This is a genomic window from Chryseobacterium sp. MEBOG06 (genome assembly GCF_021869765.1).
GTDB lineage: Bacteria > Bacteroidota > Bacteroidia > Flavobacteriales > Weeksellaceae > Chryseobacterium.
This window is the reverse complement of sequence record NZ_CP084580.1, coordinates 4,842,923-4,958,265: the sequence shown is the minus strand read 5'-3', so window position 1 is coordinate 4,958,265 and position 115,343 is coordinate 4,842,923. Positions and strand designations below refer to the sequence as shown.

Sequence of the window (115,343 nt, the reverse complement as noted above, 5' to 3'; positions counted from 1 at the left end):
GGTAACATTAGATATTCTCAAAGAACTTTCTTCTAAGCTTATTGATATTCACTCACAGTTTGAAACCTCCAATCTTTTTACCTCAGAATACCAGTTTAAAATTATTGACGGACTTTCTGAGAACAAAAGGATCATTGAAGAATATCAGCATGAATTTTCCGACTTTCAGAGCCTGAAAATGCTGTTGAAGAAATTGAAAACTCAGCTTTCAGAGGCCAATAAAGAAAGCGATTATAAAGAATTTCTGCTGAACGAATTGGAAGAGCTGAAGCTGGATGATGTAGACTACGAAGATATTCAGAATCAACTTTCAATTCAGGAAAATGCAGGAATGATTTCCGAAAATGTGGGTCAGATTTTGTCTCGTTTTCATCAGGAAGAGATCGGTATTCTCTCCTTCTTTAATGAAGCTAAAAGCAGACTTTCAAAAATCTCCGAAGTTTCTACCAGTTTTGCAGAACTAGATGAAAGATTTGAAACCTCTTTTGTAGAATTAAAAGATATCATTTCTGAACTTGAAAACGAAGCTGAAAGAGTAGAAATCAATCCGGAAAATCTATTATATCTTACAGATCTTAATAATAAAATCAATGCTTTATTTCTTAAGCATAGCGTTTCAGACCTCAATGAGCTGATAGAGATCAGAAGCCAGCTGGCCGGAGATCAGAAAGGAGCTTCAGAGCTGGAACTACAGATCGCTGAAACTGAAGAAAATATTACCAGGAAAGAAAAAACACTTCAGAGTTTAGCTGGCAGACTTTCGAAAAACCGTCATAAAAATGTTTCTGTTTTCGTAAAAAAAGCAGAAGGGCTTCTTAAAAAATTAGGTCTTGAAAAAGCGAAAGTTGATATCCAGCTGGAAGATGCACAGGAATTCAATGCATTTGGGAAAGAAAGCATCCAGTTGCTTTTTCAGGCGAATTCAGGTTTCCCGTTAAAACCCATACAGACTGCGATCTCCGGTGGTGAAAGATCCAGAGTAATGCTGGCTGTAAAGAAGATTATTGCAGAAAGTGATGAGCTTCCGACCCTTATTTTGGACGAAATTGATACAGGTGTCTCAGGTAAAGTTGCAGAAGAAATCGGAAATCTGATGAGGGAAATGTCTGAGGATATGCAGCTCATTGTTATTTCCCATCTCGCGCAGGTGGCGGCTAAAGGAAATGATAACTATAAAGTTGTGAAACAGGATGTTTCCGGAAAAACGCAATCTACTATCATTCCTTTAAGTGATGCAGAAAAACTGAATGAAATTGCACAATTGCTTTCAGGAAGCAAGATTACTGAAGCTGCTTTAGCACAGGCAAAGGAACTTATCGGGTAGTGATGAATCTTTGGGTTTTATATTTTCCAATTTATTGATGATTTTGTGATGAAATCTGTAACATTTTTTGCATTATACATACTAATGTAAAAAACTAACATATGTTTCTAAAGTTCCTTAGACTGGAAATTAAAAGCTTCTTTCGCGGCAGTTCTTTGGGGATCAATCTTGCCATGAAAATTCTGAGACTTTTCGGGATTTTTTATTTCATGGTGTGCCTCATTGCCGGAGCCTGTATTTCTTTTTATTATGTACAGGGGGAGATGCATCAGAATCCATTAATAATAGCATCAAGATTCTTAATCATTGCCTGGGTTATAGATTTAATTCTAAAATATCTATGGCAGGAAATCCCAACACAGAATATCAAACCTTTTCTTACTCTGAGTATCAGAAAGAATACACTGGTTAATTATATGCTGGCAAAAACATTTCTTTCAGCATTCAGCTGGCTGAGTTCTCTGTTTTTTGTTACATTTTCTATAGTAGCTCTGTTCAACGGATATAGTTTCTTTGGAGTATTCACCTGGTTGGTAGGAATCTCAATGCTTCTTTATATGAATAACTTTATCAATATTTTCTTTAATGGTAAAGAGACCGTGGCTTTGTTTGTAGGGATATGCTTTGCTGCAATAGGAGCTTTGGGGTATTATCATATTATTCCGTTACTGTCTTATTCAGAATCTGTTTTTTATAGCTTTTATGATAAGCCTTACTTTGTGTTGATACCTATTGCTTTGTTTGCGGGGCTTTGGTTTGTATGCTTTAAATACCTGCGTCGGGAGTTCTACCTAGATCAGGGACTTGAAGCAAAAAAAGCAGTTGGAAAAACTGAAAATATTGCTTTCCTGAATAAATACGGCGTTACAGGGACATTTATCAATAATGATATTAAAATGCTCAGACGTAATAAGGTGACAAAAGGAATCCTTTTGGGAAGCTTTATGTTTCTTTTTTATGGTTTGCTGATGTATGCCAACGTTATGTATAAAACTCCGGCGATGATTATGTTCATGGGACTTTTTGTAACAGGAGGATTCCAGTTTCTGTTTGGGCAGAGAGTTCCTGCATTTGACAGTTCTTATTACCCTTTAATGATGACCCTGAATGTTCCTTACAAAGAATATATAAAAGCAAAATGGTGGCTCATTAATATTGTAACAGGAATCTCTATAATTATAGCTTTGTTTTATGCCTATTTTGGCTGGGAGATTTATGTTACATTTTTTGCAGCAGGGCTTTACAATATTGGGGTAAACTCTCAATTTACCCTCTGGTCAGGAGCATTCAATAAAAGTCAGATTGATCTAAACTCAAAGGAAAAAAGATTTGGGCAGAAAGGAAGTTTCAACATGATTGCATTACTTCTTCTGATTCCTAAAATGCTCCTTCCAATGGCGGTCTTTGCCATCGTAAAGTATTTCTCGGGAATTACAGCAGCCGTTATCTCAATTGCCGTTTTAGGGTTTATAGGATTCCTGCTCAGAGAGAAGATCTTTGATATCATTGTAAAACATTACAAGAAAGAAAAATACAGTACACTTGAAGCATTTAAAAATAAAGGTTAAGCCATGATCAGTATAAATAATTTATCAAAAACATACGGAACAGCAACGGTTCTGAACATTGAGAATCTTGAAATTCCAAATGGCGAAACATTTGGTCTGGTAGGGAATAACGGAGCGGGAAAAACAACGCTTTTCAGTCTTATGCTCGATTTGATTCAGGCAAGTACGGGGTTTGTAAGCATTGACGGAATTAAAGTAAATGAATCCGAAGTCTGGAAGAATAAAGTTTCAGCTTTTGTAGATGATACTTTTCTCATCGGATATCTTACTCCGGAAGAATATTTTTATTTCATTGGTGAGCTGAGAGGCCAGAATAAAGCTTCTGTAGATGAGTTTCTGAAACCCTTTCATGATCTTTTTAACGGGGAAATTCTTAAATCCGGAAAGTACATCCGTGATCTTTCTAAAGGGAACCAGAAAAAGGTGGGAATTGTAGGAGCAATTATCGGAAACCCGGAAATTATTATTCTTGATGAGCCGTTTGCCAATCTTGACCCTTCCACACAAATCAAACTTAAAAATCTTATCAAAGAATTATCCAAACAGGATGGGGTGACTTTCCTTATTTCCAGCCATGATCTTTCCCACACGACAGAAGTCTGTAACAGAATTGTAGTGGTGAATAAAGGGCTTATTGTAAAAGATATTCAGACCAATCCGGAAACCTTGAAGGATCTTGAACAGTATTTTGCAGATCAGGTTTCAGAAGTGACGATCTAAATGAATCTAGATATAAAAAAGGTCAGGAATATTTCATTTCTGACCTTTTTACTTTTTAATCACACATTCCTATAGGAAGCATGCACATTACAGTCGTTGAGCAGGGGTTATTGATCTGTTCCTTGCAGCAAGCATAGTATCCATTGAAGCCTACAAGATATTGCAGCCTTCCGGAACATGTAGGTACAGAGCCTCCTCCAGGAAAATGTTTTAAATTTTGTCTGTTTACTTTTTTTAAATTTTTCATGGCTTTGGATTTATAAATTTGGTATTCCTAATGTAAGAAAAATAGAATTAATAGACTGAAATTCAAAATTTTATATACTGATGGAAATATGTAGAGCATTGTTTTAGAGCTTTCACGAGCCATTCCGTTTAAATAAATTTCAAAAAAATATATTTTTCTGTAACTTTTTAAAATATTTGTTGTCTTTAATACAAGAAACAGCATTAGAATGAAACTTTTGTTCGTAAATAAAAAAGAAGATTTGTTGAGCCGCCTGAAAAAACAGGATCCGGTGGCACAGAAGCTTTTCTATGAGAAGAATGTAAAGAAATTCCTAAGCATAAGCAAGAGCTATGTAAGTGACTTGTATCAGGCAGAAGATTGTCTCATCAAAGCATTCTGTAAGATTTTTAAGCATATTGAAAGTTTCAGAGGTGACGCTAATCTTGAAAGCTGGGCAAGGCGGATTGTTGTTAACGAATGCCTGAACTTTATCAAAAGCCATAAAACGGTTTTTTATCTGGATGAGATTAATCATTCTTTCCAGCAGGATATTCATGATCCGGACATCGCTTTCGACTTTAATGCTCAGGAACTTCTGGACCAGCTTCCGGATGCTTACCGAATGGTTTTCAATCTTTACGTTTTGGAAGGCTATTCTCACCAGGAAATTGCTGATGCTCTGCAGATTTCGGTTGCTGTAAGCAAAACACAGTTGTTTAGAGCAAAAGAAAAACTAAGAAAGATCTATTTGCAACAACAAAAAAAAATGAAAAATGAACACGTCTAAAGATAATTTCGAATGGCAGATCAAAAAACAGATCGAGGAAAGAGAAGTTGCCCCTTCCAGAGATCTGTGGTCTGAGATTGAGTGGCAAACCCAAAATAACAAGGCTCCCAAATTAAAGATAAACTGGATATTGGTAGCTGCATGTATTATCCTGACTTTCAGTTTAGGCACTGTTCTGTTGTTCCTTAAAGAGGAACCTTTGGTAGAGCAGCCCAAAATTGTAAAAGAGGTAAAAGAACAAAATGAAGATCAGATCATTACTGAACCAAATAATGATAATCCTATATTGGCAGCGCAAAACCCTGTAAAACAAGATATAAAAAATATCCCTTCAAAGGAGAAAACAGAAAAAATAACCGCTATACCGGTACCAGATAAAAACACTATTCTCACTAAAGAAGGGCTTCCGGCAAGAAAACTGGAAGTAATCAGAATGACCGATCCCAAAATTCTGGCAAAAGCTGATTCCTCAAAAATTCAGGTTAAAAAGAAAAAATATGTGGACCCTTCTGCATTGCTTTTCTCAGTAGAACACAAAGATGTGATTGAAAAGACCAAGGATGGGAGTAATGTGGCTACAATAGAACTCAATAGAAACTAATTTATTTAAAATTTAAAAATTAATAATATGATCAAGAAATTTATCCTGATGGGATTGGTGTGTCTTTTCTCGTCCTCATTTTACGGGCAAAAGACATTCAATATCAATCTTGCATCTAAAAAAGATACGGAGGTAAGTCCTATCGTAAAAGATAAAATTGAAGAGTATGCTGGCCAGATTAATGCTATCATTCAGGAAGAGAAAAAGCTCATGGAAGCAGAGTTGTTGAATCTTCAGTCTAAAAATCTGGATAAAACTGAATTTGACAAGCAAAAGGCTCAGATCGCAGACCGCTATTCAGAGAAAATAGATAAAAGGATTGAGGAACTTGGGTTTGATCTTGATGGAGTTATTCAGAAGCAGGTAAGATATTCTCTTCTCAATACGGATGCTGCATCCAAAGAGGAGCTTAAAGCAAAGCTTCTGAAAAAATTCCGCCCCAGCAGAAGTATTACAGGATACTTTTCTTACGGAATTATGACAATGACGAACAGCCTTCAGGATAATGATCTGGATAAAAATATTGGATATTCTAATAATTTAGAATTCGGCTTGAAACTAAACTATCAGCTCAGCAGAACCAGTCCATGGGCCATTATATCCGGATTGGGATTCTCATGGAGAACACTTCGCCTGGATAATAATATGGTCTTTGCAAAGAATGCTGATAATAATGTTTATCTGGACCATTATAATGGTGATATAAGCAAAAGTAAACTGAGAACGGGTTATATTGTAGTTCCTCTGGGGCTTCAGTACAATTTTTCCAAACTTAGAAATGCAGGTATGGATGTTCAGTACCGGAACTATTACAGAGGGTTAAAAATAGGGGCTAATGTGTATGGAGGAGCAAGAATGTCCACCAATAATATTATAGACGGAAACAACGGAGAATTAAGAAAAAGAGACAACTATCAGGTGAATCCTTATATTTATGGCGGCCAGCTTACTTTGTCCTATAACAGTGTGAGTATTTTTGTGAAAAAAGACTTCAGTAATTTCTTTAAAGACAGCCACTTTAAAAATGATAAAGCGTTGGTGTTTGGAATTAGCATTGGATTAGAATAATTGAACTTTTTATTCAACTAAAAACTCCGGGGAAAAATCTCCGGAGTTTTTTCAAGTCTATGAATGAAATTAAATCTAATTATTTTAAACTTCCTACCATATCTTCAGGTTTTACCCATTCGTCAAACTGTTCTGCTGTTAACAGACCAAGATTGACTGCTTCCTCTTTTAAAGTAGTTCCATTTTTATGGGCGGTTTTTGCAATCTTTGCTGCGTTTTCATAGCCAATATGAGTATTTAAGGCAGTGACAAGCATTAAGGATTTGTCCACCAGCTCTTGAATTCTCTCATGATTCGGTTCAATACCTACTGCACAATGATCATTGAAAGAAATAGACGCATCAGCGATTAATTGGGCAGACTGCAAGAAATTATAGGCCATTACAGGTTTGAAAACATTCAGCTCGTAATTTCCCTGGGTTCCTGCAAAAGAAATTGTAGTATCATTTCCCAATACTTGCGCACAAACCATGGTCAGAGCCTCATTTTGCGTAGGATTTACTTTTCCTGGCATAATGGATGATCCCGGTTCATTTTCAGGAATATGGATTTCCCCGATTCCTGAGCGGGGTCCAGATGCCATCAATCTGATATCCTGTGCAATTTTAAATAGAGATACAGCAAGTTGCTTTAATGCACCATGGCTTTCCACAATAGCATCATGAGCCGCAAGTGCTTCAAATTTATTTTCAGCAGTGATGAAAGGGTGATTGGTAAACTTTGCGATATATTCAGCTACTTTTACATCATAGCCATTAGGAGTATTCAATCCCGTTCCTACAGCTGTTCCCCCTAAAGCCAGCTCAGAAAGATGGGGTAGCGTATTTTTTAATGCTCTTAAGCCAAATTCCAGTTGAGCCACATACCCTGAAAACTCCTGTCCCAGTGTAAGTGGAGTAGCATCCATCAGGTGGGTTCTTCCGATTTTTACTACATCCTTGAATGCTTTGGATTTTTCAAGCAGCGTATTTTTCAATTTTTCAACCGCGGGAATAGTCACTTCCACTACCTTTTTATAAGCAGCGATGTGCATAGCCGTAGGATAAGTATCGTTAGAAGACTGGGATTTGTTGACATCATCATTCGGATGGATTTCTGATTTCTCGCCCAACGTCCCCCCGTTGTTCACATGAGCTCTGTTGGAAATCACTTCATTCACATTCATATTGGACTGCGTTCCTGAGCCTGTCTGCCAGATGACCAAAGGAAACTGATCATTAAGCTTTCCTTCCAGAATTTCGTCACATACCCGGGCGATCATATCTCTTTTTTCAGCAGGAAGAACTCCCAGATCAGTATTGGTATAAGCTGCAGCCTTTTTCAGATAAGCAAAAGCTTCAATGATCTCATGTGGCATAGATCCTTCAGGTCCGATTTTGAAATTGTTTCTGGAACGTTCCGTCTGTGCACCCCAAAGCTTGTCCGCAGGTACCTGCACTTCTCCCATGGTGTCTTTTTCTATTCTGTAATTCATTGTGATTGAAATTTTTATAAAGTTAGTGATAACCGAAGAATTCTGCAATTTATAATCATTATAAATATCAATTTTAATGACTGACTTTGCTCATGTTTTTTTAAAGGAAGCCGTATTTTTGTACAAACAAAAAATTGAATGGATTTTAGATATCAGGATCCGTATCCTATTCAGAAAGATGATACGGTGTATAAAAAGCTTACATCAGATTATGTAAAAGTTGAAAAACTTGGCGACAGAGAAATTTTAACAGTAGACCCTAAAGGATTGGAATTATTGGCAGAAGAGGCGATGGCAGATGTTTCCTTTATGCTTCGTTCTTCTCACCTTGAAAGTCTTAAAAGAATCATTGATGATCCTGAAGCTACAGACAATGACCGATTTGTTGCTTACAACCTTTTGCAAAATGCAGCCGTAGCTGTTGAAGGAGCACTTCCCTCATGTCAGGATACGGGAACTGCCATTGTAATGGGTAAAAAAGGGGAAAATGTATACACAGGTGTAGATGATGGAGAATACCTGAGCAAAGGGATCTACAATACTTACCAAAAAAGAAACTTAAGATATTCTCAGGTTGTCCCTTTGACTATGTTTGAGGAGAAGAATTCGGGATCAAACCTTCCTGCACAGATTGATATTTATGCTAAAAAGGGAGATTATTATGAATTTTTATTCCTTACAAAAGGAGGAGGTTCTGCGAATAAGACTTTCTTATACCAAAAGACGAAATCTCTATTGAACGAAAAATCTCTGGAAGAATTCGTTAAAGAAAGAATTTCCGACCTTGGAACAGCAGCTTGTCCGCCATACCACTTAGCTTTGGTAATAGGAGGGACATCAGCAGAAGCAAACCTTGCTACAGTAAAAAAAGCTTCAGCAAAATATTATGACAATCTTCCAACAGAAGGAAATGAAGCCGGGCAGGCGTTCAGAGACCTTGAGTGGGAGGCAAAAGTTCAGAAGATCTGTCAGGAAAGTGCAATTGGAGCACAGTTTGGCGGTAAATACCTTACTCATGATGTAAGAGTGATCAGGCTTCCAAGACACGCAGCTTCTTGCCCTGTAGGAATGGGAGTTTCATGTTCTGCAGACAGAAATATAAAAGGTAAAATTACAAAAGAAGGTATTTTCCTTGAGCAGCTGGAACAAGACCCGAAGAGATTCTTGCCGGATACCCCTCCACATCTGGAAGAAGCCGTTGAAATTGATTTGAATAAGCCAATGCCTGAAATTTTGGCAGAGCTTTCAAAATATCCAATCAAAACAAGATTGAAATTAAATGGAACATTGATCGTAGCAAGAGATATCGCTCACGCAAAAATCAAAGAAATTATTGACAGTGGTAAGCCAATGCCGGAATATTTCAAAAACCACCCAATCTACTATGCAGGACCGGCAAAAACACCGGAAGGAATGGCCTCAGGAAGTTTCGGACCAACTACAGCAGGAAGAATGGATGTGTACGTTGATGAATTCCAAAGTCACGGCGGAAGCATGATCATGCTGGCAAAAGGAAACAGAAGTAAAGATGTTACCAATGCGTGCGGCAAATACGGAGGTTTCTATCTTGGATCTATCGGAGGACCTGCAGCGATTCTTGCAAAAGACAATATTGTATCCGTAGAAGTAGTGGACTTTCCGGAATTAGGAATGGAAGCGGTAAGAAAAATTGAAGTAAAAGATTTCCCTGCATTCATCATTAGTGATGATAAAGGAAATGATTTCTTCGCAAATCTTGCCCATTAATTAAATTAAAAACGATTATTAAGGCCTCAGATATTAAGTCTCATGGCCTTAAAATCTATATAGAATTAAAATAAATAATAAAATAGAGCACTGATCTTTTGTGTAAAAAGGAAAAAAGTTCTATTTTTGCCTAAAATCTTTAAGAGAATGATAACGATATTATCAGCATTTTGGCCGTTCTACCAGTTCCTTTGGACTATCTTCTTCATTACTATGTTCTTAGTGGGATTCTGGTGTATTTTCATGTTCTTCGGATGGGTTATCCCAATTTGGTTGACTGAAGGTCTGAAGGAGTACTTCGGAAAAGTAAAGCCTTTCGATCCTGAAGATATCAGAAGAAAGAAAGTATACGAACAGGAAGGTGTAGAGGTGATCTACAACGAGCCTAAAGGTAACGGACCGTTCCTTCACGATCACGGACATCATCATTAATTGATTGTCATTGCTTTTTCACCTGAATTCTGAAAAAGTAATATCAAAGCAAAACAACATATATAAACCGCTTAATTTTTTAGGCGGTTTTTCTTATTTATTATTCCTGAGGTTTTCCGGAGATATTCCGAATTTCTTTTTAAAAGCCCGCGTGAAATTCTGCAGATACTCATATCCGCATTCTATAGCAATTTCCTTGATCATAATTTCCTTATTGGTAATCAGTTTTTTAGCTTTCAGCATTCTGAGGTCTGATATATAATTGGAAATTGTAGTGTGGTACTGTGCCTTAAACTCTCTCCTGATGATATTCGGATTTACGCCTATCAGTTTTCCCAGTTCCTCAGCTTTTATATTTCTGTGGTAGTTTTCATCGATGAAATTCTTAATCATTTCAGTTGCCCTTGGTGTTATCTCCTGAGTGTTTTTTTCATTGAACTGTTCAAAAATTAAAATAAGAAGTTTGATGATCTTTGCCTCAATGAATAATTTCTGCATAATTCCTCTCTTGGAATATCCCAGGATCTCCTTTACTATCATATGCATTTCAACAGTCATGTCCGGGGGAGTTTCTTTGTGAAGGAATATAAAATTATTAGAAATCATATTTTCCAGAATCTCTGCGTTCTCCCGGTTAAGTTCCGGATTGATGAGGTTAAAAATATATTGGTAATTAATTTGGATTTGGAAGTATTTCAATATTTCCTGGTTTTCAGTCCATAGCTCAGCCTTACTTTCTTTAGACGAATAGTGCAGTATATATTGGTTTTTCTTAAATAAAAATTGAGTTCCACAGTCATAAGCTTTCAGATTGACATCCGGGCTCAGGATAAAGAGAAGATTAAAACTTGATTTGCCTTCAAGCAAATGTGATTTGAAGGATTGGTCAGGACACAAACCCTCCTGTATAGTGATTTTGATGTCTTCGGATCTGAACAAAAGTCCACTTTTAGGTTGATTCCTCATACAACACATTTTTACTGCCATGGTACAAATAACTTTAAGCAAAGTACTGCGCAGGATAACCAAAAGTTTGAAAATGATAACTCGGGGTTAATTATGTGAGGTACTTTTGCGCAAAATTAAATTAAATTTAGAATAATTAAAAATAATATTTAATATGTTTAAAAGTTTACATTTTGCAATAAAGAAAATAACAACGGGATTAGCGTTGTTGACCGTTGCGGGAAGTTATTTATATGCCCAGCAATGGGAGAATGTTGGAGGTGTTCAGAATGTATCAGCAGGAGGAAGCAGTTTTAATAATCTGGTGATTGATAATAGCGGAAATTATTATCTATCCTATTATGATGTTTCCGTTGCCAGAGGTTCTGTTCAGAAATTTGATGGGACAGCATGGTCATATCTTGGTGGAAGTGCCGGTATTACCACCGGAACAGCAACCTACAATTCCTTGTCAGTGAGCCCTTCAGGAAGCACTATATATTATACCAACCAGCTTGGCTATCCGGGATCCGGGATGGAAGTACGCTTGTTTAGCGGTTCTTTATGGTCTCAGCTTCCGAATGCTACAGAAAGTTCTGTTAATTATCAGGCTTCTGCTGTATCTTCGGACGATATTTTATTTACTTACGGGTCTTATAATTCGGGAACTGTAAAAAGATATGTTAACGGAGGATGGGAGCAGGTAGGAAATGCAGGATTTTCAGGAGGAGCTGAATTTGCAGAAATGCATATTGGAACTAATAATATGGTGTATACCAGCAATGTATCAGGAGGAGTAAAAGTATATCAAAACAGTACAGGCGCTGATGCTTCACAAAACTGGAGTCTTGTAGGAGGGGCAGCTGTGGATGCAGCATCTTCAGGTGAGCAGTACAATACTGATATGGCATTGGATGCTTCCAATACAATCTATGTTGCCTATGTTTCCAATTCAGGAGGAGGAAGAAGAGTGAACGTTAAAAAATTCAACGGAAGCTCTTGGGTTCAGGTTGGAAACGCTAATTTTTCTGAGGGAGGAGTTCAGCATATAGCTTTAGCAGTGACGGCATCCGGTACTCCATATGTGGTAGCCAGCCGTTTTGAAAATGATAACTTCCTGAGAAATACAGTTTATAAACTGGATGATTCTCAGAACTGGGTAAGCTTTGGAGGTGATTTTGTCTCTGATGGTGAAGCAAAATACAATGATCTGGCTATAGATAAAGCTCATAATTATCTTGTACTGGCTTATTCAGAAAACGAAACAAAAGTTAAAAGAATATCTCTTACCAATACACCACAAGTATGTACCAATACAGATCCGGGTGTCAATACCGGAGATATAGGCTGCGTAACTTTTACATATCAGGGACAGCCGGTTTCTTATACCACAGTAAGAGGAGCAGATGGAAAAATATGGCTTCAGCAGAATTTAGGAAGTTCACAGGTAGCTTTGTCAATGGATGATGCTGCTTCCTATGGTGATGTTTTCCAGTGGGGAAGATGGGATGACGGACATCAGCTTAGAAATGCTCCCACTGCACCTGCACCTACACCTAACACACCTGAAGGGGCAGCAGCAGTTGCCGGATCTTTTATAGCGGGGTCGCCTGCCTGGTGGACAGGTTTTGTTTCTACAGATCAATGGAATGCCGTATCACCTGCTCAGGCCGGCAAATTCTTAGGAGTAGATCCATGCAAAGCCATCGGGACAGATTGGAAAATGCCTTCCCAGGCAGATTGGACTGCTTTGGTTGTTGCAGAGGGTATTAATAATCCGGCCAATGCTTATGGAAGTAATCTGAAGCTGCCGGCAGGAGGATACAGAAGTTCCAGCACGGGAGATTATACTTTTGTAGGGCAGAAAGGATATTTCTGGAGTTCAGATACTTCAGGCTTAGGAGGGAAATATCTGTATATTGGGACAACCATTGCTAATGCATCTTCAGGGGCTATGAGAGGGCAGGGATCTTCTGTACGATGTATCAAGCCATCATCTGCACTGGGTACATCAGAAATTAGCCTGAATACTGCATCTTTAGGAGTATATCCAAACCCTACCAAAGGAATTCTTTATATTAAAGCTGATTCAAATATTGAAAATGTAAATGTTATCAATGCCGTAGGGCAAAGAATGAATGTACTATTTTCAAATAACCAGATCGATATGACCGGACTGGCTAATGGAGTATACATTGTTGATCTGAAATTAAAAAACGGACAGACAATTTCTAAAAAAATAATTAAAAACTAGTGTAAGATTGTATATACAGTCCTATACTTGTAAAAAATAATAGTTCATTACAATTACTTTTATTGGAAAGTCCATGAAATTTTCATGGGCTTTTTTTGTGATAAATAATAAAAACACTAAGGATAAAATAAAAAATAGATGCTGCAAAAAAGAAAATTAATATTATATTCGATAAAAATAAGACATGAAAAAGCTTTACTCTGTTGTTTTTCTGATTGTTGCAGTGTTTGTTTTTGGACAGATCAATTATAGCATTACTCCAAATCTATTCAATGAAACAGATAATGTCACTCTAACGGTGCCGGGAGATCAGATCGACGAATCGGTATGGGGAATTACTGATCATTCAGTTTACATTTGGTCATGGTCTTTTGATACCAGCTATCAGAATAGCCAGGATTGTCCTACGAATGGCAGTTGGAATAATTCCGGTGATCTGAATAAACTGATTTATAACGCAGTAACAGATACCTATTCATTCACTTTTACTCCGACTGTTTTTTTCGGAAGGACAGGGATTGGAAGATTTGGATTTTTATTAAAAGATAAAACAGGATCACATCAGACCTCACCGGATATTTTTGTAAACGTTGGAATTTTAAATATGACTTTAACCAATCCAATGGCAAATAGTCTTACCTCTGTGCAGGCGGGAAGCTCAATCAGCATTACAGCGGCAACCAATGTAAACGCAACTTTCCAGTTAAAAGCGAACGGAACCGTCGTGAATTCTACAAGTGCTCCTTCACAATCTTATTCTTACAACTATAGTGTTTCACAGGATGCCAATATGGAGCTTGTTGCTACCCAGGGATCAAGTTCTAAAAGAGCAGCATTCATGTTGCAGATTCCCAGAAATGTGGTTTCCGAAGCGATTCCGGGCTGGATAAAACAGGGAATCAATTACCATCCCACAGATCAGACAAAAGCAGGACTTGCTTTATATGCTCCCGGAAAAAATTTCGTGCATGTGATTGGAAGTTTCAACAGCTGGACGGTGGATGATGCCTATTTAATGAAAAAAGATACCACAAACCCTGATCTTTACTGGATTGAACTAAGTGGGCTTACCTCGCAGCAATTATATTCTTTTCAATATAGAACCAATGATTTAAAAAAAGTAGCAGATCCCTATTCACCACAAATTCTTTCTTCTTATGATGATCAATGGATCTCATCTTCCACTTATCCCAATCTACCGGTATTTCCTGCGGGGCAGGACTTTGAAGTTTCAACATTTAAAACAGGACAGACACCTTATAACTGGCAGGTAGCGAATTTCCAAAGACCCGCAAAAGAAGACCTGATCGTATATGAGTTATTGCTAAGGGATTTTACACAGGAAAAAAACTGGCAGTCGCTGATTAATAAGATTTCTTACTTAAAGAACCTGAAGATTAATGCGATTGAACTGCTTCCGATCATGGAATTTGATGGAAATCTTTCGTGGGGATATAATACATCTTTCCATTATGCTCTGGACAAAGCCTATGGAACTCCGGAAAAATTCAAAGAATTTGTAGATCTGTGCCATCAGAATGGGATTGCTGTTATTTTAGATGTTGCTTTCAATCATGCAACAGGACGTTCACCATTAGTGAGGCTTTGGAATATTGATCCGGATGGTGACGGATATGGAGATGTTGCTCCCAATAACCCTTATTTCAATCAGGTTCCAAAACATTCCTATAATGTATTTAATGATTTTAACCACACAAGTACCTCAACTCAATATTACGTTGAAAGATGCCTTCAGCAATGGCTGACAGAATACCATGTTGATGGATTCCGTTGGGATTTAACAAAAGGATTTACCCAAAGCTGTTCAGAAAATGATGAAGCGTGTACCAATGCCTATCAACAGGATAGGGTGGATATCATGAAATATTATGCAGACAGACAGTGGGCAATCGACCCGAATTCTTATATGATTTTCGAACATCTGGGAACAGACGCAGAAGAACAGCAATGGGCCAATTACAGAGTAGCAGAAGGGAAGGGAGTATTACTTTGGAATAAACAGACAGACCCTTACAATCAGAATACAATGGGATATAAGGAGAACAGCAACTATGACAGAATGAATCATACTCTTCACGGCTTTACCAATATGCGCGCTGTAGGATATGGAGAAAGCCACGATGAAGAAAGGCTGATGTTTAAAAACCTTGCTTATGGAGCGATAAACGGAAGCTATAGTGTTAAAAATCTTGCGACAGCTCTCGAAAGAATGAAAACCTTTGGCGCTGCGTTCTTTACTATTCCAGGCCCAAAAATGATCTGGCAGTTTGGAGAATTAGGATATGAATTCAGTATCAACAGGTGTGCAGACGGTACTATTAGCAGCGGATGCAGAACAGATGAAAAGCCCGTGGCATTTACATTGGGCTATGATACTGATGCGGCCAGAAAAGAAGTATATGATACCTGGGCAAAAATTATCAGCATCCGAAATACCAACCCTGTATTCAAATCGAAGACATACAGCATAGAGTCAAATAATCTGACAAATGATCCAAATGGTCTTATCACAAGAATTTATATATACGATGATACGATTAACGGAATGAAGAATGTTGTCGTACTGGCCAATTATGCGGCTTCTGTACAAAATGTTGTTCCCTACTTTCCATATGCAGGGCAATGGCAGAATTTGATGGATAACACGGTTACTAATATTATTTCCACAACTGCCCCAATAACCCTTCAGCCCGGAGAATTCAGAATCTTTGGCAATTATGCAGGAGCTTTATCAACAGAAGATGCAAACGCGGTTCACAAACTCTCACTTCAGATTGAGAATAACCCTGTAAAAGACGGCTTGGCAAAACTATTATTTAACAAAGCTAAAAATGGTAATATTTTGATTTTTGATATGAACGGTAGAAAGATTGATGAATTTAAACTGAACAAAGAGAGTGGAACTTATGAATTGAAAGTTAATTATCCGGCAGGGACTTATTGGGTGCAGCTGAAATCAGAAACGGGAGTTGCCATTCAGAAAATGATCGTTAAGTAGACCAATACAACACAAATATATTTTTTAGAAAGATCTAATTTTAACTCAATGAGCACTCATTCACATCAGATTGGCTGGAAAACGGCTGCCGCTATCGTAGTGTCCAATATGATAGGAACAGGAATCTTTACAACGTTGGGATTTCAGCTTTCCGATATCACCAATACCTACAGTATTTTTTTATTATGGGTCATTGGGGGGATTCTGGCATTGGTCGGGGCTTTCTGCTATGCCGAGCTGGGATCTCATTTTAAAGGAAATGGCGGAGATTTTATCTATCTTAAGGAAACCTATCATCCTGTGTTTGGATATCTCATAAGCTGGATATCATTAATTATCGGGTTTTCATCCCCTGTTGCCTTAGCCGCATTGGCCATGTCAAAATATTTGTCAGTATTCAACTACAGTTTTGGAAATGGTTTTGCGATCATCGCTATTTTTCTGATTGCTATGGCCTTATCATTCAGTTTAAAAACTTCAAGCAGATTTCATAATTTTTTTACTTTTGTGAAAGTGATTTTTATTATTTTTCTCATTATTCTGGGAGTAGGCCTTTCAGAATCACCTCAGATAGGGAACAGTTTGAATTTCAGTAACAGCTGGCAGAAAGAAATCCTGCTTCCGGCCTTTGCGACTTCAATGGTTTTTGTTACCTATTCCTATACTGGCTGGAATTCAGCTTCTTACATTGCGGGAGAAATAAAAGATGTTCAAAAGAATCTTCCAAAATCCCTGATCATAGGAACTGTTTTTGTGACAGTAAGCTATCTTCTGGTTAATTATATTATGCTGAAGCACGCTCCTGTAAGCCAGCTGGCAGGAAAAGAAGATGTAATGGGAGAAGCTGCTGTTAATATGTTGGGACTTTCCTTTGGAAAAATCGTCAATATTTTTATTGCATTACAGCTTATTGCCACGGTCAGCGGTTACTTGTGGGTTGGCTCCCGGCTGACTCAGGCTTTTGCAAGAGAAAGCTATATTTGGAAGCCCCTGTCATTTGGGAATAAAAAAGGAATTCCGGTGATTGCTATATTTGCCCATGCTGTTATTGCTGCCATTATTATTTTAACAGGAAGTTTTAAAGAAATATTCGTCTACACAGCCTTTATTTTGCAGCTGTTTGCAAGTCTGGCTATTTCTACCGTATATTTTCTTAAAAAAGAAGACCGCAAAATATTTAAATCCAATACTTTTTATATTTTTCCCACTGTTTTTTTATTATTCAGCGTATATATTCTCTACTTTACATTGGTTCATAATCTTAAAGAAAGCTTAATAGGACTGGGAATCGTTGCAGTAGGAATTATTTTATACTTAATAGACAGAAAGCTGTCTGAAAAAAGCTGATATTCAAAATATAAATAAACTCTTTTCATGCAGATTGATAGGTGAAAAAGTAGAATTTCGAAATATGCTTATAAGCCCTTTGTGCTTTATCCCTCATGCTCAAAAATTTATGCTGATTTGTAATTTTAATTTTGAATTAATAATTCTTATCTTTGCACCCACAAAAATTCCATAATGTCTAAATCATTAATTCCAAAATTAGAAGCTATAAAACAAAGATATAATGAGGTTGCAGACCTTATTATACAGCCTGATGTCATTTCAGACCAAAAAAGATATTCTTCTTTGAACAAAGAATATAGTGATTTGGGGAAAATTGTAAGAGTTTACGATCAGTATAAAGGGGCATTAGATAGTATCGAAGAATCTGAAGAAATCATTGCAGATGGTTCAGACAGAGACTTGGTAGATCTTGCTAAAGAAGAAAAGCTTGAAGCACAAGCCAAAATTCCTGGCCTTGAAGAAGAACTGAAAGTACTCCTGATTCCTAAAGATCCTGCAGATGATAAAAACGTTATCGTGGAATTACGTGCCGGAACCGGTGGTGATGAAGCGGCTATTTTTGTGGAAGATGTCTACAGAATGTACACCATGTACTTCAAAACGAAAGGCTGGAAGCATGAAGTTACAGATTCTAACGAAGCTGCAAAAGGTTACAAGGAATTGATAATGAAGGTGGAAGGAGAAGGTGTTTACGGAATTATGAAGTTCGAATCCGGAGTTCACCGTGTACAGCGTGTACCGGAAACAGAATCTCAGGGTAGAGTTCATACCTCTGCTATCACAATTGCTGTTTTACCAGAGGCTGAAGAAGTAGATTTTGAACTGAATCCTGCAGATATTGAAATGCAGACTTCACGTTCAGGTGGAGCCGGAGGTCAGAATGTAAATAAGGTTGAAACGAAAGTTCAGCTAACGCATAAGCCTTCAGGACTTGTTGTTGTTTGTCAGCAGGCCCGTTCTCAGTTAGCAAACCGTGAATTGGCAATGGAAATGCTAAGAACAAAGCTATACGATATCGAGCTGCAAAAAGTACAGGGAGATATTGCAGCACAACGTAAATCTATGGTTTCTACAGGAGACCGTTCTGCAAAAATTAAAACCTACAATTATCCTCAAGGTAGAGTTACTGATCATAGAATCAATAAATCTATGTATAATCTGGATGCTTACATGAACGGAGATATCTCTGAAATGATCGATGCCGTAATTATGGCAGAGAATGCAGAGAAAATGAAGGGAGAAGAAGATAACTACTAAATTTTATAAAAAATAAAGATAAGACCTCTGATTTTTTCAGAGGTTTTTTTGTAATAATTAAAATTCAAAAATAAGCTATGAAAAACTACAAAATTATTTTATTATTACTCCTTACAATGATGGGGCAATATCTTACTGCTCAGACAGAAGTAAAGAAACCTGCTGAAGCATTTGAAATGTTCTTCGGAACTTTCGTAAATAATGATGAGGCAGCACTCAATAAGCTTAATGATTATCTGAAACCCACAGTGAATGGTGAGAATGCCTATCAGGTAAACTTTAAAGAGACCTCAGGAGAGATCATGAAAAGCAGCGTAGAGAATTTCCTTTCTGCCTTCTCTAAAACTACAGGATCAGCATGTCAAAAAGAAGCAGAAGACTATTTTAAAGCAATGTTTGAAAACTTCAAAAACGGGAAACTTACCATTAAAAATGTGAAAGTAGTTCCTAACGAATATGTTGAAGGGCAGAAAATTGCCGAGGTAAGTTATTCTGTAAGCTTTAAAGTGCCGTCAAAATTAACAGTCGGGCCAACAGGAGATACCCAGAAAGTAAAAGCTGAAGACTTGAAAAAATACTTGACTCAGGCAGCGAAGGACTTTAGCAATGCAGATAAAACAGTAACCACCGATCAGAATTTTAATCTATACGAATTGAAAGAAGACGGGAAAATATATTATTGGAATGGAAGTCCCGATGAGATTGTGAGCAGCCTGACAGATTTTTATTTTGAGAGTTTCGGGCCAAAAGAATAGTTTGACTAAATACCCTTTAAGAGATACAAAGTTCTGATTTTTCAGGACTTTTTTTATTTCATATACTTTGCGTATTTTTGAAAAAACCGATCAGTATGAATTTTAAACCTATGTTATTAACGGCTGGAGTTTTGTTTTCAGCCACTTTTTATTCTCAGAAAATGAATTATCCTAAAGCATTAAAAGGAAATCAGACCGATACTTATTTTGGAAGTACAGTTTCTGACCCGTTCAGAGATCTTGAAAATGATTCTGAAGCAACAAAGAAATGGGTAGATGAAGAAGTCGCTTATAGCCAGAACTATCTTTCAAAAATTCCATTCAGAGATAAAATTAAAAATCAGTTGAAAGACATCTGGAATTATGAGAAAATTTCAGCCCCTTTCAAAGAAGGAGATTATACTTACTATTATAAAAATGACGGTTTACAGGCACAGTCTGTTTTATACAGAACCAATAATGCTACAAAAGCAACAGACGTATTTTTAGATCCTAATAAGTTTTCAGAAAAAGGAACCACTTCACTTTCTAACCTTTCCTTCAATAAAAAAGGAAACCTTGCTGCTTATTCTATCTCAGAAGGAGGAAGTGACTGGAATAAAATTATTATCATTGATGCTATTACCAAAAAGCAGATTGATGAAACAATTCTGGATGTAAAATTCAGTGGAATTTCATGGCAGGGAGACGAAGGATTCTATTATTCAAGCTATGATAAGCCGAAAGAAGGAACCGTGCTTTCCGGAATGACGGATAAGCATAAAGTCTATTTTCATAAACTGGGAACTAAGCAGTCTGAAGATAAGCTGATCTTCGGAGGAGACAAAACACCAAGAAGATACCTGAGTGCCGGAGTTTCTGAAGATCAGAGATTCCTGATCATTTCTGCAGCAAATGCAACCAATGGAAATGAACTGTATATAAAAGACTTGAAGAAAGGAGGAGACTTTGTGCAGATTACCAAAGGATTTGATATCAACGCCAGTATTGTAGACACAGAAGGAGATAACCTTTTTATTTTCACAGATAAAGATGCCCCAAATATGCGTCTTGTAAAAACTACAATCAGCAATCCAGCTCCTGAAACATGGAAAAATGTGATTCCTGAGACCGAAAATGTATTGGGAATTTCTTCCGGAGGTGGCTATTTCTTCGGAACCTACATGATTGATGCTATTGATAAGGTGAAACAGTTTGACAAGACAGGTAAGCTGATCAGAGAAATTACTCTTCCGGGGAAAGGAAACATTTCCGGTTTTGGAGGGAAGGAAAAAGAAAAAGACGTTTATTATTCATTCAGTAACTATATTACACCGGGAACTACTTACAAATTTAATGTAGATTCAGGACAATCAGAAGTATATCAGAAACCGAAAGTGAAATTTAATCCGGATGATTATGTTTCTGAGCAGGTATTCTATACTTCAAAAGATGGGACAAAAATCCCTATGATGATCAGCTATAAAAAAGGGACGAAGTTTGATGGCAAAAACCCTACTATTTTATACTCATATGGTGGTTTCAATATCAGTTTACAACCTTCTTTCTCTGTAGTGAATGCTATCTGGATGGAAAATGGGGGAATCTATGCTGTTCCAAACATCCGTGGTGGAGGTGAATATGGTAAAAAATGGCATGATGCAGGAACAAAAATGCAGAAGAAAAACGTTTTTGAAGACTTTATTGCTGCCGGAGAATATCTTCAGAGCAAAGGCTATACTTCAAAAGAATACATGGCACTTTCAGGAAGATCTAACGGAGGATTGCTGGTAGGTGCAACCATGACAATGCGTCCGGATCTGGCAAGAGTAGCATTCCCGGGAGTAGGAGTTCTGGATATGCTGAGATATAATAAATTTACAGCAGGAGCTGGCTGGTCATATGATTATGGAACAGCAGAAGACAGCAAAGAGATGTTTGAGTATCTTAAATCATATTCTCCGGTACATAATGTAAAAGAAAAAATATGCTATCCATCCACTATGATTATTACCAGTGACCATGACGACAGAGTAGTTCCGGCTCACTCCTTCAAATTTGGTGCTGAGCTTCAGGAAAAACAGGCATGTAAGAATCCTATTTTATTAAGAATTGAAAAGAATGCAGGTCATGGCGCAGGAAGAGCAACTGATCAGGTTATCAGTGAAAATGCAGATCTTATATCATTTGCGTTGTTTGAAATGGGAATTAAGAAATAATATATAAAATATTAAAATATCACTTAAGCGACTGATTTATTAAAATTAGTCGCTTTTTTTATAGTGATTATTTGGATATAATTACTAATTTTAGCTCGGATATTTAAATTTACTAATTTTTATTTAATTAGGTTATTATGAAAAAAAGAATTTTACTAGTTTGTGCACTGGCAGCTGGGCTGTCCAGTGTTAATGCACAAAGGTGGGAGCCGGCCTCGCAAAAAACGTCTCAGATCAGAAAAGAAGTAGAAGTTCAATACTCCTACAGAGTAGACTTACAATCTCTTAGAAATATTTTAAAAGATGCTGTAGAAACAGGGAAAGGAGCTCAGGCAGTTACTGTTTCTTTGCCTACAGCAGAAGGTAAGATTGAAAGATTTGCGGTATATAGTGATCCTGTAATGGAAAAATCTTTAGCCGATAAATATCAATTGGGATCTTATGTAGGTGTAGGATTGGATGATCCTTCTAAATATTTAAGATTCAGCACCTCTCCAACAGAAATGCAGTCCATGATTATTAAAGATGGTGTATTTCAGTTTATAGAACCCATCACTACTGATAAACAAACCTATGGTGTTTTCTATAAAACAAACAGAACAGAAGGACTACATGGATTCGAATGTTCTACAGATGAAAAAGGTATTGATATAAAAGCATTAGAAAGTTACGGAAAAAAAAATCTTTCTAGTGTAGGAATTACGAATAGACCTGCAAGTACAAAATACAGAACCTATAGATTAGCTCTATCAGTTACAGGAGAATATACACAATATTTCATGACTCAGGCTGGTGTACCTGCTACTGCTACTGATGATGAAAAAAGAGTTCCTGCACTTGTGGCTATTAACAATACAATGAGCCGTGTAAATGGTGTCTTTGAAAAAGATTTCGGAATAAAATTACTTGTTCAGGATTTTCCAAATATCATCTATACAAATTCTGCCACAGATCCCTATTCCGCAGCAGCTACAGGATCTGCCGGGGCTTGGAATCTGGAACTTCAAAATACTATAACAGCCCAGGTAACGAATGCCAATTACGATATAGGGCATTTATTTGGTGCATCTGGAGGAGGAGGTAATGCCGGATGTGTAGGTTGTATATGTGTTAACCCAACAACCAGTGTGCCTAGGGGTAAAGGTTCCGGATTTACTTCACCGGCGAATAGCATTCCAAGTGGAGACGCTTTTGATATCGATTATGTAGCTCATGAAATGGGACACCAGCTAGGAGGAAACCATACCTTCTCACATGCTTCAGAAGGATCAGGGGTTAATATTGAGCCAGGTGGGGGTACTACCATCATGGGATATGCAGGAATTACACAGGATAATGTTCAGGCTAATTCTAATGCTTACTTCCATTATTCTTCCATTAATCAGATTCTGAATAATCTTGATGCTAAGACAACATGTGGAGTAGCAGAAAATATTACAAATAATAATGCTCCTGTTATTGCTGCTCTTACACCATACACTATTCCTAAAGGAACAGCTTATTATTTAGAAGCTTCAGCTACAGATGCTCAGGGTGATCCTATTAATTATACATGGGAGCAATATGATAGTGTAACCGCTAAAGGTTCTATTTCAGGTGACAGTGGTTGGGGCTTCATTACAGAAGGTTCTATCGCAAGATCATTTACGGGTACGGCAAGTGGAAGAAGATACTTCCCTAGCTTTCCTCTTGTAATGGCTGGAAAGCTTACCAATAAGGCAACTTGGGAAACGGTATCATATGTTCCAAGGGTTCTTAATTATGCAGTAACGGCAAGAGATACAAATGCTCAAAGACCAATGCTTTCATCTTTAGAAACAACAGTTACAGTAGGGAATGATGGACCATTTAAATTTAATGGTATTACAGATTCTACTGTGCTTTACAGTAATGCTTCCAATACTATATTATGGGACGTGGCCAATACAAATGCAGCTCCTTATAATGTGTCAAATGTAAAGATTGAGTATACTACTGATCTTACTAATGGAGCATCATGGACAGAACTTGTGGCATCTACTCCCAATACTGGAAGTTACAGCGCACAAATGCCATCTGGATTAACAGGGGATATCAAGTTAAGAATATCTGCTGTAGGGAATATATTCTATGCAATATCTCCTAAAGTAAGTGTTGCAACAGCACCAACATCTTCTACAGCAGCACCTGCCGGAGTTTTTGCTCAGGATACAGAAATTTTTAGAACCTCAGCAAGATTATCTTGGAATAGTGTACCAGGAGCTACCTATTCAATCAACTACAGAAAAGTGGGGGAGACTAATTGGCAAAATGCTACGAGTCCTACCAATTCTGTATCAATATCCGGTCTTGAAGATGAAACAAATTATGAAACTCAGGTTGCAGCTGTTGTAAACAGTGTAGCAGGTGCATTCTCTTCAAACTATGCTTTTAAAACAAAAGGGTTAAGAACCGGATATGATTACTGTCTAATGACAACGGGAGGAAATAATATGAATGGTGCGTTTTATAGTGGGCTAATTGGATTAAACGTAGGAGGACTAAACTATTCGGAAACTACTGTAGCTGGAGTCGCAAGAACTTATCTGGATTTTAGTGCAGATCCTACTAAAACAGTTAATTTAACAAAAGGAACTCAATATACTGGTACATTTAGAACTTTAGGTAACCCTAGTAATTATAATGACTGGCTAGAAGTATGGATCGATTTTAATAGAAATGGTATTTTTGAAGCTTCAGAAAAAGTAGGTTCTCATAGTGCCGTTCCGGTTAATGATCCAGGAACTACTGGATACAAATATCATGATGGCTCATTTACATTTATAGTGCCAACCAGTGCATATGCCGGAGATAAAACTCTTAGAATGAGAGTGGCAACTACATTCTTTAATGCGGCATCAGGACCATGTGGTTATCCTTCTGTTGCTTCTGGACCAAGTAGTATTGTTTCAGCTGGGGGATTCAGAGACTTTAATGTGAAAATTTCAGAAACGTTAGGCGTAAATGAAACAAAAAATACAAAAGCATCAGAAGTATCTATCTATCCTAACCCTGCAGACACTTTCGTAGAAGTGAGAAATCTGAAAGGAAAAGCAGATTATAAAATCTATACTGCTGACGGAAGATTGGTTCAGGAAGGTAAAATTGATGGAAGAATCAATGTAGCTTCATTGATCAAAGGAATGTATGTAGTGACGATCAAAGACGAGAAAGGCACTTACAATACAAAGCTTATCAAAAAATAAGCAGACAATATATAAATAACAGAAGACCGGGCATTCGTCCGGTCTTTTTCTTTCAATAAACATCAGAAAAACTGTATGTTAACAGATGTTTTGTGTTTCGGTCAAAAAAATTAACTTTACGGAGACAAAAATTATTGGAATGCGAAAGACAATTTCTGTGAAAACCCCGGATTTTAAAGTGTTACCTCAAGAGAGAGAAATCTATAACTTTGAAAAAGACGGACTTGAACTTAAATCATCTTATGAAAAAAAAGATGTAAAAGATGAATCTTTAACACAGACTTCTCCAGGAATTGAACCCTACCTTAGAGGGCCGTATTCTACTATGTATGTTCAGAAGCCGTGGACCATCAGGCAGTATGCCGGTTTCTCTACAGCTGAAGAATCCAATGCTTTTTACAGAAGAAATCTTGCCGCAGGACAGAAAGGTCTTTCCGTAGCATTTGACCTTGCTACCCACAGAGGATATGACTCTGATCATTCAAGAGTGGTAGGAGACGTAGGAAAAGCAGGAGTTGCTATTGATTCTGTTGAAGACATGAAGATTTTGTTCAACGAAATTCCGTTGGATCAGATTTCAGTGTCCATGACAATGAATGGAGCTGTACTTCCGATTTTGTCTTTCTATATTGTGGCAGCAGAAGAACAAGGGGTAAAACAGGAACTGCTTTCAGGAACCATTCAAAATGACATTCTGAAAGAATTTATGGTTAGAAATACCTATATCTATCCACCAGCACCTTCTATGAAGATTATTGCAGATATCTTTGAATATACCTCTCAAAATATTCCAAAATTTAATTCTATTTCCATCTCAGGATACCATATGCAGGAAGCAGGCGCTACTCCGGTGCTGGAAATGGCTTATACACTGGCAGATGGTCTTGAATACGTAAGAACAGGCATCAAAGCAGGTATGAATGTTGACGATTTTGCACCAAGACTATCATTCTTTTGGGCAATCGGAATGAATCATTTTATGGAAATTGCTAAAATGCGTGCTGCAAGATATATTTGGGCAACACTTTTAAAACAATTTAACCCTCAAAACCCTAAATCCCTTGCATTAAGAACCCATTCTCAGACTTCAGGATGGTCTTTGACAGAGCAGGAGCCCTTCAATAATATTACAAGAACTGCTATTGAGGCATTATCATCTGCCTTAGGAGGAACGCAGTCATTACATACCAATGCTTTGGATGAGGCCATTGCCCTTCCTACAGACTATTCAGCGAAAATTGCAAGAAATACTCAGATTATTCTCCAACAGGAAAGCGGAATATGCGATGTCGTAGACCCGATGGGAGGAAGTAATCTGGTAGAAAGCCTTACCCAGCAGATGATTGAAGAAGCAATGAGATACATAGATGAGGTAGAACAGGAAGGAGGAATGACGAAAGCTATCGAGGCCGGAATTCCAAAGATGAGAATTGAAGAAGCAGCAGCTAAAAAGCAGGCTAAAATTGATAGCGGGGAAGAATTCATCATTGGGGTAAATTCTTTCAAATCCTCATTAAAACAAGATGCAATAGAGATTCTTGATATTGATAATACCGAAGTTCGCAGAAAACAGATCGAAAGACTGAATAATATAAAAACAGATCGAAATGCAGAAGCAGTAGCCCAGATATTAAACGATATCCGTGAAAGTGCAAAAACTGGAAAAGGAAACCTTTTGGCGTTATGCATTGAGGCTGCAAGAAGAAGAGTTACTCTCGGAGAGATGAGCGATGCGATGGAGGAAACTTTTGGAAGATATAAAGCAAACATTAAAACAATCTCTGGAGTATACGCTATGAACGCAGGTAAAAACGAATACTTTGAAAAAGCTCTGAATCTGACGCAGAAATTTGAAGAAGAAGAAGGACGCCGCCCGAGAATAATGGTCGCTAAAATGGGCCAGGATGGGCATGACAGAGGTGCAAAAGTAGTAGCAACAGCTTTTGCCGATATGGGATTTGATGTTGACGTTGCTCCATTGTTTCAGACTCCGGAAGAAGTTGCTAAACAGGCCATTGAAAATGATATTCACATTTTAGGAGTATCCTCCCTGGCTGCAGGACATAAAACTCTGGTTCCACAAGTAGTGGAAGAACTGAAAAAATTGGGTGCTGATGATATTACCATCGTTGTAGGAGGTGTGATCCCACAACAGGATTATGAATTCCTATATGCCAATGGGGCAGACTTCATATTTGGCCCAGGTACGAACCTTCCGAAATGTGCTGTAGAAATTTTAGAGAGATTTTTAGAAAACTAAACTTTAAAAATTTTAATTTTAGTTGAAAGATAAATTGAATGAATTTTAAAAATAAGATAAAGCCTGCGAAAAAGAAGATCATTCTTTTCGTAGGCTTACTTTTTATGGGTGCTTTGTTGCTAAGCTTAGTCAGAAGAGAGAAGCCTATCATACAAAAATCTACGAATACTGCTGATATTGAGAGAGTAAAAGAGCATTTAACGGTACTTACCCAGACATCTCAGTTCCGGAACCATAAAAATATAGATCAATTGAATGCAGTGGCAGACTATATTCATCGGACCTTTAAGACTTATAGTGACAGTACAGAGTTTCAGGAATATAGTGTTGAAGGGAGGATCTATAAAAACGTAATTTGTTCCTTTGGGACAGAAAACAGCAAAAGAATTATCATAGGAGCCCATTATGACGTTTGCGGAGATCAGCAGGGTGCAGACGATAACGCGACCGGAGTTACTGCCCTTTTAGAACTTTCCCGATTGCTTAAAGGACAAAAGCTCAACTACAGAATAGACCTGGTGGCTTATACCTTAGAAGAACCTCCCTATTTCAGAACCGAGAATATGGGAAGCTACATCCATGCAAAATCGTTGAAAGATAAAAATATTGACGTCTATGGGATGGCAAGTGTTGAAATGATTGGCTACTTCAAAGATGAAAAGAACTCCCAGAATTTTCCTGTAGGAATACTTTCATGGATCTATGGCAATAAAGGAGACTTTATTACTTTAGTCAGAAAACTCACCGGAGCAGGCCCATTTGTCAATAATTTTATTGATAATTTTAAAAATTCAGAGCAGATCAAGACAGAAACTTTTCCCGCTCCCAAATTCGTGGGCGGTGTAGATTATTCCGATCATATGAATTATTGGAAATTTGACTTTCCAGCTCTCATGATCACTGATACCTCGTTCTTTAGAAACAAAAATTATCACAAATCTACAGACACTTTAGAAACATTGGATATCCAACGGATGACAAAAGTTATTGATGCTATTTTTCTAAGCATTATTTACCTCAAATGAAAAAATAAAGGCTGTTTCAACATCTGAAACAGCCTTTATTCTATTTTTTCTGAACGATTTTACCATCATCCATAATCTGATAATGAGTTTTAGTTATCCTTTGACTATTTCCATCAATCTTATGATCTGTTGTCACAGTGATTTCTCCTGCTTTATTGATTTCATAGCTGCTGAATTCCTCCTTCTTATCATCCTTTCCGGGATCAAACCAAATACCTTCTACATAGGCTTCGTCAACGATGCTGTTATTCAGCACAGTAAGAAGATAATATCGGTAATCAAAATCTCCGCAATCCATCGGAACAAGAATCAGTTCAACATCCTTGTATTGAGCTAAAGGAAAATATCGGAATGCTGGCTCTCCACAGCTGTACTTTTCTGAACCTTCCACCGCAAAATCTGTTTCGATAAATTTTACATCTACCTGAGGAAGACTTTCAATTGGTAAGCTATAAAGCCCTGGTTTTAATAAAGATTCCATTGCGGCAGGCTCATTTTTGCTTTTTCTCCATTGCTCAATAGAAATATATTCTCCGGATACGGGTTCTAAAATAGTTAAAATGTTACATTGACTACTTGAAGCATGGAAAATGTGATACGTTTCAAAACGGTCTGGCCCATTATAACCTACGGAAATTGAATAATCCCAGCCATTATTTGCTTTTGTGCTGTCTACAAGAAAACCGATTTTCCCCTTTCCTTGGGTTTGTGAATTCAGAAATTTTGCCTGATCTTTTATTTCCTCCAAATCAAGAATTTTTTCCATGAAATTCGTAGAGAAACAGCCTTTTTCTGATACTTTTACCACCTCCTTTTTTACAGGTTCTTCTTTCTTACATCCTATAAAAAGCATTGGAAGTAAGGCCAATAAAACTTTATACATAAAACTCTTTTTTCACAAAAATAAGATTTAAATAATTGATGATTAAAAAAATAATTCTATATTTGCACCTGAAAATCAAGTTTAACCAATTAAAAACAACGAAGCAATGTTCAGAACAAAACAGAATTCTACAGTTGGATTACCCCTTTTGGTGGTAAGGCTTCGCGGTTTGGTACATTCTTAGAATAATAGTACAATACAATATCAAAACCCGAAGTCGTAAAGATTTCGGGTTTTTTATTGCGCAATATTTCAAACTTCAAGTTTCCCCGAAATCTTTTTTAGTGTCACATAAGGACAAAAACAGGATGAGGTATGTCCTCAAAGCCGTTGGCGTCTATTATTAATCCATTCAACTAGTATTTTAGTTGATTAAAGTTGTGTGAGGTAAGATAAGCTAACTTCTAATATCTCACATCTAACTTCTCTTAACAATGGAAAATGATAATCTTCTGTCTTCCCGCTTGAGAAGCGTAAGAAGCAGAAAAAGAACAAGTAGAAAAGATGTAGAAAAACAGATCAGAAAAAAGTATAAACGTAGTAAAGAGCTTTGGAATATAAGAAGAAACATTCCATTGATTCCTTTAGATAAACCCTATCAGAGAGGTTTTGTAAGATTCTTTGTGGTAAGGGAAGATGTCATGAGAACTAAAGACGGAGATTTTTTTGACGGAATTCTGAAGAAAATCAATATTTACATGTATTCTGAAAGCAGGCAGTTTCTCAAAAAGAAAAGAAAATTCGGACGAAGAATATATGTAGAAAGAGAGCAAAAGCTTAGCAGAATTTCTTCTTACTCTTGGAATGATCCGAAGTTAGGGCTTACACCAAGGGAAAGACAGTATTTTTTGAAACTTGAAGAATATTGGCCTGTAAGAAAGAGATACGATACTTACTACGAATTCATCGAGCCATGGAGGTTTATCCTGAGAATAAGACCCAATATGATTACCCACTACAAGCCTGTGGACTTTGAACTAGAAAAAGAATATGCAGAGCTTGAATCCTATCTGGGACAACATAAAGTGTCAGGAATTATTCATAAAACAATGCATGGAAAACCCAATCCATGGAAGATGAAATACAAATCTGATAAAACGGGAAGTACAAAATACTTTCACTACAAAATGTCTGCAACAGCGATTGCAGAAAACTTACAGGACTTATAGGTCCAACTGTTATTTAAAACAAAAACAATGGGAAATTTAAAACTAAAAGGAAAAGATATATTAAAATTGGGCTATCCAAATAACCAAAGCGTCAATGTAGCTTTGGAGGTCATGAAAAGGAATTTTGCAACCAAAAATATTCATCATGTAAAATCTATTTTAAAAGAAATCCTTGCGAATCCTGAGAATTTTGAAAAAGATTTAACCTTCGGGCAAATTGCAGAGACCTTATTATCCTCCAAAAAAACTGAAAAAAGAATGCTCAATTCACAACGGGCTTCTTTCCAGATCTTTGGCAGTAATATTTCAGAAGAAGCAAAAAATCAGTTGTACACTGGCTTAAAGCTTCCAATATCTACTCAGGGAGCATTAATGCCTGACGCTCACAGTGGCTACGGACTTCCGATAGGAGGAGTACTTGCTGTAGAAAACGCAGTGATCCCTTACGGAGTAGGAATGGATATTGGCTGTAGAATGAGCCTCAGTATTTTGGATACCCCGGTTTCATATCTTGAAGGTGCAAGAGATAAATATGAAAAAGCTCTTGCTGAACATACAAAATTCGGAATGTATGAAGTCCATAAGTCTCATATAGATCATGAGATTTTTGAGAGAGATACATTCGATATGATCCCTATTCTCAGAAGATTAAAAGGCAAAGCCATCAAGCAGATGGGCTCCTCAGGCGGTGGAAATCACTTTGTGGAATTCGGAGAAGTGGAAATTACAGAAGTAGATGACCAGATTGGATTGCCGAAAGGTAAATACCTGGGAATTCTCTCACACAGCGGCTCCAGAGGGCTGGGAGCAGAAATTGCCCAATACTATTCAAGAATGGCTACAGAACAATGCCCGCTGCCAAAAGAAGCTCAGAACTTTGCCTGGCTGGACCTGAGTACACACCTCGGACTGGAATACTGGACTGCCATGAATCTCGCCGGAGATTATGCTTCAGCCTGTCATGATGATATTCACAGAAGACTGGTAAAGGCTGTTGGGGGGAGAGTAAAAGCCAGAATAGAAAATCATCACAACTTTGCCTGGAAGGAAATTCACAGCGGAAAAGAAGTGATCGTTCACCGTAAAGGAGCTACTCCTGCCAATGAAAATGAATTGGGAATGATTCCGGGATCTATGTCCGCAAAAGGATTTATTGTACGTGGAAAAGGAAACCCGGATTCTCTGAATTCAGCGTCGCATGGAGCGGGAAGAGCTTACTCTCGTGGAGAATGCAGGAATCTTTTCACGCAGCACGATATTAAGAAAGAGCTGAAGCTGAAGAATGTCACATTAATGGGTGGAAATGCAGAAGAAGCACCAATGGCCTATAAAGACATTAATGAAGTGATGAATGCACAAAGTGAATTGGTAGACATCCTGGGAACATTCCAGCCAAGAATCGTAAGAATGGATCGATAGTCAGAATGATAAACCTTATAGGTTCTTTTAAGCCTGTAAGGTTTATTAAGATTTAGCAAAAATTAAAAAAAATGGGAGCACCGCATAACATAAAAAGATACGGAGAACTCTGGCCGGAATTCAGAATCCGGTTGGGGCTCGAAATTTTAGAACAATTAAAAGATAAAGTTATTATATCAGGTGGTTGGGCATGGCATTTCATGTCAGAAAGTGGACATATAGAATATAAACATGCTCATGATCATAAGGATATTGATGTTTTTGTAAAAAAGGAAAACGTTGCAGAGGTTGTTGTGATCCTTTATCAGGAAGGATTTCAGAAAGTCTGGACCCGCTATGACCATCTGGCAAGTGAGGAAAACTTTCGTAGGTATGAGAAAACGGTAGAACAGGAAAATGATAAATTCTACAGGATTACAATAGATTTCTTTGAAAGAAATGATCTTGAGACAATCAAAGCAAATGGTTTTACTGTTGTGAAACCTGATGTTTTACTGTCATTTTACCGGAATATTCATTCCAGTGATAAATGCTGGGCTGTGATGGCAGCAACAGAATTATTAAACAAGGGAATAGATCCTCTAGGACATCCTTTATTAAGCAAAATGCCAAACTAACAATGGAAAAATTAATACAGATCACTTCAGGAAGAGGGCCTTTAGAATGTCAATGGGTGACAGCCAAAGTTCTAAAGACCTTTCTTGAAGAGGCAAAACAAAATAAAATAGAATACGAAATCATTCACCGTGAAAGTGGGGATGAAAATTTGACACTGAAATCAGTTACTGTTCTTTTAAAAGGTGATGAAGTAACAGAATTCTTAAAAAACTGGATTGGAAGTATTTGCTGGATAGGCAAAAGTACATTCCGTAAACTCCATAAAAGAAGCAATTGGTTTATTGGAGTTTTTGAACTGGAAAATAATAAAAAAATTGATTTTAATGAAAAAGATATACAGTTCCAGACAGTCAGAAGCCAGGGAAGCGGTGGTCAGAATGTAAACAAAGTGAATACAGCCGTTCGTGCCACCCATATCCCAAGCGGACAATCCGTTTTTGTGCAGGATTCACGTTCCCAGCTCGAAAATAAAAAGCTATCCATTATCAGATTAAAAGAAAAAGTAATGGCAGTCTATATTCAGCAGTTGGAAAAGAATATGCAGGAAACATGGAATCATCATTTTCGGGTACAGCGCGGAAATGCTGTCCGCACATTTTCCGGAACAGACTTTAAAAGAAACCATGAAGACAGGTCATTCAAAAAACGAAGAAATGCCCTGAAAAATGAATTAAAAAATTACAGAAATGACCTTAACTAAAAGCAAATATTATTTTGAAGCTTTGGATAATTACCCATACAGTCTGCCGGATTGTCTGGAAGCATTAAATTATGCCTTGTCGTATGATCCTGAAGATACAGACAGCCTTTGTCTGATGGGAAGAATATATAGTGAAATGCTTATAGACTATGAAAAAGCTAAACTCTATTTTCAAGAGGCAATGCAGTGTAATATGGCTAACCTGAATACTCCTCAATACTATATTAAATGTCTTTTGGATAATGAAGATTTAGAAGAAGCTGAAAAGCTGATTGAATATTCTCTGGGAATAAAAGGGATTGACCGATGCAGAATTCTTACCCACCATTCTTTACTGTTTGAAATCAGATTAGATTATAAAAAAGCATTAGAGCCCTTAAAAAAAGCTAAGACTTTTGCTTATGATCAGGAAATGCTAGATTTTCTAAAAAACAGAGAAAAATTTGTCAAAGAAAAAATGCCTAAGAAAAAGAAAAAAAGGAATAAAAAGAAGAAGGAGGCTAAATAGTCTCCTTTTTTTGGGGGATGTAGTACAATTTTTGACCTAAGGATAATTATAAAAAACGCCACGAATACACAAATCATTTGATTCATGTATTCGTGGCTAAAAAAAATAAAAACATCTTTTTATTTTTTATTCACAGAGATCAGATAATCATAAACCATTTGATGCTGGTCATCATTGAGCTTGGCTTTAGGAGCCATTCTGCTTAATGTATTGATCCACCCCTGGTTATCATGCTTTGTAGGCTCTGGTAATTTGTGGCATTTTGCACATGAATTTTCAAAAATGGTTTTTCCCTGAGCCAACTGTTCAGATGAGGTATACTTTGGCCCTGTTACGGCCGTACTCTTTGGCCCGCAGGACACCAGAAAAGCTGATGTTGCAATGCCGCTTAAGATTAATTTTTTCATACCCATATTTTTGTTGTTGATGGTTTATTTCTGTACAGAAACGATATAATCATAAACCCACTTATGCTGGTCATCATTAAGTTTTGCCTTTGGAGCCATAGCATTCATAATACCAACCCATTGTACAGGATTGTGTGAAGCAGGATCCGGCAGTTTGTGACATCTTCCACAAGAACTTTCAAAAATAGTTTTTCCCTGAGCGATTTGTTCCACCGTAGAAGTCGAAGTTCCTGCAGTAGCAGCAGACGTTGAAGCTTTCGGCGTACAGGATACTAACAAGATGGCAGTAAATGATGCCGCAGCGATGATTTTTTTCATGTTTCTAAATTTTGCTATATAACAAATGTAATAAATTCCTTAAGCCTTTGGTATAGGGGATTCTAGTTTTAATTTAGAAGAAATAAAATTTAATTAATTATAAATAATGCAATATTGATAGAAAATTAGGGTCTTTTATCATTTCATTAACGGGTGCTATTGACCGTTCCCATTTTAATGATTACTTTTGAATCAATGAAATTTTCTACAGAAGAGCTAATAGAAGGAATACAATCAGGTAACAAACGCCTGATTGCAAAAGCTATTACACTAGTTGAAAGTAAAAAAGCGGAGCATAGAGTGCAGGCGGAAGAACTGCTAAAGAAGATCATGCCCTTTACCGGAAATTCTGTTCGAGTTGGCGTAACCGGAGTTCCCGGGGCAGGAAAATCTACTTTTATAGAAAGCTTTGGAAGACTGGCTATTGCTGAAGGGAAAAAAGTTGCAGTGCTGGCGATTGATCCGAGCTCTTCCATCAATAAAGGCAGTATTTTAGGAGATAAAACCAGAATGGAAGAACTTGCAAAAGAAGAAAATGCTTTCATACGCCCTTCTCCGAGCTCCGGATTTTTAGGAGGGGTTGCCAATACGACCTTCGAAACCATGATGATCTGTGAAGCCGCGGGATATGATTATATTTTAATTGAAACAGTTGGGGTAGGGCAGTCAGAAGTTCTTGTGGCAGATATTACCGATGTTTTTCTTTTCCTTAAAATTATTGGAGGTGGAGATGAACTTCAGGGAATAAAGAGAGGAATCATGGAGATGGTGGATCTTATTTTTATCAACAAAGTAGATCAGGACAACCTTCAGAAAGCAAAAAATACAAGATTGGAGCTTAAAAGAGCCCTGGATTTTATTCCCCCTAAAGAAAAAGAATGGAAGATCCCCGTTTTACTGGGTTCAGCGTTACATAATGAGGGCCTGAAGGATATCTACGATAAAATCTTCGAATTTATTGAGCTCAAAAAGAAAAGTGGACGCTTTGAAGAAGTCCGTATTCATCAGGCTGAAAAACGTTTTGAATATTGGGTACAGGAATACATACTGTCTTTAATGAAAAAAAACAACGAAGTGGAAGAGGCTTATATGATGCATAAAAAAAATGCTTCAGAGATGGTTTCGAATCCAAGCACTGAAGCAAAATTATTTGTTGAAAAGTTTTTATCAGATAAAACCAAAAGTTAGAGTTTTTCTTTTTCCGGCTTATCTTCACTTTTTGCAATATATCCGTCGTAGGAAATTGGCTGTCTGTCATTACTTCTCATAGACACGTAAGCTTTCCCGTTTTTATAAACCTCAATAATAATTTCATCAACATTCTTTACATCATTAGGTTTAATTCTTAGGATCCACTTTCCTTTTTTGTTTTGGGATTTGGTAACAGTGAAATCTTTCGAAGTAAATCTGTAGCTATTATTCGTAGTATTTGCATACGTTGCATTGTATAATCTTCCAAAATATGGAAGTGCCACATCTAAGTTGTTTTTACTTACATCAATGGTATAACTTCCATCCAGGTTCAGCATTCTTGTTGCTGTTGCATTCGGCATTGAAGTCATGACGTTAAGGACGTCATAGTTGGTAGGGTTCGCTCTCTGTGCATAGAAGGTAAATTCCTGAGAATCTACTAGAGCGTTCACTGCTTTTGGATCTACTGAGCCTTGAGAAGCGCAGTTCTGAAAAAAGAACAGAAATCCAAAAACCATCAAAAGAGGAATATACTTTTTCATGATTGAGATAATTATTAAGTTTAAACAGCAAAATGTATGCAAATATATTCTTTATTGGATATTTTGGAATAAAAATTGTTAAAGTTGAGGTATTAACACTCAAACTATGAAAGTTACACATCTATTAGGAATAGGAGCCATTGCTCTGTCGGCCGTTTCCTGTACTACAAACCCGATTACGGGTAGGTCCTCTTTACAGCTGGCTAACAATTCAGAAATTTTAACAATGTCTGCACAGGAATATAAAACGACATTGTCTAAAGGTAAGGTGATTACCGGTACCGCAGATGCAAAAAGAGTGGGAAATGTAGGAAACAGAATTAAAAGTGCAGCAGAAAGATATTATCAGAATATTGGAAGATCAGCTGATCTCGCCAATTATAACTGGGAATTCAATCTTTTGCAAAGCAACGAACTGAATGCATGGTGTATGCCCGGAGGTAAAGTAGCGGTGTATACCGGTATATTACCTGTTACAAAAGATGATAACGGTCTTGCAGTAGTATTGGGACACGAAGTATCCCATGCATTGGCAGGCCATGGAAATGAGAGAATTTCCCAGGCTATGATGGCTCAGTATGGTGGTGCTCTTCTTGGAGGAGCTATTTCAAATGCACAATGGGCAAGTATTTTCCAGAAAGCCTATCCAATAGGTTCACAAGTTGCTTTATTGAAATATGGAAGAAGTCAGGAGTCAGAAGCTGATGAAATGGGACTTTATCTTATGTCTATGGCAGGATATGACCCTAGAGCAGCGATCCCTTTCTGGAACAGAATGGAAGCGGCGTCCTCAGGAGCAAGACAGCCGGAATTCCTGTCTACCCACCCGAATCCGGAAACAAGAATTTCAGATATAAATAAAGATCTTCCGAAAGCTTTGGAATACTATAAGGCTGCGGGAGGAAAAATATAATTAGAATTTTAATCTTGAGTAGGGCCTTATTAAATTTTTAGTAAATTTGGTAAGGCTTTTTAATGTAACCACCTAAACACAATATTATGAAGAGTTTATCAATTACCGGATTTATACTTTTGGCTGTTTCTGCCTTACTTTTCTATCTGACCACAGATTTTGCTGTAGAACAAATTAAAATTTCCCACATCATGGGCATGATGGCAGGAGTTGGGATTGGTCTTATTATCGGCGGAATGGTAGGCTATCTGAGTAAAGGGAGCGCCATAAAAGAAGAGCAGAGGAAAAAAGAATTCAAACAGCTTCAGAAAGAAAAAGAAGAATTGGAAAAACAGGCTGCAGATATTGCAAAACGTCAGGCTGAGATTGAAAATCAAAATAAAAACCCTCAGATCTAGATCTCAGGGTTTTAAGTTGTTATTTTCGATTGTTGATTAAAATTTATATCCCAGTCCCACCATAAACAGGTTGGGTCTGTTGTCATATCTGATTTCCGAACCGGAAACTCTGTTGATGAAGTTTCTTTCGTCCTTACTAAAGGCTCCTTCGTATCTTGCATTTAGAATAAGCTTTTTAATTTCAAGCTGTGCCCCAAACTGGTATCCTACAGTGAAATTATTTTTAGCATTTTCTTTAAAGTCATTATAGGTATTGTCTTTGTTTAAATTAAAACTTCCAACCGGACCTACAAAAACACCAAGCATATTCCCTAAAAGATTATATCCCAGAAGTACCGGAACATCTATACGGTTACTTTTAACATCAAATGTAGTGTTCTCTGTGGTAAACTCATTTTTGAAATGAGTATAATAAATTTCCGGCATCACAAATAAAGAAGTAGGAAGACCTACTTTTAATGAAAGTCCTACATTGAACCCTACATTATTTTTACCTGATCCATTAACGGCATCATTGACTGTTCCTTTGATGTTTGACCATGAAGGCGAACCCGTAGGAAATATTAAATTAGCCTTACCTGCCAGTGAGATCTGTGCTGAAGCCCACATTGAAAAACCTATTAACGCTATACTAAGTATCTTTTTCATTATCATCTATTTTTGTAATTGAATTTTCAATCGTTTTATTATTCTCGAGTAAATACTCTCGCAGCTCTTTAAACAGTTCTGAAGAATAAACGAAATCAATAAGATTTTTATTGCCTGCAGTAATCAAAATGTCCTTGTTACCTTCCCATTCCTTGATTCCCAGTCTCAGGTATACAATTTTCTCGCCAATTGTCATCACAGAATTCATATCGTGAGTATTGATGATCGTTGTTGTATTGTATTCTTTTGTGATTTCATATAAAAGATCATCAATGACCTTAGATGTATAAGGATCTAGTCCGGAATTGGGTTCATCACAGAATAAATATTTGGGATAGTTGACAATAGCCCTTGCGATGGCAACCCTTTTTTGCATTCCTCCTGAGATTTCAGATGGATATTTTTTATCAGCTTTATCAAGATGTACTCTTCCTATAACCTCAAAAACCCTTTTTTTCTTTTCTCTATAGGTAAGATTCGTAAACATATCCAACGGAAACATGATGTTTTCTTCCACTGTTAAGGAATCAAATAAAGCACTCCCCTGAAATACCGTTCCGATTTCTGAGCGAAGATGCTGTTTTTCATCCCTGGTCATGGTATTCACATTCCTGCCGTCAAACAGGATTTCTCCGGATGATGGCATATAGACGTTCAATAAACTTTTAAGAAAAACCGTTTTCCCCGAGCCACTCTGTCCAATGATTAAGTTTACTTTTCCTTTATCAAATGAAGTCGAAATTCCCTTAAGTACTTCAACATCACCAAAACTTTTCTTAAGATCTTTTACCTCAATCATTAGCTTAATATTAATTGGGTTAAAATTAATTCGGAAATGATAATAAATACCATTGTCCATACCACGGCCTGTGTACTCGCTCTACCTACTTCCAGTGATCCTCCTTTTACAAAATATCCGAAATAAGAAGGGACTGTTGCAATGATGAATGCAAACACTGTGGTTTTGGTAAATGCATAGTATATAAATAAATTAGGCATATACATCTGGATACCGGTGATATAGTCATTGGTAGTCCAGTTCCCGGTTAATATTCCTGCAATATAGCCTCCCCCGATACCAAATACAATACTGATTGCAATAAGAAGAGGGTTGAATAACATACAGGCGATAATTTTTGGAAATATCAGAAAGTTGGGTGAGTTTACCCCCATGATATCCAGCGCATCAATCTGTTCGGAAACTCTCATTGTTCCAATACTTGATGCAATATAAGATCCTACTTTACCCGCTAAAATTAAACTGATAATGGTAGGCGCAAACTCCAGTACAAGTACAGCCTTCGTAGCATATCCTACAAATGAAGGAGGAATAGGAAACGAAGATGCATCAAAGTTGTTGAACATCTGAATGGCGACTACTGCCCCCACAAAGATAGAAGTGAAGACAACAAGTCCGAAAGAATTTACTCCCAAATCATTAATTTCTCTCATGAACAGCTTCCAAAAAACCTTCATTTTCTGAGGTTTCTGCAGGGATTTCCCTAAGAGGATCATGTATTCCCCTACTGCTGTGAAAAACTTTTTTAACATACTGCTAAATTAGACTTTTTTATTTAATTAGGCTAGAGTTGAAGGTAAGACTGATGTATAGAAAAATGTTAAAATTATCTACGGCTTAATCTGCATTTTATTTTGCATTTTTATCACCTGCAATGACCAGTAAAACGGTTTTTAAAATAATAACGAGATCGAGAACAAAACTCCAGTTTCTTACGTAAAAGGCATCCGCCAAAACTCTTTTTTTCATTTCTACATCCACATCTCCAAAATCTCCACGAAGTCCGCTTACCTGTGCCAGTCCCGTAATGCCGGGGCTTACCATACTTCTTAAACTGTATCTTCCGATTTTCGGTTTGTAATAATTATCAACAGCCAGCATATGGGGGCGTGGTCCTACAACAGACATTTCTCCCTTTAATACATTTATGAACTGAGGAAGCTCATCAAGGCTGGTCTTTCTTAAGAATTTGCCTATTTTAGTTATTCTGGAATCATTTTCTGAGGTAGTTTTGATAGCCGATTCTTCATTTACAACCATGGTTCGAAATTTAAAACAGCTGAAGACTTCTTCATGAAAGCCATATCTTTTCTGTAAAAAGAAAACAGGACCTTTAGAGGTTGTTTTGATTAATAGGGCAATAATTGGGAAAACCCAGGAGCAGATGAAGACCAATACAAAAATGGAGAAAAAGATATCAAATGTCCTTTTCATCAGGAAGTTAGAATAATAATCCAGCGGATATCTTGCCTGACTGAGAACGGGCTGAGTCTGTATATATCCAAGGTCATAAAGGAAAAAGTCACTTTGAGTGATACTCGGTATCAGTGAAATATGAACTTTATTGTCCTCTGCGAGTTTGAATATTTCAGTTTCCGTTTTTTCATCATATGAATTTTCTGTAGATAAAAATAGGGTATGAATCCCATTTTTTTTCCAGAAACTGACTAATTCGCTGGTTCTGATTTCTGAATTTTCGTATTCAAATATCCGGTATCCATAATCTTTACGGTCTTTAAAAATGTTTCTAAGGATCTCTGTAGAATCATTATTCTCCAGAAACATTACATTTCTATGGTTGATCCCCAGAGAACGCAAATACTTAATGGCGAAATAGATCAATGATTTTTCCAGAAAAATAAAAGCAAAAAGATAAAAGGAGAGCCAGTAAATATCTGAATTGAAAAAGACATTATTACTTACCTTTCCTATAAGCAGTACACCCAGTATAAAAAACAGGAAGTGAATTAAAAGGCGTTCCAGAAACAGGGTATACGTGAGATTCCTTGGGATATTGTATATTTTTGTCCTACCGCTTAGCAGCACCCAGAACAAAAACAATAAAATCAAGGAAAAAGCATTCTGGTACCAGGTTTCTTTGTGATATTTTAAACTTTCGTTTCTGCTTATAAAAAAGAATATAAAGATAGATGCAATAACCATGAGGTCAAGCAAAATGATGATCGATTTCACGTATCTAGAGTATCGAATTCTCTGCATCTAACGGTATTATAGCGGATGTGGCCCGCTAATTTACACTTTTTTATGGGATATTCAGATATTTATGAGTCTGAACTGAAGCCTGCCACTCCGGATGCTCAAGAATGAAGTCTGTAATCTTAGGATACATTTCATTCCTTTTGCTCCATTCACTTTGAAGATAAAGCTTACAGTTTTCAGAAACTTTTGCTGCCTGTTCCTGTGCAAATGTAAAATCATGCTGATTGAAAATAATCATTTTCAACTCATTAGCTTTCTGATAAATTTCTTCTTTAGGAAGCCCTGTTTTCTTGGGTGAAAGAGTGATCCAATCCAGTTGTCCGCTCATAGGATAAGCTCCTGAAGTTTCGATATGCACAGTACACCCCAGTTCTTTTAATTTGGATGTAAGGATATTCAGGTTCCACATCAAAGGTTCTCCTCCTGTCAGAACAATTGTTTTACAGTGGCTGGCTGCTGTTTGCGCTATTTCTTCTGCATTCATAAGAGGATGAAGCTCAGGATCCCAGCTTTCTTTTACATCACACCAGTGGCATCCAACATCACAGCCTCCTAGTCTAATAAAATAGGCGGCTTTTCCAGTATGTGCTCCTTCTCCCTGTAAAGTGTAAAAATGCTCCATTACAGGGAGCATTTTACCTTCTTTTAATAAAATATCTTCTTCTTTATTCATTTTTAAATTAGTCGTTATAGACCGAAGTTTTGTAAGCAATGATGGTGTTTTTCATCAACATTGCTCTTGTCATTGGGCCTACTCCTCCAGGTACCGGTGTAATCCAGCTTGCTTTAGCGGCACAGCTTTCAAAATCCACGTCGCCGGCAAGGTAATATCCTTTTGGAGAATCGTTATCTACTCTTGTGATCCCTACGTCAACAATTACAGCTCCTTCCTTGATCATTTCTCCTTTTAAGAAATGAGGATCACCTAAAGCTGTAATAACGATGTCTGCCTTTTTAGTGTATTCTTCGATGTCTTTTGTATATGAGTGTGTAAGAGTTACGGTAGAGTTTCCTGGGAAATCTTTTCTTCCCATAAGAATACTCATCGGTCTTCCTACGATTTTACTTCTTCCGATGATTACGCAGTCTTTTCCTTTGGTTTCAATATTGTATCTTTCCAATAATGTTAAGATTCCGAAAGGAGTAGCCGGTAAGAAGGTGTCCATCTCTAATGCCATTTTTCCGAAGTTTTCAGGGTGGAACCCATCAACATCCTTTCTTGGATCAATTGCGTTAATGATTTTCTCCTGGTCAATCTGATCTGGTAAAGGTAACTGAACGATAAATCCGTCAACAGCTTTCGATTTATTTAGTTCGTCAATTTTTTCCAATAATTCAGATTCTGCAACAGTACTGGGGAATTTGATTAAGCTGGATTGAAATCCTACTTCCTCACAATCTTTCACTTTAGCATTTACATAAGCCTTGCTAGCTCCGTTGTTTCCAACAAGAATTGCTACCAGATGTGGTGCTCTCCTTTTGCTTGCAATGATTTTTTCCACCTCAACCTTGATCTCCGCTTTTATTTCTTTGGATACTTTAAGTCCGTCAAGAATTTCTGCCATTTTACTTTTATTACTTTATTAGATTTATTTTTACTTTTTACTACTTAAATTCTTTATAGTAACTGATCAATCCATTAGTAGAACTGTCATGAGAATTGATAGCCTCATCATTTTCAAGTTCAGGAAGAATTTTGTTGGCTAATACTTTACCTAATTCCACACCAAACTGATCAAAACTGAAAATGTTCCAGATGACACCCTGTACAAAGATTTTGTGCTCATACATGGCGATTAATTGTCCTAGTGAAAAAGGAGTTAATTCTTTGAATAATATGGAGTTGGTAGGAGTGTTTCCGTGGAAGATTTTGAAATTGATCAATCTGTCTATTTCTTCGTCAGATTTTCCTGCACCTCTAAGTTCTTCTTCAACTTCCTCTTCCAGCTTTCCGAAGGCAAGAGCTTCAGTCTGAGCGAAAAAGTTCGCTAACAATATATCCTGATGATCAGAAACTTTGTTAGGGCTTTTTGCATACGCAATAAAATCTGCTGGGATCAATTCCGTACCTTGGTGGATCAATTGGTAGAAAGCGTGCTGACCGTTTGTACCAGGCTCTCCCCAGATAATTGGTCCTGTTTCATATTCTACGAATTCACCGTTTCTGTCTACACATTTTCCATTGCTTTCCATATCTCCCTGCTGAAGATAAGCAGCAAATCTGTCCAGATACTGAGAGTAAGGTAAGATTGCATAAGTTGTTGCTGCGTAGAAATTACGATACCAGATTCCAAGAAGTCCCATTAATACAGGAACATTTTCAGAGAAATCTGCAGTCTGGAAGTGTTGGTCAGTATCAAAAGCTCCTTTCAAAAGCTGTTCGAAGTTTTCATATCCTACGGAAAGAACAATGCTTAATCCGATAGCACTCCAAAGTGAATATCTTCCGCCTACCCAGTCCCAGAATTCGAAAATGTTCTCTTCTGCGATTCCGAACTGTTTAACAGCTTCAATATTAGTGGATAAAGCTACAAAGTGCTTTGCTACATCTTCCTGTTTTCCAGCTTTAAGGAACCAGTCTTTTGCAGAATTTGCATTGGTCATCGTTTCCTGAGTAGTAAACGTTTTAGAAGCAATGATGAATAGAGTAGTTTCCGGATTTAAGTTTTTAACAACTTCTGCAATATGATTTCCGTCCACATTGGAAACAAAGTGAACATCCAGTCTTGTTTTAAAATGTTTTAATGCAGAGCAAACCATCACAGGTCCTAAGTCTGAACCTCCGATACCGATGTTGACAACATCAGTGATCGCTTTACCGCTAAAACCTTTATGTTCTCCTGAAATGATTTTTTCAGAAAACGTTTTCATATGTTCAAGAACATTCTTGATCTGTGGTTTGATATTTTCACCATCTACAAGAATCTCACGATCTGAAAAATCCCTCAATGCTGTATGCAAAACTGCTCTTCCTTCTGTTTCATTGATCTTGTCTCCGGAAAACATTCTGGTGATAGAATCCTTCAACTGGCATTCTTCAGCCAGTTGTAATAAAAGTTCCTTCGTTCTGGAATCAATTAAGTTTTTAGAATAATCAAAAAGATAATTGTCTTTTTGTAAAGAGAACTCTTCAAAGCGGGTTGGATTATATTGGAACAGACTTCTCAGGTCAAAGTCATTTCCGGCAAAATGTTCATCAAGAGCTTTCCAGCTGTTAGTTTGTATAGGATTTATTTTTGATAGCATATTTCAGGAATTTATAGTGTTCAGAAAACCATGTATCGGATCATAATACCTAAAAATCCATAATGATTTATTTCTGATTGGCAAATTTAAGGAAAAATAAAACCTCAGATAAATTTGAGGAGTATAAATAACAATTTTTTAAAAAACAAAGCCCCAGAAATGTTCTGAGGTTCATTTTTTATGTTTATAAAAGATACTTTAAATATTATTCATCCATTTCATTTAAGATGGTTTCCAATTGCTTGGCCTGATGTCCATAGATATATTTTGTCCATGAAACTATACTTGCCACTAATAAAAGCGTTCCCATCAAAACAGCAATTATTAAAAAGAACTGATTTGAGTTGGACAGGCCATGGCCTTTCTTTTCCAAAATATTATAGATAAACAATCCAATAGTGATAAGGAAGTGAGGCAGTAATAAAAAGCCAAATGACTGATATCTTTCCATATTTAATCTAAGCTCGTGATAGATTTTCCAAAGACTGTTCTTGGTATTTCCAGTATAAAGTTCAGTTTGTCTGTAGAATTTATAAAATCCAAACAGATAATAGGAGGATATTACAATCATCATTGTATAGGATATATAGTAGATAATGTACTGTGAAACTGGAAATCCAAACTGAAGCGGGAAGAATCCCATAAGGATGATGGCAAGAATCTGCATTGGAAATTCTTTTTTCATGCTTTTTTGAATTTTTTCTATAGGATGTTTGCTCTCCTTTAATTGTTTTATGCTATCAGGAATAGTGACGTTACTGTCTTCATTATTCCATTGTTCTTTTAATTGGTCAAAGTTCATGGCCTGATTTTTTTATGATTTGCTGTATTTTTTCTTTTGTTCTGTTGAGTTTTACACGGGTGTTTCCTTCACTGAGCCCGAGGTTGTTTCCAATCTCTTTATGAGACATCCCTTCCATGAAATAAAATATAACGGCTTTCTCTAAAGAATTCAACTGCTGGACTGCATTGTAAAAGATTTCCAGTTGCTTATCTTTTGCAGGATTATAATCTTCTTGCTGAACTTCAAAATGATGAGCAGTATCTGTATGATTATTGGTTCTCTGCTTTTCTTTTTTTAAAAAAGTAATAGCAGTATTGATTGCCACACGATACATCCAGGTGGAAAACTCACTATTCCCTTTGAAAGTCTGGTAGGATTTCCAGAGTTGGATAAGAATTTCCTGCTGAAGGTCTTCCCGGTCCTCTATAGAATCGGCATAGATGCGGGAGGCTTTGTATAAAATGCCTTTATGCTGGTTGACAAGCTGTAAAAAAGCAGTTTCAGTTGAATTACTCACAATAGTTTCATGGTTTGATTACTATTATAGACCAGAGACAGGTTTTACCGTATAGCCTTTAGACTGTAGAAGAGGGATAATTCCGTTTTCACCCATTAGATGTGAACCGCCTACTGCAAAGAAAGAACTTTTATCTTTCATTATTTCCGGCATTATTTTTACCCAGTTTTTATTTCTGTTGGTGAGCATCGCCTTTTCCTGCCGGGCATTCATAAATCTTTCATCCTTGAAAAGAGTGTATAGTGATTGTGTATTTTCATTTTTAAAAGCTTCTATCATCTGTCTGAATAAAATTTCATATTCCTTACCCATTTTTAGCTGTGAGATAGTGCTCCTCAGATCATAAGCTTCGTTGATGGATTTCATCTGCTCCTCTACCTTTTCCAGCCCTTTAATGTTCTTTTTATCTTTCATTGCCTTTTTCAGAAGTTCCATTTCATAGAGTTTTATTTCAGTCTGAGGACATGGGGTTGCTTTGGCCGCAAGAAGAGCATAAAGAGCCTGAGGGCTTGAAGTGTCTATGCTTTCAAGGGTAGTTCCGTAATCGGTTAGAATGTTATCCAGTTCTTTCGCTTCATTTGGAGAAAGCTGATCAGAGATTTTCTTATCAGTCTGATACATTTTCTGTAGTGTTGCCATCTCGACGGGATCTGTATAATTAACTTCCATTACAAAGTTATCTGATTTTTCAAGGGCTTTGAGTACTTTAGATTTGATCTCAAAATCTTTACTGCATAAGATATGAAAAGTTCCGGTAATATAAGATGGCTTAGAAAGACCATTGCCGGTAACCTCCCAAAGCAGACTGTTACTGTTGGGAGTCTCCTTACTCTGTGCTGTTGCAGTTATGGAAGAACTCATTGATAATAATGCTGCGAACCCAAGTTTTACTAAATTTTTCATACTATTATTTTTTTTGATTTTTAAGTTATTTTAAACAGTATGTAAAACAAGAGTTATATTCGTTACAGTTTTTTTTGAAAAAAATAAAAACCTCCCGGAAAAGGAGGTTGTAACATCTGAAATTACGATGATAACCAATTGGTTAGGTTTTTTTATTCTTGAATTTTTGGCTGTTCAGGTTTTGAAACTCTTCTTTTTCTTAGGAAATAGATCATGGCAGCTGCAATTAATAGGATTGGCCAGATGTTGATAAGAACCACTATGATTTTCTGGATCAAGTAGAATCCATAGACAAAGCCATCCTTTGCGTCATAAATGAAATTGTATTTATATTTATTATCAATGCTTGTCGTGTTGGTAACAGCAATTTCTGCAATACGCAATTGAGGTTCTTTGATGTAAATCTGAATGGTGCTGTATTTGAGATCGTCTGTCATATTCATACTTGATAGCTTTTGAAGATTCCCTTCAGACATATTCTCATCGTGTAAGATTACTTTATCCTTATTGGTTTTAAGCTTGCTGATATTTTCAGAGGTTTTTTGATTTCTTTTCCCTTCAAGTTCCGAATATTTGATATTGGCAGTCACATCTTTCGCATTAATAGATCTGGAATTAAGAAATAATTTGTTCGTATTGATTGCTGTTAAAAGTTCACCTAGTTTTTCAGTCGGAATACGCACCTGCATTGTATTTTCTGTCTGAAATTTTTTAACCAGCATAGCTTCTTCATTAGAAGTGTTGTAGGTGTTTTCAGAAACCACATTGCTTTGAAGATTGCTGTTGGTAACAAATCCTCCAAGCTCCTGAACCGATTTTTCAATAGCGATGGTTGCATTGTACACATCTTTTACTTCCATATTGACATCCGCAGTCTTGATGAACTGTTTGTCTTTTACTTTCATATCTGCGACAGATGAGATGCTGTCTGATATAACTGCCGTTGCTGAATCTGTAGTAGCATAGGCTTCAAGATCTTTAGAAGAAACTTCGCCTTTTTTACATGAATATATGCCTAATAAAAGAACAGCAGATAGAGATAATTTAATGTAAGTGGTTTTCATAGCGTTTATTTTTAATGTTTTTGCTTGGGTCAAAGTTCAGTCAGGATCTTTTGTAACGCTTGAAAATCAAAAGTAAAAAAAATGTAAATGGAATATTGTAATTTAATCGATTGTGGTTGAGTGTTTTGTAAAATAATAATGCTGTTTTCTGGTTATTTTCGGAGCAGTTTTTGCTTGTATTTTACAAACCCAATTACAATATATTAATATGTCGAATACCTTTTCCAAAATCAGAAACGCAATAGAATTATTTAGATCCATAGATTTTGATCAGCTGAGTTCCATTTCTAACAAAGTAGATTTACCAAAACTGATGCAGAATTTTTCTAAACTGGATGATAAGCAGCTTTCCGGTATTATGAAAATGCTTGATCCGGAAAAGAAAAAGAAAGAACTCCCGCCTATTGATGGTGATTTTTATGATATTTACCATACCCTTAGTCCCGAACAGAGAGAGATTCAGCTTAAGGTAAGAGATTTTATGGAGAAAGAAGTGAAACCCTTGGTCAATCATTACTGGCTGAGAGATGAATTTCCTTTTGAATTGATCCCTAAATTTCAGAAGCTTAATATCTGCGGAGTGACCTATGAAGGCTATGGCTGTCCGGGTATGCCTTTTCTGATGGAAGGTGTTATCGCAATGGAAATGGCAAGAATAGATGCCTCTATCGCTACATTTTTTGGCGTGCAATCTGGATTGGCAATGGGTTCTATTTACATCTGTGGTTCAGAAGAACAAAAACAAAAGTGGCTTCCACAGATGCAGAAATTTGAAAAAATTGGAGCTTTCGGTCTTACAGAGCCTGAAGTAGGTTCAGGAGCCGCAGGTGGTCTTACAGTAACCTGTAAAAAAACAGAAGACGGCTGGGTACTTAATGGTCAGAAAAAATGGATTGGTAATGCAACTTTTGCTGATCTTATCATTATTTGGGCAAGAGATTTAGACAGTGGGGAAGTGAAAGGTTTTATTGTGGAAAAAGATAATCCCGGATATTCGGTAGAGAAAATCAAAGGGAAAATGGCCTTGAGGATTGTCCAGAATGGATTGATAACGTTAAAAGACTGTATTGTAAGGGAAGAAAACCGTTTGCAGAATGCCAATTCCTTTAAAGATACTGGTAAAGTTCTTCGAATGACCCGGGCTGGAGTAGCCTGGATGGCTACAGGGTGTGCAAGGGGAGCTTACGAAAGTGCGCTGGATTATACCAGAAAAAGAAAACAATTTGGAAGACCTATTGCTTCTTTTCAAATGATTCAGGGGCATTTGGTAGAAATGTTATCTAACCTTACAGCAATGCAGACCATGGTTTTTAGACTATCTGAAATGCAGGATGAAGGAATTTTAAAAGATGAACATGCTTCTCTGGCTAAAGTTTTCTGTACCTTAAGAACACGAGATATCGTTTCCAGAGCAAGAGAAGTGCTGGGTGGAAACGGAATTTTGCTGGAATATGATGTAGCCCGTTTTGTAGCCGATGCCGAAGCCATTTATTCTTATGAAGGGACAAAAGAAATAAACTCGCTCATCGTAGGACGATCGATTACAGGATTCAGTGCTTTTGTGTAGGGAACAGGTAACAGATATTAAGTTTCAGTTTGTAGGTACTACAAACTGAAACTTAATATCTGAAGCCTTATGAAACTAAATGCTTGTATTTTTCTTTGTTGTCAAGAATGATCCAAAGATTGATCAGGAACATCAACCCGGCGATGCTCATTCCCATTGGAGATTTATCCATTGTGAAAACGTGGGTAACAATTCCTACCATGACAGGTAAAATAACAATGGCTCCTAAGGCTCTTGTTTTTGGGAAAATGAATAATAATCCGCCAATGACTTCTACAATACCCACTAAAGGCATTAACCAACTGATTTCTCCAAAAGCAGAGAAAAGTTTCATTTGCTCTGGAGTAGGTTTCTCCATTGGCATATAATTAAAAAACTTGTTTAAACCGGCATTAATAAACATAAGCCCGAAAAGTAAGCATAAAATGAATTTTACTATTTTCATGATTGATGATTTTATATCAAATGTAAAGTAAAAATGGGATATGAATGTTGAATTCAAATTTTAAATATATAATTTATTGTTAATGTTAGGTTAATGGGGTGTTTTGTATAATTTTATTTTTCTATATTCGGGAAGCAAACTAAACTAATAAATTATTATGTTGAAAAATCTTAAAAAATTAGATCGCTCAAATTTAAGAGAGATTCAGGGCGGAGTAGGTATTGGACTATGCGATATTGGTCCTGAAGGATGTCCATGTAAAATCCCACCAGGTCACCCATGCTTGGGCGGCGGCGGAGGCGTAGAGCCGGGAGGACCAGATATGGGATATTGTCCTGATACTCAATCTTACATTCCGTGTACACAAACTTGTGCAAATGGGATGAGTCCATATTGTGCACTGCCATAACTGGCATAATAAATAGTAAAAAAGACTGTCTTGAAAAAGACAGTCTTTTTTATTTAAAAATTGGAAATGATTTTTTTGAGTAATCAATTATCAATTGTACATATATTATTCAATCCTTAATCCATTTCTTTCAAGGTAATATTTTTGGATATCTTGTAGCTCTTTTTCTTTTTATTGGGTTTTTGTTCTTCACCCAGCAATTTTCCCCACGGTTTCAGGCCATCCACTCTTTCGCAGATAATTTTTATAATTGCAATGGCCGGAATACAAAGGAACATTCCTGCAATTCCCCAAAGATGCTCTCCTAAAAGAATTCCAAGAAAAGAAAATAATGCATTGATCTTTACTTTTGAGCCTACGACAAATGGAAGTACAATATTTCCGTCAACAGCGTGTACCGCAATATATCCCATTGCTACATAAATACAGGTTGACGGGCTGGATGTTGCAAATGCTATAAAACAGGAAATGAGAAGTGAAATAAAAATTCCCAAATATGGAATTACATTTAATAGTCCGGTAAGTACGGCCAAAAGAATAGCATATTTTACACCTAACACGGTAAGAAGAATAGTCGTAAGGGTAGAGACAATAATAACCTGAAGAAAAAGTCCGAAAATATATTTCTTGGTCATAAGTCGGATCTCAGTTACAGCTTCCTGTACGTTTGCTTTATGTCTTTCATTAAAAACAGTGACGATAAAGCCGTTCAGAAGTCTTCTGTAATTTAAGATAAAGATAAAAAACAGAGTGAAAAATATAATAAATCCAAATCCGGTTGAAAAAATTCCAAATGTAAAGCCTAAAATAGCTCCCGAAGAAGACAGAAGTTTATTTACTCCCTGGTTAATGTAGTCTACCTGTTCATCCACCTTTACGTTGAACTTTTTAGAAACCCAGTGCTGAAGGCTGTCAAATACAGTGGTAAACTGCTCTTTGAGATGAGGGAGATCTTTACTGAAATCCGATAATTGTGAACTGAAGAAATAAATCAGTCCGCCTAATATGATCAGCATAATGAAGACCGAGGTCATCGTGGATATGGATCTTGGAAACCTTAGTTTTCTTTCCATAAAAGTTGCTGCCGGTAAAAAAAGCATAGCCATAAGGAATGCAAGGAAAAACGGAGCCAAAATACTCTGTCCTAGCGCCAGAAGATAGCCAAGTCCAATAATGGAAATAACGACGAGCGTAAGCTTGACAAGAAAAGGAAGTCTGAGGAAATTCATAATTTATAATCTGCAGTATGGAATAAAAATAAGAAAAACCCAACGAAATAAAGCACTTTTTATTAAAACTGTTTGGATTTTTCTTTCAACACTCCAAATTTCATTCCATACAACGAATTGAAGGAGGCTTAAAAACAGAAACACGCCCTGGTAATCAGAACGTGTTTCTTTATTGAGAAGTTGATATGTTGAAAAGTTTGTTTTATTTTTCAATGGCGATGTCAATGACATCCTCCATTCTGTTGACGTAATGTACCTGTAGATTTTTTAAATAATCTTTTTTGATCTCTTCTACGTCTTTTCTGTTGGCTTCACAAAGAATTACCTCTTTGATTCCGGCTCTGGTAGCAGCTAAAAGTTTCTCTTTGATTCCTCCTACGGGAAGTACTTTCCCTCTTAAGGTGATTTCCCCTGTCATAGCAAGATGTGGTTTTACCTTTTTGTTTTTAAAAGAAGAAACCATTGAAGTTAGCATGGCTATACCTGCAGAAGGTCCGTCTTTAGGAGTTGCCCCTTCCGGAACATGGACGTGGATGTTCTTTTTATCCAGTTCTTCCTGCGGTATTCCCAACTCATCATGTCTTGCTTTGATGTACTCTAAAGCAATTGTCGCAGACTCCTTCATTACCGTTCCAAGGTTACCCGTCATGGTTAAACTGCCTTTTCCATTACTTAAAATACTTTCAATATAAAGGATATCACCTCCTACACTTGTCCAGGCAAGGCCTGTTACAACACCAGGCACTCCAGTTATTTCAGATAAGCTTTTAGGTCTTGGAACACCAAGTATTTCGTCTACTTTTTCAAGAGATATCTTAGAATCATACTCTTTTTCCAAAGCAGTCTGAAGCGCCACCCATCTTGCTATAGAAGCAATTCTTTTCTCTAAAGTTCTTACTCCGCTTTCTGAAGTATGGGCTTCTATAATATGTTTCAGTTCAGGATTCCCCAGTTTAAATGACTTCGTATCCAAACCATTTTCCTCCTGTTGTTTTTTGATTAAATGTCTCTTCGCAATCTCAATTTTTTCCTCTAAAGTATATCCTGCAATCTGGATGATTTCAGTTCTGTCCAAAAGAGGAGTTTGTATCGTCGAAAGTGAATTGGCCGTTGCAATAAACATTACTTTTGATAAGTCATACCCCATTTCAAGGAAGTTGTCATAGAAAGACTTATTTTGTTCAGGATCAAGAACTTCAAGCAATGCTGAGCTGGGATCGCCGTGAAGGCCCTGTGCTATCTTATCAATCTCATCCAGAACAATAACCGGATTGGATGTACCTGATTTTTTGATAGACTGTAAGATTCTTCCGGCCATCGCTCCGATATACGTTTTTCTGTGTCCTCGGATCTCACTCTCATCGTGAAGGCCTCCCAAAGATAGTCTTACATATTTTCTTCCTAGAGCATCAGCAATAGACTTACCCAGAGACGTTTTACCTACTCCGGGAGGCCCTACCAACAAGAGGATAGGAGATTTCATATTATTTTTTAATTTTAAAACAGCCATGTGTTCCAAAATTCTTTTCTTAATATCTTCCAGTCCGAAGTGAGCTTTATCTAAAACTTTTTCAGCTTTTGCGATATCAAAAATATCTTTAGTATATGTTTCCCATGGAAGATCCGTGAAGAAATCCAGGTAATTTCTCTGTACATTATAATCCGGAGAGTTAGGATTTTGGCGCTGTAGTCTGCTGATTTCCTTTTGGAAATGGTCTTCTACTTCCTGGCTCCATTTTTTATCCTTCGCTTTGTTAATAAGATCTTCAACATCACTTTCAGGGCCTCCGCCAAGTTCATCCTGAATTGTTCTGATCTGTTGATTCAGAAAATATTCTCTCTGCTGCTTATCAAGATCCTTAGAAGTTTTCTGATGGATCTGGTTTCGGAGTTCCAGCTTTCTAAAGTCCTCATGCATCATCTCATAGCAGTTATTAGCTCTTTCCATGAGGCTTTTCTCCTCAAGAAGCTTTTGTTTCGCTTCCGATGAGAAATTGGCATTGGTGCAGATGAAGTTCAGAAGATCATCATTATTATTGATGTTCTTGATCGCGAAGTTGGCTGCATTAGGAATATTAGGGTCCAGCTCAATAATCTTTAAAGCAAGATCTTTAATGTTTTCCAGCAGTGCTTCATATTCGTCCTGATTTTTAGGTCTGCTATCTTTTAATTTTGATATTTCTGCTCTGAAATAGGGCTGGGTTTCAATGATTTTTTTTATCTTGAACCTATGGAACCCCTTCGTGATTGCAGTAATGTTTCCTTCAGGTAACTTGATGATCTTAATGATCTTAGCAAGTGTTCCGGTAGTGTAAATGTCTTTTTCAGAAGGCTGCTCCATGTCCGAATTTTTCTGGCTTACAATTCCAATAAAATCGCCATTTTTCTGAGCTTCCTCAAGAAGTTGTATTGATGTTTTTCTTCCCGCAGTAATAGGAATCACTACATTAGGGAACATTACCATATTTCTTACAGGAAGTATAGGGAATATTTTCTGTTCGGAATTTTTATCAGTCTCCGAGAAGTCCGAAAGATTGATTTCCTCAGCTACGATATCAAATCCGTCGCTGATCATTTCTTCTAAACTAATATCTTCAAATTCTGTCATAATCAATCAAATGACAAATTGTCATTTTCGTTTTTAATCGTTAAAGTGATTTTCTATAAATATACCCTGAAAACGTGTGGCATATTATGATGTTTTAAAATGCACAATACTTATGCCATTTGTTTTTTGGTAAAAAATACGGTCAAAATTTCCTTTTTTAAATAATCTTTACGAATAAAAATTAAAATAAAGAACTTCTGCTTCTGTAATTTCTTAAAAATGTGTATTTTCGCAAACTGATAAAAAACTATAATTTATAAAATGGCAATTTTAGGACAGATTAGGAGTAAGCCTTGGCTTTTAATGGGAGTAATAGCCTTAGCGCTTTTAGCGTTTTTGGTGAACCCGGATAGTATCGATAAGGTTTTTGGTAAAAATCCTGACGTTTTAGGAAAAGTAAACGGTGAGAAAATCACCCGCGAAGAGTTCAATGATCAGCTTTTCGTGTTGCAGCAACAGGCTGATCAACAAGGGCGTCCGAAAAGCGGTCTTGAAGAGCAGGCTTGGCAGTTACTTGTACAATCTAAACTTATCAAGCAGCAGTTTGAGAAACTGGGCTTTGAAATGACTGATGACTATTTCTGGAGTCAGATCCAGTATGATCAGATGTTTGCTCAGAATCAGCAGTTCTTTGATGAGAAAGGTAACTTTAAAACTCAAGAGCTTAAAAAAGAAATTGAAACATTGCAAAACACCAATCCTCAGGGGTATACCCAATGGTTGAAGACGAGAAAGACTGTTGAGTACAGACTAATGGCAAGACAGGTGTTTACTAATATTTCAGCAGGGATTACTACAGGTAAGAAAGAGGCAGAAGAATTGATGAAGCAGAGAGATCAGCTTGCTGATATCGACTTTGTGAAAGTAGATTATGCTGCATATCTTCAGAAAACAAAAATCAATGTTACGACAGAAGATCTTGCAAATTACATAAAGAAGCATCCTGTAATGTTCAAAGCTGAACCTAGCAGAAATATTGGTATTGTATATTTCCCATCTAAACCTAGTGCAGCAGACGATGCAGCAGCGTTGAAAGAAATTACAAAACTATATTCAGGAGGTACAGATGCGAGCGGAGGTTCAGAAAATTTCCAGAATACGAAAAATGATTCAATGTTTGTAATGGCAAACTCTGATATGCCATTCAATGCTCAGTATATGAAGCCTACTCAATTGCCGGCGGCTATACAAGGTCAGATTGCTACCGCAGCGGTAGGGCAGACTTTTGGTCCCTATAAAGAACAGGATTTCTATGTAGTGTCTAAGCTTGTAGGTAAAAAAACTTCAGATTCTACATTATCCAGACATATCCTTATTGCTTTCAAGGGAAGCCCTGCAGGAGAAGGAGTAACAAGATCTAAAGAGCAGGCTAAGAAATTGGCAGACTCTATCGGAGCTATTGTAAAAGCAACTCCGGCTAAATTTACAGAATTCCTTAAGCTTTCCAATGATCCAAATTCTGCGGCACAGGGAGGTAGTCTAGGTTGGACAACTCCAGAAACGCCATTCGTTCCGGAATTCCTTACTTACCTTGCAAACAACCCTAAAGGTGCTACAGGGGTAGTAGAAACACAGTTCGGTTATCATATCATCAATATTGAAGATAAGAAATCTGGATCTATGGGCTATAAAGTTGCTAACCTTGTGAAGGCAATTAAACCTTCAGATGCTACAGAAGCTGACGTAGATAGAAAATCAAGAAAATTCATTCAGCAAATTCAAGGGAAATCTTTCAATGATTTCGTGAATATTGCTAAAAAAGATAATTATCAGTTCTCTAATCCAAAAGCAGCAAAAAGATTTGAAGGCCAGCTTCAGGGCTTAGGTACTGAAAAAGATGCAGAGATCTTAGGATGGGCTTTTGATAAGAAAAGATCAAAAGGTGATACAGAACTTTTCACTGTAGAAGGTACAGGAGATAAAATTGTGGTATACCTGAACGGAAAACAAGACGCTGGTCTTGCTGATCCGGAATCTGTGAGAGATCAAATTGAAGCTATTGTTAAAAATAAATTGGCAGCAAAACAGATTTCTGATAAAATTGCAGCAGCAAAAGCTTCTAACCTGGATCAGGTAGCTAAATTATTTGCAGCTACAAAACAAAGTGCTCAGGTAAACTTACTAAACCCTTCGGTAGCTGGAGCTATGGAGCCTAAAGTTGCCGGTGCAGCATTTGGTGTTGCAAAAGGTAAACTTTCTAATCCGGTTGAAGGTGGAACAGGAGTGTATGTTCTGATCAAGAAATCAGAAACAGTAAACAAACAACCTGGGGATCTTAAACAGTTTACAGAGTCTATTACTCAAAGAAATGCTGGAATGTTCGGCCAGGCTTGGATGAAGAGTCTTCAGGACAATGCAGATATTCAGGATTACAGAATTGAAATCTGGAATAAAATTGGAAATCAGCAGCAATAAGAAATTCATTTTTATTGATATAAAAAAGCGACAAAATTATTTGTCGCTTTTTTTTGTATTTAACGCAGAGCAATAAGGCAAAGGATTTATTTAAAATGTGTTATATTTGCTTATTAGAAAAAAATTAGCAAGTGAAATTCAGTAAAGAATTAAAAGCGGGTGTGATTGCACTTCTGGCTGTTGTTGGCTTTGTGTTGTTGTTTCAGTTTATGAAGGGGAAAAGCCTTTTTACAACCGATAATATATTTTATGCAAAATATGATAACGTAGAAGGCTTGGCACAGTCTTCGGCAGTTTCTATTAATGGTCTTAAGGTAGGGCAGGTAGATAAAATCATTCCCAGGACCGCAAAAGATGGAAAAATTAGTTTTGTTGTAAAGATTACTATCGATAACAAATTCGAATTTTCAAAAAACTCAACTCTGGAAATTTTTGAACCCGGATTAATGTCTGGTAAAGAAATGAGAGTAAACCTTTTATATGGAGGAGATACCGCAAAAGATGGTGATACGCTTAAAGGTGCTTTCAAGCTGGGAATGATAGGAAGTCTTTCTACTCAGGTAGGCCCGGTTAAAGATCAGCTGCAGGGTGTACTTTACAAAGTAGACTCTTTGATGGCGAATGCCAATCAGATTGTAGATGGACAGAACAGAGCCGAAATCAGAGCTTTATTAATCAATCTTAATAAAACAGTAGGAGCATTACAGACTACGGCAGGTAATGTAAACAGCCTGGTGGGGCACAATGATCCTAAACTTCAGAAAGTATTGGATGACGCTAGTCTTACTATGCAGAGCGGAAAAGTTACGTTGGATAAATACGGAAATCTTGCACAGAGCATTGATACCAAGCAGTTGAATGCAACGATAGCAAATCTTGATGCTACTGTAGGAAAACTAAATCAGGTAATCGGAGGAATAGATAAAGGAGAAGGTAGTTTAGGTAAACTGATGAAAGATGATCAGCTTTACAATAATCTTAATTCAGCTTCTTCTAATCTGAATACACTGATTGAAGACATGAAAGCAAACCCTAAGAGATACATTAATTTCTCAGTTTTCGGTAAAAACAATAAAGACTAATACTCCCTATGCAGTACATCGATAATATTATTTTCCTGATTTTATTAGTGGCCGGATTTGGACTATTTGGCAAAAGCCTGCTGAAGATCTACAGAAATATCAGGCTGGGCCACGAAATCAAAAGAAACGACAGAAAATCTGAACGCTGGAATACCATGGCACGAGTGGCTATGGGGCAGAGTAAGATGGTAAAACGTCCTGTTGCCGGGATTCTGCACATCTTTGTATATGTAGGTTTTGTTATTATCAATATTGAACTTGTTGAAATTATTGTTGATGGTGTATTTGGAACACACCGTTTCCTGGCTTCAGTGTTTGGAAATGGCTTTTACAGCTTCTTTACAGCGACATTAGAGATCCTTGCACTTCTTGTTGTAATCGGTGTAGTTGTATTTTTCATCAGAAGAAACTTCTATGGTGTTAAAAGGCTTACCATGAAGGAACTTTTCGGATGGCCAAAACATGATGCTAACTGGATTCTTATCATAGAATTTGCCCTGATGATGGCTTTCTTTAAAATGAATGCCGCTGACTGGGTTTTACAGCAAAGAGGACTTCTTCCGGAACATGGAAGCTTCCCGATTAGCTCTATGGTTATGGGGCCTGTTTTTAATAATTTTAGTGATGGCTTTTTATTCTTTACAGAAAAAGGAGCTTGGTGGTTCCACTTTGTAGGAATCCTTTTCTTCATGAACTATCTTTATTACTCAAAACATTTACATATTATCCTTGCATTTCCAAGTACATGGTATGCTAACCTTGATAAAAAAGGAAAATTCAATAACCTTGATTCTGTAACAAAAGAAATCAAATTAATGATGGATCCTAACGCAGATCCTTATGCAGCTCCGGCTGAGGGAGCTGAAGCAGATATTCCTTCCAAATTTGGAGCTGAAGATATATTCGATTTGAATCAGGTACAGCTGCTGAATGCCTATTCATGTACAGAATGTGGACGCTGTACTTCCGTTTGCCCTGCTAATATCACGGGGAAAAAACTTTCACCAAGACTGATTCTGATGAAAACAAGAGACAGGCTGGAAGAAGTGGGAAGAAATATTGATAAAAATGGAAAATTTGTTGACGACGGTAAAAAGTTGTTAAACGATTATATCACAAAAGAAGAACTTTGGGCTTGTACCACGTGTAATGCATGTACAGATGCTTGTCCGGTATTGCTGGATCCGCTTTCCATTATTTTTGAAATGAGAAGATTCCTTGTAATGGAACAGTCTGCTGCTCCACAGGAACTGAATCTGATGATGACCAATGTGGAAAACAATGCAGCACCTTGGCAGTATAACCAGGCGGACCGTCTGAACTGGGCAAATGATTAATAGATGTACCAGTGTATCAATTTAAAAATTGACCAATAGATTGTTACATTGATATATTGTTAGATTGTTACATTATTTAATTTTAAAGAAATGGATTTCAATATAAAAACAATGGCAGAATATGCTGCCGAAGGAAAAGCACCAGAAGTTTTATTTTGGGTTGGATGTGCAGGAAGTTTCGATGACCGTGCTAAAAAAATTACAAAAGCATTTTGCAAGATATTAAATAAAATAGGTGTTGAATTTGCCGTTTTAGGACAGGAAGAAAGCTGTACCGGGGATCCTGCAAAAAGAGCCGGAAACGAGTTTGTATTCCAGATGATGGCGCTTACCAACATTGAAGTTCTTAATGCCTATGAAGTAAAGAAAATTGTAACGGCGTGCCCGCATTGCTTCAATACCCTGAAAAATGAATATCCAAGCCTGGGTGGACACTTTGATGTAGTACACCATACTCAATTCCTTAAAACCCTTATGGAAGAAGGAAGGCTGAAGATTGAAGGAGGAGCATTCAAAGGAAAGAAAATTACTTTCCACGATCCTTGCTATCTGGGACGTGCCAACGATGAATATGAAGCACCAAGGCTTCTACTTGAAAAGCTGGATGCAGAACTTGTAGAAATGAAACGTTGCAAAACCAATGGACTTTGCTGTGGAGCAGGAGGTGCTCAGATGTTTAAAGAACCTGAAAAAGGTAACAAAGACATCAATATTGAAAGAACAGAAGAAGCTCTGTCTTTTGAGCCTAAAGTAATTGCAACCGGATGCCCTTTCTGTAATACAATGATGACTGACGGTGTAAAACACTTTAATAAAAATACTGAAGTTGCCGTAAAAGACATTGTAGAACTTCTTGCTGAGGCAGAAGATTTATAGATATAATCTTTACCGGCTATGAAATTAAAATGGGGTCTCTCCTTTCTGTTTGTAATATCGATACTTATATTTCTTACACTCTGGAACTATAAAAACAGGGTATATGACTGGGATATGCCCGGCTATCTTGGATGTTTATATACGTCTGAGTTTCCGGATTCACCAGATAAAGTTCGCATCATTACTTATAATGAAATAAAAAAGGAAGCCCCTGAAGAACATTATACAGACGTTATCGGAATAAAGCCCTGGGATATCCCAAGACAGTATTTCGTGAAAAATACACAATCTTTTACAGAACAATTACCTTATTTTCAGATAAAAGTAGGGTATATTCTTGTTATTACCCTCTTTTATAAGCTTGGGCTTACTTCTCCTATGGCTGTCTTATTTACCAGCCTTATTTCTTATTTTATTTCAGGACTGCTATTATTTTATATCCTAAAGCTTCTGTTTCCAAAGAAATACTGGCTTGCTGCCATAATAACGGTTGCTGCCATGCTTTTGCCTCCAATGACTTATATGTCAAGAGTCTCAACACCGGATATGTTTATTTTTCAGTTTATGCTGCTCTTTATCATTGGTCTGATAAAACATTGGAGCAAATGGGGAATGTTTATGCTGCTCTTTATGATCACTTTCATTCGTCCGGATTATATTACATTCACGCTTACCTATATTGTGGCTGTTTTCTTCTTTCGGTATTTTAAAGAAAAGAAATTTGATATTTCCTTTATTATCCAGGGAGGAATTCTGTTGCTGATGTATCTGGCCATCATCAAATTTTATCACTATCCAGGCTGGAAAGATGTATTTTATGATACTTTTATAGATAGGAGACCTATTATCTCAAGTCATCCGATAAATGTCAGCTTAAAAGATTATTTGGAAATTATTTACATCAAAATTATTTATTTTAAAAAGGTGACCCTATCTGTTTCCATTATGATTGCAGTTATCTTTTGGAAGTCTAAAGACGCGTGGGTAAGAATGATTTCGGTTCTTCTACTTGTAAATCTCTATATTAAGTTCTTTTTCTTTCCGCAGTCGGCAGCACTAAGATTTTTCTTCCCGTTTATTTTTCCGCTTTTTATGATGATGCTTTATGTTCTGAGCAAAAAATACAATGATCTTAAACTCAAGAAAATTGCGTAATTTTATCCTTTAAATTGACAGGATATGAAAATCGACGAATCTAGTATTGTAGAAACTAACGACTACAGAGTCATTATATACCCGGCTTCAAGGCCTTTTGAAACAAAAGAAGCGAAAACGATCACCGAAAAACTGTTCGATTTCCTTTCTACCTGGGCTGCCCATGGAAAACCCCTTTCTTCCTCATTCAAAATTGAAAAGAACCAGTTTATTGTGGTTTGTGTAGATGAAGAAAAAGAAATGGCTTCCGGATGCAGTATTGATGCTTTAGGCAAAATAATGAGAGAAATAGATGAAGAATATCAGCTAGGACTTTTTGACAGGATGAAGGCCAGTTTTGTAGAAAATGGTGAAGTAAAAACGTTGAAACTGATAGACTTTAAGACGAAACTTAGAAATAACGAAATTTCAAAAGACATTCAGGTTTTCGATTTTTCAAAAAACACCTATCTGGACTTCCTTAGCCACTTCCTTCTTCCTTTAGAGAAAAGCTGGGCAGCTGCTATAAAATAAATACTGTTAAGCTCAAAATACTTATAAATCATAAAGTGGAAACCTGTTTTCCACTTTTTTGTTTTAATGTATCTTTGTACAGATTCGAATAAGAGCTAATGCCTAAAGTACTTTTTTTAACAACTTCCCACAGCTATAATGATGACCGGATTTTCTATCATCAGGCGAAGACTCTGAAAGAAAGAGGATATGAGGTGAAAATATGCAGCTTATATGCTGACTTTAATGGTACAATTGATGGCATTGGGATCGAATCTTATGCTGTGATCGAAGGAAGTATAAACAGGAAAGTAGAAACGTTTCAGAACGTTTGCGAAACATTTCAGCCAGATTGTATTATATGCTCTGAGCCTTTGGCAGTAGTAGCCTCAAAGAAATGGGTGAAGGAAAAGAAGATCAGCTGTATCTATGATATTACAGAATGGTATCCTTCAATGTCTATGCTGAGAGAATATACATTTCCTGCAAAAATTGTTCATGCAGCAAAGTTTTTTCTTATTCAGTTGTATGCAGGTATTGTAAGTACTCATTTTATCTTTGGAGAATCCACCAAAAAGTTTCCTTTAGCCTATCTGTTTTGGTGGAAAAGACAAATGATTCTTCCTTACTATCCGGATCCTGTTTATATAAAAGAAAGTATTAAAGAACCAAGACCTTGTACTATCACACTTTGTTATACAGGGCAGATTTCAAAAGATAAGGGGATCGGGAATTTCTTTAAAGCTATAGATGTCATTCATCAGAAAGCACCTGATCTTAAAGTCCGGGTGCTCATTATCGGATCAGCAAAGTATGATGGTGATAAAATTTATTTTTCGTCACTACTTGCAAAACATTCTTTTGCTGATATTGAGATCAGGAAACCCAGCTCTTTCGAGCAGTTTACTGAAGTTTTTGCCGACGCCGACCTTTGTTTTGACCTTCGGGAGATTAATTTTGAAAATAATCATTCCCTGCCTATAAAGCTGTTTTATTTTATGGGCGCAGGGAAACCGGTTATTTACTCAAATTTGAAAGGAATTCGGAGGCATATGGGAACCCTTTTATTTGGAGAACTGGTAGACCCGAAGGATGCAGATTCTATTGCTGAAAAAGTGATCAATTATGCCGGCAATCCTGAATTGTACCATTCCCATGCTGTCAAGGCCCGAAAAATGTTTAATGAAAAATATAACTGGAGGACAATTAGTGGCTCCTTTGTTGATTTTGTTAAAAGATCTATCGATAAATAACCATCATGCAGCTTACCATTATTAAAACCTTCGTTTCCCGTTTTCTCATCCTGATTCTAAGTTTCGGGCTGGTTATTTTTTCTACCAATATGTGGGGCAGCGAGGGGAAGGGAACTATTTCTATAGTGGTTGCCAACGCAGCAGCGGTAAGCTTCTTCAGCAGTATTTTTTCAGGAAGCAGTACCTCTTATTTTGCCTCAAGGTTTAAAATTGAAAAGATATTGCTGTATGCATATATCTGGTCGCTTTTCATCGGACTATTGGTCCCTTTTTTATTTAGTCTGGCTTCCATTCAGAGTGGCTACCTTGTATACCTTATTGGGATTTCGGTATTCTCTTCATTGCTGTCAACGAATATAAGCTTGTTTATTGGTACACAGAATATTAAGAGATTCAATGTTTATACTGTCTTGCAGCAGGTAATACATATTCTATTTATAGGATTGCTGGTTTTCATTTTTAATAAAAAGGATGTTTCAGCCTATTTTCTTGCACAGATAGGATGCCTGGCTCTATTGTTTTTCACCAGTTTTTTTCAGATTATTAAAAAATGCAATATTTCAGAAATTTCCTTTTGCAGGGAAGTTGCCCGGAATATGTTTGAATATGGCTGGAAAACTCAGTTAAGCGCATTTGTACAGTTCCTGAATTACAGACTTTCATTTTATTTTTTAGAACACTTTGAAGGTATTGCAAGTGTAGGGATTTTTTCCATCGGGGTTACCTTTTCAGAAGCGATCTGGACCATTACACGAAGTATTGCCGTCGTTTTATATTCTGACGTAGTCAATAGTAAAAGTAATGAAGAATCTGTGGAAAAAACCAAATCTTCACTCAAACTTACTGTCATTCTGATGATAGGCTTTGTTTTGGGGATCATTATTATTCCTTCTCAGGTATATGAAATGATCTTTGGAAGAGAGTTCAGAGATACCAAAGAAATAATGCTTCTCTTGTCTCCGGGGATTTTTGCTATTGCTGTAAGTGATATGGTAGGCCATTATTTCTCTGGAATCAGAGAACTTAAAATACTCAATGTAAAATCAATAGTAGGCCTTGTTGTTACCGTCGTTTTTTCTTTTATAGCCATACCGAAATGGGGGATTTTGGGAGCGTGCCTGGCCACAACATCTTCTTACCTGGTTTCGGCATTTTTGTTATTCCAGAAATTCTACAGTACCGTTTCGTTTCGTATAAAGGACTTTATGATTTCAAAAGAAGAAATAGAAATTTTTAAAACTAAGTTTTTAAAGAAATAGCTGTTTTTACTGCCATTAAATCATCATGAATTGATGTTAAATAAAGTCATTTCCTTATTTTTACAAACCTATTAAGTCTTATCTATGTGCGGAATCAGCGGTTACTATTCATTTCATAAAAGTATTTCCTCTAAAAATATTCTGGAGATGAATCAGGCCATCAGACATCGTGGCCCTGATGATGAAGGCTTCTGGCTTTACAATAAAGGTAAGGGAGTTTCTTTTTCCGGAAATGATTCCACACAAGAAATTAAAAAATATTTTCCTGTCTTAAATTCAGATGAAGCTGAAATTGCTTTGGGATTCAGGAGGTTAGCTATTGTTGATCTTTCTGAAAAAGGCCATCAACCTATGCTTTCTGAAAACAGGGAAATCATTATTACTTTTAATGGAGAAATTTATAACTTCAGAAAAATAAGAAAAGAACTGGAAGTGCTGGGATATTCTTTTGGAAGTAGTTCCGATACAGAAGTTATCCTTAAAGCTTATCAGGAATGGGGAAATTCTGCATTTGCAAAGCTGGACGGGATGTTTGCTATCTGTATTATTGACCTTATTCAACAGAAGCTGATCCTGGTAAGGGATAGAGTAGGAATGAAGCCTCTTTTTTATTACCAATGCGGAGAGGGCTTGGTTTGGGCCTCTGAAATAAAAGCCCTTTTGAAAAATGAATTTGTAAAGGCAGAAGTCAACTGGGATGGAGTATATACCAACTTTCTTTTTCAGACAACACTTGCTCCCTATACCTGCTTTAAAAATATATTGTCTCTGGAACCTGCGCATTTTATGACGGTTGATTTGAAAGATAAGACCATTACCAAAGAAAGATTCTGGAGTTTCCCTCAGAAATTGACGAGAATTATTTCAGAAGAAGAAGCGGTAAAAAAAGTGGATGAATTATTGTCTGAAAGCATATGCGAACAATTGTATGCAGATGTTCCGGTTGCTGTGATGATGAGCGGAGGTATTGACTCTACGTTAATCGCTTCAAAATCCAAACCCTTCGGCGAGGATATTAACACTTATACCATCTCATATCCTTTTTCGGAAGAAGAAGTTGAAAAAGCCACTTTGGCAGCAAGTCATTTTGGAGTATCTCATCAGGTAAAAGTGATCAGTGATGAAGAGGCCCTGGATCAGCTAAAAGAAAACATTCAGCATTTTGAAGAACCTTACAGCAGTTTTGAAGTACTCATTAATGCTGCAAGATATGCGCACGATAAAGAATTTAAGGTTGTTTTAAGCGGAAACGGTGCTGACGAGCTTTTTGCGGGTTATTCTCATACCCTGAAGCTGAAAAGATGGCTTACGATGAGAAACTTTAACTTTATAAGCCCTTTTATTTTTACAAAAGATCAATTTTCACAAAGGGTTAAAAACTATTTTTCTCAGGACGATATGTTCGACTTTTTTCGCCAGAGCCAGATAAGCATGATGCCCATTCAGGTTAAAAATGTTCTGAAGCCTGAAATTTTTAATAAGATTAATACTGATCTTTCAGCCTATCACCTTTCAGAAGCAAAAAGCTACCATGGATATTTTGAATATGATATGAAGTATTCCCTGTCTTCACACCATGTTTTCAGAGATGATCTGAGTGCTATGAAATATGGGGTAGAATTTCGCTATCCCTATTTAAGCAACGGCCTTATAGATTATATAGCGGCTTTACCAGAAGGGCTAAGGTTCAATGGTGCTCAGAATAAACCATTATTAAGAAAAACCGCGGAAAAATATCTTCCTTCAGAGGTTTTAAATATGCCTAAGAAAGGTTTCTCTTTTCCGGTACATTATTTCCTTAAAAATGAAAAAAGAGTCAGGGATTTCATTGCTGAAAATTTAGAAAGTTTAGAGAAGAGGAATTTTTTCAACGGAGAAGTGATAGAGGAGTGGTGGAATCATCAGAAAAATGAATATGACTGGGTGAAAATATGGCAACTGGTGACTTTTGAACTTTGGTATCAGAAATATTTTGAGAAATAAAGAAGCAGCCTAAAGATTAATATTTTACCTTTGTATTATGATGAGATATTTTTTGGGGATACTTGTTGTGTTTTTTGCACTTATAAGTTGTAAAAGTGATGATGATTCTTTGCAGAGAATTGATCAGATCATGAATATTTATGTGAAAAACAGTGCTGGTCAGGATTTGTTGAACGCTAAAAAAACAGGTTCTTTTACCGGCTATTCTGTAAACGATATTTTTGGAAATAATGATGTTTCACCTGTTAGTCTTCCTCTTAGGATGACAAGCGATTCTATATTCTACATGGAATATATTGGGGGAGCCAAAAGGTTAAGACAGGATTCGATAAGCCCTGAAAATCCGGGAACGGGAACTCTTTATCATTCCAAAATGCTCATTACTTTTACAAAAAGTACCAATGTAAGCGATAATGTTACCGGTATTCTGGAAATTCAGTATCGTAATACGCCCACTTTATTTCAGGTTTCAAAGGTATTATATGACGGAAATGCAGTGTTTTCCAAAGATGCTGATCAACCTAATTCGATAAATAACGTTACTATCACAAAATAATTTTAAATTTGTACAATTGTTAGCTTGATTGTAAGCTAAACATCTAATATTTAACATCTAAATAAAATGTTACAAGTCAATTTTTTACGCGACAATAAGGAACGCGTTTTAGAAGGTCTTAAAAAAAGACAATTCAAAAATCTTGAGTTGGTAGACGAAGCGATCGCTGCTGACGACGAAAGAAAAAGAATCCAGTTTGAACTAGATTCCCAGCTTTCCGAGATCAACAAAATCTCCAAAGAAATTGGACTTTTGATGAAAGAAGGAAAGAAAGAAGAGGCGGAATCAGCAAAATCTAAAACAGCACAATACAAAGAGTCGAGTTCAGAATTGAAATCTCAGCTTGAAGTAAAGGAAATAGACTTACTCAATATTCTGTATCAGCTTCCCAATATTCCTAACGAATTGGTGAAAAGTGGTGCATCTGCTGATGATAACGAAATTATTTTCCAGTCTCACCCTGTAGAAGGGCTTGGTGAAGGAGCTATTCCTCACTGGGAACTGGCAAAAAAATACAACCTGATTGATTTTGAATTGGGAGTGAAAATTGCCGGAGCAGGTTTTCCTGTTTACTTAGGTAAAGGTGCAAGACTTCAGAGAGCTTTGGTTCAGTATTTCTTGGATAAAAACGTTGAGAAAGGGTACACAGAAGTAAACCCTCCTCACGTTGTGAATGAAGCTTCCGGATTTGGAACAGGGCAATTACCTGATAAAGAAGGACAGATGTATTATATCAATGAAGATAAATTATTTCTGATTCCTACAGCAGAGGTTCCTGTGACCAATCTTTACCGTGATGTATTGCTTGAAGAAAGAGACCTTCCGATTAAGAATACAGCATTCTCTCAGTGTTACAGAAGAGAAGCTGGAAGCTATGGCGCTCACGTGAGAGGATTGAACCGTCTTCACCAGTTTGAAAAAGTAGAAATTGTTCGAATTGAAAAGCCGGAAAACTCTTATGCTGTTCTTGAAGAAATGGTAGAACATATCAAAGAAATTCTTACAGATCTTGAGCTTCCTTTCAGAGTATTAAGACTTTGTGGAGGAGATACAGGTTTTGCAGCTGCAATGACATATGACTTCGAAGTATGGAGTGCAGCTCAGGAAATGTGGCTGGAGGTGAGTTCTGTTTCTAACTTTGAAACATTCCAGGCAAACAGACTGAAGTGCCGTTACAAAGGAGATGGTAAATCTCAGCTGGTTCATACATTAAACGGATCTGCAATGGCATTACCAAGAATTATGGCAGCATTGCTTGAAAACAATCAGACTGCAGAAGGAATTAAACTTCCTAAGAAAGTTGCTGAATACGCGAGATTCGAAGTGATTAATTAAAAAGGATAAATTATCTGCTATACGTCCCTCTTTCTGTAGAAGAAAGGGGGATTTTTGTATTTATAAGTAGAAGATACTCTGATTTTACTACTATTATTATCAATAATTATTCTAAATAAAATTTATAATTTTAACTTTTTTTTCTTTTTTAATTATTTTTTAGCCTTATTTTATTTAATTACTAGTAAAAAATACAATAATTAGTGAATTGTTTAATTTCTGAATATATTTACCTTTTCAAAATAAGCCATGATAGGCATATGATTAAATTGATATCAATTATCAGATTTAATTGATATTTTGAAATAAAAACTAATGTATGTGTCCGACTTATAAGTTAAAATAAGACGGTACATCTATTACCATGAAGACGTTATTAAAATAAATTAAATGAAGAGAAACTATCTCATGGCTGTTGTAGCCGGAAGCTTTCTTATGCTTGCTTCTTTACAGTCATGTATCCATGAAAGCCTTGAAACAGAGGTGACCAATGTACAGGATGATCCACTTTTATTCATTAGGAGTGAATATATGAAAGGTAAGGATATGGTCGCAGGAAAGCAAATTGAATGGGAAAAGGCGAGAAAATATGATGCTGATGAACGCATTGTTTTAGTCACTGTTCCCATTAAAAGTTCAGAAGATAATATCATTGAAGAACTTACATTCAGGATTGATAACAGTAAGGTATCTGGGCATCTTTGGAAGTTTAAATCTAACGGTGCATTCAGTACTTCCGATTACAATCTTACAGCACACGAAATCATCGCAAAAATGACGGGTAAGGTTTCTTATATTGCTTTAGAAGGCTCTATGAGATATGAGAAGTCTATTGTCCGCGGAAAATTCATTGATGAAGTGGCGAGAAGCGGATCCGGGCCAATGAGTTCTCCTTCTTGTAAACCATGCCACGGAGAGATTGATGAAGTTGTGATTCCATCACCAGGTGGAGGCGGACCTATTGGGCCTACCAATCCACAGCCACCGGATAATCCTACTATACCTATTCCGACGGTTGTTATTCCACCACCTAACAATAATAATGATCCCTGCAGTAAAATTAAAGGACAAAAAGGGAAAGCAGATTACAATCAGAAAATGAATGACCTGAAAGGTAAAACAGGCCAGAAAAAAGAAACAGGCTACAGCCAAAAAGCTAATGGAGATTATACCTATCATGACAACGCGTCTACAAATTCTGATTCTAACTCTCTGACACTTCCTAATAGTAGTGATATAGAGGGGTATATGCATACACACGTAGATGATTTCTCAGCAGTTAATTCAGAGGGCGTTGAAGTAACAAGAACTGGGATTAAAATGTTTTCGCCGGCAGATGTAGGATATTTTATGGATATGCTTTCCCATGCCCAGGCAGGCGGGAGACCACTCAGTAATGTGTATGCGGTAATGGTAACCAGCAGTGGAAGTTACCAAATCAGATATACTGGAACTGGGGCTCAGATTAAAACATTTACTGAAACCCAAATTAAAGGTTTCAAAGATTCATATCTGAAATCTATGACAAAATCACAAAATTTAGAATCTAATTTTCTGAAGTTCTTAAAAGAAAAGATGGGAATAGATGGTGTAAATTTGTACAGAATGCAGCAGATTGGAAAAACAACAGAAGTAAAGCTGGACAGTAATGGTAAACCTAAGGAATCAGATTGCCCATAATAAATTAAAATCAATTAAAATGAAAAAAGTACTTTTGATAATGATCATAGCATTATCTCATCTATATCATGCACAGACGCAGATTGCTTCTATTGAATTTGTGGCCAAATGTGTTGTAGACAAATCATATTGTCTGGAAGATTATAACTATGTAAAAGATGTTAACCATCTCCTTGATAAATATACCGGTACCTGGAAAGGAACTCTGAATGGCAAAAATTATGAATTTAGTTTTGTTAAAAAAGAAAAATTTGAAAGTGAATATTCTAATATTAAATGGGATATGTTGATAGGAAGAGTAAGAATCACAAACCAAAGTGGAGTCGTGGAATACGATGATTTTAATAAATCAGACAATGATGCCAATTGGGGAACTAATTTTCAGGGTGACCTAAAAACTTATTTAATGACTTTTTCTGGAAATAAAGTGGGATGTAACGATACGGGATACCTGTACCTGAGTGAGCCCAGCCCTTCCAACAAAATGAAAATTGACTTCTATCAAATTGCAGATATTGTGTCCAAAGATTGTAGTAATTTTCAAACGACCATACCTGTAAATAAAATTATTTATCTTACGAAACAATAAATAAAAATTCCCGGACCATAAATCCGGGAATTTTTATTATTCTGTCTTGATGACAATATGTTTATCAGCCTTAAGTCTGTTATCCTTATTATACAACGCTTTCAGGTCATATTCTATTCTTATGGTGTGATTGTCAATTTGTTTTACCCAATTATGTTTCCCGGTGATGGATTTTATTGTGTTTTCAAATTTTAAAGTGGTGCCAATACTTTTGAAGAACATCAGCATCATTCCTTCCATTTTTTCAGCTTCTTCCTTTGAACTTTTCGTTCGGATGGCTTCTTCCAGATTTTTGAGGTTGAAGTTTTCGGTATCGATGATCAGGGTTTTTCCATCCCAGCTATTGAAGTTATTCTGATCCAGTGGAAGTTTTTCAGTTTTTATAAAATTTTTCAAAGCCTGATAATCATCTGAAGTGAAATGTTCCATTTTAAAAGAAAAACCAGATGGCTTATTATCTTCTTTTACAGACTTCATGAAGACTTTTTTCATGATTCTTATGGTGTCAGCATTTTCAGTTTTTAACTTTCCCTCCAGTGTAGCCAGATCATACATATTGGTCCAGGTGGTTGGAAGCTTATCTATTTCTCCAAACTCCTTTTGTTTTAATGAATCCGGTGTCATTGCCATCATTTCTGCCATAAATTCCCTTGTATCTATATTGGTCAGGGAGGTAGAGGCTGCATCCGGGTGATAGACAATTTCTGAATTGACACTGCATGATTGCAGCATAAAAATGCTTATTAAAAATAAGACAATCGTTTTCTTCATGGTTGATTAAAATACTAATTAATGACAATTAGCAGCTCCGTTCGGATCTTTAGAAATGGTCATTGCTTCAGCTTTCGGAGATACATAAGGAATTCCAAGTTCCAGACCTCTTAAAATGAATAATCCGCCCAGAATGATCATAATAACAGGCACCGCCTTAAGAACCTTTACCCTGAAGGCCTGATTCATGAGGTTTCCGGCTAAAACTATGGCAAACATGAACGGTAAGGTTCCTAAACCAAATAAAGCCATATATAAAGCTCCCTGCCATATTCCGCCCCCTGCAAGGCTTGCGGTAAGAGCCATATAAACCATTCCGCATGGTAAAAAGCCATTAAGAAGGCCAGTTGTGAATCTTGAACGGTAATCTGCTTTCTGAAGCAGTTTTCCTAAATTCATTTTTACACTGTACAGAAACTTAGATAGAAAAGGGATTTTTGAAGCGAAATCTTTCCCTCCAAAAGAAAATACAGCCATGACGATCAGCAGAACACCTGCTATAATCGTCAGGTATTTCTGAAATCCTGCCATCTCAAAACCCTGCCCTATAATTCCGAGAAGAGCACCTAATAGTGAATAAGTGAAAATTCTTCCGAATTGATAAGTAAGATTCTGGAGATAAAAATTGGCAGCTTGTTTTTTGGTTAATCCCATCGATAAAGCAATAGGTCCGCACATTCCGATACAATGAAAACCGGAAGCAAAGCCTAAGGCAATAGCCGATACAACAAGTCCTATTTCCATATCACATCATAATCCATTCTATAATCTGTTTTATCCTTGGTCCATGTCAGTCTTAAAGTATAATTACCCATTTTCAACACCTGTGCAGGTATTGTGAAAGACTGATCAGCATCAAGCTGTACAGATTTTTTAATATCTAAATTCTGGTCGTCGGTTCTGTTTAAAACAAATTTTACCGTAGTATCAGAGTTATTATAACCTTTTGGAAAAATGATTTTAATTCCATTAGTATCCTGGCTGTATGCAGGTTTTTCCTGCAGATCATCAGCTCTTTTCTTGGCATCAATTACATCCTGGTACTGTAGTTCTTCTTCATAGTAATTGTCTGTTACCATCTCAGAGTTTTTCTGCCCGTTCGGGAAAAGAAACATCATGGATAAAATAAAAATTATGAATGAAAGCAATGCAATTACAACACCGTGTCCCCAACTAAAGTTCTTCATCTTATTAAATTAAAATTGTAGTTTGAATGGTCCTTCAAAATATGTCTGGTATGAATCAATCAGTTTACCTTTCATATCATAAACGCCAATAGTAATATTTTGTTTAGAGAGTTTCATATCATCTTCCGGAAAGCTGATATTAATTGTCCCTTTAGAGATTTTGTCCCTGTCTACCTGAATTTTGCTTGAAGCACTATACGTGATTTCACCGTGAGAAGGATCTATTACTTTTATGGTAACTATTTTCTTGTCATTGGTTTTGTTCAGGAACGTATAGTTATAGGTATTTGTAATCTTACCGTCTTTTACAAAGAATGTACTTCCTGCAGGCTTAATAAATTTAGCTTCCATTTCCCCGCGGCTGTACAGAAGATATCCCAGGAATCCAACCAGAAATAATAAAAATACGGCAAATCCTTTCATTCTTCCTGTAAACTTAAACGGAATTTCTTTCTCAATTTCGTTCTCAGAAGCATATCTCACCAGTCCTTTAGGAAGACCTACTTTTTCCATTACTTCATCACAGGCATCTATACAGGCTGTACAGTTCACACATTCCAGCTGCTGTCCGTCACGGATATCAATTCCTGTAGGACATACCACTACGCATTGGTGGCAATCAATACAGTCTCCTTTACCTGCGGCTTTCCTGTCTTCTCCTTTTCTCCATTTTGATCTGTTTTCCCCTCTTTTAAAATCATAGAAAACATTGATCGTATCTTTGTCTATCAATACTCCCTGAAGTCTACCGTATGGACAAACCAATGTACAAACCTGCTCTCTGAACCATGCAAATACAAAGTAGAATGCAGCGGTAAGAAGAATCATTACGATAAAATTGGTAGGGTGTGTAAATGGCCCTTCGGATACAATTTTAAATACCTGCTCATATCCCACAATATACATAAACATAAAGTGAGTGATAATCAATGAGATCACTACGTAAACAGACCATTTTAAACTTCTCTTCCAGATCTTTTCTGTATTCCACTCCTGTCTGTCCAGCTTCATTTGCTTGTTTCGGTCACCTTCAATCAGATATTCTATTTTACGGAAGATCGATTCCATAAAAATTGTCTGAGGGCAAATCCACCCGCAGAAAATTCTTCCGAACGCAATCGTAAAAACAATAATGAAGATTAAAGATGCGATAGCACCCATAGTAAGGATGAAAAAATCCTGAGGATAGAAAGGCTGTCCAAAGATGAAAAACTCCCTGTCTATTACATTGAATAACAATAAAGGATTACCATTAATCTTGATGAACGGTAATGAAAAATAAATGATTAGTAAAGCATAGCTTACCAGATTTCTATAGTTGGTATACTTCCCTTTAGGTTTTCTTGGGAATACCCATCTTCTTTTACCGGATTGCTCCATTGTCCCTATAGAATCTCTGTAAGTCTCAGGGTCCAGAACCTGTCCCTGTCCGCCTCGTACTTCTATTTCTTCTATGTCTGACATATTGTAAATGTGTTTAAAAAAGAAAAAACATAATTCGTTACTATTTTTAAGGTAATAACAAATTATGTTTTTTTCATATGTTTCTAATTTTCTAAATTATTCTTTTTCCCAATGTGCTTCAGTTCCCTGAGGAGCTGCTCCTCCCTGAGCCGGAGTCACTGGCGGTTGCTCCTGATTGATGTGATATACATACGCTGCAATCTTTTCAATCTCTGCACCTGAAACTTCTCCGTTTTTACCGAATGCTCTCATCGCAGGGTTAGTAGGAGAACCATTCCAGTCCATATGGAAAACGTTTTTAAATAATGTTTTCTCCGGCTGGTTGATCCAGTAGTTATCGGTAAGGTTTGGACCAATACCTCCACTTCCGTCTTCCTTGTGGCAAGATGCACAGTTTGTTTTGAACAATTCTTTACCTTCTGCGATATTATCAGCTGAATATTTTGCTGTTTCAATCGTTACAGGAGGCTGAGTTTTTTGATATTCTATAATGCTTGCTAATTGCTCTTTGTATTCTTTCTCATATTCGCTCAACGGGTGTGCGAAATCTGTGAAAGAGAAAGCTGCAATATATACAATACAAAAAGCAGTCCCAAAATAGAATAAACCTACCCACCATTTTGGTAATTGGTTGTCTAATTCCATAATTCCGTCGAAACCGTGGTCGATAAGGATATCCTTTTCTTCAGTTTCAGATTGCTTTTTGAATGCTGCATCGTACATTCTTCTTAAGAAAGGAACTTTCTTTTCAGCTAAATAAGCTGCTTTTTCTTCCGGAGATAATTTTTTGAATTTGTTGTTCTCAATAAGGTCTCCGATAGCACTGTGAATATAAGCTAAGATACCAGCGATCACCACTGTTCCCCAGAAGTAAGGCGAAGCTAGGAACGCGTAGCTTTGTACAAACAAATAATAAAAAACTATTAAAAGTCCTATTATTATTAAGATGTTTACGACAACAGGTGTTCTTTGTTTCATAAAAAATAGTTTAATTTTTTAAATTAAAATCGTCATCTTCATCATCCCCAAGGGGCGCTTCTTCTTCCTCTTTGTAATATTTTTTAGGTCTGCTAAAAACATAGATTACTAGAGCTACAAAAAAAAGCATAAAGAAAATCAGAGCCAGCGTCTGGTAGAGACCAGCGTTTTCTGTATTGGATAATATATCTTTAAAGTTCTGAGGAATCATATGAACCTTTTAATGTTTAGTTATTACTTGCTGTTTTTATTTCAGTTGTTTTGATATCTGTTCCCAGTCTCTGAAGATAAGAAATAAGAGCTACAATTTCTTTTTTCTCTAATTCTCCCTGAGGTCTCTTGGCATAAGCCAGTTTCAAGTCATTTGCTTCAGAGAAGATATCTTTAACAATTTTTGCCGATTGGTTGTTTGCCCAATGGTCTGCAGAATCGATCTGAGCCTTAGTATAAGGTACATCAAATACATTCTTCATCAACTTCATTTTGTCTACCATTTTAGTTCTGTCTAAATCAGTAGCGATCAACCAAGGGTAACGTGGCATAATAGAACCTGCAGAAGTAGATCTTGGGTTATACATGTGTTTGTAGTGCCAAGAACTTGGGTTCTTTCCTCCTTCTCTATGTAAATCTGGTCCTGTTCTCTTAGATCCCCATAAGAATGGTCTGTCATAGATGAATTCTCCAGCTTTAGAATATTGTCCGTTTTTACCGTTGAATCTCGTAATCTCATCCCTGAACGGTCTGATCATCTGAGAGTGGCAAGCGTTACATCCTTCACGGATATAGATATCTCTACCTTCCAGTTCAAGCGGCGAATAAGGCTTCACTGCAGAAATCGTAGGTACACTTTTCTTAAGAGATAGTGTAGGGATGATTTCAATTGAACTACCAATAGATATCGTGATGAAAGATAGAATTCCCAATAATACAGGAGTTCTTTCCAACCAAAGGTGAGTTCCCTCTCCTTCTTTTCTGTTTTTGCTGATATTAGCTAATGCAGGAGCTTCAGCAGGAACTTCTTTCTGGAATGATCCTTTTCTTACCGTAGCAATTACGTTTACGATCATTAGGATAGATCCTGAGATATAGAATAAACCTCCTACGAATCTCATTTTGAAGTAAGGGATAATAGCTGTTACTGTATCCAACCAGTTTTTCCACAATAGTGTTCCATCCGGGTTGAACTGTTTCCACATTAATCCCTGTGTGAATCCTGAAATATACATTGGTACTGCATAGAAGATAATTCCTAAAGTACCTAACCAGAAATGCCAGTTAGCTAATTTTACAGACCAAATTTTTGTTCTCCACATAATTGGTACCAGGTAATAGATAACCCCGAATGCCATGAAACCATTCCATCCAAGAGCTCCTAAGTGAACGTGACCGATAACCCAGTCAGTAAAGTGACCAATTTTGTTGATGTTTTTAGTTGCTAAAAGCGGACCTTCAAACGTTGCCATACCATAACAGGTAACAGCTACTACGAAAAACTTAAGGATAGGATTTTCTCTTACTTTATCCCAAGCTCCCCTTAATGTAAGAAGACCATTTAACATACCTCCCCAGGAAGGTGCAATAAGCATGATAGAGAAACCTGTTCCTACCGCCTGCGCCCATGCTGGAAGAGCTGTATACTGAAGGTGGTGAGGACCAGCCCAGATATATACGAAAATTAATGACCAGAAGTGAATAATAGACAGTTTATAAGAGAATACCGGTCTGTCTGCTGCCTTCGGAAGGAAGTAATACATCAAACCAAGTACCGGAGTTGTCAATACGAATGCAACCGCATTGTGTCCGTACCACCACTGTACAATTGCATCTTTTACTCCCGCATATGCTGAATAAGATTTCCAGCCAGTGAAAGATAAAGGTACCTCTAGGTTATTGAAGATGTGTAGCATTGCCACAGCAATCCAAGTACCAATGTAGAACCAAATCGCTACATAAAGGTGTCTTACTCTTCTCTTCGAAATAGTCAGGAACATATTGATCCCGAAAATGATCCATGAGAATGCAATCAATATGTCGATCGGCCACTCGTGTTCAGCATATTCTTTAGAAGTGTTAATCCCCATAAAGAACGTAACGAACGTAGCAACGATCATAAACTGCCAAGTCCAGAAATGTAACCAAGACAATGTATCACTGTACATTCTTGTTTTCAATAATCTTTGTAATGAGTAATAAATACCCGTGTAAACGATGTTACAAACGAATGCAAAGATTACTGTATTGGTGTGCAACATTCTGATTCTACCAAAACCAAATGCACCATGAGTGTTTATTAACCCTTGAATATTACCAGATGCCAAACTCTTAATGGTTGTATCATCTGTCCCGAAGAAGAATTCAGGTAATTCAGGGTAGAAAAGCATTAATGCCGCCGTAAGCCCGAACGTAAATCCTATGAGACCGAAAACTAAGGTCGCATAAAGGAACGCACGGACAATACTATTGTCATAACTAAACTTTTGTGTTTCCATATCAACTATTCACTATTTTTCTCAATTTTTATTATTTTCTCCTATTTCTTTTTCGTCTTTATCTTTGTTGCCGGTTTCATCATTTTCTTTGACTCTTTCATCATCAAAAAGGATTCTGACAGCAGGAGATTCATCATCTTCAAACTGTCCTTTTCGGGCATACACTATAAATACGACCAAGAAAATCGCAGCTAAAGAAACACTGCAGAGGATCATTAAATATAGAATATCCATTGGACAACAAAATTAACCTATTTTCGGGGTTCAAATTTAGTGAAAAATAATGACATTCATCACGAAATGCCGATTTCAGCTAATTTAAAATCAGTCTAAATAAGGGCGTTTAAGCCTGTTTTTTGAAATGTTTGCGGCCTAAAATCCAGGTTGAAACTGTCGTAAAGGTAACTACCGTAATAGAGCTGGCTGGCATGATGATAGCGGCAAATAGCGGGTGCATATGCCCTGTAACTGCGTAACTTAACCCAATGATATTGTAAAGAAAACTGATTATAAATGTCATTTTCACAATATTGATAGATCCTTTACAAACGTTCAGATAATTATCGAGCGTAACTACTTTTTCGCCATTCATGATCACATCAGAGGACGGAGTAAAGCTGTTGGTATCATCTGCAATAGCAATACCTACGTTACTTTGTTTTAAAGCTCCTGCATCATTGAGCCCGTCGCCAAGCATGGCTACTTTCATATGCTGGTCCTGAAGATTTTTTATATAATTCAGTTTATCCTCCGGGCTTTGATTAAAGGCCATTCCTTTGTAATTTGGAATAAGCTCCTTAAGTTGTTTTTCTTCCGAAGAATTGTCTCCACTAAGAATGAATATATTGTAATGAGCAAGTTTGGTGAACAGATCTTTAAGTTTGGGGCGGTATTCATTTTTGAAGATGAATTTTCCTATAAACTGATCGTTTTTGCTGATATAAACAGCTGTTTCAAGATTCATGGGTTGCTGGGCGTTGTAACGTGCTGAACCAATTTTATATACGTTTCCTCTTACACTTGCCTCGTATCCCTTCCCTGATATTTCCACAAAGTTTTCCACCGGAAAATAATCATCACTTTCCTCAATGAACTCATACAGGGATTTTGAAAGCGGGTGATTAGAGTTTTTTAGCAGAGTTTTGATGTTTAATAAATCAAATTCATTAATTTCAATACCCTCATACTTAATGTTTGATTTTTTTCTGTGGGTTATTGTTCCTGTTTTGTCGAAAACAATAGTGTCCAGTTTTGCGATTTTTTCAATCGTTAACGTATCTTTTACATAGAACTTATTTCGGCCTAAAATCCTCATAATGTGTCCGAATGTGAAAGGCGCGGATAGAGCAAGCGCACATGGACAGGCAATGATCAGAATGGCTGAAATGACCTGAAACATTTTCTCCAGATCGACAAATGACCAGTATATTCCGGAAATCAGTGCAATGCCTAAAATGATGAATGTGAAATACTTACTGATGTTGTTTGTCAGTGTGTCAAGTCCTGTTTCATGCTTCTTAAAAGCTTCCTTATTCCAAAGCTGAGTTAGGTAGCTCTGGTCTACATCTTTTATGACTTCCAGTTCCAGTGAAGATCCAATCTGTTTACCTCCTGCGAAGATTTTATCCCCAGGCTGTTTACTGATGCTTTCGCTCTCTCCAGTGATAAAGCTATTGTCAATATTTCCTTCCCCGTTAATAAGGATAGCGTCTACAGGAATGATTTCCTGATTTCTAACTAAGATACGGTCTCCCACTTTAACTTCTGAAAGCAAAATGTTCTGCTGTTTCCCTTCAAAATCTACTTTTGTAACCGCAATTGGATAGAAAGATTTATAATCTCTGTCATACGAAAGAGCGCTGTAGGTTCTTTTCTGGAATATTTTCCCCATCAGCATGAAGAAAAGAAGCCCGCACAGCGTGTCAAAATATCCAGGGCCATAATTAGTAACCACTTCATAGATACTTCTTCCAAAAAGAACAAATATTCCCAATACAATAGGGACATCGATGTTGACGATTTTATTTTTTAATCCGTACCATGCGGATTTGTAGTAGTCTGAAGCAGAGTAGAATACAACAGGGCATGCCAGTAGGAACATCAATGTTCTGAAGAGCCCTTTATAATGTTCCATCCAGTAGTCTTCTCCCCCTACATATTCAGGGAAGGCCAAAAACATTCCATTTCCAAAAGCAAAACCTGCAATAGCAAATTTTACAAGCAGAGATTTATCAAGATGGTCAACATTTTTTTCTGCTGTTTCAAGACTGATGACAGGTTTGTACCCGAGATTGGTTAAGAAGTTGGCGAGTTGGCTTAATTTCAGATCATTATGGTTGAAAGAAATCTGCAAAGTCTTTCTGGTGAAATTAACCTGAGAATATTTGATGTGTTTATTTAAAGTGTGAAGGCTTTCTAATAGCCAGATGCATGAAGAACAATGTATTACAGGGATCTTGAAGGTGACAAGACTTGTACTTCCTTCTGAGAAATCAGTGACTTTTTCAAAGATTTCCGGAGTATCCAAATAATCAAACTGAGTGGAGTTTTCATCACCCGGACGAATTCCTGCCCCTTTATTCAGTTCGTAAAAATTACTTAAATTATTTAAATTCAGAATTTCATAAACGGACTTACAGCCGTTACAGCAGAAAATCTTTTCGTTAAATAAAATCCGCTCTTTTTCTATACCTTGACCACAATGAAAACAGTTCTCGCTCACCCCATAAAATATTGAACTACAAAATTATAACAAATTTTTTTGTTTATCGTGTTAAAAAGTTCTATTTTTGTGATAAATATCATATAAAATGCCGCAGGAACAACAGATAGCAATTGAAGAGAGGTTCGCCAAAGTTTTTAATGATAAATCATTTAAGGAAAGACTTTCCAGCACAGATTTTGAGAAGTATATTAACGGTAAAAAAAGATTGAGTTTTCAGAAACACGATACTATTTTTGAGGATGGAGAAACTCCGAAAGGAGTGTTTGTTCTTGAAAAAGGAGCCGCTAAACTTTCGAAATCAGGTGCCTTCGGGAAAGATCAGATTTTAAGATTTATCAAAGAAGGGGATATCATCGGCTATCGTTCTTTGCTTTGCGGGGAAAATTTCCAAGCCAAAGCAGAAGCAATGACAGATATAGAATGTGTTTTCTTACCCGCAGATATATTCATGTATCTTTTGGAGATAGATCCACAACTGTCTTTCGTAATGCTTCAAAAAATTTCATACGAATTAGGAGAATCTTCCAATACTATCACTTTTCTGGCGCAGAAAACTGTACGGGAAAGGCTGGCTGAAATTCTGTTGCTTCTGGAGCAGAAGCTCGGAGTTGATCCTGAAGGATTTATCAAAATCTCATTGACAAGAGAAGAGATCGCAAACATCATTGGTACAGCTACAGAAAGTGCCATCCGTTTGATCTCGGAGTTCAAGCAGGATAGCCTCATCGAAGTAGATGGAAGAAACATCAAAATTCTGAATCACGATAAACTAATGAAACTCGGTCACGTAGTTTTATAAAAATCATACAAAACTTAAGTCGGCTATAGGCCGACTTTTTAACTTTTAAAAATAGATAAATTATGTCTGTTCACTCTGAAATTAAAAAAGTTACGACTGAAACCTTGCGTAAAATGAAATTCGACAAGGAAAAAATCACAATGCTTACCGCCTATGATTTTACCACAGCTAAGATGGTAGATGCAGGTGGAGTAGACGCAATTTTGATTGGAGACTCTGCAGCGAATGTAATGGCTGGTTTTGAAACTACATTACCTATTACGCTGGATCAAATGATTTATCATGCTCAAAGTGTGGTAAGGGGAACCGACAGAGCCTTAGTAGTAGCAGACTTACCTTTCGGAACTTATCAGAGTAATCCCGAAAAAGCGCTTGAATCTGCCGTAAGAATGATGAAAGAAGGGGGAGCTCATGCGGTAAAGATTGAAGGAGGTAAAGAAATTTCCAAATCAATCAAGAAAATTATCAATGCAGGTATTCCGGTAATGGGACATTTGGGGTTAACTCCACAGTCTATTTATAAATTCGGAACTTATAAGGTAAGAGCAAAAGAAGAAGCTGAAGCAGAAAAATTGATTGCTGATGCACAGCTTTTGGAAGAACTAGGCTGTTTTTCTGTGGTTTTAGAGAAGATTCCTGCTGAATTAGCTAAAAGAGTAACAGAAAGCATTTCTATTCCTACGATCGGTATTGGTGCAGGTGCAGATTGTGACGGTCAGGTTTTGGTGTATCATGATATGGTAGGGATGAACAAAGGTTTCAGTCCCAAATTTTTAAGAAGATACCTTGACCTTTACACAGAAATTACAGGAGCTGTTGCTCAATATGTAAAAGATGTGAAGAGTGTAGAATTTCCTAATGAAAACGAAAGTTATTAATCCACATGCAAAACCAACAACAATCTATCCAGGGAATATTATCCATATTAGCATTGATCTGTCTTGCTGTAGGCTGGTTTAATTTATTTTCTCCGGAAATCAATCATTTACTTTCAAGAAAAATTTTTTACGTTCTCATAGGCGCCAGTTTCTTTATTCAGGCTCCGCTGCTTACCAATAAAAACTTTGTGTATGCCATGTATGCAGCAGCAGCTATTTGTGTATTGGGAGCATTTATACCTGAAGATTCAAAACTTTCAGCCGTTAAAACAATTGGCCTTCTGGGAGGGATTATCCTGTCACTTTCAAATAGAAGAAGATAGACTGAAGAGTTATGAAGGAGCAGATTATATATGAAGATAACCATCTTCTGGTGATTAATAAAAAAGTCGGACAGCTTGTACAAGGTGATAAAACCGGTGATGAATCACTATTAGAATCTATAAAGAATTTTATAAAAATAAGAGATGCTAAGCCGGGAAATGTTTTTCTCGGTTTAGTTCATCGTATAGACCGCCCAACTTCGGGATTGGTCATTTATGCTAAAACTTCCAAGGCTCTTTCCCGTCTTACTCAGATGGTAAAAAACCGGGAGATCAAGAAAACATATTGGGCAGTGGTGGCAAAAGAAATCATTCCACAGACCCAAAGGCTGGTTCATTATTTAAAGAAAAATGAAAAGAATAATAAAGCCATTGTTTTCACTAAAGTTACAGAAGGAGCAAAAGAAGCGATTTTAACCTATAATGTTATTAAGACATTAGATAATTATCTGCTGCTGGAAATTGATCTTGAAACCGGAAGACATCATCAGATCAGGGCTCAGCTATCAAAAACCGGAGTTCCAATAAAAGGAGACTTAAAATATGGCTCTCCACGTTCCAACCCTGATGGAGGAATTAATCTTCATGCAAGAAAACTGGAGTTTATTCATCCGGTCACTAAAGAAAAAATTGAAATTACAGCTCCCGTTCCGCAAAATGATGCTATTTGGAGAGCCTGTGAAAATTAAAACGATTACTTTATCCCCCTAAGATACGCTGATCAAACTCTTATGTATTCAGCGGCTAGAATACTAAACCATCTCAATTACGGGATGGTTTTTTACTGAATGTAAATTCAATTTTGTGCATTCTTAAAAAATAACTAACTTCGTCCCAGACTTTAGGGGTGTCTGTTATCAACAGACTGAGATTTTACCCTTTGAACCTGATCTGGATCATACCAGCGTAGGGAAAAGCTGATGACTTTTGCTGTACATTCTATTGTACAATAATGGCCATTCCTAAAGTGTATTTAAATAATTAGGAATGGAACTTATAATCAACCACACCCGAAAAACATTTGATATACTTCCCGAAAATCTGGAAGCTTTACTGGCTATTGAATTACCCGGAAAGAAAAAGGGTATTGCTGTAGCGCTCAACAACCGTATTATTCCGCTGTCCGCCTGGGCAGAAACCATCCTTAATGACAGAGATTCAGTTTTAATCATTACTGCCACTCAAGGCGGTTAATTCTCATATTTAATACCAATACTTATGGCTCATTCAATTACGTGTTCGCCATTTCCGAACTCAAAGAAAATCTATGTTGAAGGGAAAATACATCCTATCAGTGTAGCAATGCGTGAAATACAGCTTAGTCCCACCAAACTTACTAATGGAGGCTTTGAACATAATGCTCCGGTAACTGTTTATGATACGTCAGGCCCCTATACCGATGAAACCGCAGAAATTGATATTCAGAAGGGACTTCCGAGAATAAGGGAGCAATGGATCCTGGACAGAAAAGATGTCAGTATCCTGGAAGGAATTACATCAGAATACGGGAAAGCCCGTCTGGCGGATCCTCGTCTTGATGAATTACGTTTTGCATATGATCATCAGCCTAAGGTGGCTGAGGAAGGAAAACAACTTACCCAGCTGTATTATGCAAAACAGGGAATTATCACTCCTGAAATGGAATATGTTGCCATCAGGGAAAACCAAAGAATAGAACAGCTGGAATCTGTTTCAAAAGAAATGGCTTTTCAGCATGCCGGAAACAGCTTTGGAGCCAATACACCGAAAACTAAGATTACACCGGAGTTTGTAAGAGATGAGATCGCTGCCGGAAGAGCTATTATTCCTAATAATATCAATCACCCGGAAAGTGAGCCGATGATCATCGGAAGAAATTTCTTGGTGAAAATTAATGCTAATATCGGGAACAGTGCCGTTTCATCAAGTATCGAAGAGGAAGTTGAAAAAGCAGTTTGGGCTTGCCGATGGGGAGCTGATACCATTATGGATCTTTCAACAGGGAAGAATATCCACGAGACAAGAGAATGGATTATCAGAAACAGTCCGGTTCCAATTGGTACCGTTCCAATTTATCAGGCTCTGGAAAAAGTGAAAGGAGTACCAGAGGATCTGACATGGGAAGTTTTTAGGGATACTCTGATTGAGCAGGCTGAACAAGGGGTTTCTTATTTTACGATTCATGCAGGAGTTTTATTACGTTATATCCATTTGACAGCCAATAGAGTAACAGGAATTGTGTCCAGAGGCGGATCTATTATGGCAAAATGGTGCTTATACCATCATAAAGAAAGTTTCCTGTATACTCATTTTGAAGAGATCTGTGAGATTATGAAAAAATATGATGTTGCCTTCTCTCTGGGAGATGGTCTGCGTCCCGGTTCTATTGCTGATGCCAATGATGCAGCTCAGTTTGCAGAACTGGAAACTTTAGGTGAACTGACAAAAATTGCATGGAAACACAATATACAGGTAATGATTGAAGGTCCCGGACACGTTCCTATGCATATGATTAAAGAAAACATGGAGAAACAGCTTGAAGAATGCCATGAAGCTCCATTCTATACCCTAGGACCTCTAACTACAGATATTGCCCCCGGTTATGATCATATCACTTCCGGAATTGGAGCTGCAATGATCGGATGGTTTGGTTGTGCCATGCTTTGCTATGTAACACCGAAAGAACATTTAGGACTTCCAAACAGAGATGACGTAAAAGTTGGAGTGATCACGTATAAACTGGCTGCACACGCTGCAGATTTGGCGAAAGGACATCCTGGAGCGCAATACAGAGATAATGCCCTAAGTAAAGCCAGATTTGAATTCAGATGGGAAGATCAGTTTAATCTTTCATTAGACCCGGAAACAGCAAGATCCTATCATGATGAAACTCTTCCCGCTGATGGGGCTAAAATTGCCCATTTTTGTTCTATGTGCGGACCGAAATTCTGTTCCATGAAAATTACTCAGGAGATCAGGGAGTCTGCAGAAAAAGGAATGCTGGATAAATCACAGGAATTTATTGAAAAAGGAAAAGAAATCTATATATGATCCTTGTTATCACTCCTGAACTGAAGGTTCGAAATGAAATAGACACTGTTAACCAGATGTTTCAGGAAGGGCTAGATCTGCTCCATATCAGAAAACCTCAAATGGCTCTACAGGAGATGATCGGCTATCTCAATAAGATTGATGCTTTATTTTATCCTCAGCTGGTTCTCCATACCCATTATGATCTGGGCAGAGATTTTGGGATTTCGAGATTTCATTTTAGAGAAATAGACAGGCTTGAAGAAAAACAAAGGCCTTTTACAGAGGAAAATGTCATCTCAACTTCTGTGCATGATATTACCACCTACAATGCTTTGGAAAAAGAATGGGAATATGCTTTCATAAGCCCGTTCTTTCCAAGTATTTCTAAAAAAGGATATGGTGAAAATTCAACAGTTTTGGAGAGTATAAAACACAGAAGGAACCCTGATGTAAAACTGATTGCTCTGGGAGGAATTGATCTTGCCCATATTCAGGAGGCTTTGGACGCCGGAGCGGATGGAGTTGCTTTGTTAGGGGCAGTTTGGGAGAGTGAAGAACCAATAAATAGTTTTAAAAAATGCATAAAAAATGCCCTTTTATAATCTCGGAAAACATTCTTTATAAACATGGAAAAATTACAATACATATCGCAGGGAAACACAAAACAGGAACAGGAATTCAATATCCGGAAAGCTTTAGACCACGGAATACAATGGGTGCAGGTACGATGGAAAAATGCTCCTGAAAATGAATTGATAAGCCTTTGTGAATTATCAAAAAAATTATGTTCAGAATATAAGTCAGTTTGTATCATTAATGATCATGTTCAGCTGGTAAAAAATATAGATGCTGATGGTGTTCATTTGGGGTTGAATGATGGTTCTGTAGAAGAAGCAAGACTTATTTTAGGGGAAAACAAATTCATTGGCGGAACAGCCAATACAATATCTGATATACTTCAAAGAATTAATGAGCGCTGTGATTATATAGGTCTGGGGCCCCTGAGATTTACTGCTACGAAGGAAAAGCTGAGCCCTGTTTTAGGCTTTGAGGGGTATCTGGGAATTGTTAATTATTTAAAAAACAGATCGATGGAGATTCCAAAGATCTTTGCTATTGGCAGTGTTACTCTGGATGATCTTTTACCATTACAGGAGATCGGAATTTACGGAGCTTCAATTTCTGGTGAGATTACTAGACAGCCATCCATTATTAATGATTTAAAAAAAGCAATGATATGAAATCGTTATTGACGAAGTATTTCACTGAACAAAAACAGTTGAAATTAACGACCGGATATGGCTTTACAAAAAAATAAATATTTGTATATGAACAATCAAAAATTAGTAATAGCAGGAAGAACTTTTGAATCCAGACTATTTTTAGGAACAGGTAAATTCGGGAGTCTCAACGATATGACCTCATCTGTCGTCGCTTCAGGAACTGATATGGTGACTATGGCACTCAAAAGAATTGACGCACAGTCTGCAGAAGATGATTTGCTAGACTCATTGAGAGCTACAAACGTTCATCTTTTACCCAATACTTCAGGGGCTAGAACAGCTAAAGAAGCTGTATTGGCCGCTCAGCTGGCCCAGGAAGCACTTGAAACCAACTGGGTAAAGCTTGAAATTCATCCAGATCCAAAATATTTATTACCCGATCCTATAGAAACACTTTATGCTACAGAAGAACTTGCCAGATTAGGATTTGTAGTAATGCCCTATATCCATGCAGACCCGGTATTGTGCAAACGCCTTGAGGATGCAGGAACTGCCGTAGTAATGCCTTTGGGAGCTCCGATAGGAACGAATAAAGGACTGAGAACACAGGATTTTCTGGAAATTATTATTAGCCAGAGCAATGTTCCGGTAGTAGTAGATGCCGGGATAGGTGCCCCGTCAGATGCAGCAAAAGCAATGGAAATGGGAGCTGATGCAGTTCTTGTTAATACAGCCATTGCTGTAGCAGGAAACCCATTAAACATGGCTGTAGCTTTTAAAGAAGGTGTAATTGCCGGAAGACGGGCTTTTGAATCGGGACTAGGGAGTATTGCAAACCATGCAGAAGCTTCAAGCCCGCTTACTTCGTTTTTATTTGAATAAAACCAAAATGATGAACAGTTTTAAAGATGTTTTTGAACAATATAACTGGAGTGATGTAAAGAACAGGCTTAATAAGGTAAGCTTAACAGACGTTTATCAAAGTCTTCAGAAAAAGAATAAAACAATTGATGATTTTCTGAATCTACTTTCACCGGCGGCTTCCCGGGAATTGGAGATGATGGCAAAAATGACGCGTTCTCTTACTCAAAAACGCTTTGGAAAGACTATTCAGCTGTACGCTCCTTTGTATCTGAGTAATGAATGCCAGAATATCTGTACCTATTGCGGATTCAGCTTAGACAATCCTTTGAAACGGAAAACGCTCTCTGATACGGAGTTAATGATTGAAGCTTCAGTCCTGAAATCAAAGGGGATTAATCATGTACTGCTGGTAAGTGGAGAAGCCAATAAAATAGTTGGAGTTCCGTATTTTCAAAATGCTGTCCGATTATTAAAACCTCACTTTTCCAATATTTCCATTGAAGTACAGCCTTTGCTGGAAGATGAATACAGGATTCTGCATAAGGAAGGAGTACATTCTGTATTGGTATATCAGGAAACCTATCATCAGGAAGTCTATAAAGAATATCATCCGAAAGGTAAAAAATCTAACTTCCATTTTCGTCTGGACACACCGGACAGAATAGGACAATCGGGTATTCATAAAATAGGATTGGGGGTTTTACTGGGATTGGAAGATTGGCGTGTAGACAGTTTTTTCAATGCACTTCATATTGATTATTTACAGAAGCAGTACTGGAAAAGTAAATTTTCGGTTTCCTTTCCGAGATTGCGGCCTGCAGAAGGAATTATAGAACCCAATTTTATTATGGAAGATAAAGATTTACTCCAGTTAATCTGTGCCTACAGAATCTGGAATGAAGACCTTGAAATATCAATATCCACAAGAGAAAATGAAGTATTCCGGAATAATATTGTATCACTGGGAGCAACAGCAATGAGTGCAGGATCAAAAACCAATCCCGGAGGATATTCCGTAGATAAAGAATCTTTGGAGCAGTTTGAAACCAGTGATGAAAGAAGTGTGGAAGCCATTAAAACCATGATCAGCAAAGCAGGCTATGATCCCGTGATGAAAGACTGGGATTCTGTGTACAGTGGTTATTAACGTTTAGAATTGTGATTTAAATTGAGTGAAATGACAAGTGAAGATATTTTTAAAAGATACAGCCGGCAGATATTTATTGAAGAAGTAGGATTGGAAGGTCAGAAGAGAATAATGGGTTCAAAAGTACTTGTTATAGGAGCAGGAGGTCTTGGAAGCCCTATCATTCAATATCTCTCTGCTGCAGGAGTCGGGACTTTAGGTGCCGCTGATTTTGATCTTGTTGAACTTCATAACCTGAACCGGCAGATTATACATACCGAAAATAGCGTAGGAACTGCAAAAGTTAAAAGTGCCAAAAACTTTGTAGAAAACCTGAATCGTCAGATTAATTTTGTAGCAATTGAACAAAAAATTAATAGCGCCAATGCAGCGGAAATACTCTCTCAGTATGATATTATAGTAGATGGGTCAGATAATTTTTCCACAAGATATTTAGTCAATGACACCTGTGTGAAACTTAAAAAAACATTAGTGTATGGAAGTATTCTTGGATTCTCAGGACAATTGGCGGTATTCAATCATAAAGGAAGCAAAAACCTGAGGGATATATTTCCCGATCCGCCTTTTGATGAAGACGTACCCGATTGTGACAGTCTTGGGGTTTTAGGAGCATTACCGGGAATAATAGGAAGTATGATGGCACTTCAGACCCTGAAAATTATTACAGAACTTCCTGTGAACCTTAATCAGATTACCCTTGTTGATACATTCAATTGGAGATTTCAAACGATAGATTTTTAAGTATCTTTTGTATGAAACCAATTTCTCACATATAAAAAATGAGGCAGTAAAATTATTACTGCCTCATCTTATTTTGATATAAAAAAATTATTGTCCTTGCTGCATTACACCTCCGTTATCCTCTTTCTTAGTACTGTTAAGAATATTTGCATCTTCCTTAGCCAGTTTATTCTTCGTAGGAATTTTGTAATTGATTGAAACCCCAAAGTTTCTTGAATCATATTTGGTTCTAAGCATTACACTCTCGCCCAAAGGAGGATTAGAACGTACCTGCATCACCTGTCCGTTGAAAATATCATTTGCAAAAACAGATACAGTCAGACGGTTATTCATAAACTTCTTCGTTAATGTAATATCTACATTATTGTTAAAAGGTTTTTCCGCTGTAAAGTAAAAATAGCCTGCTTTAGGAGTCAGATAGCTATAGTTGGCTGTCAGTTTGATATCTTTTGGAAGAAGCAGCTGGGTCATTATATTGAAAATCCAGAACCCCTTGTTGTTGAGGTTATCAATTTCATGCTTTTGATATCCTGCGTAGATATACATGAAATTCATTTTGTCAGGATTGAAGTTAGACTTCATGATTTCCCCTATTGACTTACTGAAAATTAAAAACGGAACAGGAAGTCCAACATTGAAGTTATGAATTTTCATATTTGAGATATTCACCTGTTCATTATAAAGATTTCTACCGTCTTTTCTAATGATCTGTGCGACCTGGTTATTCGCCGAGCTTACACTATATCCAATAAAAGCATAATCAAAAGCAGAAATTTTCAGCTCATAATTATCAAAAATAGTAGGCTGAAGATTTGGGTTACCATTGATCTGCGTATTCGGTCCTGCAAAGGTTGTATTATTGGGGTTAAGAGCTGAAATACTTGGTAAGCTTATCTTTTTGTTATAATTCGCAGAAATATTCACCTGATTCATCAGGTTGTACTGTACGCTGGCATTGGGGAAAAGTTTAAATTTCTTAAAAGGAGTCAGATCTTTCTGTATAATCGTTCCCAGACTATCCTTTCTTGTAATTCCATAGATATCATAGTTTTCCGCTCTTGCTCCCAATGTAAAATCAAACTTTTTTAATTTAGCCTGAAATTCTAAATAAGTAGAAGCTGTTTGTCTGTGATAATTCAAATTGGTAAGCCCAAAACTTTCCGTATCAAAATCCTGTCTTTCGTATAATCCTCCCGCGCTTACTTTGCCACCATCAAGAAGTTTGATTGGCTGCGAATAATCGATCTTAAAATTAGCAACCCTCATATCAGAATTGTTATTCACTGTATTTCCGAGAACGGCTCTTGGCAGTTTTTCCTCTGGCTTTTCAAAAGTTTTGTCAAAAAATACATTATCCTGCCCAAACTTTGTATAAGCCTTTGTATATCCGAACTGGAAATCCAGTTTTTGAGATTTATCAAAGAAACGTTTCTGATACGTTACTACAGCTTCCTGTCTTACCGTATTCGTGTGAGCAATATCTGAGGTGTTAAACTCATAATCCCTATAGTAAAATCCCTGAGGGCTTTTATCCGGTGTTTTGTCACCAATACCATGACTCAGAGTATAGTTATCATTATTATTGTGATAAATATCGTAGTTAAGGAGTAATTTATCTTGTCCTAAATCAAATGATAATCCTGATTTTGCAAAATATCCGCGGGAAAATCGATCCGTATTACCATTTAAAATATTGTCCTGTTGTGTATTCAACATTCCTTCACGGTAATTTTGCCCCACGTTCAGCTGCCATCCGAAAAACTTATTTCTTGCATTTAAATTAAGGGAGTTGGTTGTCCTGTTTCTATACTTATCATAATTCGAGAAAGAATAATTTCCAGAATAAGTAGCTGTTAAGTATTTATTGGCATTTTTATTCGTAATGATGTTCATGATGGCCCCTCCGGAAGTTGCTGGAAATTCAGCACCTGGCTGGGTAACCACTTCAATCCTCTCTACAGAGTTGGCTGGCATTCCTTCCAGAAAAGAGTTTAGCTCGTTCGAAGTAATATTTAAAGGTCTTCCGTTAAGATAAACATCCAGCATTTTCCCCTGATACATCATTCCTGCGATGTCTGTGGCTACAAGCCCCGGAAGCTTTTTAATTCCTTCCAGTACATTTCCGTTGTTCAGTTGAGGCTGCTCTGAAAAGTCGAAAATAGTTCGGTCTGCTTTCTGTTCAACGGCTTTTTTAGTTTTGGTGATCACAACACCTTCTATCTGTTTCTCTTTAGATGTATTATTATCTTTTTCCTGTGAAAAGGCAAAAACAAAACTTAAGAGTGATAAAGCGAATATAGTTTTTTTCATAATGTTTTTTACTACTATTGGGTTAGACGCTAAAAAATATAATTTGTTACAACAATTCTATTGTATAAATTACAATTTTGTCTGTAGAAGAATAAATTCATTATATATTGATAGAGGAAAAAATAGTTCCCGATAAAGTTAAATTAATGGGTTTCCGAATGTATACGTAATGGGTTGCTTATTTAACTGATTGATAGTTAGGTGAAAATTTGGGTTTATTTCGTTTTTATAAAAATACATCAGATTATTATCTTCATCTCATACTGATGAAGGAGGAAATTTCGATATTAATTGATCAGGAATTGATCCATACTTTTTTAACGCCGGGCTTAGCTGACGGACAAGTTTTTGACGACCGGGTTGATGAACGTGAGATTCCGGTAAGAGGTAGTTATAGAGCAAACATTTGAGCAGGTTAAAATAAAGAAAGACGACTTCTGGTGAAGCCGTCTTTCTATTAATCAATCTAACAAATTAATTTTATTTTTCCTGTTGCTTAATTAAGTTCAGAGCAGAACCAGCCTTGAACCAGTCAATCTGCTGGTCATTGTAAGTGTGATTTGCCATGACGATATCTTTGGTTCCGTCTGCGTGAATAAATTCTAAAGCCAGCTGTTTGCCCGGAGCAAACTGATCAAGATCTAAGAAGTTGACAGTGTCATCTTCCTGGATTTTGTCATAATCTGCTTCATTAGCGAAAGTGATTCCCAGCATCCCTTGTTTTTTAAGGTTTGTTTCGTGGATTCTGGCAAATGATTTTACCAGTACCGCTTTCACACCAAGATGCCTAGGCTCCATAGCAGCATGTTCTCTTGAAGAACCTTCGCCGTAGTTTTGGTCTCCCACAACGATTGTTGGAACTCCTGCAGCCTTGTAAGCTCTTTGTACAGCCGGAACTTCACCGTATTCACCGGTTAATTCATTTTTAACCTTATTGGTTTCCATATTGTAAGCATTTACTGCTCCAATCAGCATGTTGTTTGAAATATTGTCAAGGTGACCTCTGTATTTCAGCCATGGTCCAGCCATAGAGATGTGGTCAGTTGTACATTTTCCGAAAGCTTTGATCAATACTTTAGCTCCTTTAATATTTTTACCATCCCAAGCAGGGAATTCTTCCAGTAACTGAAGTCTGTCTGAAGTAGGGCTTACGTTAACTACAATACCAGATCCATCTGCTGAAGGTGCCTGATATCCGTTATCATCTACCGCGAAACCTCTTGCAGGAAGTTCAGAACCTTTAGGCTCGTCAAGTTTTACCTGTTCACCAGCTTCATTAGTTAATGTATCTGTAATAGGATTAAAATCTAATCTACCTGAAATTGCAACAGCTGCTACCATTTCCGGTGAAGCTACGAATGCATGAGTATTCGGGTTACCGTCAGCTCTTTTTGCAAAGTTCCTGTTAAAAGAGTGAATAATAGAGTTTTTTTCTCCTTTTTCGGCTCCTTCTCTGTCCCATTGTCCGATACATGGCCCACAAGCATTGGTAAAGATTCTTGCGTTTTCAAATTTTCTGAAAGAATCTAAGAAACCGTCTCTTTCCGCTGTGAATTTTACCTGCTCAGAACCTGGGTTAATCCCTAAAATTGCTTTAGGTTTTACTCCTTTGGCAACCGCATCTTCTACAATAGAAGCCGCTCTGGACAAATCTTCATAAGAAGAGTTGGTACAAGAACCAATAAGCGCCCATTCAACCTCCAGAGGCCATCCGTTTGCTTCCGCTTTGGCTTTGAATTCAGCAACCGGAGTTGCTAAGTCCGGAGTGAAAGGTCCGTTTAAGTGAGGAGTCAATTCAGAAAGGTTAATTTCGATTAATTGATCGAAATACTGTCCTGGATTGGCATATACTTCAGCATCACCTGTTAAATGTTCTGCTATTTTATCAGCTGCATCCACTACATCCTGTCTTCCTGTAGCAGCCAGATATCTTCTCATGGAATCATCATATCCGAAAGTAGAAGTTGTAGCTCCAATTTCGGCACCCATATTACAGATCGTACCTTTACCTGTTGCAGAAAGAGATTCCGCTCCTTCTCCAAAGTATTCTACGATGCATCCTGTACCTCCTTTTACAGTAAGAATTCCTGCTACCTTTAAGATAACATCCTTAGCAGAAGTCCATCCGTTCATTCTACCGGTTAATTTTACACCGATAAGTTTGGGCATTTTTAGTTCCCATGCCATTCCTGCCATTACATCCACTGCGTCAGCACCTCCTACACCAATAGCCACCATTCCAAGTCCGCCTGCATTTACTGTGTGTGAGTCTGTTCCAATCATCATTCCTCCGGGAAATGCATAATTTTCCAATACAACCTGGTGAATAATACCAGCTCCCGGCTTCCAGAATCCGATTCCGTATTTATCACATACGGAACTTAAGAAGTTGAATACCTCAGAGTTTTTGTTGATACCTTCCTGTAAATCTTTGTCTGCGCCTACTTTTGCCTGGATCAGGTGATCGGCGTGGGCCGTTGAAGGTACAGCCACTTTTGTTTTTCCTGCCTGCATGAATTGAAGCAGCGCCATCTGCGCAGTTGCATCCTGCATTGCTACTCTGTCCGGAGCAAAGTCTACATAAGAATTTCCTCTTTCATAGGCTTGTGTAGCATTCCCTTCCCAAAGGTGGGTATAAAGGATTTTTTCTGAAAGTGTAAGCTGTTTTCCCACGATTTGTCTTGCCGCAGCAATTCTATCAGGGTAGCGCTCGTACACTTTTTTGATCATATCAATATCAAAAGTCATATTTTATTTAGTTTAGTTCTTTTTCCGTTAATGTCTTTTTCTCTTATGTAGAAAAAGAATAATCATTTTTTTTATACATCAAAAAACGTTCCTATAATCCATAAATAGGGATGATTTTGACTATTAAATCAAGAGATTTTATAACTTTCAATTTAAGAAAAAATAGATTCTATTTTGTGGATTTTGTCGAAAAAAAAACGTATTTATCATAAAATAGAAGCATTCTAAACAAAAAAAATGGAAGATTTTAAATCCTAAAGGACCAAAATCTTCCATTTCTATAGTGTTTAATAGTCTTACGACTTATTTTTTAATTCCCTTAGTGAGCGCTTGTACTTGTTAATTCCTTAATAGAAGGTACAAAAGTGGTCAGGTCAATACCTTCAACGGCAGCTTTATACTCATCTATGCTAGGAATTCTTCCGATAATAGCAGATAAAACAACTACTGGCGTAGAGGCAAGCAGAGATTCTCCTTTCTTACGTTCAGAATCTTCAACCACTCTTCCCTGGAAAAGACGGGTAGAAGTTGCCAGCACTGTATCTCCTTTAGCAGCTTTTTCCTGGTTACCCATACAAAGGTTACAGCCAGGACGCTCAAGATACATTACATTTTTATATTCAACGCGAGCCTCTCCTTTTGGAGTATTGTCATCAAATTCAAAAGCTGAATATTTCTCTAATACTTCCCAGTCTCCCTCTGCCTTTAATTCATCAATGATGTTATAGGTAGGTGCTGCTACTACAAGAGGAGCATTGAATTCTACTTTTCCTTGTTGCTTTTCAAGGTTTTTAAGCATTTGTGAAACAATCTTAAGGTCTCCTTTGTGAACCATACAAGATCCTACGAAACCAAGATCTACTTTTTTCTCACCACCATAATAAGAAAGATCTCTGATAGTATCGTGAGTATATCTCTTAGAAACGTCTTCATTGTTTACATCCGGATCAGCAATCATAGGTTCTACGATGATGTCAAGATCTACAACTACTTCAGCATAATATTTAGCATTTGAATCCGGAGTCAAAGCAGGTTTTTCACCTGATCTGATTTCTGTAATTCTCTTATCAGCTTTGTCGATCAAGCCTTGAAGAACCTGGTTTTTGTTATCCATACCTTTGTCGATCATAATCTGGATTCTGCTTTTTGCGATCTCCAGTGATTCGATCAAAGTATTATCTTCAGAAATGTTGATAGAAGCTTTTGCCTTCATTTCAGCAGTCCAGTCTGTAAATGTAAATGCCTGGTCAGCAGGAAGTGTTCCGATGTGAACCTCAATGATTCTTCCCTGAAATACGTTCTCCCCTCCAAATTGCTTCAACATCTGAGCCTGAGTAGCATGAACAACATCACGGAAATCCATGTGTTCTTTCATGTTTCCTTTGAAAGTTACTTTTACAGATTCAGGAATTGGCATAGATGCTTCACCCGTAGCTAATGCAAGGGCCACTGTTCCTGAGTCAGCTCCAAAAGCAACTCCTTTTGACATTCTTGTGTGTGAGTCACCACCAATGATGATCGCCCACTCGTCTACAGTAATATCATTAAGAACTTTGTGAATTACGTCAGTCATAGCATGATATTCCCCTTTAGGGTCACGAGCTGTGATCAGACCGAATTCGTTCATAAACTTCATTAGTTTAGGAATATTAGCTTGCGCTTTTTTATCCCACACGGAAGCGGTGTGACATCCTGATTGGTAAGCACCGTCAACAACTGGTGAAATCACAGTGGCAGCCATTGATTCAAGCTCCTGAGAAGTCATAAGACCTGTCGTATCCTGCGAACCAACAATATTAACCTGTACACGAACATCAGAACCGGCGTGTAATACTTTCCCCGGAGTTGTTCCAACAGCATTTCTGTTAAAGATTTTTTCTACTGCAGTAAGACCTTGTCCTTCGTGAGAAATCTCTTTTGAAGGAGCAAAGACAGCTGGAGCTTCAATACCTAAAAGTTGAGCAGCAAATGTCTGTAATTTTTTACCGAATACGATAGCGTAAGATCCTCCCGCTTTGATGAATTCCATCTTTTGAGGAGTGAAAGACTTAGCAAGGTCAATTAATTCCTTATCGCCGTTATATAATTTCTGTGTTTTTGTATTAATGGTTAATACAGTTCCTGTTGCTACTGAATAAGCTTCTTCAAGAACTACATCTCCATTTTCATTACGAACAGCGTTTCCGTTTTCATCCAGTTTCTTCACCCAGTTTTTAAGATCAATACCGATACCTCCGGTAACGTCAACTGTAGTAAGGAAGATTGGAGAAATACCGTTTGTACCTCCAACAATTGGAGCAATATTTACGAATGGTACATATGGACTAGCTTGTTTACCGGTCCAAAGAGCCACATTATTTACTCCTGACATTCTTGATGAACCTACACCCATCGTTCCTTTTTCAGCAATAAGCATTACGCTTGCATCTGGATGCTGCGCCTGTAAAGCTTTGATTTCTTCCTGCGCCTGAGGAGTGATCATACATTTGCCGTGAAGTTCACGGTCAGATCTTGAGTGAGCTTGGTTACCGGGAGAAAGTAAATCCGTAGAAATGTCTCCTTCACCGGCGATATAAGTAACTACTTTTATTTCTTCAGCAACTTCCGGCAGTTTAGTGAAAAACTCAGCCTGTGCATAACTTTCAACAATTTCTTTTGCGATTTCATTACCGCTTTCAAATGCTTCTTTCAGACGATTTGTATCAGCGTCATAAAGGAAAACCTGTGTCTTAAGAACGTTTGCTGCTTCTTTAGCAACAGCAGGATCGTTACCTAATGCAAGATCCAGCAATACATCAATGGAAGGTCCTCCTTTCATGTGAGATAATAACTCAAATGCATAAGCCGGAGTGATTTCTTCTACCAAGGATTCACCAAGGATGATCTCCTTTAAAAATTTAGCTTTTACCCCGGCAGCACTTGTCGTTCCCGGCAGCGTGTTATAAATAAAAAAGTTAAGAGAGTCTGCTCGATGTTCATTACCTGAATCTTTAATTTGCGTAATGATTTCGCTTAGTAATTCAGAACCATCGATAGGCTTCGGATTAAGCCCCTGGTTTTTTCTTTCTTCAATTTCTTTGATGTAATCCTTATAAATATTCATAATAGAAGTCTTTCAATATTAAAGGTAGACTAAAAATATTTGATCGTATTATGACTTCTTTACCGGTCTGTATAAAATACAGTTAATAACATTTTGAGTTCTCGCATTTTAATAGGCAACATGAACCGGACTAAAGTCAGTATAATCTACACTTTTTTTAAAAGTTTTAAAATTATTAAACAATTCAAAATGTTGCCCAAAATTACGAAATTTTACTATTTTATGGGAATGAAATTATTTAGATTCTTTATAAATATGAATTTGATAATTTCTATTTTTGGCCGTAATTTTGCGAACATATGATGAATATGAAAAATATCCTGAATTTTTTATGCATTTTTATTTCGGTTTTTGTTTTCTCACAGAATAAATCTGGGAAGAAAATACAAGTGAAAAATGTAACCAAAACCCCGATGAAAAAAGCAATACAGGCAACTAAGCCTAATCCTGATCTCGTGGTTATCAATAAAAACCTTCCGGTTCTGATTCCCAAAAAGAAAGGGAGTGATTTTGGATACGTTAATCAAAATGGGAAGTTTATTATTCAGCCGGAGTATCATATCGCTGTCTTTTTTTATGAAGATTGTAATCTTCAGAACTCTCCCAACGAGAAAGTTCGGAAATTTGGAAGTAATAATTATGCGACAGTAGAGAAAAATATGATTTCCTATCGTATTGATCAGACAGGAAAAAGGGTTTATCAGTTCAAAGATGCTGATCTTGGAAAGTGCAAGTTTGAAGAATATAAACAACAGCTCTTTCAGGCTTATATTCTGAATGGGTTTTATGGAATTATAGAAAAATCAAAATTTGTCAATGCAGCAGATTACAGACAGTTTAAGATCTACCCCCAGTATCAGTATCTTTACATTATGGAAGGAGATGATGTTGCCGACCCAATGATTGTAGCTTCCAATAACGACAGGTTTGGAGTTATTGATGTCAATAATAAGATTGTAATTCCTTTTGAATATGCCAATATAAAAAGAAACTTCAGCTGGAAATTGGGAAAGATGTTTGAAGTGACAAAAGATGGCAGTAACTACTATTATATTGATTCAAATAATAAAACCTATTAGATTAATCACTTATCACTTATCACTTATCACTTATCAATTATCAATTATTCTCGATACTTGCCACTTCCTTAGTTAGATACGTCTCATTCCGCATCTCATATATTTTTTGTAATTTTGCAGTTGAAATAAAGGGGTGCTTTTACAGGCTGAGATTATACCCAATGAACCTGGAACAGGTAATGCTGTTTAGGGACGTCTGCTCATATAGAGCCAGAACTGTATAATATCTTATCGATCCCCTTTTATTCATTAAATGTCAAAGATTTATAGAATGAAAGGATTATTTTTTTTAGGGCTTAGTGTAGGCTCTGTAGCCTTTATGCAGGCTCAAAATAAAGACTCTCTGAAAGTCAGAGAAATTGAAGCGGTCAGCTTTACTAAAAGACTTCCTGTTGCTAAGGAAATTATCAATGTTCAAAAAGATTTAGAAAGTAGAAATCTAGGACAGGATCTTCCTATTCTTTTGAAAAATCAAACTTCCATTATTTCGACTTCTGACGCTGGAAACGGAGTAGGATATACGGGGTTCAGAATTCGTGGAGTTTCGGGGTCGTCTATTAATGTTATGATGAATGGGGTTCCCTACAATGATTCGGAAAGCCAGGGAACGTTTTTTGTGAATGTTCCGGATTTAACGAGTTCAGCATCGCAGATTGTCATTCAGAGAGGAGTTGGAACTTCCAATAATGGGGTTTCTGCTTTTGGAGCAAGTGTGAATGTTATTTCAAAGGATCCCGAAGAAAAATTTTATTTCAAAACAGATGACAGCTATGGCTCTTTTAATACGTACAAATATGCTGCTGAAATAGGTTCCGGAAAGTTCTGGAAAAACCGTCTTTCAGTAATGGGAAGGTATACCAGGATTCACTCTGATGGCTATATAGATAGAGCATCCTCAGATTTGCATTCTTACAATTTTACAGCTTTATTCGAAGAAGGAAAAACAAAGCTTAGACTAATGGCTTTTGGTGGAAAAGAAAAAACGTATCAGGCGTGGGGTGGAGTAACCAAAGAAAGATGGGAAACTGACCCTAAGTTTAATGGATCAGGCGTGATTTATGATGCCAACTGGGAAAATATTGTTGGCTTTTATGATAACGAAACCGATAATTACAGACAGAGCCACTATCAGTTATTATGGGAACAGAAATTCAATGACCGATGGAATCTGGAGACCACTTTTCACTACACCAAAGGAAAAGGATATTATGAAAATTATAAGCAGGATAATGCTTTTTCAAGATATAATCTTCCCAATATTATTGAAAACGGACAAACCGTTAAATCGTCAGATTTTATCAGAAAAAAATGGCTGAATAATGACTTCTACGGTGTCGTTTCAACGCTTTACGGGAAATTTGAAAACCTTGACATCAACGTTGGGGCAGTAGCCAATCAGTATTACGGCAGGCATTTCGGAAACGTTAGCGGCGTGTTCTATCCACAAATTGAAGAAAGCGAATATTACAGAAACCGCTCAGTGAAAAATGAAGTTTCAGGTTTTGCAAAAGCGTTATTTAGAGTGAATAACTTTGAGTTTTTCGGAGATTTGCAGCTTAGAAATATCACTTATAATACCAAAATCCTGATGGCTGGTGATAAAGAGGGTGCTAACCTGGATAAAAACTGGCTGTTTTTTAATCCGAAAGCGGGTGTGAATTACAGAATTGATGGTGGTAAAGTGTTCTTATCCTATGCACACGCCCACCGTGAGCCGAACAGAGAAGATATCATGGCCAATAATGACGTTAAGCCGGAGAAACTTCACGATTTTGAAGCCGGTTTGGAAAAACAGTTTGGAGTTGTATCTGTAACGGCCAATCTTTACTATATGTATTATGTAAATCAGTTGGTTTTAAATGGTAACCTTAGCAACGTTGGGGCATTCATCAGAACAAACTCAGGAAAGAGCTACAGAAGAGGAATTGAAATTGGTGCATTAGCAAAACTATCAAAAAAATGGGAAGTTACCGGGAATCTGACGTTAAGCCAGAACAGAAATCAGGACTTTAATATCCAAAATGGAACCGTACCTCAGAGTTTGGGAAATACACAGATTTCATTCTCTCCCAACGTGATTGCTAATCTGGGAGTGAGATTCAACCCAACCAAAAACTTCCAGTTTGCCCTGATGAACCAGTATGTTGATAAACAGTATCTGGATAATACAGAAGATAAAAACTTTCAGCTTAAAGATTATTTCCTGACCGATTTTAATGCTCAGTATCAATTTAAAATTGGCAACAACGATATTGCACTGAAATTATTAGTAAACAATCTATTCAACAGAAAATATGTGAATAATGGAGCAGTGGATGGTAGCCAGGCTTATTACTTTGCCCAGGCAGGAACCAATTTTATGTTTGGGATCAGCTGGAAAATTCAATAACATAGAGATGGCTGAAAAATGTAAATAAGCAGATTTATAAATTTGTCTTTTGACAGCATAAATAATAAGAGTATTTCATTTTTAGTGTAAAATAATTAAAAGGCTGCCTCGGCAGTCTTTTTTTATATCCGTTAAATATCTTCAAAAGTCATGAAAAAGTTATAAATTTGCGTCCAAATGAATATTTCAGCATACATTTTAGAATATTTAAAACAATTTGGAACTTCCACGGTTCCAGGCTTTGGGGTGTTTTCTCTGAAAAATTCTAAAGCAATTATCAATTCCGAAAACGGAAGCATCCTGCCTCCGGCCAGTCAGATTGAATTTACGATTGACTATGAAGTACAGACTGAAGATCTTACCGCTTTTATTGCTGCCCAAAAACAGATGTCTTTGGAAGCTTCCAGAAGTGATCTGAAAATTCAGACCGACTTTTGGAAGAAAAAACTGCAGTCAGAACAGGTTCTTGAAATTCAAAACCTTGGGACGGTTTTAATTGAAGAAGGCGTTACCCATTTCAAAGGAAAAAGAATAGAATCTGGACGTCCGGATTTTTATGGCCTGGAAGAGATCAGATTCTCGGATATCAATAACGGGGAAAAAGTAACAGCCTCAGTAAACCGTGAAAATGATTATAAATTTAAGAAAGTAATTCTTTGGGTATTCTTATTATTAATTCCTGTTTTGGGAATTTTATACCTTGCATTTACCCAGCAGGAACTTCTTTTTGGAAAAAAATCTTTTAATAAAGTTTCTGTCCAGACTTCTACCCATAGAATCGTAAAAGATACTGTTAAAATAATGGCGCATACACCGGAAGCGCCTGTTTCAGATTCACTGAAGGCAGATTCACTGGTAAAACCTGTCGGAAAAGGAACGAAAACTACTCCGGCTGCTCCAATCAACACTAAGACTAAATGGCAAAAATAAAAAAAGCGTCAGAATCTCTGACTATCATGACCAATATCGTTCTTCCGAATGAAACAAACTCTTTAAGAAATCTTTTCGGTGGTGAACTTTTAGCAAAAATGGACCGTTGCGCGTCTATTTCTGCTGCAAGACATTGCGAAAGAAGAGTGGTAACAGCTTCTGTAAATCACGTTTCCTTCAATCACCCAATTCCAGAAGGTGGAGTGGTGGTATTGGAATCTAAAGTTTCCAGAGCATTTTCTACTTCCATGGAAGTATATGTAGATGTATGGCTGGATGATCCAATCAACCAGAAAAAGATTCATACCAATGCTGGGATCTATACTTTCGTTGCGGTAGATGAATTCAACCGTCCTATTCCTATTCCGGAAATGGTACCGGAAACAGAAGAAGAAAAAGAAAGATTTGCTGCTGCATTCCGTAGAAAAGAACTTTCACTGATTCTTTCCGGAAGAATGAAACCACTGGAATCCGTAGAGCTGAAGAAATTATTTCAGGAGCCACAGGAGCCTAAGAAAGATAAAAAATAAAACAAATATTTTGTAAGAGAAAATGCTTTTAAACTTTGCTGAGTGCTGACACCTTTGCGAGCTTAAAAGCATTTGTCTTTTCCGGGTCTCGACAAAGCCTGTGTTACAATAAGATATTTAACGATCCGGAACAGCAATTTCCGGATGTATTAATTCCTAAATTTTATATCAAAATGAAAATTCTTCTTTTAGATAAAAACCATCCTCTCATTACAGAACAGCTTTTAGCCCAGAATTTTATTTTGGAAGAAGATTTTACATCTTCCTATGATGAGGTTTGCAGTAAAATTCAAAATTATGACGGAATCATTATCAGAAGCAGAATTCCGTTGGATAAAAATTTCCTTGAGAAAGGGAAAAATCTGAAGTTTATTGCTAGAGTAGGTGCTGGAATGGAAAATATTGATATCCCTGTGGCCGAAAAGCTGGGTATTCAGTTGATCAATTCTCCAGAAGGAAACCGAGATTCTGTTGCGGAACACGTGGTAGGAATGTTGTTAATTTTGATGAACAGACTTTTTATTGCTTCCCAGGAAGTGAAAAATGGTATCTGGAAGCGTGAAGAAAACAGGGGGGATGAGCTGCTGGGAAAGACCGTTGGTCTTATTGGCTATGGAAATATGGGAAAAGCTACGGCTAAAAGGCTTTCAGGGTTTGGGTGTAAAGTAGTCTTCCATGATCTTCTTCCCGATCTTTCTGATGAATTTGCAACTCAGGTCAGCTTAAAAGAACTGAAACAGTCTGCAGAGATCGTAAGTCTTCATATTCCTTTAACAGAAGAAAGCCATTATCTTATTGATGAAACATTCATTGCTGATATGAAAAATAACTTTTATTTTGTCAATACAGCAAGAGGTAAAAATGTAAAAACGAAAGCTTTAGTAGAAGCAATAAAGTCAGGGAAGGTAAAAGGAGCGTGCCTGGATGTATTGGAGTATGAAAAATCTTCTTTTGAAAATATAGAAACCGAAAATGAAGACCTGAGCTATTTGCTTGAATCTGAAAATGTAATTGTTACTCCTCATATTGCCGGATGGACTCATCAGAGCAAAGAAAAACTGGCTCAGTTTATTGTGGATAAGATCGTAGCCTCTTATTGCTAGACGATGAGCGGTAATAACACAAAAGGACAAAACTGTAAAAGAAGAATTTATTTTTCAATTTTGTCTTTTTGTCTATTTATGTTAAATAATTCATAATGTCGTTCTTATATTTACTATTTATTTTTGAGTTTTACTAAATTGCCAGTCATTTTTGAATCTCATGAAGACGCGTAATTTAGTACTTATTTTAACTGCCCTTTTATCCCTATTTTCTTGTAAAAAAAAATCTGAAGCTACAGAAGTTTCGGCTGAAAACACGACCAATCTTCCTAATTATGGAAATGTAGATCTGGGGAAAGTTTTTACCAAAGCTGATGGCCAGCTTTCAAATAAGCAGGCAACTATTAACTATATAGATCAGTATTACAAAAAAATCTGGGAGGCAGGAGATCTTAGCGGAGGAATTCTTGTTGCTAAAGGAGATGAAATTCTGTACGAAAATTATAGAGGATTCGGAAGGGAAGGGGATCAAATGCCGATTGATAAAAATACACCTTTGCATGTCGCTTCTGTGTCGAAAACATTAACGGCAATGGCAATGATGAAGCTGGTGGAGGCCGGAAAAATAAAATTGTCTGATCACCTTAGCCAGTATTTCCCGGGATTCCCTTATCCCAACGTTACTGTTCAGACTTTGCTGGATCAGAGAAGCGGACTTCCAAAATATGAATATTTCATTACAAAAATACAGCCCGGAGCGGAAGAACTTTCAAAAAAGTTTGTTACCAATCAGGATGTTCTGAATATGATCATTAAATATAAACCGGATCTTGCAAGAGATACAGATACAGGGTTTATGTATTGCAATACCAATTTTGCTTTATTGGCTTTACTTATTGAGAAAGTAACAAAAACTCCTTTTCCGCAGGCGATGAAAGAGATGATTTTCACACCGCTGAAAATGAATAATACCTATATCTTCCAGGAAAAAGATATTCCAACGGCTTCACAGTCTTTTTATTATGGTAGAAATAAACTATATCCGCTGGATAGACTGGATTTGATCTACGGAGACAAAAATGTATATACAACACCAAGAGATTTATATAATTTTTCGAAAGCGATGTTCTCAAAAAATTTCCTGAAGCCTGAGCTGATGCAGATGGTATTTACTCCATACAGTAATGAAAAGATGGGTATGAATAATTATGGACTTGGATTCAGAATGAAATTATTTGATAATGGTGAAAAACTGACTTACCATAATGGATGGTGGCATGGGACAAACTCTGTTTTTGCGCACCTTCTGAAGTCTAAAGTAACTATTGTAGCGATTGGAAATAAATATTCAAACAGAGTATATACAGCACTCGCATTATCAGGATTATTTGAAAATTTCCCTTTACAGAAAGATAAACTCCATACTGTAATGAATGATAATAAAGATAGTTTGAATTCCGGACAGGAAGTTTTTGGAGAATAATGTTTACTTTTGCTTAAACATTTTCATGAAAAGGTTTCTTTTATTATTCGTTATCTGTTTTCTTGTACATTCCTGTGCAAGAGTGGGATCACCTGTAGGTGGACCAAGGGATACTTTAGCACCAAAGTTTTTAAGCTCAAACATTGATACTACAAGAATCAATGTAAAAAGAGATATTCACGAGCTCCGTCTGGATTTTGATGAATATATAACCCTGAAGGATATCAGTAAGAACCTGATTATCTCTCCACCCATTAAAAATATCAAGAGAATTCTTCCATCTAATATTGCGAATAGATTTGTTCTTATTCAATGGACAGATACTCTTCAGGCCAATACGACCTATAATTTTAATTTCGGAAATTCCATCGTAGATAATAATGAAGCAAACATACTTCGTTATTTTAATTTTGCTTTTTCTACTGGTGATAAGCTGGATGACCTCTATGTAAGCGGTGAAGTAAAAGATGCTATGGAGATCAAAAAGAAAACCGGAAACAACGAAAATAAACTGGTTGTGGGATTGTATCAGTTGAAGGATACAATGAATTACAAACAGAAACCTTATTATATCACTAAAGTTGACGATGACGGATATTACGAACTGAATTACCTGTCTCCTGGCAAATATAAAATTATTGCCTTTGATGATGAGAACGGAAATTCTATCTATGATGCCGGAAAAGAAAAAATTGGATTCCAAAAAGAACCCTTGGACATCGATAAATCAATTTCAGGGCTGAATTTAAAGGTTTATCCTTCTAAAAAGCCTGTGAAGTATTCAGAAATGAAAGAAGTTTCGGGTGGAGTTCTGATGATGTTTGAAGGGCATCCTGAAGACGTGAAAGTTCAGTCATTGAATGAAAAACTGAAAGATGTAAAAATCACCCATACTCCTAAGTCAGACTCTGTAAGAATCTGGTTTGATGCTGTGAAAAGTGATGTTGGGCAGACGGTGAATGAAAAGCTTTTGTTCAGTCATGATAAAGGACCGAAAAAAGACAGTGCCTATACTGTTTCACTATTTTACAAGTACAATAAGAAAAATGCTATGGATATCTTTAGTGATAATGATGGCAGTACTTTGGCTCCGAAAGCAGATTTTAAAATTTTATCAAACTATATTGTCGATAAAATTGATCCATCAAAATGGACATTGAATATTAAAGGTGATAGTTTAACAACTTTACCATTTAATGCTAAAATTTCAGCAACTAATCCTTATCAGATTTTAATTCAGTCAGATTTTATAAGTGGGAAAGACTATCAGCTTACAGTTCCTAAGGAAACGGTATCTTCTTTCTATGCTAAAAATGTTCAGTCAAAACGTTTTGATTTTGGTATTGGTAAGGTAGAACAATATGGAAGCCTTGAATTCACTCTGACGAATGCTCCTGCCTTTAATTACTGGATTCAGCTGTTGGATTCTTCGGATAAAGTAGTGCATCAAAAATATACAAAAGGGGATAAGGTGAAATTTGATCTTCTGAAACCGGAAGAGTATTTTGTACGGATATTGGTAGACAATAACGGGAATAAATATTGGGACGAAGCAGATTTTACCAATCAAGTTTTTGCTGAAGATGCCTATATTTTCTATAAAAAAGCGTTGGTAAGAGCATTATGGGAAACCCGAGAAGATTGGGATCTGAATGATAAAAGAACACTTGAGAATCCAAAAGGAACGGTTTCTCCTGTAGTACCAGCAGTCCCAGCCGCTGACTCTAAAGAAGTGGGGACAGTAAAACAACAGGCTAAAAAAGAGATAAAATCCACTAATGCAATCCTAACTCCTGTGAAATAGGCTTATGAAGACGGCGAAAAAAATAATATTCTGGACTTTTGTAGCTTTCGCTCTGATCCAGTTTGTACCTATTGACAGAGTTAATAAACCTGTTGATGCTTCTGTGAATTTTGTTGATTCCAGGAAGTCTCCGGAAAAGGTCGCAACATTGCTTAAAAATGCTTGTTATGACTGCCATTCCAACGAAACGGTATATCCTAAATATGCTTTTATAGCACCGGTTTCATGGTCTGTAAAGAGCCATGTTAATGAGGGGCGCGAGCATCTTAACTTTTCCATCTGGGGAACCTATAATAAGGAATTAAAAGAGAATATACTTGACAGGTCTGTTGAGGCCCTTAAACATAAGACAATGCCATTACCCGGCTATATTGTTTATCATGACGAGGCTAAGCTTAACGATGCAGAAAGAACACTCCTTATTCAATATTTTGAGGAAATGCTGAAGACTAAAACGTATTAAATTTAAAAGCAGACTTTCCCAAAAGTGTCACCAGTTGCATAGATTTGTTCTATAAAAACATCTGTGAAATTTGTTGGAAAACTGTTTTCTGATCATAAAAAAACTCCCGCAGTATCTTCAGATCTGCGGGAGTTTGTATTACAAAAATTATTTTTTTAAATAGCTTTCAAAAAACCTTTTCTGAGAGTCAAAAGCAATATCTTCAAGGTCAAGTTCCTGTAAAGGAATCCATACCGCCTCTGAAATCTCTGAAAGTTCAAGATTAACCTCAAACTTCTCCGAAACATTATATTCATAAAAGAGATCAATCGTATTATAATCAATTTCTTTATATTGATAGATGTTGGGAAGACTGGTAAGGTATTTCAGGTTTGAAATATTGATATCAAGCTGAAGCTCTTCAAAAAGCTCTCTTTTGCAGGTTTCTTCCGCACTTTCTTTAGGGTCAACAAATCCTCCGGCAAGGTCCAGTTTTCCCTTTTTAGGGTCTCTGTTTCTTCTTGTAAGATAAATTTCATCACCACATCTGATGACAACTGCCACAGCACCTGCCACATTATTGTACAGTGTAAAACCACATTCAGGGCAGCTCCATTTTTTTTCGCCATCCCAATGTAAAGACTCTTTGCCGCAGTTTGGGCAATATTTCAATAATTTCATCCGGTTATCATTATTTTCAACAGCTCAGATAGAACTTTCGTTTATTGAGCAATATTAATATTTCTCGGGTGATAACTCAAAATAACATCCCGTAATTCTTCTGTTTTAAGGTGCGTATAGATTTCTGTAGTGGTAATGCTGGAATGTCCCAGCATTTCCTGGATATAACGGAGATCCGCTCCATTCTGCAGTAAATGCGTAGCAAAAGAATGTCTGAATGTGTGGGGAGATATCTTTTTGTTAACCCCCGCTTTATCTGTAAGTTCTTTAATAATAAGAAATACAATCACTCTGGACATGGATGTCCCACGGCTGTTTAAAAACAGAGTGTCTTCATATTTTTTATTGATTTTCCCTTTAGAGCGTACCTCCTTGATATAGCTTTCCAGCAGCTCTGCTGTATAGTCAGCTAAAGGAACAAAACGGGTTTTGTTTCCTTTTCCATTCACCTTGATGTATTGCTCCCTGAAGTTGATATTGGATATCTTAAGGTCGATCAGTTCAGACACACGGAGTCCGCAACCATAAAGTACCTCAATGATACATTGGTTTCTTTTTCCGAGATCTGTATTGACCTCAATGGCAGCAATAATCTTGTTGATATCAGGAAGGCTTAGAGTATCAGGTAAGTAAAGTCCCAGTTTAGGGCCTTCCAGTAGTGCTGCAGGGTTGTCTTCACGATATTCGTCTTCAAGCAGAAATTTGAAAAAGGCTTTGATGGAAGATATCCATCTTGCCTGTGATCTTTCGCTGAATTTCTGTTTAGAAAGATTGAAAATGTATTCCTGCAGGTTTTCGTAGCCGATAGCATCTGGACCGACGTTCTCCAGATCTTCTTCTACGTAATCTTTTAATTTCTTAATGTCTCGAACATAAGCGTCGAGCGTGTTTTCTGAAAAATTCCTTTCGAAACGAAGAAATATTTCAAAATCTTTGATCTTTTCATCCCAAGTCATTTGTGCTTAATTTTTTAGTTCACAGTCCGATATTTGTTCTATTTCAATATTATGGTTTCTCAGGAACGATATCCCATCATCGTCCGAATACTCATTGATATACACCAGCCTTGCAATACCTGCCTGCAGGATTAGCTTACTGCATTCCTTGCATGGCGACAGCGTCAGATATAACGTTGCGCCTTTTGCAGATTGTGTAGAAGCAGCCAGCTTTAATATAGCGTTGGCTTCTGCATGCAGTACATACCAGTGCGTCTTTCCCTCTCCATCTTCACAACAGTTTTCGAATCCCGAAGGAGTTCCGTTGTAACCATCTGAAATAATCATCCTATCTTTTACGATAAGAGCTCCTACCTGTTTTCTCTTACAGTAGGAGAGTTTTGCCCATTCCTGGGCCATTTTTAGATAAGCTTTGTCAAACTTATTCATACCGCAGCATTGATTTTTCGAAATAATTTGGATTAAAGTCTTCTTGAAAGATTAGAAGTTGGGCTTTCTTTTCTCGAGGAAAGCAGTCACTCCTTCTTTCTTATCTGCCATTTCAAAAAGCTCCCCGAAATACTTGATTTCAGTTTCAAAACCTTTATCCGTGTCAGATAGATTTACGGCATTAATAGCCTTGGATATTGCCATTGGTGAATTGTAGGCAATAGTGTTCGCTAATTCTTTCGTTTTTGTTAATAATTCTTCAATAGGGTATACTTCATTTACCAATCCGATTTCCTTTGCTTTTTGGGCAACGATCATTTTGGCAGAGAAGATCATTTCGTTGGCAATACCTTTTCCGACAAGCTTTGGAAGCCTTTGAGTACCTCCGTATCCTGGGATTAATCCCAAAGTTACTTCCGGAAGCCCTAATCTGGCGTTCTCTGATGCATATCTGATGTGGCATGCCATGGCAAGCTCTAAACCTCCTCCTAGTGCAAAGCCGTTTACGGCAGCAATAACAGGTTTAGACATATTTTCAATTTTGTTAAATAACGTATTTTGTCCGTTTCTTGCAAGTTCTTCAGCTTTCTCCTGTCCGAAGTCACTGAATTCCTTGATGTCTGCTCCAGCTACAAAAGATTTTTCTCCACTTCCTGTAAGGATAATTACTCTACAGGAGTTGTCAGAATTAAGTTCATCTAATGCAGTACTGATTTCCTGAATTGTTTTAGCATTTAAGGCATTTAAACTTTCAGGTCTGTTTATGGTAATGATAGATAATTTATCTTCTTTATTCAATAATATGTTTTCGTAACTCATTTTTCCACTTTAAAATATCATCCTTTGCAAATTATGAATTTTTTACAAAAAAAAGGAAAAAATATTATTTTTTTTTCCTTTTTTTTAATTTATCATTCAATATGATTATTTGGAATGATTCATCATATTTGCATCAATATTAACGTTTAGTTGTGAAGCCACTTTCATGCCAAGCTCAATGTTAGCGCGGAAAAAATGACATAACTGACGATTAATAATCTCATCTTTTTTAGGCCCTGTGATGCCTTTCATACTTCCAACGATATTGTGAATCAAATGTTCTCTGTCATCAGCATTCATTGCTTTTGAATAAAGTAGACCCGGCTGGGTATAATGATCTCCGTCATTATCATTTCTGTTGTAGTTGGCTACGTGAACGCTATCTAACTCATATTCATAGTTTTTATAAGATGAGTCTGCTTTGATATCGTCAAAACTGTTTGGATGGTAATTCGGCTTATCCTGATATTGGCTGGAATCTGCCATATATCCGTCTCTCTGATAATTATTAACCGCAAACGGGCATCTGTTCACTTCCAGCTGGTGAGCATTTACTCCAACTCTGTATCGGTGGGCATCAGGATAAGAGAATAATCTCCCCTGAAGCATTTTGTCCGGAGAGAAACTGATTCCATTAATTAGGCTGCTTGGAGAGAACGTAGATTGTTCAACGTGTGCAAAATAGTTAACGGGAACTTCATTAAGCTCCATTTCTCCCACTTCAATCAATGGGAAATCATCATGAAACCACACTTTTGTTACATCAAAAGGATTCCATCTGAAATCTTTTGCCTGCTCTTCGGTCATTACCTGGATGTATAAGGTCCATTTCGGGAAATCCCCGTTTTCAATAGCGTTGCAAAGATCTTCCTGTGCAAAGTCAGGATTTTCTCCTGCCATTTTTACAGCTTCTTCATCTGTAAAGTTTTTAACTCCCTGTTTTGTTTTGAAATGGAATTTCACCCATACTCTCTCATTCTGGTCATTGATCATAGAGAAGGTGTGAGAGCCAAAGCCATGCATATGCCTGAAGCCATAAGGTGTTCCTCTGTCTGACATTAGTATAAGGACCTGGTGAAGAGATTCAGGATTTAAACTCCAGAAATCCCACATCATTGCGGCACTTTTCAGATTGGTTTTTGGAACTCTTTTCTGGGTATGAATAAAATCGGGAAATTTTTTAGCATCTTTAATGAAAAATACTGGTGTATTGTTTCCTACCAGATCCCAGTTTCCGTCTTCAGTATAAAATTTTAAAGCAAAACCTCTTGGGTCTCTTGCGGTGTCAGCACTTCCTTTTTCTCCTCCTACGGTAGAAAATCTGGCAAACATTCTGCATGAATTTCCCACCTTCGAAAACAGTTTCGCTTTCGTGTATTTGCTGATGTCATGGGTTACGGTAAAAGTTCCGTAAGCTCCGCTTCCTTTGGCATGTACAATTCTTTCAGGAATTCTTTCCCTAACGAAATGTGCAAGATTTTCCTGAAGAACAAAGTCCTGCAGTAATACGGGGCCTCTTGGCCCTACAGTCTGAGAATCCTGATGCTCAAAATAAGGGGCGCCATTACTTAACGTTAATTTTTTAGAATCCATATCATTGATGATTTGTATAATTGTTTTCTTTTTCTAAATCCAAGTGTAAAGGTAGTGAATATCAAATTTACTTGAATTTTTAATTGGTAATAGCAAAAACGTTATATCTTTGTAATAGATAATATTAATCAAATGAACATTCAGCAACTGGAGTATCTTATCGCTGTTGATAAGTATAAACATTTTGGTAAAGCAGCTCAGGCTTGCTTTATTACTCAGCCTACGTTAAGTGCCATGATACAGAAATTTGAGGATGAACTGGATGTGAAAGTTTTCGACAGAACTACACACCCTATTCGTACTACAGATGTAGGACTTCAGATCATTGATCAGGCCAAGGTTATCATAGAGTCTGTCAATGAGTTGAAAAACAAAGCCAATCTTTTGAATAATATTTTGGGTGGAACACTCAACCTGGGGATCATTCCTACGGTTTCTTCTTTTATCCTGCCTACGGAAATCTTTAAATTCCTTGAAGAAAATCCAAAGATTCAGATGAATGTAAAGGAAATGACAACCGATAATATCATTAAAGCTTTAAAAGCCGGGGAACTGGACGCGGGAATTATCTCCACACCTTATGATACCGCTAATGAATTTTATCAGGATTTCCTATTCAATGAAGAGCTGATGATTTACAGCTCCAATACTGAAGCTAATAAAAAGAATGCCTACATTATTCCTGAAGAACTGAATGTTGAAAAGGTATGGCTGCTTGAAGAAGGTAACTGTCTTAGAAATCAGTTTGAAAACATCTGCCACCTGAAAGAAAACACACTGAAACCTAAGAACTTAGATTTCCTTGCGTCCAATATTCAGACGTTGGTACATATGGTAGATAAAGTAGGAGGAATCAGTATTCTGCCTGAGCTAGCATTAAGCCAGCTTTCTGAAGAGCAAAAGAAAAATGTTTTCAGATTCAAAAAGCCGTTCCCTTACAGAGAGATCAGTATCATCTACTATAAGCCGACTTTCAAACAAAAAATTATTGATGAATTGTCACATTCTATCAAAAATTCTTTAGAACTTAAATTGAACTATCACATCAGCCCAAAAGAATTTGTGAGTATAAAGCCACAATAGTACAAAGGCTCTAAAGTGATATAAATCATTAATTTAAATAAAGTTATAATTAATAAACAAAAATTTTGAGTATTACAAAAATAGTGCTTAAATTTGCTGACGTTTATTACGAGGAAATTTGACCTGATTGCAACCTCTATAAAAAAATGCTAAAACAGTATTCTTTTTTGGGGCAATTGTTATTCATATTTTTCTTCGACATTAATTTTTAATCTAAACAAAGAATAATATGTCTTATTTATTTACATCTGAATCCGTTTCAGAAGGACATCCTGATAAAATTGCCGATCAGATTTCCGACGCACTAATCGACCATTTTTTAGCATACGATAAAGATTCAAAAGTTGCATGTGAGACTCTTGTAACTACAGGACAGGTTGTATTGGCAGGAGAAGTAAAATCTGATGCTTATCTTGATGTACAGACAATTGCCAGAGAAGTAATCAATGGAATAGGGTATACCAAAGGAGAATATATGTTCAATGGAGACTCGTGTGGAGTTATCTCTGCAATCCATGAGCAATCTCCTGATATCAACCAGGGAGTTGACAGAGCTGTGAATGATGAGTCTTTTGAAGCAAAAGCGAACGCACAGGGAGCTGGAGATCAGGGGATGATGTTTGGGTATGCTACCAATGAAACGGCTAACTATATGCCGCTTGCTTTAGATCTTGCGCATACAATCCTTAAAGAACTTTCTGCAATCAGAAGAGAAAATAAAGAGATCACTTACCTTCGTCCAGATGCAAAAAGCCAGGTGACTATTGAATATTCTGATGATCACAAACCAATCAGAATAGATTCTATCGTAGTTTCTACTCAGCACGATGATTTTGGAGCAGAAGAAGAGATGTTGAATAAAATCCGCGAGGATATCAAAAACATTCTGGTTCCTAGAGTTGTTGCTCTGCAGACTGAAGAGATCAAAGCTTTATTCAATGATCAGATCAAGTATCACATTAATCCTACAGGTAAATTCGTAATCGGAGGTCCTCACGGAGATACCGGTCTTACCGGTAGAAAAATCATCGTAGATACTTATGGTGGCAAAGGGGCTCACGGTGGAGGTGCTTTCTCAGGAAAAGACCCTTCAAAAGTAGACAGAAGTGCTGCATATGCTACAAGACACATTGCTAAAAACTTAGTGGCTGCCGGAGTTGCTGATGAAGTATTGGTACAGGTTTCTTACGCAATTGGTGTTGCTGAACCTTGTGGGTTATACATCAATACTTATGGAACTGCAAAAGTAGACCTTCACGATGGTGAAATCGCGAAAAAAGTGTCTGCAATCTTTGATTTGAGACCTTATGCTATTGAGCAGAACTTAAAATTGAGAAATCCTATTTATCAGGAAACAGCTTCTTACGGACATATGGGTAAAGAGCATTATGTAGCTGATAAAACCTTCAATAAAGGGCATAAAAAAGAATTGACACTGAAAGGTCTTGAATTCTTTACTTGGGAGAAATTAGACAAAGTAGAGGAAATTAAAGCTGCTTTTGGAATTTAATTTTTTCTTTTAATAATAAATAGACTGCTTTATCTTTGGATAAGGCAGTTTTTTTTAATTTTACACCTTAATAATTTGAAAGATGATGAATTTTAGAACAGCAGTTACAATCCTTGTCGTATTTGTCCTGTCTACAGTGGCAAAAGCCCAGTATACAATGCATAAAATGATTACAGTGGGGTATACCTATCAGAATCAGAGTTTTGGGGAAGTAGGGGGTAAACTGCTCTTTCTTAAAAATGACGATGTGATTTACAGACTCGGAGCATCCGCTCTGATGGGAGCTACGGACTCAAAATTTGCAATAATGCCAAAATTACAGGCAGATGTTCTGCTTAATTTTCAAAGAAACGTTGATTTCTATCATTCCTACTATTTTATAGCTGGGGCAGAAGGAACCAATAAATATATTGCCCCGAAAATTGGGGTGACTCTATTTGGAATGCTGGACCTTACAGGAGGGTATGCTTTTCCGATAGGAGATACCCGATTGAATGGGAAAGAAATGAAAGGACTGAATATTAATTTTACATTAAATATCCCTACTGTGTTCATTCATGACATGTTTAAATGATTTTTTTTAAATTTTTATTGTGAAAATTTAATAATAGGTTAACAGTTATTAAAAAATTATTATATTTACATCATAATAATTGTACCGCCTATAGAAGAGACTCTACTCTACAACTGTTTTGTTTATACAGCAAAGACCAGATAGAATATCTGGAGGAATGACTGTCTACAAATGTTATATTGAGAAGAGTTATGAAATCAAAATCGGATAGTTTACTAATTTCCCTTTACCAAAAAGGAGACGAAGGGGCCTTATCAACCCTTATTCACCGACACCAGAGAGAGCTGTTTACATTCATTTTTTACAAAATTAATGATGAAGATTTAGCCAACGATATTTTTCAGGATACATTCATGAAGATTATTGTCATGCTGAAAGAAGGACGCTATAACGAGGAAGGTAAATTTATTCTTTGGGCGAAAAGAATTTCCTACAACCTAATCATCGACTATTTCAGATCAAAAGCGAAAAATATCAAAGTTTCACAAACTACTTTTGAAACGGATGAATATTCTATCTTTGATTTAATCAGAGAGCCTTCAGAAAATATTGAAGATCAGCTTGTCACCAATCAGATTCAGGAAGACCTTTTGAGAATGCTGCAATTTTTACCGGCAAATCAACAAGAGGTGATTAAACTGAGGTTTTTTGACGGTCTAAGCTTCAAAGAGATTGCTGATCATACAGATATGAGTATTAATACCACACTGGGTAGAGTGCGATATGCTTTGATTAACCTGAGAAAAATCATGGAAGAAAATAACATAATATTAACCAGATAGATAATATTTCGTAAAATTTCACGTTTTAAGGAAAACATACCCGCCTATGAAAAAAAATGATTCCTTAAAAGTGAAAACTTTGAAACCTAAGAAACAAACCATTGATTTTTTGCTCAATTTTTCTAAAAGTATTGAAATTGTGAAAAGCAAGAGCAAAAATTATCCTATTTTAAAAAATTAAAATGATTAACTTTGTGCTGTATGAAAATGCAGCACGTTTATTTTGATCTCGATAATACACTTTGGGATCACCGCAGAAATGCCTATCTTACCATTAAGGACCTTTTCGAAAAACAGGAAATCACTTCGAAGTATAATATTGACTTTGAAGAGTTTCATTCTGTGTACCATGACATCAATGAAGATCTCTGGGAAAAGATCAGGGATGGTATTATCGGTAAAGAATATTTAAGAGAACACCGTTTCTATGATTCCTTCATGCATTTTGGAGTGGATAACAAAGAACTGTCTCTTTATTTTGAAGAAAACTTTCTGGATAATATTGTGGCTTATAATGAATTGGTGGAAGGAGCAGAAGATGTTCTTGAATATTTAAAAGCCAAAAATTATACGCTTCATATTATTTCTAACGGATTTCAGGAAGTTACGGAGAGAAAATGCACTCTATCCGGAATTGCTCCTTACTTTAAAACCATTACCAGTGCAGATGCAATAGGAGTAAGAAAACCCAATCCTAAAAT

Annotated in this window: 103 protein-coding genes and 1 riboswitch (2 of these 104 running past the window's edge); of the genes, 65 read left to right on the top strand and 38 right to left on the bottom strand. The window is 36.9% G+C overall.

Translation table 11 applies throughout. The features are described from left to right. The 3 genes from LF887_RS22595 to LF887_RS22585 form a co-directional block, all read left to right on the top strand. Window positions 1-1,324, top strand: partial view of a DNA repair protein RecN gene (locus LF887_RS22595; RefSeq protein WP_236856500.1) — the 3' portion only. It extends 326 nt beyond the left edge of the window; the window shows 1,324 of its 1,650 coding nt (coding positions 327-1,650); its start codon lies beyond the left edge, outside the window; the stop codon is at window positions 1,322-1,324. A gap of 101 nt (window positions 1,325-1,425) precedes the next feature. Next, window positions 1,426-2,892 (top strand): DUF5687 family protein, encoded by a 1,467-nt coding sequence (locus tag LF887_RS22590; protein ID WP_236856499.1) that lies wholly within the window; start codon window positions 1,426-1,428, stop codon window positions 2,890-2,892. Window positions 2,893-2,895: 3 nt separating this feature from the next. Next, a complete protein-coding gene (locus LF887_RS22585) occupies window positions 2,896-3,612 on the top strand; it encodes an ABC transporter ATP-binding protein (protein ID WP_236856498.1) in 717 nt (238 codons plus the stop codon). Window positions 3,613-3,667: 55 nt separating this feature from the next. Here the strand turns inward: LF887_RS22585 and LF887_RS22580 are convergent, their stop codons facing one another. Then, window positions 3,668-3,859, bottom strand: coding sequence for a hypothetical protein (locus tag LF887_RS22580; protein ID WP_236856497.1), 192 nt, complete (start codon window positions 3,857-3,859; stop codon window positions 3,668-3,670). Between the two features lie 208 nt (window positions 3,860-4,067). Here LF887_RS22580 and LF887_RS22575 point away from each other — a divergent pair, with 208 nt between their 5' ends. Genes LF887_RS22575 through LF887_RS22565 form a run of 3 tightly spaced genes read left to right on the top strand, consistent with a single transcriptional unit; the run spans window position 4,068 to window position 6,297 of the window. Then, a complete protein-coding gene (locus LF887_RS22575; protein WP_236856496.1) occupies window positions 4,068-4,628 on the top strand; it encodes an RNA polymerase sigma factor in 561 nt (186 codons plus the stop codon). Beyond that, complete coding sequence (locus LF887_RS22570; protein ID WP_236856495.1) at window positions 4,615-5,229, top strand: hypothetical protein; 615 nt, start codon at window positions 4,615-4,617, stop codon at window positions 5,227-5,229. The genes LF887_RS22575 and LF887_RS22570 overlap by 14 nt, the downstream gene beginning before the upstream one ends. Before the next feature lie 27 nt (window positions 5,230-5,256). Further along, window positions 5,257-6,297 carry an outer membrane beta-barrel protein gene (locus LF887_RS22565; RefSeq protein WP_236856494.1) on the top strand — a complete coding sequence of 347 codons (1,041 nt, stop codon included), beginning with the start codon at window positions 5,257-5,259 and terminating at the stop codon, window positions 6,295-6,297. 79 nt (window positions 6,298-6,376) lie between these two features. On the opposite strand, the gene fumC is transcribed toward LF887_RS22565, so the two are convergent. Next, window positions 6,377-7,771, bottom strand: coding sequence for a class II fumarate hydratase (gene fumC / locus LF887_RS22560; RefSeq protein WP_236856493.1), 1,395 nt, complete (start codon window positions 7,769-7,771; stop codon window positions 6,377-6,379). Window positions 7,772-7,909: 138 nt separating this feature from the next. Here fumC and LF887_RS22555 point away from each other — a divergent pair, with 138 nt between their 5' ends. Together LF887_RS22555 and LF887_RS22550 are read left to right on the top strand one after the other, a co-directional pair. After that, window positions 7,910-9,517 (top strand): fumarate hydratase, encoded by a 1,608-nt coding sequence (locus LF887_RS22555; protein ID WP_236856492.1) that lies wholly within the window; start codon window positions 7,910-7,912, stop codon window positions 9,515-9,517. Window positions 9,518-9,664: 147 nt separating this feature from the next. Then, window positions 9,665-9,949 (top strand): hypothetical protein, encoded by a 285-nt coding sequence (locus LF887_RS22550; protein WP_236856491.1) that lies wholly within the window; start codon window positions 9,665-9,667, stop codon window positions 9,947-9,949. A 93-nt stretch (window positions 9,950-10,042) separates the two neighbouring features. On the opposite strand, the gene LF887_RS22545 is transcribed toward LF887_RS22550, so the two are convergent. Further along, the gene (locus LF887_RS22545; RefSeq protein ID WP_236856490.1) at window positions 10,043-10,915 is read right to left on the bottom strand and encodes a helix-turn-helix transcriptional regulator; all 873 of its coding nucleotides are present in this window, start codon (window positions 10,913-10,915) and stop codon (window positions 10,043-10,045) included. Window positions 10,916-11,069: 154 nt separating this feature from the next. On the opposite strand from LF887_RS22545, the gene LF887_RS22540 reads away from it, so the two are divergent. The 9 genes from LF887_RS22540 to LF887_RS22500 all read left to right on the top strand — a co-directional run bounded on the left by LF887_RS22540 (window position 11,070) and on the right by LF887_RS22500 (window position 28,236). Continuing rightward, window positions 11,070-13,148, top strand: coding sequence for a T9SS type A sorting domain-containing protein (locus LF887_RS22540; RefSeq protein WP_236856489.1), 2,079 nt, complete (start codon window positions 11,070-11,072; stop codon window positions 13,146-13,148). 184 nt (window positions 13,149-13,332) lie between these two features. Further along, window positions 13,333-16,167, top strand: coding sequence for an alpha-amylase family glycosyl hydrolase (locus tag LF887_RS22535; RefSeq protein WP_236856488.1), 2,835 nt, complete (start codon window positions 13,333-13,335; stop codon window positions 16,165-16,167). A gap of 48 nt (window positions 16,168-16,215) precedes the next feature. Beyond that, entirely contained in the window at window positions 16,216-17,514 is a 1,299-nt protein-coding gene (locus LF887_RS22530) for an APC family permease (RefSeq protein ID WP_236856487.1), read from the top strand. Window positions 17,515-17,688: 174 nt separating this feature from the next. Then, a complete protein-coding gene (gene prfA, locus LF887_RS22525; RefSeq protein WP_236856486.1) occupies window positions 17,689-18,774 on the top strand; it encodes a peptide chain release factor 1 in 1,086 nt (361 codons plus the stop codon). Window positions 18,775-18,851: 77 nt separating this feature from the next. Continuing rightward, window positions 18,852-19,529 (top strand): hypothetical protein, encoded by a 678-nt coding sequence (locus LF887_RS22520; protein WP_236856485.1) that lies wholly within the window; start codon window positions 18,852-18,854, stop codon window positions 19,527-19,529. Window positions 19,530-19,624: 95 nt separating this feature from the next. Beyond that, window positions 19,625-21,727, top strand: a complete 2,103-nt coding sequence (locus LF887_RS22515; RefSeq protein ID WP_410680530.1) for a prolyl oligopeptidase family serine peptidase — start codon at window positions 19,625-19,627, stop codon at window positions 21,725-21,727. A 137-nt stretch (window positions 21,728-21,864) separates the two neighbouring features. After that, the gene (locus LF887_RS22510) at window positions 21,865-24,951 is read left to right on the top strand and encodes a reprolysin-like metallopeptidase (protein WP_236856484.1); all 3,087 of its coding nucleotides are present in this window, start codon (window positions 21,865-21,867) and stop codon (window positions 24,949-24,951) included. 139 nt (window positions 24,952-25,090) lie between these two features. Then, a complete protein-coding gene (gene scpA / locus LF887_RS22505) occupies window positions 25,091-27,211 on the top strand; it encodes a methylmalonyl-CoA mutase (RefSeq protein WP_236856483.1) in 2,121 nt (706 codons plus the stop codon). Between the two features lie 38 nt (window positions 27,212-27,249). Beyond that, window positions 27,250-28,236, top strand: coding sequence for a M28 family peptidase (locus tag LF887_RS22500; protein WP_236856482.1), 987 nt, complete (start codon window positions 27,250-27,252; stop codon window positions 28,234-28,236). Window positions 28,237-28,276: 40 nt separating this feature from the next. On the opposite strand, the gene LF887_RS22495 is transcribed toward LF887_RS22500, so the two are convergent. Next, window positions 28,277-29,119, bottom strand: coding sequence for a hypothetical protein (locus LF887_RS22495; RefSeq protein WP_236856481.1), 843 nt, complete (start codon window positions 29,117-29,119; stop codon window positions 28,277-28,279). Between the two features lie 434 nt (window positions 29,120-29,553). On the opposite strand from LF887_RS22495, the gene LF887_RS22490 reads away from it, so the two are divergent. The 5 genes from LF887_RS22490 (at window position 29,554) to LF887_RS22470 (ending at window position 33,533) form a co-directional block, all read left to right on the top strand. Then, window positions 29,554-30,288 (top strand): hypothetical protein, encoded by a 735-nt coding sequence (locus LF887_RS22490; protein ID WP_236856480.1) that lies wholly within the window; start codon window positions 29,554-29,556, stop codon window positions 30,286-30,288. Between the two features lie 27 nt (window positions 30,289-30,315). Further along, entirely contained in the window at window positions 30,316-31,707 is a 1,392-nt protein-coding gene (locus LF887_RS22485; protein ID WP_236856479.1) for an RtcB family protein, read from the top strand. 71 nt (window positions 31,708-31,778) lie between these two features. Continuing rightward, window positions 31,779-32,324: a hypothetical protein gene (locus LF887_RS22480; RefSeq protein WP_236856478.1), complete on the top strand. Its 546-nt coding sequence runs from the start codon at window positions 31,779-31,781 to the stop codon at window positions 32,322-32,324. Between the two features lie 2 nt (window positions 32,325-32,326). Continuing rightward, window positions 32,327-33,025: a peptide chain release factor H gene (gene prfH, locus LF887_RS22475; RefSeq protein WP_236856477.1), complete on the top strand. Its 699-nt coding sequence runs from the start codon at window positions 32,327-32,329 to the stop codon at window positions 33,023-33,025. Then, entirely contained in the window at window positions 33,012-33,533 is a 522-nt protein-coding gene (locus LF887_RS22470) for a hypothetical protein (protein ID WP_236856476.1), read from the top strand. Before prfH ends, LF887_RS22470 begins: the two co-directional genes overlap by 14 nt. 119 nt (window positions 33,534-33,652) lie before the next feature. On the opposite strand, the gene LF887_RS22465 is transcribed toward LF887_RS22470, so the two are convergent. Together LF887_RS22465 and LF887_RS22460 are read right to left on the bottom strand one after the other, a co-directional pair. Beyond that, the gene (locus LF887_RS22465) at window positions 33,653-33,940 is read right to left on the bottom strand and encodes a c-type cytochrome (protein WP_236856475.1); all 288 of its coding nucleotides are present in this window, start codon (window positions 33,938-33,940) and stop codon (window positions 33,653-33,655) included. A gap of 24 nt (window positions 33,941-33,964) precedes the next feature. Next, on the bottom strand, window positions 33,965-34,258 hold the full coding sequence (locus LF887_RS22460) for a c-type cytochrome (RefSeq protein WP_236856474.1): 294 nt from the start codon (window positions 34,256-34,258) through the stop codon (window positions 33,965-33,967). Between the two features lie 195 nt (window positions 34,259-34,453). On the opposite strand from LF887_RS22460, the gene meaB reads away from it, so the two are divergent. Then, on the top strand, window positions 34,454-35,446 hold the full coding sequence (meaB, locus tag LF887_RS22455) for a methylmalonyl Co-A mutase-associated GTPase MeaB (protein ID WP_236856473.1): 993 nt from the start codon (window positions 34,454-34,456) through the stop codon (window positions 35,444-35,446). Here meaB and LF887_RS22450 read toward each other — a convergent pair. After that, window positions 35,443-35,991, bottom strand: coding sequence for a DUF4251 domain-containing protein (locus LF887_RS22450; protein WP_236856472.1), 549 nt, complete (start codon window positions 35,989-35,991; stop codon window positions 35,443-35,445). The two genes, meaB and LF887_RS22450, sit on opposite strands and share 4 nt — an antisense overlap. A 106-nt stretch (window positions 35,992-36,097) precedes the next feature. Here LF887_RS22450 and LF887_RS22445 point away from each other — a divergent pair, with 106 nt between their 5' ends. Both LF887_RS22445 and LF887_RS22440 read left to right on the top strand, forming a co-directional pair. Continuing rightward, window positions 36,098-36,904: a M48 family metallopeptidase gene (locus tag LF887_RS22445; RefSeq protein WP_236856471.1), complete on the top strand. Its 807-nt coding sequence runs from the start codon at window positions 36,098-36,100 to the stop codon at window positions 36,902-36,904. 86 nt (window positions 36,905-36,990) lie between these two features. Continuing rightward, complete coding sequence (locus tag LF887_RS22440) at window positions 36,991-37,302, top strand: hypothetical protein (protein WP_236856470.1); 312 nt, start codon at window positions 36,991-36,993, stop codon at window positions 37,300-37,302. Window positions 37,303-37,338: 36 nt separating this feature from the next. Here LF887_RS22440 and LF887_RS22435 read toward each other — a convergent pair whose 3' ends face one another. The 11 genes from LF887_RS22435 to LF887_RS22385 form a co-directional block, all read right to left on the bottom strand. Further along, window positions 37,339-37,950, bottom strand: a complete 612-nt coding sequence (locus LF887_RS22435; RefSeq protein WP_236856469.1) for an outer membrane beta-barrel protein — start codon at window positions 37,948-37,950, stop codon at window positions 37,339-37,341. Further along, complete coding sequence (locus LF887_RS22430; RefSeq protein ID WP_236856468.1) at window positions 37,934-38,749, bottom strand: ABC transporter ATP-binding protein; 816 nt, start codon at window positions 38,747-38,749, stop codon at window positions 37,934-37,936. Before LF887_RS22430 ends, LF887_RS22435 begins: the two co-directional genes overlap by 17 nt. Continuing rightward, complete coding sequence (locus LF887_RS22425; RefSeq protein WP_236856467.1) at window positions 38,749-39,501, bottom strand: MlaE family ABC transporter permease; 753 nt, start codon at window positions 39,499-39,501, stop codon at window positions 38,749-38,751. The genes LF887_RS22430 and LF887_RS22425 overlap by 1 nt, the downstream gene beginning before the upstream one ends. Before the next feature lie 97 nt (window positions 39,502-39,598). Beyond that, the gene (locus LF887_RS22420) at window positions 39,599-40,969 is read right to left on the bottom strand and encodes an exopolysaccharide biosynthesis polyprenyl glycosylphosphotransferase (protein WP_236856466.1); all 1,371 of its coding nucleotides are present in this window, start codon (window positions 40,967-40,969) and stop codon (window positions 39,599-39,601) included. A 43-nt stretch (window positions 40,970-41,012) separates the two neighbouring features. Further along, the gene (locus tag LF887_RS22415) at window positions 41,013-41,642 is read right to left on the bottom strand and encodes a 7-carboxy-7-deazaguanine synthase QueE (RefSeq protein ID WP_236856465.1); all 630 of its coding nucleotides are present in this window, start codon (window positions 41,640-41,642) and stop codon (window positions 41,013-41,015) included. 7 nt (window positions 41,643-41,649) lie between these two features. Continuing rightward, window positions 41,650-42,534 carry a bifunctional 5,10-methylenetetrahydrofolate dehydrogenase/5,10-methenyltetrahydrofolate cyclohydrolase gene (locus tag LF887_RS22410; protein ID WP_236856464.1) on the bottom strand — a complete coding sequence of 295 codons (885 nt, stop codon included), beginning with the start codon at window positions 42,532-42,534 and terminating at the stop codon, window positions 41,650-41,652. 40 nt (window positions 42,535-42,574) lie between these two features. Beyond that, the gene (pgi, locus tag LF887_RS22405; protein ID WP_236856463.1) at window positions 42,575-44,215 is read right to left on the bottom strand and encodes a glucose-6-phosphate isomerase; all 1,641 of its coding nucleotides are present in this window, start codon (window positions 44,213-44,215) and stop codon (window positions 42,575-42,577) included. A gap of 205 nt (window positions 44,216-44,420) precedes the next feature. After that, window positions 44,421-45,017 (bottom strand): hypothetical protein, encoded by a 597-nt coding sequence (locus LF887_RS22400; protein ID WP_236856462.1) that lies wholly within the window; start codon window positions 45,015-45,017, stop codon window positions 44,421-44,423. Continuing rightward, the gene (locus tag LF887_RS22395; protein ID WP_236856461.1) at window positions 45,007-45,516 is read right to left on the bottom strand and encodes an RNA polymerase sigma factor; all 510 of its coding nucleotides are present in this window, start codon (window positions 45,514-45,516) and stop codon (window positions 45,007-45,009) included. The genes LF887_RS22400 and LF887_RS22395 overlap by 11 nt, the downstream gene beginning before the upstream one ends. 24 nt (window positions 45,517-45,540) lie before the next feature. Then, window positions 45,541-46,419: a TraB/GumN family protein gene (locus tag LF887_RS22390; protein ID WP_236856460.1), complete on the bottom strand. Its 879-nt coding sequence runs from the start codon at window positions 46,417-46,419 to the stop codon at window positions 45,541-45,543. 152 nt (window positions 46,420-46,571) lie between these two features. Further along, on the bottom strand, window positions 46,572-47,483 hold the full coding sequence (locus LF887_RS22385; protein WP_236856459.1) for a DUF4349 domain-containing protein: 912 nt from the start codon (window positions 47,481-47,483) through the stop codon (window positions 46,572-46,574). A 208-nt stretch (window positions 47,484-47,691) separates the two neighbouring features. On the opposite strand from LF887_RS22385, the gene LF887_RS22380 reads away from it, so the two are divergent. Continuing rightward, complete coding sequence (locus LF887_RS22380; RefSeq protein ID WP_236856458.1) at window positions 47,692-49,050, top strand: acyl-CoA dehydrogenase family protein; 1,359 nt, start codon at window positions 47,692-47,694, stop codon at window positions 49,048-49,050. A gap of 67 nt (window positions 49,051-49,117) precedes the next feature. Here LF887_RS22380 and LF887_RS22375 read toward each other — a convergent pair whose 3' ends face one another. After that, the gene (locus LF887_RS22375) at window positions 49,118-49,495 is read right to left on the bottom strand and encodes a DoxX family protein (protein ID WP_236856457.1); all 378 of its coding nucleotides are present in this window, start codon (window positions 49,493-49,495) and stop codon (window positions 49,118-49,120) included. A 157-nt stretch (window positions 49,496-49,652) separates the two neighbouring features. Between LF887_RS22375 and LF887_RS24485 the strand changes: the two genes are divergently transcribed. Next, window positions 49,653-49,904 carry a bacteriocin-like protein gene (locus LF887_RS24485; RefSeq protein WP_410680522.1) on the top strand — a complete coding sequence of 84 codons (252 nt, stop codon included), beginning with the start codon at window positions 49,653-49,655 and terminating at the stop codon, window positions 49,902-49,904. Between the two features lie 116 nt (window positions 49,905-50,020). Here LF887_RS24485 and LF887_RS22370 read toward each other — a convergent pair whose 3' ends face one another. Both LF887_RS22370 and lon read right to left on the bottom strand, forming a co-directional pair. Continuing rightward, complete coding sequence (locus LF887_RS22370) at window positions 50,021-51,133, bottom strand: AI-2E family transporter (RefSeq protein WP_236856456.1); 1,113 nt, start codon at window positions 51,131-51,133, stop codon at window positions 50,021-50,023. Between the two features lie 202 nt (window positions 51,134-51,335). Next, window positions 51,336-53,741 (bottom strand): endopeptidase La, encoded by a 2,406-nt coding sequence (gene lon, locus LF887_RS22365; RefSeq protein WP_236856455.1) that lies wholly within the window; start codon window positions 53,739-53,741, stop codon window positions 51,336-51,338. A 261-nt stretch (window positions 53,742-54,002) separates the two neighbouring features. Between lon and LF887_RS22360 the strand changes: the two genes are divergently transcribed. The 13 genes from LF887_RS22360 (at window position 54,003) to LF887_RS22300 (ending at window position 69,753) form a co-directional block, all read left to right on the top strand. Beyond that, on the top strand, window positions 54,003-56,156 hold the full coding sequence (locus LF887_RS22360; RefSeq protein ID WP_236856454.1) for a peptidylprolyl isomerase: 2,154 nt from the start codon (window positions 54,003-54,005) through the stop codon (window positions 56,154-56,156). Between the two features lie 131 nt (window positions 56,157-56,287). Then, entirely contained in the window at window positions 56,288-57,238 is a 951-nt protein-coding gene (locus tag LF887_RS22355) for an MlaD family protein (protein ID WP_236856453.1), read from the top strand. 8 nt (window positions 57,239-57,246) lie between these two features. Continuing rightward, window positions 57,247-58,575 carry a (Fe-S)-binding protein gene (locus LF887_RS22350; protein ID WP_236856452.1) on the top strand — a complete coding sequence of 443 codons (1,329 nt, stop codon included), beginning with the start codon at window positions 57,247-57,249 and terminating at the stop codon, window positions 58,573-58,575. A gap of 90 nt (window positions 58,576-58,665) precedes the next feature. After that, window positions 58,666-59,451, top strand: a complete 786-nt coding sequence (locus tag LF887_RS22345) for a (Fe-S)-binding protein (protein WP_103232354.1) — start codon at window positions 58,666-58,668, stop codon at window positions 59,449-59,451. An 18-nt stretch (window positions 59,452-59,469) separates the two neighbouring features. Next, window positions 59,470-60,606, top strand: coding sequence for a hypothetical protein (locus tag LF887_RS22340; RefSeq protein ID WP_236856451.1), 1,137 nt, complete (start codon window positions 59,470-59,472; stop codon window positions 60,604-60,606). Between the two features lie 24 nt (window positions 60,607-60,630). Beyond that, window positions 60,631-61,119, top strand: a complete 489-nt coding sequence (locus LF887_RS22335; protein ID WP_236856450.1) for a hypothetical protein — start codon at window positions 60,631-60,633, stop codon at window positions 61,117-61,119. A gap of 98 nt (window positions 61,120-61,217) precedes the next feature. Beyond that, on the top strand, window positions 61,218-62,351 hold the full coding sequence (locus LF887_RS22330) for a glycosyltransferase (protein ID WP_236856449.1): 1,134 nt from the start codon (window positions 61,218-61,220) through the stop codon (window positions 62,349-62,351). Between the two features lie 5 nt (window positions 62,352-62,356). Then, window positions 62,357-63,610: a lipopolysaccharide biosynthesis protein gene (locus LF887_RS22325; RefSeq protein WP_236856448.1), complete on the top strand. Its 1,254-nt coding sequence runs from the start codon at window positions 62,357-62,359 to the stop codon at window positions 63,608-63,610. Between the two features lie 84 nt (window positions 63,611-63,694). Further along, complete coding sequence (asnB, locus tag LF887_RS22320; protein ID WP_262912494.1) at window positions 63,695-65,593, top strand: asparagine synthase (glutamine-hydrolyzing); 1,899 nt, start codon at window positions 63,695-63,697, stop codon at window positions 65,591-65,593. 37 nt (window positions 65,594-65,630) lie between these two features. Beyond that, on the top strand, window positions 65,631-66,149 hold the full coding sequence (locus LF887_RS22315) for a hypothetical protein (RefSeq protein WP_236856446.1): 519 nt from the start codon (window positions 65,631-65,633) through the stop codon (window positions 66,147-66,149). Window positions 66,150-66,215: 66 nt separating this feature from the next. Beyond that, window positions 66,216-67,484 carry a serine--tRNA ligase gene (gene serS / locus LF887_RS22310; RefSeq protein ID WP_236856445.1) on the top strand — a complete coding sequence of 423 codons (1,269 nt, stop codon included), beginning with the start codon at window positions 66,216-66,218 and terminating at the stop codon, window positions 67,482-67,484. A 390-nt stretch (window positions 67,485-67,874) separates the two neighbouring features. Continuing rightward, on the top strand, window positions 67,875-69,164 hold the full coding sequence (locus LF887_RS22305) for a hypothetical protein (RefSeq protein ID WP_236856444.1): 1,290 nt from the start codon (window positions 67,875-67,877) through the stop codon (window positions 69,162-69,164). Window positions 69,165-69,183: 19 nt separating this feature from the next. Then, window positions 69,184-69,753: a DUF6705 family protein gene (locus tag LF887_RS22300; protein ID WP_236856443.1), complete on the top strand. Its 570-nt coding sequence runs from the start codon at window positions 69,184-69,186 to the stop codon at window positions 69,751-69,753. A 36-nt stretch (window positions 69,754-69,789) separates the two neighbouring features. On the opposite strand, the gene LF887_RS22295 is transcribed toward LF887_RS22300, so the two are convergent. From LF887_RS22295 to LF887_RS22255, 9 genes are all read right to left on the bottom strand, one after another. Beyond that, window positions 69,790-70,485: a hypothetical protein gene (locus LF887_RS22295; RefSeq protein WP_236856442.1), complete on the bottom strand. Its 696-nt coding sequence runs from the start codon at window positions 70,483-70,485 to the stop codon at window positions 69,790-69,792. 57 nt (window positions 70,486-70,542) lie between these two features. Continuing rightward, window positions 70,543-71,268 (bottom strand): sulfite exporter TauE/SafE family protein, encoded by a 726-nt coding sequence (locus LF887_RS22290; protein WP_236856441.1) that lies wholly within the window; start codon window positions 71,266-71,268, stop codon window positions 70,543-70,545. After that, entirely contained in the window at window positions 71,259-71,711 is a 453-nt protein-coding gene (locus LF887_RS22285; protein ID WP_236856440.1) for a FixH family protein, read from the bottom strand. Before LF887_RS22285 ends, LF887_RS22290 begins: the two co-directional genes overlap by 10 nt. Window positions 71,712-71,720: 9 nt before the next feature. Continuing rightward, window positions 71,721-73,175, bottom strand: coding sequence for a cytochrome c oxidase accessory protein CcoG (ccoG, locus tag LF887_RS22280; RefSeq protein WP_236856439.1), 1,455 nt, complete (start codon window positions 73,173-73,175; stop codon window positions 71,721-71,723). A gap of 96 nt (window positions 73,176-73,271) precedes the next feature. Beyond that, the gene (locus LF887_RS22275) at window positions 73,272-74,153 is read right to left on the bottom strand and encodes a cbb3-type cytochrome c oxidase N-terminal domain-containing protein (protein ID WP_236856438.1); all 882 of its coding nucleotides are present in this window, start codon (window positions 74,151-74,153) and stop codon (window positions 73,272-73,274) included. A gap of 10 nt (window positions 74,154-74,163) precedes the next feature. After that, window positions 74,164-74,364 (bottom strand): cbb3-type cytochrome oxidase subunit 3, encoded by a 201-nt coding sequence (locus tag LF887_RS22270; protein ID WP_062652071.1) that lies wholly within the window; start codon window positions 74,362-74,364, stop codon window positions 74,164-74,166. A gap of 16 nt (window positions 74,365-74,380) precedes the next feature. Next, entirely contained in the window at window positions 74,381-76,642 is a 2,262-nt protein-coding gene (ccoN, locus tag LF887_RS22265; RefSeq protein ID WP_236856437.1) for a cytochrome-c oxidase, cbb3-type subunit I, read from the bottom strand. Between the two features lie 21 nt (window positions 76,643-76,663). Then, on the bottom strand, window positions 76,664-76,876 hold the full coding sequence (gene ccoS, locus LF887_RS22260; protein ID WP_236856436.1) for a cbb3-type cytochrome oxidase assembly protein CcoS: 213 nt from the start codon (window positions 76,874-76,876) through the stop codon (window positions 76,664-76,666). A gap of 109 nt (window positions 76,877-76,985) precedes the next feature. Beyond that, complete coding sequence (locus LF887_RS22255) at window positions 76,986-79,364, bottom strand: heavy metal translocating P-type ATPase (protein WP_236856435.1); 2,379 nt, start codon at window positions 79,362-79,364, stop codon at window positions 76,986-76,988. Window positions 79,365-79,452: 88 nt separating this feature from the next. Between LF887_RS22255 and LF887_RS22250 the strand changes: the two genes are divergently transcribed. The 11 genes from LF887_RS22250 (at window position 79,453) to LF887_RS22200 (ending at window position 88,354) form a co-directional block, all read left to right on the top strand. Further along, window positions 79,453-80,166 carry a Crp/Fnr family transcriptional regulator gene (locus LF887_RS22250; protein ID WP_236856434.1) on the top strand — a complete coding sequence of 238 codons (714 nt, stop codon included), beginning with the start codon at window positions 79,453-79,455 and terminating at the stop codon, window positions 80,164-80,166. A 62-nt stretch (window positions 80,167-80,228) separates the two neighbouring features. After that, entirely contained in the window at window positions 80,229-81,044 is an 816-nt protein-coding gene (gene panB / locus LF887_RS22245) for a 3-methyl-2-oxobutanoate hydroxymethyltransferase (RefSeq protein WP_236856433.1), read from the top strand. 5 nt (window positions 81,045-81,049) lie between these two features. Then, window positions 81,050-81,367 carry a hypothetical protein gene (locus tag LF887_RS22240; protein WP_236856432.1) on the top strand — a complete coding sequence of 106 codons (318 nt, stop codon included), beginning with the start codon at window positions 81,050-81,052 and terminating at the stop codon, window positions 81,365-81,367. 11 nt (window positions 81,368-81,378) lie between these two features. Further along, complete coding sequence (locus LF887_RS22235) at window positions 81,379-82,056, top strand: RluA family pseudouridine synthase (protein WP_236856431.1); 678 nt, start codon at window positions 81,379-81,381, stop codon at window positions 82,054-82,056. 144 nt (window positions 82,057-82,200) lie between these two features. Beyond that, window positions 82,201-82,297, top strand: a riboswitch (TPP riboswitch). 57 nt (window positions 82,298-82,354) lie between these two features. Beyond that, window positions 82,355-82,561, top strand: coding sequence for a sulfur carrier protein ThiS (gene thiS, locus LF887_RS22230; RefSeq protein ID WP_236856430.1), 207 nt, complete (start codon window positions 82,355-82,357; stop codon window positions 82,559-82,561). Window positions 82,562-82,585: 24 nt separating this feature from the next. Continuing rightward, entirely contained in the window at window positions 82,586-84,397 is a 1,812-nt protein-coding gene (gene thiC, locus LF887_RS22225) for a phosphomethylpyrimidine synthase ThiC (RefSeq protein WP_236856429.1), read from the top strand. Then, complete coding sequence (locus LF887_RS22220) at window positions 84,394-84,981, top strand: thiamine phosphate synthase (protein ID WP_236856428.1); 588 nt, start codon at window positions 84,394-84,396, stop codon at window positions 84,979-84,981. The genes thiC and LF887_RS22220 overlap by 4 nt, the downstream gene beginning before the upstream one ends. A gap of 24 nt (window positions 84,982-85,005) precedes the next feature. Beyond that, on the top strand, window positions 85,006-85,620 hold the full coding sequence (locus LF887_RS22215) for a thiamine phosphate synthase (RefSeq protein ID WP_236856427.1): 615 nt from the start codon (window positions 85,006-85,008) through the stop codon (window positions 85,618-85,620). 87 nt (window positions 85,621-85,707) lie between these two features. Then, window positions 85,708-86,484 (top strand): thiazole synthase, encoded by a 777-nt coding sequence (locus LF887_RS22210; RefSeq protein WP_236856426.1) that lies wholly within the window; start codon window positions 85,708-85,710, stop codon window positions 86,482-86,484. Between the two features lie 10 nt (window positions 86,485-86,494). Beyond that, a complete protein-coding gene (thiH, locus tag LF887_RS22205; RefSeq protein WP_236859538.1) occupies window positions 86,495-87,613 on the top strand; it encodes a 2-iminoacetate synthase ThiH in 1,119 nt (372 codons plus the stop codon). A 30-nt stretch (window positions 87,614-87,643) separates the two neighbouring features. Further along, the gene (locus LF887_RS22200) at window positions 87,644-88,354 is read left to right on the top strand and encodes a HesA/MoeB/ThiF family protein (RefSeq protein ID WP_236856425.1); all 711 of its coding nucleotides are present in this window, start codon (window positions 87,644-87,646) and stop codon (window positions 88,352-88,354) included. A gap of 87 nt (window positions 88,355-88,441) precedes the next feature. Here LF887_RS22200 and LF887_RS22195 read toward each other — a convergent pair whose 3' ends face one another. The 3 genes from LF887_RS22195 to LF887_RS22185 form a co-directional block, all read right to left on the bottom strand. Next, complete coding sequence (locus LF887_RS22195; protein ID WP_236856424.1) at window positions 88,442-90,664, bottom strand: TonB-dependent receptor domain-containing protein; 2,223 nt, start codon at window positions 90,662-90,664, stop codon at window positions 88,442-88,444. Between the two features lie 480 nt (window positions 90,665-91,144). Next, window positions 91,145-93,412 carry an aconitate hydratase gene (locus tag LF887_RS22190; RefSeq protein WP_236856423.1) on the bottom strand — a complete coding sequence of 756 codons (2,268 nt, stop codon included), beginning with the start codon at window positions 93,410-93,412 and terminating at the stop codon, window positions 91,145-91,147. 319 nt (window positions 93,413-93,731) lie between these two features. After that, the gene (locus LF887_RS22185; RefSeq protein ID WP_236856422.1) at window positions 93,732-96,515 is read right to left on the bottom strand and encodes a bifunctional aconitate hydratase 2/2-methylisocitrate dehydratase; all 2,784 of its coding nucleotides are present in this window, start codon (window positions 96,513-96,515) and stop codon (window positions 93,732-93,734) included. Window positions 96,516-96,928: 413 nt separating this feature from the next. Here LF887_RS22185 and LF887_RS22180 point away from each other — a divergent pair, with 413 nt between their 5' ends. The 8 genes from LF887_RS22180 to LF887_RS22145 all read left to right on the top strand — a co-directional run bounded on the left by LF887_RS22180 (window position 96,929) and on the right by LF887_RS22145 (window position 106,236). Next, a complete protein-coding gene (locus LF887_RS22180) occupies window positions 96,929-97,594 on the top strand; it encodes a WG repeat-containing protein (protein ID WP_236856421.1) in 666 nt (221 codons plus the stop codon). Window positions 97,595-97,865: 271 nt separating this feature from the next. Then, a complete protein-coding gene (locus LF887_RS22175) occupies window positions 97,866-99,983 on the top strand; it encodes a TonB-dependent receptor (protein WP_236856420.1) in 2,118 nt (705 codons plus the stop codon). Between the two features lie 177 nt (window positions 99,984-100,160). Further along, window positions 100,161-100,913 (top strand): hypothetical protein, encoded by a 753-nt coding sequence (locus tag LF887_RS22170; RefSeq protein WP_236856419.1) that lies wholly within the window; start codon window positions 100,161-100,163, stop codon window positions 100,911-100,913. After that, the gene (locus LF887_RS22165) at window positions 100,901-101,443 is read left to right on the top strand and encodes an acyl-CoA thioesterase (protein ID WP_047492349.1); all 543 of its coding nucleotides are present in this window, start codon (window positions 100,901-100,903) and stop codon (window positions 101,441-101,443) included. Before LF887_RS22170 ends, LF887_RS22165 begins: the two co-directional genes overlap by 13 nt. Before the next feature lie 173 nt (window positions 101,444-101,616). After that, window positions 101,617-102,546, top strand: coding sequence for a 2-hydroxyacid dehydrogenase (locus LF887_RS22160; protein WP_236856418.1), 930 nt, complete (start codon window positions 101,617-101,619; stop codon window positions 102,544-102,546). A gap of 160 nt (window positions 102,547-102,706) precedes the next feature. Next, window positions 102,707-103,969, top strand: a complete 1,263-nt coding sequence (locus LF887_RS22155) for a serine hydrolase domain-containing protein (protein ID WP_236856417.1) — start codon at window positions 102,707-102,709, stop codon at window positions 103,967-103,969. A gap of 25 nt (window positions 103,970-103,994) precedes the next feature. Next, on the top strand, window positions 103,995-105,773 hold the full coding sequence (locus LF887_RS22150; protein WP_236856416.1) for an Ig-like domain-containing protein: 1,779 nt from the start codon (window positions 103,995-103,997) through the stop codon (window positions 105,771-105,773). A 4-nt stretch (window positions 105,774-105,777) separates the two neighbouring features. Continuing rightward, window positions 105,778-106,236 (top strand): heme-binding domain-containing protein, encoded by a 459-nt coding sequence (locus LF887_RS22145; protein ID WP_236856415.1) that lies wholly within the window; start codon window positions 105,778-105,780, stop codon window positions 106,234-106,236. A gap of 147 nt (window positions 106,237-106,383) precedes the next feature. Here the strand turns inward: LF887_RS22145 and LF887_RS22140 are convergent, their stop codons facing one another. The 5 genes from LF887_RS22140 to LF887_RS22120 form a co-directional block, all read right to left on the bottom strand. Then, window positions 106,384-106,896 (bottom strand): NUDIX hydrolase, encoded by a 513-nt coding sequence (locus LF887_RS22140; protein ID WP_236856414.1) that lies wholly within the window; start codon window positions 106,894-106,896, stop codon window positions 106,384-106,386. Between the two features lie 41 nt (window positions 106,897-106,937). Then, window positions 106,938-107,852 carry a site-specific tyrosine recombinase XerD gene (xerD, locus tag LF887_RS22135; protein ID WP_236856413.1) on the bottom strand — a complete coding sequence of 305 codons (915 nt, stop codon included), beginning with the start codon at window positions 107,850-107,852 and terminating at the stop codon, window positions 106,938-106,940. 6 nt (window positions 107,853-107,858) lie between these two features. Continuing rightward, window positions 107,859-108,281 carry a deoxycytidylate deaminase gene (locus LF887_RS22130; protein WP_236856412.1) on the bottom strand — a complete coding sequence of 141 codons (423 nt, stop codon included), beginning with the start codon at window positions 108,279-108,281 and terminating at the stop codon, window positions 107,859-107,861. 51 nt (window positions 108,282-108,332) lie between these two features. Beyond that, window positions 108,333-109,100 (bottom strand): enoyl-CoA hydratase-related protein, encoded by a 768-nt coding sequence (locus tag LF887_RS22125; RefSeq protein WP_236856411.1) that lies wholly within the window; start codon window positions 109,098-109,100, stop codon window positions 108,333-108,335. Between the two features lie 105 nt (window positions 109,101-109,205). Then, entirely contained in the window at window positions 109,206-110,693 is a 1,488-nt protein-coding gene (locus LF887_RS22120) for a catalase (RefSeq protein ID WP_236856410.1), read from the bottom strand. Between the two features lie 132 nt (window positions 110,694-110,825). Between LF887_RS22120 and LF887_RS22115 the strand changes: the two genes are divergently transcribed. From LF887_RS22115 to LF887_RS22095, 6 genes are all read left to right on the top strand, one after another. Further along, complete coding sequence (locus LF887_RS22115; RefSeq protein ID WP_236856409.1) at window positions 110,826-111,776, top strand: LysR substrate-binding domain-containing protein; 951 nt, start codon at window positions 110,826-110,828, stop codon at window positions 111,774-111,776. 229 nt (window positions 111,777-112,005) lie between these two features. After that, complete coding sequence (gene metK / locus LF887_RS22110) at window positions 112,006-113,286, top strand: methionine adenosyltransferase (RefSeq protein WP_236856408.1); 1,281 nt, start codon at window positions 112,006-112,008, stop codon at window positions 113,284-113,286. 82 nt (window positions 113,287-113,368) lie between these two features. Further along, window positions 113,369-113,860: a hypothetical protein gene (locus tag LF887_RS22105; RefSeq protein ID WP_236856407.1), complete on the top strand. Its 492-nt coding sequence runs from the start codon at window positions 113,369-113,371 to the stop codon at window positions 113,858-113,860. 191 nt (window positions 113,861-114,051) lie between these two features. Then, entirely contained in the window at window positions 114,052-114,642 is a 591-nt protein-coding gene (locus LF887_RS22100; protein ID WP_236856406.1) for an RNA polymerase sigma factor, read from the top strand. Window positions 114,643-114,688: 46 nt separating this feature from the next. Further along, window positions 114,689-114,823, top strand: a complete 135-nt coding sequence (locus LF887_RS24295) for a hypothetical protein (RefSeq protein WP_262912492.1) — start codon at window positions 114,689-114,691, stop codon at window positions 114,821-114,823. Window positions 114,824-114,843: 20 nt separating this feature from the next. Beyond that, window positions 114,844-115,343 carry the 5' portion of a YjjG family noncanonical pyrimidine nucleotidase gene (locus tag LF887_RS22095; RefSeq protein ID WP_236856405.1) on the top strand. The gene runs 196 nt beyond the window's last position, so only the first 500 of its 696 coding nucleotides appear in the window; its start codon is at window positions 114,844-114,846; its stop codon lies beyond the right edge, outside the window.

What these genes read in the sequence shown, in the direction of transcription:
- fumC (WP_236856493.1), bottom strand. Translation starts at nt 7,771, where the DNA reads ATGAATTACAGAATAGAAAAAGACACCATGGGAGAAGTGCAGGTACCT.
- LF887_RS22105 (WP_236856407.1), top strand. Translation starts at nt 113,369, where the DNA reads ATGATGAATTTTAGAACAGCAGTTACAATCCTTGTCGTATTTGTCCTG.
- LF887_RS22460 (WP_236856474.1), bottom strand. Translation starts at nt 34,258, where the DNA reads ATGAAAAAAATCATCGCTGCGGCATCATTTACTGCCATCTTGTTAGTA.
- metK (WP_236856408.1), top strand. Translation starts at nt 112,006, where the DNA reads ATGTCTTATTTATTTACATCTGAATCCGTTTCAGAAGGACATCCTGAT.
- LF887_RS22545 (WP_236856490.1), bottom strand. Translation starts at nt 10,915, where the DNA reads ATGAGGAATCAACCTAAAAGTGGACTTTTGTTCAGATCCGAAGACATC.
- LF887_RS22370 (WP_236856456.1), bottom strand. Translation starts at nt 51,133, where the DNA reads ATGAATTTCCTCAGACTTCCTTTTCTTGTCAAGCTTACGCTCGTCGTT.
- LF887_RS22210 (WP_236856426.1), top strand. Translation starts at nt 85,708, where the DNA reads ATGAACAATCAAAAATTAGTAATAGCAGGAAGAACTTTTGAATCCAGA.
- LF887_RS22140 (WP_236856414.1), bottom strand. Translation starts at nt 106,896, where the DNA reads ATGAAATTATTGAAATATTGCCCAAACTGCGGCAAAGAGTCTTTACAT.
- LF887_RS22590 (WP_236856499.1), top strand. Translation starts at nt 1,426, where the DNA reads ATGTTTCTAAAGTTCCTTAGACTGGAAATTAAAAGCTTCTTTCGCGGC.
- LF887_RS22375 (WP_236856457.1), bottom strand. Translation starts at nt 49,495, where the DNA reads ATGAAAATAGTAAAATTCATTTTATGCTTACTTTTCGGGCTTATGTTT.
- thiH (WP_236859538.1), top strand. Translation starts at nt 86,495, where the DNA reads ATGAACAGTTTTAAAGATGTTTTTGAACAATATAACTGGAGTGATGTA.
- prfH (WP_236856477.1), top strand. Translation starts at nt 32,327, where the DNA reads ATGGAAAAATTAATACAGATCACTTCAGGAAGAGGGCCTTTAGAATGT.
- LF887_RS22325 (WP_236856448.1), top strand. Translation starts at nt 62,357, where the DNA reads ATGCAGCTTACCATTATTAAAACCTTCGTTTCCCGTTTTCTCATCCTG.
- LF887_RS22175 (WP_236856420.1), top strand. Translation starts at nt 97,866, where the DNA reads ATGAAAGGATTATTTTTTTTAGGGCTTAGTGTAGGCTCTGTAGCCTTT.
- LF887_RS22425 (WP_236856467.1), bottom strand. Translation starts at nt 39,501, where the DNA reads ATGTTAAAAAAGTTTTTCACAGCAGTAGGGGAATACATGATCCTCTTA.
- LF887_RS24295 (WP_262912492.1), top strand. Translation starts at nt 114,689, where the DNA reads ATGAAAAAAAATGATTCCTTAAAAGTGAAAACTTTGAAACCTAAGAAA.
- LF887_RS22235 (WP_236856431.1), top strand. Translation starts at nt 81,379, where the DNA reads ATGAAGGAGCAGATTATATATGAAGATAACCATCTTCTGGTGATTAAT.
- LF887_RS22270 (WP_062652071.1), bottom strand. Translation starts at nt 74,364, where the DNA reads ATGATTCCTCAGAACTTTAAAGATATATTATCCAATACAGAAAACGCT.
- LF887_RS22170 (WP_236856419.1), top strand. Translation starts at nt 100,161, where the DNA reads ATGAATATTTCAGCATACATTTTAGAATATTTAAAACAATTTGGAACT.
- LF887_RS22340 (WP_236856451.1), top strand. Translation starts at nt 59,470, where the DNA reads ATGAAATTAAAATGGGGTCTCTCCTTTCTGTTTGTAATATCGATACTT.
- LF887_RS22250 (WP_236856434.1), top strand. Translation starts at nt 79,453, where the DNA reads ATGCCGCAGGAACAACAGATAGCAATTGAAGAGAGGTTCGCCAAAGTT.
- LF887_RS22275 (WP_236856438.1), bottom strand. Translation starts at nt 74,153, where the DNA reads ATGAAACAAAGAACACCTGTTGTCGTAAACATCTTAATAATAATAGGA.
- LF887_RS22500 (WP_236856482.1), top strand. Translation starts at nt 27,250, where the DNA reads ATGAATTTTAAAAATAAGATAAAGCCTGCGAAAAAGAAGATCATTCTT.
- LF887_RS22575 (WP_236856496.1), top strand. Translation starts at nt 4,068, where the DNA reads ATGAAACTTTTGTTCGTAAATAAAAAAGAAGATTTGTTGAGCCGCCTG.
- LF887_RS22185 (WP_236856422.1), bottom strand. Translation starts at nt 96,515, where the DNA reads ATGAATATTTATAAGGATTACATCAAAGAAATTGAAGAAAGAAAAAAC.
- LF887_RS22530 (WP_236856487.1), top strand. Translation starts at nt 16,216, where the DNA reads ATGAGCACTCATTCACATCAGATTGGCTGGAAAACGGCTGCCGCTATC.
- LF887_RS22515 (WP_410680530.1), top strand. Translation starts at nt 19,625, where the DNA reads ATGAATTTTAAACCTATGTTATTAACGGCTGGAGTTTTGTTTTCAGCC.
- LF887_RS22510 (WP_236856484.1), top strand. Translation starts at nt 21,865, where the DNA reads ATGAAAAAAAGAATTTTACTAGTTTGTGCACTGGCAGCTGGGCTGTCC.
- LF887_RS22555 (WP_236856492.1), top strand. Translation starts at nt 7,910, where the DNA reads ATGGATTTTAGATATCAGGATCCGTATCCTATTCAGAAAGATGATACG.
- lon (WP_236856455.1), bottom strand. Translation starts at nt 53,741, where the DNA reads ATGACAGAATTTGAAGATATTAGTTTAGAAGAAATGATCAGCGACGGA.
- asnB (WP_262912494.1), top strand. Translation starts at nt 63,695, where the DNA reads ATGTGCGGAATCAGCGGTTACTATTCATTTCATAAAAGTATTTCCTCT.
- LF887_RS22120 (WP_236856410.1), bottom strand. Translation starts at nt 110,693, where the DNA reads ATGGATTCTAAAAAATTAACGTTAAGTAATGGCGCCCCTTATTTTGAG.
- LF887_RS22445 (WP_236856471.1), top strand. Translation starts at nt 36,098, where the DNA reads ATGAAAGTTACACATCTATTAGGAATAGGAGCCATTGCTCTGTCGGCC.
- ccoN (WP_236856437.1), bottom strand. Translation starts at nt 76,642, where the DNA reads ATGGAAACACAAAAGTTTAGTTATGACAATAGTATTGTCCGTGCGTTC.
- LF887_RS22485 (WP_236856479.1), top strand. Translation starts at nt 30,316, where the DNA reads ATGGGAAATTTAAAACTAAAAGGAAAAGATATATTAAAATTGGGCTAT.
- LF887_RS22435 (WP_236856469.1), bottom strand. Translation starts at nt 37,950, where the DNA reads ATGAAAAAGATACTTAGTATAGCGTTAATAGGTTTTTCAATGTGGGCT.
- LF887_RS22415 (WP_236856465.1), bottom strand. Translation starts at nt 41,642, where the DNA reads ATGAATAAAGAAGAAGATATTTTATTAAAAGAAGGTAAAATGCTCCCT.
- LF887_RS22570 (WP_236856495.1), top strand. Translation starts at nt 4,615, where the DNA reads ATGAACACGTCTAAAGATAATTTCGAATGGCAGATCAAAAAACAGATC.
- LF887_RS24485 (WP_410680522.1), top strand. Translation starts at nt 49,653, where the DNA reads ATGTTGAAAAATCTTAAAAAATTAGATCGCTCAAATTTAAGAGAGATT.
- LF887_RS22285 (WP_236856440.1), bottom strand. Translation starts at nt 71,711, where the DNA reads ATGAAGAACTTTAGTTGGGGACACGGTGTTGTAATTGCATTGCTTTCA.
- LF887_RS22180 (WP_236856421.1), top strand. Translation starts at nt 96,929, where the DNA reads ATGAAAAAAGCAATACAGGCAACTAAGCCTAATCCTGATCTCGTGGTT.
- LF887_RS22440 (WP_236856470.1), top strand. Translation starts at nt 36,991, where the DNA reads ATGAAGAGTTTATCAATTACCGGATTTATACTTTTGGCTGTTTCTGCC.
- thiS (WP_236856430.1), top strand. Translation starts at nt 82,355, where the DNA reads ATGGAACTTATAATCAACCACACCCGAAAAACATTTGATATACTTCCC.
- LF887_RS22350 (WP_236856452.1), top strand. Translation starts at nt 57,247, where the DNA reads ATGCAGTACATCGATAATATTATTTTCCTGATTTTATTAGTGGCCGGA.
- LF887_RS22410 (WP_236856464.1), bottom strand. Translation starts at nt 42,534, where the DNA reads ATGGCAGAAATTCTTGACGGACTTAAAGTATCCAAAGAAATAAAAGCG.
- LF887_RS22295 (WP_236856442.1), bottom strand. Translation starts at nt 70,485, where the DNA reads ATGCTGCAATCATGCAGTGTCAATTCAGAAATTGTCTATCACCCGGAT.
- LF887_RS22345 (WP_103232354.1), top strand. Translation starts at nt 58,666, where the DNA reads ATGGATTTCAATATAAAAACAATGGCAGAATATGCTGCCGAAGGAAAA.
- LF887_RS22420 (WP_236856466.1), bottom strand. Translation starts at nt 40,969, where the DNA reads ATGCAGAGAATTCGATACTCTAGATACGTGAAATCGATCATCATTTTG.
- LF887_RS22150 (WP_236856416.1), top strand. Translation starts at nt 103,995, where the DNA reads ATGAAAAGGTTTCTTTTATTATTCGTTATCTGTTTTCTTGTACATTCC.
- LF887_RS22290 (WP_236856441.1), bottom strand. Translation starts at nt 71,268, where the DNA reads ATGGAAATAGGACTTGTTGTATCGGCTATTGCCTTAGGCTTTGCTTCC.
- LF887_RS22400 (WP_236856462.1), bottom strand. Translation starts at nt 45,017, where the DNA reads ATGAACTTTGACCAATTAAAAGAACAATGGAATAATGAAGACAGTAAC.
- LF887_RS22240 (WP_236856432.1), top strand. Translation starts at nt 81,050, where the DNA reads ATGCAAAACCAACAACAATCTATCCAGGGAATATTATCCATATTAGCA.
- meaB (WP_236856473.1), top strand. Translation starts at nt 34,454, where the DNA reads ATGAAATTTTCTACAGAAGAGCTAATAGAAGGAATACAATCAGGTAAC.
- LF887_RS22535 (WP_236856488.1), top strand. Translation starts at nt 13,333, where the DNA reads ATGAAAAAGCTTTACTCTGTTGTTTTTCTGATTGTTGCAGTGTTTGTT.
- LF887_RS22520 (WP_236856485.1), top strand. Translation starts at nt 18,852, where the DNA reads ATGAAAAACTACAAAATTATTTTATTATTACTCCTTACAATGATGGGG.
- LF887_RS22155 (WP_236856417.1), top strand. Translation starts at nt 102,707, where the DNA reads ATGAAGACGCGTAATTTAGTACTTATTTTAACTGCCCTTTTATCCCTA.
- LF887_RS22495 (WP_236856481.1), bottom strand. Translation starts at nt 29,119, where the DNA reads ATGTATAAAGTTTTATTGGCCTTACTTCCAATGCTTTTTATAGGATGT.
- LF887_RS22565 (WP_236856494.1), top strand. Translation starts at nt 5,257, where the DNA reads ATGATCAAGAAATTTATCCTGATGGGATTGGTGTGTCTTTTCTCGTCC.
- LF887_RS22100 (WP_236856406.1), top strand. Translation starts at nt 114,052, where the DNA reads ATGAAATCAAAATCGGATAGTTTACTAATTTCCCTTTACCAAAAAGGA.
- LF887_RS22335 (WP_236856450.1), top strand. Translation starts at nt 60,631, where the DNA reads ATGAAAATCGACGAATCTAGTATTGTAGAAACTAACGACTACAGAGTC.
- LF887_RS22145 (WP_236856415.1), top strand. Translation starts at nt 105,778, where the DNA reads ATGAAGACGGCGAAAAAAATAATATTCTGGACTTTTGTAGCTTTCGCT.
- LF887_RS22470 (WP_236856476.1), top strand. Translation starts at nt 33,012, where the DNA reads ATGACCTTAACTAAAAGCAAATATTATTTTGAAGCTTTGGATAATTAC.
- xerD (WP_236856413.1), bottom strand. Translation starts at nt 107,852, where the DNA reads ATGACTTGGGATGAAAAGATCAAAGATTTTGAAATATTTCTTCGTTTC.
- LF887_RS22390 (WP_236856460.1), bottom strand. Translation starts at nt 46,419, where the DNA reads ATGAAAAATTTAGTAAAACTTGGGTTCGCAGCATTATTATCAATGAGT.
- LF887_RS22220 (WP_236856428.1), top strand. Translation starts at nt 84,394, where the DNA reads ATGATCCTTGTTATCACTCCTGAACTGAAGGTTCGAAATGAAATAGAC.
- LF887_RS22115 (WP_236856409.1), top strand. Translation starts at nt 110,826, where the DNA reads ATGAACATTCAGCAACTGGAGTATCTTATCGCTGTTGATAAGTATAAA.
- LF887_RS22550 (WP_236856491.1), top strand. Translation starts at nt 9,665, where the DNA reads ATGATAACGATATTATCAGCATTTTGGCCGTTCTACCAGTTCCTTTGG.
- LF887_RS22165 (WP_047492349.1), top strand. Translation starts at nt 100,901, where the DNA reads ATGGCAAAAATAAAAAAAGCGTCAGAATCTCTGACTATCATGACCAAT.
- LF887_RS22360 (WP_236856454.1), top strand. Translation starts at nt 54,003, where the DNA reads ATGGCAATTTTAGGACAGATTAGGAGTAAGCCTTGGCTTTTAATGGGA.
- LF887_RS22160 (WP_236856418.1), top strand. Translation starts at nt 101,617, where the DNA reads ATGAAAATTCTTCTTTTAGATAAAAACCATCCTCTCATTACAGAACAG.
- thiC (WP_236856429.1), top strand. Translation starts at nt 82,586, where the DNA reads ATGGCTCATTCAATTACGTGTTCGCCATTTCCGAACTCAAAGAAAATC.
- LF887_RS22580 (WP_236856497.1), bottom strand. Translation starts at nt 3,859, where the DNA reads ATGAAAAATTTAAAAAAAGTAAACAGACAAAATTTAAAACATTTTCCT.
- LF887_RS22190 (WP_236856423.1), bottom strand. Translation starts at nt 93,412, where the DNA reads ATGACTTTTGATATTGATATGATCAAAAAAGTGTACGAGCGCTACCCT.
- LF887_RS22195 (WP_236856424.1), bottom strand. Translation starts at nt 90,664, where the DNA reads ATGAAAAAAACTATATTCGCTTTATCACTCTTAAGTTTTGTTTTTGCC.
- LF887_RS22430 (WP_236856468.1), bottom strand. Translation starts at nt 38,749, where the DNA reads ATGATTGAGGTAAAAGATCTTAAGAAAAGTTTTGGTGATGTTGAAGTA.
- ccoG (WP_236856439.1), bottom strand. Translation starts at nt 73,175, where the DNA reads ATGTCAGACATAGAAGAAATAGAAGTACGAGGCGGACAGGGACAGGTT.
- LF887_RS22540 (WP_236856489.1), top strand. Translation starts at nt 11,070, where the DNA reads ATGTTTAAAAGTTTACATTTTGCAATAAAGAAAATAACAACGGGATTA.
- ccoS (WP_236856436.1), bottom strand. Translation starts at nt 76,876, where the DNA reads ATGGATATTCTATATTTAATGATCCTCTGCAGTGTTTCTTTAGCTGCG.
- LF887_RS22385 (WP_236856459.1), bottom strand. Translation starts at nt 47,483, where the DNA reads ATGAAAACCACTTACATTAAATTATCTCTATCTGCTGTTCTTTTATTA.
- LF887_RS22315 (WP_236856446.1), top strand. Translation starts at nt 65,631, where the DNA reads ATGATGAGATATTTTTTGGGGATACTTGTTGTGTTTTTTGCACTTATA.
- prfA (WP_236856486.1), top strand. Translation starts at nt 17,689, where the DNA reads ATGTCTAAATCATTAATTCCAAAATTAGAAGCTATAAAACAAAGATAT.
- serS (WP_236856445.1), top strand. Translation starts at nt 66,216, where the DNA reads ATGTTACAAGTCAATTTTTTACGCGACAATAAGGAACGCGTTTTAGAA.
- LF887_RS22130 (WP_236856412.1), bottom strand. Translation starts at nt 108,281, where the DNA reads ATGAATAAGTTTGACAAAGCTTATCTAAAAATGGCCCAGGAATGGGCA.
- LF887_RS22215 (WP_236856427.1), top strand. Translation starts at nt 85,006, where the DNA reads ATGGAAAAATTACAATACATATCGCAGGGAAACACAAAACAGGAACAG.
- LF887_RS22300 (WP_236856443.1), top strand. Translation starts at nt 69,184, where the DNA reads ATGAAAAAAGTACTTTTGATAATGATCATAGCATTATCTCATCTATAT.
- panB (WP_236856433.1), top strand. Translation starts at nt 80,229, where the DNA reads ATGTCTGTTCACTCTGAAATTAAAAAAGTTACGACTGAAACCTTGCGT.
- LF887_RS22305 (WP_236856444.1), top strand. Translation starts at nt 67,875, where the DNA reads ATGAAGAGAAACTATCTCATGGCTGTTGTAGCCGGAAGCTTTCTTATG.
- LF887_RS22450 (WP_236856472.1), bottom strand. Translation starts at nt 35,991, where the DNA reads ATGAAAAAGTATATTCCTCTTTTGATGGTTTTTGGATTTCTGTTCTTT.
- LF887_RS22200 (WP_236856425.1), top strand. Translation starts at nt 87,644, where the DNA reads ATGACAAGTGAAGATATTTTTAAAAGATACAGCCGGCAGATATTTATT.
- LF887_RS22465 (WP_236856475.1), bottom strand. Translation starts at nt 33,940, where the DNA reads ATGAAAAAATTAATCTTAAGCGGCATTGCAACATCAGCTTTTCTGGTG.
- LF887_RS22125 (WP_236856411.1), bottom strand. Translation starts at nt 109,100, where the DNA reads ATGAGTTACGAAAACATATTATTGAATAAAGAAGATAAATTATCTATC.
- LF887_RS22585 (WP_236856498.1), top strand. Translation starts at nt 2,896, where the DNA reads ATGATCAGTATAAATAATTTATCAAAAACATACGGAACAGCAACGGTT.
- LF887_RS22330 (WP_236856449.1), top strand. Translation starts at nt 61,218, where the DNA reads ATGCCTAAAGTACTTTTTTTAACAACTTCCCACAGCTATAATGATGAC.
- LF887_RS22480 (WP_236856478.1), top strand. Translation starts at nt 31,779, where the DNA reads ATGGGAGCACCGCATAACATAAAAAGATACGGAGAACTCTGGCCGGAA.
- LF887_RS22490 (WP_236856480.1), top strand. Translation starts at nt 29,554, where the DNA reads ATGGAAAATGATAATCTTCTGTCTTCCCGCTTGAGAAGCGTAAGAAGC.
- pgi (WP_236856463.1), bottom strand. Translation starts at nt 44,215, where the DNA reads ATGCTATCAAAAATAAATCCTATACAAACTAACAGCTGGAAAGCTCTT.
- scpA (WP_236856483.1), top strand. Translation starts at nt 25,091, where the DNA reads ATGCGAAAGACAATTTCTGTGAAAACCCCGGATTTTAAAGTGTTACCT.
- LF887_RS22380 (WP_236856458.1), top strand. Translation starts at nt 47,692, where the DNA reads ATGTCGAATACCTTTTCCAAAATCAGAAACGCAATAGAATTATTTAGA.